The organism is Metapseudomonas boanensis (genome assembly GCF_042232855.1).
Classification (GTDB): Bacteria; Pseudomonadota; Gammaproteobacteria; order Pseudomonadales; family Pseudomonadaceae; genus Metapseudomonas; species Metapseudomonas boanensis.
On sequence record NZ_CP113889.1, the window covers coordinates 3,695,596 to 3,807,128 of the forward strand.

Here is a 111,533-nt window from a genome sequence, read left to right on the forward strand (position 1 = left end):
GGGGTATCTGGTTGAGGTACGAGACCGGGCTACCCGGCTATGTCTCCCAGTTCGGCGCGTTGATGCGCGATTGTGTCGAGGATGATGGGGCACTGCCGAGGGCGATCATCAGCGAGGACCTTTGCATGATGGTTGACGGGGTGGTTGCAAGGCTTGGGAAGCGTGACCCGGTCATGGGGGCAGCGCTTTGGCTCTACTACCGGTATGAGGGGATGAGCTACAGCCGACTCAGCAAGCTCCTTGAGGTGTCGCGCAGCAAGGTTGAGTGGTTGGTGAAAGGCGGGGAAGTGTGGGTTGATGCGGTGCTGGAGGAGCGCAGGGAAGCGTAGAGTAAAAAAATTTTCAGCAAGGCGCGCAGTCGCGCCGTCTGTGGCTTTGCGCCAATCTCCGACGAACGGTTATCTCTTGTTATCGTTCCGCCATCCTTGATCTTGGCGAAGTACAACTACTCTTACTCCTAGCGGTTCAAAAAAGGCCGCAGCCAAGCCGTAAGGCAACGATCATTAGGAGGCAAAAGATGCCAAAGCGCGCAAATCGAAAACGCTGTAAAAAAGGGGAGCAGCGTGGATCAGACGCTGGCTCCCCTGCTGTGGTAATCATTCGAGAGACCATCCACAACCCGAATACTAGCCATCCTCGACAAGTAATCAAGAAAGTACTGCGACCCTGGATTCAGCGAACAGCATTGCGGTGCTACTTCGTCTCTTTCTGGCTGGCAGTTATGGGCCCGACGTTCAACCCTGACATACAGACTGGACGGGATGTGTGCAGCCCTCCGTACCAGTGCGTGCAAGTCAACAGTTGACCCGTCTGGACGGTAACTGTATAAATTTCCATATGTTGCGGTTTTACCGCTTTGAAGCCTTGGCCTTGCGCCGAGGCTTTTTTATTTGAGGCCGGCAAAAAAGCTGATAGGCCCTCCTGCCCAGCTCTGAATAACGCGCTTGCGTTTATGTCTTGAGCGATGCTGGGCCATTCCACTCCTGAACATGACCGTCTGGGCGCTTCTGCTGAACCCACGACCTCTAGTTGACTCAAACTGTATGAGTCCCAAGTCCAACTTGGAGAGGTATCGAATGAGACGAGAACGAGAAGGAGGCATCTCCAAGGGAGATGGCAAAAGCCAACCAACACTCCCGCGGTGGCTGATCGATCCGGATTGCGTTGACGTTGAGGTAATGCGCGATCCTGACGACCTGGAGCAGGATCTGTTGCTGGACGATGCCGAGGTTTTTCGGCATTCGCGTACCGGCTGACTTACTTCACTTGAACCTGCATCGAAGCCCGGCATGTGCTGGGCTTCTTCGTTTCTGGCCCGCCCAAGTGGCCAGCTTCATTCCTGCATTGCCAGGGCTGGCCCCAGCTCCGGAGGTGCCTTTTGAGGATTCAATCAATGACCGAGCCGGCTACTACTGCCGCTGGCGGCTTTGCCTTGTCCAAGCTGCTGGGCCTGGTGCTTGGTGTGCCGCTCGCTGTTGCTGTCGTGATGATCATGACCCGTCCGCGCAGTACCCGGGAGTGGGCCGTCGCTCTGATCTCGACTGTGGTCGTCTCCATCGGCGGCGGCGCTGCAGTAGTCCAGCTCTACGGCCTGCATGAGTGGGCTGGATCGTTCTATGGCCAACTGGCCCTGTCCAGCCTGCACTTCGCATGCGGCCTGCCAGCCTGGGTTCTGGTCCGCGCCTGGTTCATCTACGCCGAGAAGCGCCGCGACTCGACGCTGCCCGACTTGGTCAAAGAGATTCGCGAGGCTTCGGGGAAATGACGTGCTACATCGATGCACCAGAACGGTGCTTCGGAATGGTGGGGGACCCTGGCACCCCACCCCCTACCACGGGGAAGGCGTCGAGCCGCGCGGTGGCAGACAATTTTTCGATTTTTCAGATGCTCCACCACAGCCTGTCATTCGACCCGCTGTAGGCCTCGCGGCACTAGGCCTCCAGCGATTCTGAGGGGTTGTGCAGGTTGTACATTCGGGCAGGTGGCGATGTACAAGCCATCACGCCCGATGAAATCGCTGGGAGGCCCGCCGTTACTGGGCTGAATAGGAGTTCGCATGAGTGTGACCCTTGTACATACAGGGGCGCGCTTGTGGTCAATCAATGCTCTGGCCGAGGAGTTCGGCATTGATCGCCGGACGATCAAGCGGCGGCTGGACGGCATTCCGCCTGCGGGCGAGGTGAATGGATACCCAGCCTGGCGGCTCCGAGATGTAGCCATCGCGGTGATGGGGCCGCAGGTGTCCCCCGTTCTCAATGGCGTCGATCCTGATGATCTTCCGCCCAAGGAGCGCCTCGACCATTACCGGGCCGAGCGCGAGAGGATCAAGTGGGAGGCCGAGCAACGTATCAGCATCCCCGCTCCTGAGGTGGAGCAGGTGGTGGCCACCGCCTTCAAGGCGCTCTCTCAGGGCCTGGATACCATTCCCGATGTCCTGGAGAACGACTGCGCCCTCGGCGCTGCCGAAGTCGAGAAGGCCATCGAGGTGATCGACGGCATCCGCGAAGGCCTCTACCAGCAGTTGCTGGAGGTTTGCGGCAACATGGAACAGAACGGCGATGCACGCGAACCCGGCTGACATCGTCCGCAACATCGCCGAGCTGATCCGCCCGCCGCGACGAATCTCGGTCAGCCAGGCCGCCCAGGACTATCTGATCCTGAATGAACCAGGCGGCTACCAGGGCAAGTTCACCCTCGACGTTGCGCCGTACATGCGCGAGCCGATGGACCTCAAGGCCAGCCGGCGATTTGAAGGCGTGGTCTTCGTCGGGCCGGCGCGTTCGCTGAAGACCCAGGCGCTGGTCGACGGCGGCATGGCTTACACGGTGACCTGCGACCCGGGCGACGCCCTGATTGTGCAGATGAGCCAAGAGGCCGCGCGAGACTTCTCCCGTACCCGCGTTGACCGGGCGATCCGTTACAGCCCCGAGATTAAGTCGAAGCTGTCGACTGGGCGTGCGGACGACAACGTCTACGACAAGTTCTTCAAGACCGGCCAGGTCCTCAAGATCGGCTGGCCAGCTGTTTCCCAGGTATCGTCGAAGTCGATCCGCTGGGTCGACATCACCGACTACGACCGCATCCCCGACGACATCGAGGGGGAGGGCAGTCTGTGGGCCCTTGCGCTGAAGCGGACCCAGACCTTCAAGTCTCGCGGCATGTGCTGCGCGGAGTCCTCGCCCGGCCGTGAGGTAACCGACCCGACCTGGCGCAAGCAGACGCCCCACGAGGCGCCGCCGTGCACGGGCATCATCGGCCTGTACAACACCGGCGACCGACGGCGCTGGTACTGGCAGTGCCCGGAGTGTGGCGAGTACAGCGAACCGGAACCGGGCATCAGTGGCTTCGCGTTGCCGACGTTCGATGAACTGAAGGAGATCATCCGCAGCGCGGACCTGATGGACCTGGCGCGCCGCAGCGCCTACTTCGTTTGCCCGCACTGCTCATGCCCGGTGTCCGAGAAGCATAAGCGGCAGATGAACCGCTCCGGCCTCTGGCTAATCGAGGGCCAGCGAGTGAACCGGCATGGCGAGGTGAGCGGCACCGCGCGTCAGAGCAAGATCGCCAGCTTCTGGTTGGGCGGCATGGCCGCTGCTTTCCAGAGCTGGGAATCGATCTGCCTCCGCTACTTGGAGGGTGTGCACGCCTACGTCACTACAGGCGACGAGACAAAGCTGCAGGGCACCACCAACCTCGACCAGGGGGCGCCGTACATGCCCCAGCGGTCCGAGGCGGTTCGCTCGGCCGACGTGCTGATCGAACGCCGCGAGGAAGTGATCAAGCACCAAGTACCCGAGGGCGTCCGCTTCTTGGTCACCTCGGTGGACGTCCAGGCCGGCGGCAAGCCGCGCTTCGTGGTGCAGGTCCATGGTTACGGCGTCGGCGCTGAAGAGTGGCTGATCGACCGCTACAACATTCGCAACAGCCGGCGGATTGGCGAAGACGGTGACGAGCTACCCATCGATCCAGCAGCCTTTCTCGAGGATTGGGAAGTACTGGTCACCGACGTGATGCAGAAGGCTTACCCGCTCGCTGACGGCAGCGGCCGCGCCATGCTGCCAGCTCTGGTGGTGTGCGACTCCGGCGGTAAGGCCGGCGTGACCGAGAAGGCCTACGACTTCTACCGCAAGCTGAAGCGGCGCGGCCTGCATCGGCAGTTCATGCTGATCAAGGGTGGCAGCCAGGCCAATGCGCCGAGGCTGCGTGAGAGCTTCCCGGACAGCGAGCGGAAGGACCGCAAGGCCAAGGCCCGCGGCGAGATTCCGGTCTGGATGCTCAACACCAATCTGCTGAAGGACGCGGTCAACAACGATCTGCAGCGGGACAAACCGGGACCTGGTTTCGTCCATCTGCCCGAATGGCTCGGTGAATGGTGGTTCGAGGAACTCACCTTCGAGGTGCGCACCCAGCGTGGCTGGGAAAAGCCGAGCAAGGGCGCCAACGAGGCGTTCGATCTGTTCTGCTATGCACGCGCTGGGGCCATCAAGCTTGGGGTCGAGCTGGTGGATTGGGCCCGGCCCAAGCCATTCGCCAGAGGCTGGGACGAGAATCCGTTCGTGCGTCAGGTGGGCGAGGTCAGCGTCGTGAAAGCGAAACCGATCGAGCCGGCCAACCAACCAATCAAGAAAACTGCCACCCGCCGGGTGCGCATGCAGGTATCCCGCTGATGGCCTACACACAAGCAGATTTGGAAAAGGTCGAGAGGGCCATCATCGACCTGGCTGCAGGAGAGCGCGTCGTGGAAGTGCGCTTCGGCGCCGGCGAGGTGACTCGTTACGACAGCAGCACCGGTCTACCTCAACTCCTCCAGCTGCGTGATTGCATCCGTGCTGAACTCGCTGCAGCAGCCCAGGGCAAACGAATCCGTGGCTACCGTCTCCGCCACAACAGGGGGTTCTGATGGAATTCGAAACCCTCAAGAGTCGTGGCTTCGAGATTGGCGGAAGCCCTCTCTCGCCCCAGGCCAGCTACGATGCGGCCAGCACGAGCTCGCGGTTGAAGAGTTGGGCGCCAGGTTCTGCGGGTCCAACCCGCGCTGTTGTCAGCCAGCTCAGCACCGTGCGCGCGCGATCCCGAGACGCGGCCCGGAACAATGGCTGGATCAGCAATGGCATCGGCAACTGGGTCGGCAATGAGGTCGGTACCGGCATCAAGCCGCGCTCGAAGGCGAAGGACAAAGCCTTCGCTGCCGCCGCCAACAAGTTGTGGGAAGAGGAGTTCTGCCAGGCAGCCGACTTCGACGGCGTTCTGGATGTTTACGGCCTCATGGCCCTAGCCGTCCGTTCGCGGAAAGAGGCTGGCGAGGTCTTCCTGAAGATCCACCACCTGGGGCTCAACAGCGGCACGCCGTTGCCGATCCAGTTCCAGCTGATCGAGGGTGACCAGGTACCGCACACCCTCAACGAGCAGCGCCCCGACTACGAGATCGTGGCCGGCGTCGAGTTCCGGGGCGGCCGCCGCGTCGCCTACTGGATGCTGCCGCGTCACCCGAGCGACACCAGCCAGGGCAGTTCTCAGCCGGTGCGGGTGCCGTCGAGCGAAGTGCTCCACCACTTCGCACCGCTGCGCCCGGGGCAGGTGCGTGGCATGGCGGAAACCGTCCAGGCGCTGGTGAAGGCCCGCGACTTCGACGAATACGACGATGCCGAGCTGACCCGCAAGAAGACCCGCGCCGACTACACCGGCGTGATCAAGCGCCAGCAGTACGAGGAGGCCGACTTCCTTTACGACCCCTTCACCGGCGAGCCGTTGGAGAACGAGGGTGGCGTGGGCGTGGTGAACATGCAGCCCGGCAGCTTCCCAGCCTTGCTGCCTGGGGAAGAGATTCAGCTGTTCGACGGCGATCAGGGCGGTGGTTATGGCGACTTCATGCGCCAGCAGCTGATGGGCGTCGCCGCGTCCTTGGGTATTCCCTACGAGCTGCTCTCCGGGGACATGCGCAACGTCAACGACCGCATCCTCCGCGCGTTGCTGAACGAGTACCGCCGGCGTATCGAGCAGTACCAATGGCTGTACACCATCCCGCAGCTTTGCCAGCGGATGTGGGGGGCCTTCATCGATGCCGCTGTGCTCGCCGGCCGCCTGCAGGCGCCGGACTACGCCACCCGCCGCAGCGACTACATCGCCTGCGATTGGCGGCCTCAGGCCTGGCGCTACCTGCATCCAGTGCAGGACGCCCAGGGCGAACTGATGCTGATCAAGGGTGGACTCGGCTCCCGCGCGTCCGCAGCTGCTGAACGCGGCTACGACGTCGAGGAAATCGACGAGCAGAACCGGGCCGACACTGATCGGGCCCGCGATATGGGGTTGGAGTACAGCCATGACCCCGTCAAAACCAAGGACGACGAGTAATCCCAGGCCCGCCCAGTGCGGGCCTTCTACTTTCTGGAGCACCCCATGTCGAAACCGACCAATCTACTGGCGCGGCTGTTCAGCCGTGGCCAGGGTGGCCCGCTGGTGCCGCAAATTTACTCCCGCGTCATCAATCGGCCGCTGTTGGTCGAGCCCGGCATGGCCGAGGCGCTCATCGAGGGCTGGCTGCGCGGCGGCGTGGACGCGGGCGACGGCGGCGAACCCCGCCAGGTACTGGAGAAGGTCGGCCACATCGCCGTCATCGAAGTGTCAGGCCCATTGATTGCGCGCGCGGTCGAGCCAATGTGCGGCGCGGCGCCCGTCAGCTACGAGAACCTGATGTTGGCCTTCGACGACATTGAGGCCGACGCCAACATCACCCACATCGTGATGCGCCTGGAGACCCCGGGAGGCGAAGCGGCGCAGTTGTTCGACACCACGGACCGCATGGCCGAACTGCGCAAGACCAAGACCATCATCGGCATGGTCGACGACTACGCCTACTCCGGTGGTTACGGCCTGGCGGCTGCTTGCTCAGAAATCTGGGTGACCCGCACCGGCGGCGTCGGCAGTGTCGGCGTGGTGATCGGCCACAAGGATGTTTCCGAGAAGAATGCCCGCGAGGGTGTGAAGTGGACCTACATCCACTCCGGCGCCATGAAGGTTGCCGGCAACCCCAACGAACCGCTCACTGAAGAAGCCCGCTCCTTCATGCAGGGCGAGTCCGATCGCCTCTACGAGCTATTCACCAGCAGCGTGGCCAGCTATCGCGGCCTGAGTGTGGACGCGGTCAGGTCGACTGATGCCCGCCTGTACTTCGGTCAGAACGCCATCGACGCCGGCCTGGCCGACCACTTGGGCACTTTTCGCGAGCTCATGGGGGAGCTGCAAGGCGGCACCTATGTTCGCAAGCGCCAGGTCGCTGCTGCTGGCGCGACGAATGTGGAGGTCGAGGCGCCTGCCGCAGAGGAGCTTCCCGCCGAACCGGCAGAGGAGGGTGATGCCGAGGGAACCGTTGAGGTCGATTCCGATAGCGAGATTCCAGGTTCCGTCGAGGAAACCCAGGACACTCCGGCCGAACACGATGCCGCTGCTGAGGCTGACCAGCCTCTGGACGCTGCCGCCATCGCTGAGCAGTGCCAGGCCAATGGCCTTGCTTCGGTGACCGCCACCGCCATTCGCGAGAGCTGGACCGTCAACCAGATGGCCGCTGCCGTCGCTCGGGTGAAGGAGATACGCAACCTCTGCACCGCAGCCGGCATGCCGCAGCTTGCCGACGGCTACATCAACGCCGCTACCGGGGTGGAAGTGGTTCGCCAGGAATTGGCCAGCCGCCTTGCCAGGGGGCCGCAACTGAGCAACCGCCAATCGGCGGGCAACGACCGTGAGGCCAAAGGCCGCACTACCACCTATGCAGCCGTGTACGCGCGGCGCAACGCGAGGTAAGCAACATGAGCGTCAAGACTGAGACCCGCCGCGCCGGCGACTTCGTACTCTCCGAAGCCAACGGCAACCTGTCGCGCGAAAGCATCGTGATCGACTCCGGCATCCATATCCCCGGCACCGTGCTGGGCAAGATCACCGCCACCGGTAAGTACGCCGCCCTCGACACCGAGGCCACCGACGGCAGCCAGAACGCCGCCGCCGTACTGCGCGCTGAAGCCGACGCTACCGATGGCGACATCAAGGCGGTTGGCTACGTGCGCCTGGCTGAGGTGCGCGCCGACATGCTCGTCTGGCCCGCAGCCATCACCGAAGAAGACAAAACCGCCGGGCTGCAGGCCCTGGCCGTCAGCCACCTCGTAGCGCGCTGATCGCTCGTCGATTCCCAAGGAGAAAGAAGCAATGGCTCATCTCGACATTTTCAACGACGACGCTTTCAGCGTCTCCGGCTTGACCGCTGCCATCAACCAGCAGGACTACCAGCCTGGCCGAATCGGCGCCCTGGGCCTCTTCAGCGAAGAGGGCGTTACCACCACCACCGTCACCATCGAGTACAACAAGGGCAAGATCTCCCTGGTTGCCGTCGGTGAGCGCGGCAAGCCGGTCAAGCCGGCTGATCGCGATGCGCGCAATCTGCGCTCCTTCGTAGTGCCGCACCTGAAGACCGGCGACTCGCTGCTGGCCGACACTATCCAGAATCTGCGGGCCTTTGGCAGCGAGAGTGAACTCGAGGCCGTGCAGAACGTAGTCAACCAGCGCTTCGCCAAGTTTGGCCGCGATCTGGAAGCCACTCTGGAGTTCCATCGCATCGGAGCCATCAAGGGCCTGATCCTCGATGCCGACGGCACCTCGGTGATCTACGACCTCTACCAGGAGTTCGGCATCGCCCAGGAAACCGTCTCCCTCGGCCTGGCCACCGCCGGCACCAACGTGCGTGGCAAGGTCATGGAAGCCAAGCGCAAGTGCGAGGAAGCTCTGGGTGCGGCCATGATGACCGGCTACCGCGCGTTCTGCGGCGCCAGCTTCTTCGACGACTTCGTGGGCCATGCCAAGGTCGAGAAGGCCTGGGAGCGCTACAACGAGGGCGAGATGCTGCGTAACGACGTGCGCGGCGGCTTCAAATTCGGCGACGTGATCTGGGAAGAATATCGCGGCAAGGTCGGCACCCAGGCCTTCATCGGCTCCAACGACGCCTACCTGGTGCCGGAAGGCGTGGCTGACCTGTTCATCACCCGCAACGCGCCGGCGGACTACATGGAGACCGTGAACACTCTCGGTCTGCCGCTGTACGCCAAGCAGGAGCCGCTGCCGATGAATCGGGGCATCGAGATGGAGGCTCAGAAGAACCCGCTGAACCTCTGCACCCAGCCTGGCGCGATCATCAAGTTGTCGAAGTAATGAACCGCCAGCAGCTCAAGGCGCGGGCCGCCCGCGCCATCTTCCAGCGCATGCGCGAGGGGGATGGTGAGGGCGAGCCGGTGCTAGGCAGCTACAGCGATGCGGCCCAGCCATTGGTATCGGACCTTGAGCTCGTCATCCTTCGCGATGTCGAGCGGGTCGGCCCGGAGGGCATGCTGCTGGTTGATCAGGTTCAGATCAGCGTGCTCGCCGATCATCTGGCCAAGGTCCGCCGTGATGGCATCTTCACGGTGGGTATTCAGCGTTGGCGAGTGTCTGAGGCCGTCCGTAATGACGGTGTGATTGTCACTGCTGCGGTGATGCCGGCATGAGCGGCCTGCGCGTTGAGTTCAAGGGCGGCAAGGAGGCGCTTACGCGTCTCGATGCCATCCCGGCCAAGGCCAAGACTGCTGTGGTGATGGCCCTGAACGATACCGGCGAGAGCTTGCGTGCCGAGGTGCTGCGCGAGATCGGCGCCGAGGTGAACATCAAGCGTGCCCTGCTCCGTGAGCGCGTGCGGCTGACCCGCGCCACCAAAGGCCGGCTGGCCGTGCGTATCTGGGCCTTGAAGAAGGGACTGGTGCTGAGCCACTTCCCACACAAACAGCTTTGGAAGCGTGGCAAGAACGGCAAGCGCCGACCCAATGGTGTGCAGGTCAGCGTATCAGGCCGGACTTCGGTCCTGCCTGGGGCGTTCATTGTCGAGTCGGCCGGCTCCGGCAGTACCAACGGACTGATCTTCGTCCGCTTCGGTCCGAAGCGGGAGATGAGCGAGCGCCGCGGCGCCGGCCCGAATGGCTACGACCTGCTACGCCAACGCATTCGCGCCCTGTACGGCCCTTCGCCGTCGCAGATCCTGAATACCCGCAAGCCTGACTTCGAAGCGCAAGGGGAGCACATCCTTCAGCGTGAAGTCAGGCGCCAGCTCGAAAGGGCCAAGCTGTGAACCAGAACCCGCTGAACCTGGTGGACCAGGCGCTGATCGATCGCCTGTCCACCATCACGCCGGCCAACGGCTACTTCACGGACATTGGTACCCGCATCCATACCAAGTGGATCGGTGACCTGCTGGATGTTGAGGAGCTGGTCTACCCATGCCTCACGATTCAGCCCGATGAGTGCCCACCAGCAGTGGCAGGGGCGGGCGCTTGGCTATTCCAGATGGGACGCAAGGTCATTGGATTGGTCAGTCCTGATCACCCGGACAACTGTCTGGAGCAGCTCAACGATATCGCCGCCGATCTGGCGCGCTGCCTTCATGTGCAAGAAGGCATGCCCAATCCCTGGGGGCCGAAGGGCCCACGCAAGGTGGTTCTGAAATCCATCAGCCAGTTCCAACCGGATCACGAAGTGCCGGTCGGAACGGTTTCCATCCCCGTGCTGTTGCACGTCGTCGTCCCCGGAGAGTAATCCCATGTCGAGAAGCAACGACTCCGCTGCCCAGCAGCCGGAGCTGGTCGAGGTCGTCCTCGAGAAAACCCACACCCACATGGGTCAGTCGCTCAAGGCTGGCGCCAAGATTTCGGTAACTGCCGCTCAGAAGACCTGGCTTGAAAGCCGGGGCGTAGTCGGCATCCAGCAGGAGGAAACCAGCAATGTCTGATTTGCGCGGAGCTTTTTTGGGGGTAGGCAAGATCTACCTCGAGGACCTGGATGAGCCGAAGGGGCTGATCCAGATCGGCAACTGCAACAGCCTCAATTACGAGGCCACTCCGCAGGAGATCGAGGAGCAGGACTACACCACTCCTGGTGGCGGCCTGGATGCGTCGGTTCAACGCATCACAGCGCTGAACGTCACCTACAACGCCCGCCACTTCAAGAAAGACAACATGGCGCGCGCCCTTTATGGATCCGCGACCGATGTTGCCGCGGGCACCGTGACTGGTGAGGCGAAGAAGGCTTGGCCGGGCGCGCTGCTTGCGCTTGATCACCCGGGTGCAACCAACGTGGTGATCACCCCGGCCGCCGGCGGTGCCGCTCTGATCGCTGGCACCGACTACAACCTCAACGCGGCTGGCTTCCCCGAGTTCACCGAGGGTGGTGCCGTCACTACGGCAGGCATGGATGTGGAGATCGACTACTCCTATGCCAAGCATGCAACCATCCAGGCGCTCGTGAAGTCCGGCAAGCGCTACCGCATGGTCTTCATCGGTCTGAACGAGGCGCGCTCTGGCAAGCCTGTGGTGGTTGAGGTGTTCCGTGTGAACCACTCGCCAGCCAGTCTTGGCTTCATCGGTGATGAGTTCCAGGGTATGGAATTTTCTGCCAAGTGCGAGAAGGACCCGACCAAGACCGGCACGGGTATTTCTCAGTACATGGTGATCAAGGACGTGGACTGATTGGCAAAGAAGAAGCCCCGCTCAAGGGTGGGGCTCAAGCGGTACTACTTCCGAGACAGGCAACCTCTTTTCGGCTAGTGACTTTGTAGCACCTTCACCCCTGAGTTTGGCTAGCAGCGCTCTAGCTTTGGCCTCATGTTGATTGAATGGCATTCGCTTGACCAACGACTCGGGGCAGGAGCATTCAATGGGTTCCACAGAGCTGTACGCACCATATCGCCGCTGCATGATTGGTTCTGCATAGCGGGCCAGCTCTTCGGCCAATTCACGCTCTCTGACCATCAAGTGCTTGTCGTTTCGGAAGTCACAGGGTCTGAAAGCAGGGCTAAGGCACAGATCGTGGTTTTCAAAGGCATAGTGCAAGTGCCAGCTAGGGCACCGTTCCGGCTCAAGGCTAAGGCTGTAGTACGTGATTCGAGGTGGGGGTACAACGAAAAGCGGGATGCGAATTGTGAGGCTCATACCTTTCCTTGGCGAACTGCACGGGTTATGCCATCAGTCGTCAATCACTGGGAGATCAAGCATAACGCCATAGTGCTTCTTGTCGCCGTAGCCTCCAATCAATTTGGCTTTGGCATGGAAGTGGGAGACACCACGGATACCATGTGAGGCCATTTGCCGTACGTATGAGGCAGCATCTCCCCGGGATAGGTACCCAACTCGCAGGCCCTCGATATAAACGGCGCAGGCGTTCTTGTCGTGGGGGTTTTCAGGTTCAGTGACAATGGAGGCGATTAGTGCCTCTCCATCCTCTTCGTACCCGCGACCATGTTTCTTCTCTACTTGCCGGAGGTTCTTTTGGTAGTGCGACTCCCCTACAACAGGGAAGCTAAAGTCACCAGGCCCTGGAAGCCGACCGTCCAGTTCTGGAAGTTCGGTGTGGATGGATGATGTGGTCTGTCGGCTTTGAGGTTGCCGCAGCTGCTTCAGCTTGAGTGATTTGCGTTGCTCGGTCTGCTTGCCCGCCTGGCGAAAGGCCTCCTGCAGGTAGGTCGCTACCGCTTTTGACGCGTTCCATGCTGGACCGAGCTTCATTTTAATTTTTTCCAGGCTGCCACCGCCCTCGGTTAACCAGAAAAATAGGACGATCAAGCCACCGACAATGACGGTGCAGATGGTTAGGAACGTGATAGCGCTCATGTCCGGTCCTTGGCTTTTCGGCTACTTGGTGGGGCAGGATTAATTTTTCATCCTAGCCCCAGTTGGCTGGAGTGGTCCACTCAGTCAGGGACAGACCATACATCGCAACGGTACCCGGCTTTCTCACCCTGTTTGTGAAGGGATGGATTGCGGCCAGGACTCTAGGCGGGGCACTGATAGGCCTCTCCTGAAGAGCTGTAACCTTGAACCCGCTTCTGCGGGTTTTTTAATGGGAGTAAAGAAATTGGCGGAAGTCACCAACAGCCGAGAAATCAGAATCGGGGAACGGCGCGTCACCGTGCGTGAGTTGACGGTTGCCGAGGTTCGGCAGTGGCTGAATGATGCTGCCGGAAAGGTCTCGGTCGACACCGTGGATGCGATGTTGTTCGAGGAGATTTCGTTACCTGACCTGGCTCGCATGACCAGCCTGGATGTTGAGTCCATGGGCGACTGGCAGCCGAGTCAGCTGCGCGAAGTGATCGCGGCGGCGAAGGATCTGAACAAGGATTTTTTCGCGATGCGGGAGAGGATCGTCAGCGCGTTTCTCCCGACCCAGCCAGAGAACTGAAGGCGCTGGATGAATCGGTGACGGCCATGATTGGTCTTGGTCACCATGGAGCCTGGGGCTATCCCTGGTCCCTTTATCTCAACACCCTATCGGCGTTGACGCGGCGGAAAAAGTAGAGCTGCGAAGGCCAGTCCAAAACACGCCAACCCCACTAGCACGAACAGCGCGATCACCACGGGCAGAACCGCCTTGGGGGCGATGCATAGCGCTGCGATGGCGATTACCCAGAAAAAGGTCTTTGCATTCATGACGGACGTCACGCTCACGCTTGGAGTGGATGACAGCGGCAGTATTCGCCAGCTAGATAGGTTCCGCAAGGCAGCAGCCGAGGCCATCAAGGTGCTTCAGCAGCCGGTTGGGCGTATCTCTGCATTCCAGGAGTTGCAAGCCAGTGTGGAGAAAACTGGCGGGGCGCTGCGGGATGCCAAAGGCCGGCTGCGCGACATGCAGCAGGAACTCGTGCGGCTCGACTCGGCGAATGCGAAGACTGCCTCGAGCTATCGCCAGATTGCTGAAAGTATTCGGGCCATGGAGTCCAACGCGAAACGCCTGGATGCTCTTCAGTTCGGACAGCGAAATCTGGCGACTGCGCGTGATCGAGTGCGCGACCTGGGCAACGAGTTGGCCAGGGCCAACGAACCTTCGAAGCAACTGCAGGACCAGTACAGCAAGGCGCTGGCCGAATACCAGAAGCTTCAGCGCACCGTCCGACAAAGCGGAATCGGTCTCTCCGGCATTCAGGTCGACCCGCGTGCGTTGGCGGACGCGAAGCGACGGTTGGCTGAGCTGGGTGGCGAGCTCCAGCGTGGCACCACTACCTCCCGCCAACTTCAAGGGGAATACAAACTCGTCACTGCCGAGATGAACCGCTTGGCTACTGCAGCGGCGTCGGACGGTGCTCAGCTTGAGCGTATGCGCACCCAGCTGCGTGCCGCAGGAGTGGATACTCGCGATCTGGCGGGTGAGCAGGCACGACTGCGCTCCGAGTTAGCCCGCCAGGTGCCAAACATCGCGCTGCAGAGTGCTGTGGCAGGAGCTCGCGAATCACTAGGTGTCCGCCCTTTCATTGAGGTCAACGCGGAAATCACCAGGCTTCAGCGCAACTACGCCTTGCTGAAAAGCAGTGGCCAGCTCACTAGCGCTGAGTTGATTCAGGCCCAGGTGCGCATGCTCGAGCAAACCCGTTCCCTCGAGGAGCAAACCAATGGCTGGCGTACCAGCCTAGCCAGAGTCAAGAGCGAGATTTTGGCCGGGGCTGCAGCCTTTGGGGGATTGGCCTTGCTTGGGCGCCAGTCGTTCAATGAGTTCGCGAACTACAGCCAGCAACTGGCCGGCATTGCGACAATTACCGACCTGACTGGTAACCAGTTGCAGACCCTTTCGCTCAATGTCCGCCAGCTCAGCACGGACATGGGCAAGGGGGCTACTGAGAGCGCTGCCGCGCTGCGGGAGATTTTGGGCGCGGGCATTGAATCCGGCCGCAGCCTCGATGTCCTGGCTCAAGCATCTAAAGCAGCAGTCGCTGGGATGTCGGAGACAAAAACGGCGGCGTCCGTAGGCGTCTCGATCGTCAACGCCTATGGCGAGAGCGTGGACAATCTGGGGCAACGCTATGACCAGCTGTTCCTGACTATTCGGGACGGTGTCGTCGAGTTCGACGAACTGGCGGCTGGGCTCGGCCAGGTTTTGCCAGCTGCAGCTGCTGCCGGTGTCGGGTTCGACGAAATTGGCGCAGCGTTGGCGCGAATGACCGTCCAAGGCATCAAGGCGCCGATTGCCATCACCTCACTGCGGAGCGCGATCACTCAGCTTGCATCGCCTGCCCCGGAAGCGGCAAAGGCCATGGATGCGTTGGGTATCCGCTGGAATGGTTTGCAGGGAACCCTCCAGCAGATTGCAGACAGGAAGCTCGGCGCAGCAGCCATGCGCCAGATCGTGCCGGATATCGAAGGTCGAACGGCAGTTCTCGCATTGACCAACAACATCGAAGCGCTCAACGAGCAGATTGAGCGGATGGACGAAGCTGCGGGAGCGACTCAGCGCGCCTACGACATCATGAAGGACACTCCGGCGCAGCAGGTCGCTCGCTTCAAGGCTGCAGTAGGCGAGCTGCAACTGGCATTCGGTCAGGCGCTCGCGGCGGGTCTTCCTTTGGTGAACCTGCTGACTGACATGCTCAATTCCTTCAATGAGCTGCCCGAGTCGGTAAAGCTGTCGTTGATAGGCCTGGTCGCCCTGGGGGTGGCCGGCAAGGCATTTTCATTCGTGCTTTCAGCGATCCGTGGGCCGTTCTCGTTGTTCCTCACCCACTTGAGCTCGACCCCGCCTGCTGCGGCTGCGGCTGGCACTGCGATCGATGTTCTCGGGGCTCGCTTCGGCAAGTTGGGAGCGGTGCTTGGGAAATTGAACCTGGGTAAGGCACTCAGGTTAGGGGGGTATGGAATCATTGCTGGCCAGTTGTACGAGCTATATCAGCTGCATAGTGAACTCCAGGAGCTGGAGAAGTCCCAAGAGGACTACGCAAGATCGCTGGATCAGGCAGTCATTGCTGGGCAGCCATACCGTGACACCTTGGTCCTTACCGCGCAGGAGGTCAGCAATCTCACGGAGACAGAGCGTAACTCGTACTTGGAGCGGCTGAAGAACGCTCAGATGTACTACTCCAAGTTGGCCGAACAGATCAGCCGGGCTGACATGGAGAAGAATGGTTCGTCCGCGCCTGTAAGTGATGAAGCGTTGGCTGCCGCCCGTCAGGCTCGGGAGTACCAGAAGGCTTACGACGCTATCGAGCAGGCCCAGAAAGACCGCCTCAAGTCCGAGGAGTCGTTTCAGGCTCGGCAGGATGCCATCCGCAAATCTGAGATCGACAAGGTCAAGTCTCAGCTGTCTGACGTGCTCAATGAGCATGAGAAAGCCAACAAGCGATTGGAGCAGGTCAGGAAGCGCAGGGAAGAGATCCAGAAGCGATTCGCCAATCTCGCTGATAGCTTTGCCGGAGGCGCTCAGTCAGGTACCCCAACCTTTGCTGATCTAACTCAGGCGAAGGTCAATGCCAGGAATGCGGCCAGAGCAGGCGATACCGAAACAGCCATTAGGGAGGCCGAGCGCGCGGCGAAGATTTTGGAGCAACTCCGCGATGCCGGAGCCAACACCTACGGGTTTGGGGGCATTGCCAGGGAGCTGGGTCAAATTGCCGATGCGGCGGCCAAGATCGATGAGGAGAACGCTGAAGCAGCGCTGAAAGCACAGGAGCAGCGGGTCGAGTCGCTTGTTCAGAAGGCCGAGGCCCTCAAGCGAATCAGTGTTGGCTTTGTTTCAGACACCGAGTCTGAGGAGCAGACCCGGCAGAGAATGCTTCAGCTCGCGGATGAGTGGCGGAAGTACATGCAGGTCCAGATAACGCTGATCCCGCCAGACACGTCCAACCTGAAGCGAGCAGGCGACATAGTTGATGGCGCTGCGGGACCAGCCGTGCCTGGATACGCAACAGGTGGTGTGGTCTCCGGTCCTGGCACGGGTACCAGTGACAGCATCTGGGCGCGCATCAGCAATGGCGAGGGCATCCTCACTGCCAGGGCGGTACAGCACTACGGTCCAGAGCTGGTGTATCAACTGAACCGCCTGCGGGTTCCGAAGTTTGCTGAGGGCGGAGTCATGGGCGCGCGCAACTTACCCAGCATCCCTGCCATCAGCCCAAGCCTGTTGCAGAGTGCTCAGCCCACCGCCCTCGGCACCCTGAACTTCCACCTCCCAGGCGGGGAGCAGTTCGCGGTGCAGGTGGCTGGCGACAACTGGGACGCCCTGCACAAAGCCTCGCTGAAGTACGGCGGCACTGCCCGTCGCAAGCGATAGCCCGCTCCGGCGGGCTTTTTTCTGTCCGGAGAATTCCATGTCCTACCCACGCGTCATGCTCGGCGGCGTACCGATCGAGCTGCACGCCGGCCCGCCGGCGCAGAGCTACGAAACCATCGGCGGCTCGAGCACGGTGCGCCTGCACGAGGGCGCGGCGGTGAAGCTGAGCCACTGGCGCCGGACCCGCATCACCCTCAGCGGTACCGGCTGGATGAGCCCCGGCCTTGATGGCCTGGACTATGACAACGCCCTGGAGCTGCGCTGCACCAAGCAGCAGGCGATCACCAGCGCCGACAACGTCATCACCCTGACCGGCACGCCGCGTCCGGACGTCGCGCCCTGGGCGCTGGCACTGGTGGGTGATCAGTGGGTTTCGACGCCCTGTGTGGTTGTGGCGGGTGTGGCCACGCTGACGCCGGTAGTCGGCGCCACCCTGTACCAGATTTGCTGGATGCCGGTGTTCCAGGTGTTCGCCGAACCGCCGCCGGAGAGCGTGGAGGGCGGCAACTTCAGCTGGTCGATCGTGGCTGAGGAGGTCTGATGCTGCTCAACGGATCTTCTCTCAACGGCGCCCCGCTGAATGGCGGTACTGGCCAGGCACAGGTCATCGAAGTCGCCGCGGCCCCGGCTTTCGTCTGGCGAGCGCTGGTCACCCTGGGTGGCGTCGACGTGTCGGCGCGGTTGATTGGTGAGGTCAGCGTCGACCGGGAGGAGGGCGCTGCCGGCGTGGCCGAGTTCGTACTGTTCTACCCACCCGGTGATGCAGTGCCAACCGACATCACCGATCGTGCCGTCACTGTCGACCTCATCAGCACCACGGGTGGTGTGACCAGCCAGACTCGCCGCTTTACCGGGGTGGTCGCGGAGCCAACCTGGGACGCCCTGAACCGGACTTTGGCGATCACCGCGACGGACAACCTGCAGCAGCGTGTCGAAGCGCTGAGCGTTGTACAGATTGACGCCCTGGTCGGTGGCCTGTGGTCGACCGATGTGTTCGATGAGCTGGAGGGGCGGTCGCGCTGGGACTATGCCCAGGAGCGTCTGTCCACCCGGACGGCCAGCCTGGATTGCTCACCGTCCGGCCAGCTGCGCGTGGTCAGTTGGTACGCGGCGCTGGCTCCGCACTATGTGTTCGGGCCGGGCACCACGCTGTACCAGTCGGTCAACGTCGAACTGGCCCAGCTGCGCAACGTCACCAACCGCCTGGAGCTGGAGGTCGCCTACCGCTACAGCCGTTTCCGCGAGCACCGGCAGAGCTACACCTGGAGCCATCCGGGCACTCAGGGCCTGGGGGGCATTCAAGGCTTCTGCGCCTGGCGGCAAGACAGCACCGAGCTGCCGGACATCAGCATGGTGATCGGATCAGTGGGCGATGGTGGGCAGGTACCGGTCAGTGCGGACTGGTACCGCCTGCCACCGACCATGGCCAACCCCTGCGGCGATGGCGCCGCCTGGGTCAACAACAACGAGGACCTGCTGCTCGGCGCCAGCTTGGTCGGCGCCCTGCGCTGGGTGCAGACCGTCACCGAGACCTACAACTTGATCCTGACCACCGAAGCCGGGCAGGTGGAAGGGCAGCAGGTCATCAGCCGCGACGGGACGTCCTTCGAGATCGAGCCCCCGGAAGGCTGGGAAGACAGCCTCAAGCCCATCACCGGCAGTGCCGACGGTAACGGCGAAATTGCCGACCCGGCGCCTGGCCTGGGCGAACCGGGTGACCGCGACGACGAAACGCGGCGTACGGCGACCCTCGGCCTGCTGTTGCACAAGGCCCACACCGAGATTATTGCGGCTCACCGTGAGACCCGCGTGAGCTGGGCGGTGCCGACGCCGATGGCGCTGAATATCGACCTGCTGCACACGCTCAAGCTCGAGGACCAGTACGTCCGGGCAATGGGCAAATGCTCGCGGCTCACCGACCGGTTGAACTTCGAAACAGGCGAATGCCTGACCGAGCTGACCATCAGCGTGATGCGCGGCGGCGGCGAGGGCGATCCGCTGGCCATCCCGGCCCGCCCCGGCGCGTTGCCGCCTGAGGAAGGCGGTGGCATCACCGGCAGCGGCTTAGCGACTCAGCTGGGCGGGAAGTTCACCAGTCCGGCCTATGACGACGAACTGGACGGCTTTGCGGGTAACTACTCGTCGGTGCAGGACACCGAGCTGGAGGTGTTCCCGCGCCGGATGGATGTGGAGGCCGCCGAGATCCCGGCCGAGCTGCGCGACGAGCACCAGGCCAGCACGACCGTAACGTACCGCGTGGCCATCCCCAACGATTTGCTGGAGCTATGACATGGCACTAGGAGATGAGCGCCGGGCAATCGGCCGTGCAAACGAGGCGGCACGGCGCCAGCTGGGTCGGGACAATGAGCGGAACCGCCGGGCGATCGGCACCGCGATGGAAACTGAGCGCCGGGGCTCCGACATTGTCAGTGATCTGCAGGCGCTATCCGGTCCGCAGCGGACGCGCCGCACCTTGTCTCCGGTTGCCCCGGTCGGGGCGCTGCCGGCGCAGCGGGGACGGGGGACTTATACGCCACCGGCCACCGGCGGCGGGTGCATCGCCAGCCCGTTGAATGAGGCGGATATTTCGGCCCGGGAGTATTGGCCTGCGGGACTGCCGAGCAGTGACGGGCTGTTCATGATGCCGGCCATTAGGACCTTGAGCCTTGTCGACGCGAGCGGAGCATCCGTTGTGGTTCAGCTGGCAGATCCGGGGGCGGCATGACGAAACCTGTTTGGGGTTGCCCTTGGCACGGTCCGGTTCGAGGCGGGGTGCTGACCCTGCCCAATGGCGAGACCATGGCCTGGCCGCAACCATCCGCACACTACGACACCATCAGCGGCAATTTCACTGCCATCCCCGACACCTGGGGTGACGCACACCTGATCAAGGTCCCGGGTGTCGCTGAGGTGGTTCGCTCGGCAGAGGAGTTGGCGGCCGATGCTGTAGCCGGGCGGCAGTGGCACAACACCGCTGGGCTCTCCGGTGACCGTCATGACCTGTGGGGCAGGGCACTGGATGGCTGGATCTACATTGACCCGAACGGTGTGCGCTGGTTGGTGCGTTGCACCAATCTCGACGAGAACACCGTGCGTAGCTTCGGGACGGCCTGGTCTGGAACGGTGACCCTGAAACGCTTCGGTGAGTTCGGTGTGGCCGCTGAAAGCCACAGCTATTCAGTCAGTTCTGGCTGGGGCGTGGATGGGCCGGCACCGCCGTCCTCGGGGCGTTTGCGTTTGGAGTCGATCAAGCCCGATGGTTCGGCGGCGATTCTGATGGTGCATCAGCGCCGGATGACGTCGACAGAGACGCAGATCCGCTGGCCCTATTCGTTCCTTGAAATGACGATCAGCGGACCTGGTGAGGCGGCGACCGTGACCTGCGGTGTCGTGAAGGCGCGCACGGCAGTGTCGCAGGTGACCAGCTCGTTCGACCTGGGGCCGGATTACCTGGCCGGTTTCTACTACGGGCCACCATTTGAAAACCCAGACGAGTGGCGCTTCCAGCTGGCCAGCACGCCGACGCCGCCGGGCGAAGGGAACTTCAACGAGTGGGGCGGCAGAACCTGCAAGGTCTACAGCGGCCCGGTCAGCGTGGATATTCGACGCACCCTGAGTATCTGGTACGACGCCGCCGGCATTCGACGGGACGTCGATTTGGTCGTGGCCTGGGCGGGCTCGGTGAATCTGCAGGAGCCTACCCCTGATGGCCGGGATTGCACCGGAGCAGCGAGCTGGACGGCTTCCATCGAGGTCGGCGGGGTTGTGCGCTGTCAGCTTTCCGGTGCGTGGGAGGGTACGGCCAACGAGGTCATGAACGGGATCAACCCGGGCACGATGAGCTGGCAGCGGACCGTGACCACGGACGGCATTCCCTATACGGACAGCGCCAGTGGTGCTGCAAACCACCTGGACTGGGTCTCGGTGCCGTTCGACGCGGCCCGCGCTTACGTGATCTCCGGAATGCTGTTTGTCGAGAGTAACGCCACCACCTTCAACGACCACCTGGACGTGATCCGCTATGCGCCACAGGTCATCGGCCTAGGCGCTGATCGGCCAGGCGGCCGCGCCTACCACCCGCCGGCTACGCCGACGGGTACCGCCAGCGGCAGCGTGACGACTGGGACGACCGAACGGCGCTACGGCGCCTGGAGCCCTCACACCGGGGCAGCCGTTTGGCTGGAAACCTCACCTGTTTGCTGGGTTTGATTGGGAGACACCATGCAGCGATTCATCAATAACTGGGAAAGCGCTCTGCAGGCGCCGGCCCCGGCTGCGGCCGGGCAGCTGAGCGTCGCGCCGGCCGATGCAGCACTACTCGTGGGCCTGGGTGGTGGCGACACCTATCGCCTGACCCTGGCGGAAGCGGATGCCTCGGGCAAGGAAGTGGCCTGGGAGATCGTTATCGCTACGGCCAATGAGTCCGGCCTGCTGACGGTCACGCGGGCGCAGGAAGGTACTGTGGCGCGTGACTGGGTAGTGGGCACGAAGGTCAGCGTTCGCCTGACAGCGGGGGCGTTGGCCGAACTGGGGCAGGGTGGCAGTGCGCAGATCGGTGACCAGCTTGCCTCTATCCGGAACTTGGGCGCGGAATGGCTGGCGGTGGACGGCAGCGTAAAGGAAAAGAGTGCCTATCCGGCGCTGCATGCCCTGTTGGGCGATCGCCTGGCGCGGCTGCGCCGTTCGTCGGTCCTGCGTCCTCAAGCGACCGATACACCAGGCCCGATCAGCCAGGGAAATGGCGTCTACCTGATCAGCTTCACCGGGTCGAGCCAGCTGGTGCGCAGCACCAATGGCGGCGCGACCTGGACGGCCAGCACGCTGATCGACGCGGCGAGCGTCAGCGTATTGGCCAACGGCCTCGCCTTCGGTGCCGGAGTATTTGTCGCGGTTGGCAATACTGGCCGGATCGGCTACAGCACCGATGGCCTAACCTGGACGCTCGCGACCTCGCCGTTCTCTTCCACTGTGATCCGCAGCGTGGCCTTTGGCGGGGGGCTGTTCGTCGCGGTCGCCGACTCAGGCAAGCTGGCGACCAGCCCGGACGGCATCACCTGGACCCTGCGCACCAGCCAGTTCGGCACCACGGCGATCCTCGGCGTGGCCTATGGTAATGGCCGATTTGTTGTCGTCGGGGCCTCAGGCAAGGTGGCCTACAGTGCCGATGGCCTGACCTGGACCCTGGGCACCTCCGGTACCACCTCCACCCTCAACGCTGTGGGAGCTGTGGCCAGTGGCTTCGTCACCTACGACACCAGCCTGGCGTACACCAGCAGCGATGGCAGTACCTGGACCAGCAACAACCCCGGCCACGTGGTCAACGACGCCTTCGTGGCCAGCGGCGGGCGTGTATTGCTGTCTGGCGCCTCAGTGCTGGAATCCACTGACGGGGTCACTTGGACCGCCTTCGCCAACCCGCTACCGGGTGGAGCCGACGTCAGGGCCTTCTTCGACGATGGCGTGCTAGAGGTGGTTGGCGGTAACAGTGCTTTGTTGTTCTTTCGCCCAGAGGGCGGTACCTGGGCCCGGAAAATCAACCTGGCAGGGACGTCGGACATCAAAGCGTTGGCGTACGGCGCCGGAAAATACGTGGCCATCTCCAGTGCCGGTGATCTGGTGGTCAGCGCTGATGGCCAGACCTGGACGCGGATCGAGTTACCTTTCAGCGCTAGCCCGACCTCTGCCGTCCATGGCAATGGGCTGTTCGTGGTCGGCTGCGGTTCCGGCAAGGTCATGACCAGCGCCGATGGCGAGACCTGGAGCCTCGCCACGATCAGCGGTCTGGAAAGCAACAGCGCGGGTGTGGCGGCGTTCGGTGGTGGGCGCTTCGCAATCATCTATGGGAACTTCTGTGCGAGCAGCACTGACGGGGTGACCTGGACTGTAGCTGCGGTGTCCGGTGGCGGGACGGCCTTGATCGCCTATGGAGCGGGGCGCTGGGTGTTGACCACGACCGGCACGACGACCCTGACCAGCCTGGATGCCATTACCTGGACGACGCACTTCGATGTGATCGGGAGTCCTGTCGGACTGGCCTTTGGCAATGGGCGGTTCGTCGCCGTGGACTCCAGCCGGGTTTACATCTCCCGCGATGGTCTGGCCTGGGAAGTCGTCGCTCCGGCTCCGGCGAACGCGCAGCAGTTGGCGTTCGGCGACGGCGCATTCGTGCTGGCCGCCGGTCACCCCAAGGTGCTCACCTCGCAGGACGGTGAGGCCTGGGAGTCTCTCGCCTGGTCATTTCCCAGCGAAAGCTCGCCGGCCCCCAGGCGGGTGCTGGCGGCTGGCGGGCGCGTCCTGGTTGGTGGCAGCAGCGGCTACCTAGCCACCTACAGCCCCGACTTCGACATGACCACGCACTTCGTCCTGCCAGCCGGGGACGGCCGTTCGTTCATCAAGGCGTTGTAACCGCCCAACCTCACTGCCTTCAAGGAGAAGCCAGCCATGCAGCCGGCCCGACTAGACCTGAGCCTCACTCAGGGGACGACCTTTCTTGACCCCTTGCGCCTTAACGGTGGAAACCATCCCCTGGCAGGCCAGGTTGTGGCCGCCATTTCCATTCACGAGGTCCAGTCGTTCGCCTGGTAACCCCAACTCCGCACATCAGCCCCGCTTCGGCGGGTTTTTCATTTCTGGAGAACAGCATGTCGCAAATAGAGCGCGATATAGACGTGCTCGCCCGCACGATCTGGGGCGAAGCGCGGGGGGAGGGGATGGCCGGGCAGGTGGCGGTCGGCTGGGCGATTCGCAACCGGGTGGAGATGGACCTAGGCAACGACGGCAAGCCGGACTGGTGGGGGGAGGGCTACGAAGGGGTGTGCAAGGCGCCCTGGCAGTTCAGCTGCTGGAACCAGAACGACCCGAACTCGGCCTACCTGCGTGGTGAGAAGACGATCCCGGCCAGTGAGTACATGCGTGCTCGCGAGGCGGCGGTCACTGTGATCGAGGGGCGGCAGCCCGACCCAACGGGGAAGGCCACCCACTACTACTCGACCGTGCTGCCGCGGGCGCCGAAGTGGACGGCACCGCCGGCCAAGCATAGCTGCAAGATCGGTCGCCATCTCTTCTACCGCGATGTGCCATAGGAGGTGTTCATGGATCAGGCTCGCTTGGCCGCCTACCTGGCGGTCGCGATCATCTCACTTGCCGTGGGCTGGCAGGTCCATGCCTGGAAAGTGGGTTACGACCTGGAGCGCGACCGGCAGGCACTGGAACAGTCCGCTGCCCTGGTACGCGAGATCTCCGGCAAGACCCTGGCGCAGATCGCCGGCATCCGCGTGGAGAACAAGACCATCTACCAGCAGGGCCGGACGGAGGTGCTGCGTGAAACGATCTACCGTGATTGCGTTGTGCCTGATGCTGGCCGCCTGCTCCTCGAGTCCGCCCGCCAGAATTGACGCTGGCCTGCTACAGCCCTGCCCGCCAATCCCGGCCGTACCAGCGAAGCTGGACATGGGCGAGCTGCTGCTCCTCGATATCGAACTGGCCGGGCTCTACAAGGAGTGCGCGGCGGGGAAGGCCGGCTTGATTGAGGCCGTAAAATAGGGGGGAGATCTTCCCCAAAACCCAACCGTAAGTATTTGATTTCATTGAGGTGGAAAACCTTGCAAAGCGCCCCATTGCGGGGCGCTGTTTTCGTACTCAAGGTCTTGATCTGAAAGGAGTTTCAGCGATTGGCTACGGTGTCCCAGGCTTGGACACGGCAATGAATCGGGCCGGGAAGGGACGGAAGGGCCTTCCATTGACTGCGCCTTCCTATATAAAGGAAGGAGATTTCGGCGTGACCGAAATGCCCTCAAAATCGTTTCCGCAACTAAAACCGGTCCCCGCGTGGCACTAGGCTTCCAGCCCGGTATAATTTGCGCCGTTGTGGAAACGAAAAGGCTATAAGTCCTTGATTGATAAAGACTCTCCGGCAGCCCCTTCGGCTGCCGCTGGCATTTACAGAATCGCACTCGGCGTCGAGTACAAAGGCTCGCGCTATAGGGGCTTCCAGCGTCAACGGGCAGGTGTTCCGTCGATCCAGGAATCCTTGGAAAAGGCTCTTGCCAAAGTCGCTGGTGGCGCCCCGGTGGCTCTCAGTTGCGCGGGGCGTACTGATGCCATGGTGCATGCCAGTGGCCAGGTGGTGCACTTCGATACGCCGGTAGTCCGCACCATGCATTCCTGGGTCATGGGCGCCAACATGAACCTGCCGGGTGATATCAGCGTGACCTGGGCGCAAGAGATGCCCAAGCATTTCGACGCGCGCTTCAGTGCCATGGCGCGGCGTTACCGCTATGTGATCTACAACGATTCCATCAGGCCTGCCCACCTGGCTGAAGAAGTGACCTGGAACCATCGCCCGCTGGATATCGAGCGCATGCGTGAAGCAGCTCGGTGCCTGGTCGGCACCCATGATTTCAACGCATTTCGCGCAAGCCAATGCCAGGCCAAGTCTCCGATCAAGACCGTTCACCACCTGCAGGTCATCGAGCAGGGGCGTTTCATCGTACTGGACGTTCGCGCCAATGCTTTCCTCCACCACATGGTGCGGAACATTGCTGGTGTGCTGATGACTATCGGTGCCGGGGAGCGGCCGGTGGAGTGGGCGCAGCAGGTGCTTGAGGCGCGCAGTCGGCACGAGGGGGGGGTCACCGCTCATCCGTATGGGCTGTATCTGGTGCGCGTGGAATATCCGGAGGAGTTCCAGCTACCCGAGCGCTACCTCGGTCCGCACTTCCTTTCCGGTCTTGTGGATGTCGCCGGCTGACGCTGTCGTGGTCCTTTGCTAACATCCTTGGCCTTTACCTTGAAGGTGCCAGCATCTTGTCAGCTGTTCGCGTCAAAATCTGCGGAATCACCCGTGTCGAAGACGCCTTGGTCGCCGCTGCCGCTGGCGCGGATGCCATCGGCCTGGTGTTCTACGCCAAGAGTCCTCGGGCAGTGAGCGTCGAGAAAGCCAAGGCGATCATCGCTGCGCTACCGCCCTTCGTGACCAGCGTCGGCCTCTTCGTTGACATGCCACGGTCAGAATTGCAACGCATCCTTGCTGAGGTCCCGCTGGACCTGTTGCAGTTCCACGGCAACGAAAGTCCAGAGGATTGCGTCGGTTATGGGCGGCCCTTCATCAAGGCCTTGAGGGTCAGGCCGGGAGACGATATCACTGCTGCGGTCGCGCGCTACCCGAATGCTTCGGGCGTGCTGCTGGATACTTATGTCCCAGGCATTCCCGGGGGGACCGGAGAGGCTTTCGACTGGGATCTGGTGCCGCACGATCTTTCAAAACCGGTGGTGCTGGCAGGTGGCTTGACCCCCGCGAACGTCGCTGCGGCAGTTCGCCAGGTCCATCCTTATGCCGTTGATGTCAGTGGTGGGGTGGAATCGAGCAAGGGAATCAAGGATGCCGACAAGGTGCGTGCCTTCGTTGACCAGGCACGACTCGGTGGTTCGGGCTTATAGGTCGATTGGCAGGATCCCCTTCTGGCGCGTTGCCTGCATATGTGACGGACGGCTGCCCACTGCCGTCCATAAGCGAGTTGCCCGAGTAGGCACGGCCCGCGGGGCGCGCAGCGAGGCTGCGTCGAACGGGTCTGGATTGTTCGAGAGACGGCCTTGGTCGATATGACGCTGGTGCACGCTGCGCCAGATTGGGTCGCAACATTGAATTCGCTCAAGGGCATGCGCGGGGCTGGATTGACGGCGCGTGCCCGAGCCTGAAAGCTGTGGAGAACTAGAGCATGAGCAACTGGCTGGTAGACAAGCTGATCCCTTCGATCATGCGTTCCGAGGTGAAGAAAAGCTCGGTGCCCGAAGGCCTCTGGCACAAGTGCCCGTCCTGCGAGGCGGTGCTGTACAAGCCGGAGCTCGAAAAGACGCTGGACGTTTGCCCCAAGTGCAACCATCACATGCGCATCAATGCGCGCACTCGCCTGAACATCTTCCTTGATCCGGAGGGGCGCGAGGAACTGGGTGCTGACCTTGAACCGGTGGATCGCCTCAAATTCCGTGACAGCAAGAAGTACAAGGATCGTCTCTCCGCCGCGCAGAAGGATACCGGTGAGAAGGATGCCCTGATTGCGATGCGCGGCACTCTGCACAAGATGCCAGTGGTCGCCTGTGCGTTCGAGTTCTCCTTCATGGGCGGCTCGATGGGCGCTATCGTGGGTGAGCGTTTCGTTCGCGCCGCCAATGCAGCCCTTGAGCAGCGTTGCCCGCTGGTCTGCTTCTCTGCTTCCGGCGGTGCGCGTATGCAGGAAGCGCTGATTTCACTGATGCAGATGGCCAAGACCTCGGCAGCGCTGGCCCGCCTGCGTGAAGAAGGCATTCCGTTCATCTCTGTGCTGACCGACCCAGTCTACGGTGGCGTTTCCGCCAGTCTGGCGATGCTGGGCGATGTGATCGTTGGCGAGCCGCGTGCCCTGATCGGCTTCGCAGGACCGCGAGTGATTGAGCAAACTGTTCGCGAAAAACTGCCGGAAGGCTTCCAGCGCAGCGAGTTCCTGCTGGAGCATGGCGCCATCGATATGATCATTCCGCGTGCTGAACTGCGTGACCGCCTGGGTCGCTTGCTCGCCCAGATGACACGCCAGTCTTCGCCGGTTGTCGCATGACGCAGAGAACCCTTGCCGACTGGCTCGACTATCTAGAGCGGCTCCATCCCACCGCAATCGACATGGGGCTGGATCGCAGTCGCGCGGTTGCGGCCAGGCTTGGTCTTGGCAAGCTGGCGCCGAAAGTGGTCACGGTCACGGGCACAAATGGCAAGGGTTCGACCTGCGCCTTCCTCGCCTCGTTGCTGCGTGCCCAGGGCAAGAAGGTCGGCGTCTACAGTTCGCCTCACCTGCTGCGCTACAACGAACGGGTCAATATCGATGGTCGGGAAGCCGATGACCAGTCGCTCTGCGATGCGTTCGCCGCTGTTGAGGCCGCGCGTGGTGAGATTTCACTGACGTACTTCGAGATGGGGACGCTGGCAGCGTTCTGGTTGTTCCAGCGGTCGAATCTCGATGTCGTGGTTCTGGAGGTTGGCCTGGGTGGCCGGCTGGATGCCGTCAATCTGGTCGATGCCGACCTCGCGCTGGTCACCAGCATCGGCCTGGACCATGCCGACTGGCTGGGTGATACCCGGGAGAGCGTAGCGTTCGAGAAAGCAGGGATCTTCCGGCACGGTGTGCCGGCGCTTTGTGGGGATCTTGATCCGCCCGGGCCGCTGCTCGAGCAGGCCGGCAGCTTGCGGGCACCGCTGTTCCTCCGGGGGCGGGATTTTGATCTCGCGCTTGGCGAGTCGACCTGGCACTGGCGTGGTCTGGATAGCACCGGCAAGGTGCTTGAGCTGCACGACCTGCCTTTGCTTGATCTGCCGATGGAAAACGCCGCCCTGGCCCTGGAGGCTTATGCATTGCTTGGCTTGCCGTGGCAGCCAGCGGCTCTGCAGGATGCGTTGGCGGCCACGCATGTGACCGGGCGCCTGGATCGCCGTGGTGCCATGTGGCGTGGCAAGCCAGTCACCCTCCTGCTGGACGTTGGCCATAACCCCCACGCGGCGGAGTATTTGGCGCAACGCTTGATGAGCCGTCCTATCGCAGGGCGTCGTCTTGCCGTGTTTGGCTTGCTGGCCGACAAGGACCTCGTTGGCGTCTTGCGTCCGTTGCAAGCGCAGCTGGCGCATTGGAACGTTGCTCCGCTGCCCACTCCGCGCACTCGACCCGCTGACGAGCTGCATGCGGCATTGACGAATCTTCACGCAAGCGTCAGTGTCCACGAAAATATCGCCGAGGCACTCGACGCCGCGTGTGAGCATGCTGCGGCCGAAGATGAGATCCTGGTGTTCGGTTCGTTTTATTGCGTGGCGGAAGCCCTGAGCTGGCTGGAGCGCCTCGCAGAGGGGGAGTGAAGGGGAATGGCTGTGCTGGACAAGGGACTCAAGCAACGCATCGTTGGTGCGCTGGTGCTCGTAGCACTGGCTGTGATCTTCTTGCCCATGCTTTTCAGTCGTGAGGATGAGTTGCGCCAGGTAGTCGTCGAGGCGCCACCTATGCCGAAAGCGCCGGAGATGCCGCCGGTTGAGCTTGAGCAGGTGCAGGTCCCCGAGCCCCAGGCGCTCCCGCAGGAGCCTGTCCCGCCGCTGGATCCGGCTACGGGTGACCAGGCCGTGACACCCGATGTTGTTCCGGTGCCTGAGTCAGCACCGGCTCCTGCCCAGCCGGCTCCATCCGCTGCCCCCGGTGCTCCGGTCGAGCAGCCGGTGGCCCCTCCGGCACCCGCTCCGGCCTTGCAGGCGCCGCCGCCCGCGGTGGCGAAAGTGGAAGAGAAGCGCCTGGATGCCAATGGCCTGCCGGTCAGTTGGTCCATCCAGTTGGCCAGCCTGTCAAGCCGGGCGAGTGCAGAAAACCTACAGAAAACTCTGCGCGGTCAGGGCTACAACGCTTATATCCGCAGCGTGGAAGGCATGAATCGTGTGTTCGTCGGCCCGGTCATCGAGCGGGCAGAAGCGAATCGCCTGCGCGACCAGCTGAGCCGTCAGCAGAAGCTGAATGGTTTCGTCGTCCGCTTTCAGCCGGAAAAGGGCTGATCGGAAAGGATAATTGGGACCTTTCTGATCCGCGGGTTACCGGAGTTGAAGGGCTCTGCTAAAATGCAGCGCCTTTTCAGTTTGTGGGCTGCACTGTGGCATTTACCTGGGTCGATTGGGCGATCATCGCCATCATCGCCATTTCCAGTCTGGTCAGTTTGAAACGCGGCTTCGTCAAGGAAGCGCTTTCGCTGCTCACGTGGGTAGTCGCAGGCGTCGTTGCCTGGACCTTCGGCGGCGCCCTGTCGCTGCACCTCAGCGAATTCATCGAAATGCCATCGGCCCGTATCATTGCGGCCTGCGCCATTCTTTTCGTCGCCACCCTGCTGGTGGGGGCCTTGATCAATTTCCTGATCGGCGAGCTGGTCAGGGTTACCGGTATGGACGGCACTGACCGTGTTCTCGGCATGGCCTTCGGCGCGGCGCGCGGGGCTTTGCTGGTGGTGTTGCTGGTCGGCCTGCTCAGCCTGGCACCGGTACAACAGGATCCTTGGTGGCAGCAATCGACATTGCTGCCGCATTTTCTCATGGTCGCTGACTGGTCGAAGAACCTCATTCTGGGCTTCACCAGTCAGTGGCTTGCAAGCGGCATCAGTTCACCCAGCTGATGCGTAGCACCCAGAAGCGTGCCCTTCCCCGGTCCAACCGGGCGGGGAGGGCATTCGGAATTAGCCTGAACTACTAGCAGGGGTTGCGTCACATGTGTGGCATCGTCGGTATCGTCGGTAAGTCGAACGTCAATCAGGCGCTGTATGACGCGCTTACCGTCCTTCAGCATCGCGGCCAGGACGCTGCCGGTATCGTGACCAGCCATGACGGCCGGTTGTTCCTGCGCAAGGATAATGGCCTGGTCCGCGACGTCTTCCAGCAGCGCCACATGCAGCGCTTGGTGGGCAGCATGGGCATCGGTCACGTGCGCTATCCCACCGCAGGCTCGTCCAGTTCTGCCGAGGCCCAGCCGTTCTACGTCAACTCGCCTTACGGCATCACCCTGGCACACAATGGCAATCTGACCAACGTCGAACAGCTAGCCAAGGAAATCTACGAGTCCGACCTGCGTCATGTAAACACCAATTCCGATTCGGAAGTGCTGCTCAACGTGTTTGCCCACGAGCTGGCCCATCGCGGCAAGCTGCAGCCCACCGAGGAAGACGTGTTCGCTGCCGTTTCCGGTGTGCACCAGCGCTGCCGTGGCGGTTACGCGGTAGTGGCGATGATCACCGGGTACGGCATTGTTGGCTTCCGCGATCCGCACGCGATTCGCCCGATCGTCTTCGGCCAGCGTCACACCGATGAAGGCGTGGAGTACATGATTGCCTCCGAGAGTGTTGCTCTGGACGTGCTCGGCTTCACCCTGATCCGCGACCTGGCTCCCGGCGAAGCGGTGTACATTACCGAGGAAGGCAAGCTGTTCACCCGCCAGTGCGCCACCAGCCCGGAATACTCACCGTGCATCTTCGAGCACGTCTACCTGGCCCGCCCGGACTCGATCATGGACGGCATTTCGGTCTACAAGGCGCGCCTGCGCATGGGTGAGAAGCTGGCCGAAAAAATCCAGCGCGAACGTCCGAACCATGACATCGACGTGGTCATCCCTATCCCGGACACCAGCCGCACCGCAGCACTGGAGTTGGCTAACCACCTGGGCGTGAAGTTCCGCGAAGGCTTCGTGAAGAACCGCTACATCGGCCGTACCTTCATCATGCCGGGCCAGGCGGCACGCAAGAAATCCGTACGCCAGAAGCTCAATGCCATCGAGCTGGAGTTCCGCGGCAAGAACGTGATGCTGGTGGACGACTCCATCGTGCGCGGTACCACCTGCAAGCAGATCATCCAGATGGCCCGTGAAGCCGGCGCGAAGAACGTCTACTTCTGCTCGGCCGCACCGGCGGTGCGCTACCCCAACGTCTACGGCATCGACATGCCCAGCGCCCATGAGCTGATTGCCCACAACCGGACCACCGAAGAAGTGGCCGAGTTGATCGGTGCCGACTGGTTGGTGTACCAGGACCTGCCGGACCTGATCGACGCTGTTGGCGGCGGAAAAGTGAAGATCGATCACTTCGACTGTGCTGTGTTCGATGGCAAGTACATCACCGGCGACGTCGATGAGGTCTACCTGAACAAGATCGAGCAGGCGCGTAACGATGCGTCCAAGGCCAAGGCCCACGCGGTCAGCGCCATCATCGATCTGTACAACAACTAAGCGGCCAGCGGTAAGCGACCGGTTGCTCGCGGGCGGCTGAGTGGAGAGTGCGAGATGACACAAGAATGGGATGCCGGAAGGCTGGACAGTGACCTGGAAGGCGTAGCCTTCGACACCCTGGCGGTACGTGCTGGCCAGCGCCGCACGCCGGAAGGCGAGCACGGCGAGGCGATGTTCCTGACCTCTAGCTATGTGTTCCGCACTGCCGCCGATGCCGCCGCGCGATTTGCCGGCGAGGTGCCGGGTAACGTCTACTCGCGCTACACCAACCCGACCGTGCGCACTTTCGAGGAGCGCATTGCCGCCCTCGAGGGTGCGGAGCAAGCCGTGGCGACGGCCTCCGGCATGTCGGCAATCCTCGCTATCGCCATGAGTCTGTGCAGCGCGGGCGATCATGTCCTGGTGTCGCGCAGCGTGTTCGGCTCGACCATCAGTCTGTTCGAGAAGTACCTGAAGCGCTTCGGCGTCGAGGTGGACTACCCGGCATTGTCTGATCTGGCCGGCTGGGAGGCGGCGATCAAGCCCAACACCAAGTTGCTGTTCGTCGAGTCCCCGTCCAATCCGCTGGCTGAGCTCGTGGACATCGCCGCCCTGGCAGAGATTGGGCACGCCAAGGGCGCGCTGCTGGTGGTGGACAACTGCTTCTGCACCCCGGCTCTGCAACAACCGTTGAAGCTGGGCGCAGACATCGTGATGCACTCGGCCACCAAGTTCATCGATGGTCAGGGCCGCACGATGGGCGGTGTGGTTGCCGGCCGTTCCGAGCACATGAAGGAAGTGGTCGGGTTCTTGCGGACTGCCGGGCCGACGCTCAGCCCTTTCAATGCCTGGATGTTCCTCAAGGGGCTGGAGACCTTGCGCATACGCATGCAGGCGCATTGCGCCAGTGCGCTGGAACTGGCCCAGTGGCTCGAAGGTCAGCCAGGCGTTGAGCGCGTCTATTACGCTGGTTTGCCGAGCCATCCACAGCATGAGCTGGCGTGTCGCCAGCAGAGTGCTTTTGGCGCCGTGGTCAGTTTCGAGGTGAAAGGTGGCAAGGAGGCGGCCTGGCGGTTCATCGATGCCACGCGAATGATCTCGATCACAACCAACCTGGGCGATACCAAGACCACCATCGCCCATCCGGCCACTACGTCCCATGGCCGTCTTTCGCCCCAGGAGCGGGCAAATGCCGGTATCAGCGATAGCCTGGTTCGCCTGGCGGTCGGGTTGGAAGACGTGGCCGACATCAAGGTAGATCTGGAACGCGGACTCGCTGCATTGTGATCGAGTGGGGCCCGCAGACGCGTGATGCCAATAATGGCAAGGTCGCGTTGGTGACCGGAGCGGCCCGTGGAATCGGCCTTGGCGTTGCCGCCTGGCTGATTGCCGAGGGTTGGCAGGTAGTGTTGGCTGATATCGATCGTGCCCGCGGCTCCAAGGTGGCCAAGGCGTTGGGCAACAACGCCTGGTTTGTCGGTATGGACGTGGCTCATGAGAGCCAGGTTGCAGTCGGTGTGGCCGAAGTGCTCGGGCAATTCGGCCGTCTGGATGCACTGGTCAGCAACGCAGCGGTTGCAGAGCCCCACAACCCGCCCCTGGAAAGTCTCGATCTGGCGTACTGGAATCGCATTCTGGCGGTCAACCTGACCGGCACCATGCTGCTGGTCAAACATTGCGCGCCCTATTTGCGCGCTCACCATGGCGCCATTGTTACCATCGCCTCAACCCGTGCACACCAGTCTGAGCCGGATAGCGAGGCCTATGCCGCTAGCAAAGGTGGGCTGCTGTCGCTGACGCATGCGTTGGCGATGAGCCTGGCGCCAGAGATCCGCGTAAATGCAGTCACTCCAGGCTGGATCGACGCACGTGACCCCTCTGCGCGCCTTGAGGCGCCGCTCACCGAATTGGACCATGATCAGCACCCGCTAGGGCGTGTCGGCCTGGTGGAGGATGTTGCGGCGCAGGTCTCCTGGCTGCTTTCCGAGAATGCCAGCTTCGTCACCGGCCAGGAGCTCCTGGTCGATGGTGGCATGACCCGGAAGATGATCTACCTGGACTAGCCTGTGGCACAGGGGATGGAAAGCCGCTTGGCGGACTTTCCATCCTCCAGTTTCCGAACTGTCTGATTCGTCAATGGTGTGGCGGACAACACTCTACGTATCCACCGTTCCGCTATGCGGCATTCAGGTTCAAGGCTTGCGCAAGTCGATGGCAGGGGCTTTCTGGCCGTCGAACAATTCGACCGGCTCGCGCGGCAAGATGCTTGGGCGACCTTCCTTGTCATGCTCGCCGATGATGCGGATGTCGTTATATTTCTTGCCCGAAAGTGCCGCTATGCCTGCTCGGTCACGCACCACGGTAGGCCTCAGGAACACCATGAGGTTACGCTTGACATGGGTGTCCTTGGTCGAGCGGAACAGTCGCCCCAGTATCGGGATATCACCGAGCAGCGGGACCTTCGAGTCGGTCTTGGTGATGTCGTCCTGGATCAGCCCGCCCAGCACAATCACCTGGCCGTCCTCGGCCAGGATGGTGCTCTTGATCGAGCGCTTGTTGGTGATCAGGTCCACCGCCTGGGCCGTCAGCGTGGCGCTGGGCGCGATGGACGAGATTTCCTGTTCGATTTCCAGACGCAGTGTCGCACCCTCGTTGATATGCGGGGTGACCTTGAGCGTCACACCGATATCCTGACGCTCGATGGTGGTGAACGGATTGTTGGCGCCGGAGGCGTCGGTGGTGAAGGTGCCGGTTTGGAAGGGCACGTTCTGGCCGACCAGGATCTCCGCTTTCTGGTTGTCCAGGGTCAGCAGGCTTGGGGTAGACAGCAGGTTGCTCTTGCTGTTGGCTGAAAGTGCCGTAATCAGGGCCGCGAAGTGATCCGTACCAATGCCGATGATGGCACCGTCCGGCAGCGTGTCGGGAATTTCGTCATCGCGTATGGCGTTGAGCACCGTTCCCACGGAGAGCCCGGTATTACCGAAATTGACTCCGCCGAGCCCGCCGGTGCTGCCGCGGGCATCGACGGCCCACTGCACGCCAAGGGCGTCGGTGATATCGCCAGAGATTTCGACTATGGCGGCCTCGACCATCACCTGCGCACGCGGAACGTCAAGCTGGCGGACAATGTCCTCCATGGCATTGACCACATCGGGCTCTGCCAGCAGCACCAGGGCATTCAGGCTTTCATCTGCGCGAATCAGGATGTTCTGCTGCGGCCGGCTGGTGCCTGCGGCGGCTGGTTCTCCGCCTTCTTGCGGTTGCAAGCCTTCTGATAGCTCGCCGAGGGTCTCGGCCAGGCTCTTGGCATCGTTGTGGCGCAGGCGGATGACACGGGTGTTGGCCGAGCGAGCGGTTGGGGTGTCCAGGGACTGCGCCAGGGCGGCCAGCTTCGCCCGAGCGGCGGGTGGGCCGAGCAGGATCAGGCGGTTGGTACGGGCGTCGGCGATGACCTGGGTGCCCGACGTTCCCTTCGACTGGCCGCGATTGATTGAGCTGTTCAGCACTTCGGCGGCGTCCATGACCCAGGCGTTCTTCAGGTTCAGCACGGTGTAGTCGCGATCACCCTTCTGATCGAGTTGGCGCATCAGGTCCTCGATGCGGGCAATGTTCGCGCTACGGTCGCTGATGATCAGGGCGTTGGCCGAGGGTACTGCAGCCAGGTGGCCATACTGGGGAACCAGGGGACGAATCAGCGGGATCAGTTCGGTAACGGCGCTGTGCTGCACCTGGATCACGCGGGTTTCCAGGCGGTCGCCTGCTGACCGGCTGCTGGTGGCCTCTGACTTGGCTTCGGCATTAGGAATGATGCGTGCCTGGTCGCCTTGTGCGACCACGCTGAAACCATGAGTGGCCATCACGGAGAGAAAAAGCTGATAGACCTCGTTCAGGCCCAGCGGGGCCTTGGATACTACGCTCACCTGGCCTTTCACCCTGGGATCGACGATGAAGGTCTCTCCAGTGATGTCAGCGATCTGGTCGATGAACTCGCGGATGTCGGCATCCTTGAGGTTGATGGTCCAGCCATCCTGCTGCTGCGCCGCGCTTTCCGGATTCGCAGCTGGGGCCGACAGCAGGGGCAGTGGTGTGGCCAGCAGGCCAGCGGCGAGCAGGGCGAAAGTGAGGCGCGAGAAAGTCATGGTCATCGTGTCATTCGCTTTCAAGAGGCTGTTCGGCTGTATCGTCGGCAGGCAGGCTACCGGACTCTTCCATTTCCTGGCGCAGTTTTTCCATTCGCTCGCGAAGTTCTGCCGCGTTGTCTTCCTGCAGGCCACTGAGGTCATCGATCACGTTGCTGGCCGGTTGTCCCGGCGAGGCACTGCCGCTGGCCTGGATTCGCGAACGGGGGGGAGGGAAGCTCAGACTCTCCCGGCGACCGGCGCGTTCAAGTTCAACCCGGTCACGGTAGACGGCGTGAAGCCTGACGCCCGTGGTGATTTCTTCGCCGGCACGGAAACGGCGGGGCTTTCCGCCTTCGTACTGGATGATGGCGATGGAGTGTTCGGGCGTCTCGTGCACGAAGCTGCCGAGCAGCGTCAGGCGCAGGTTGGTACTGGGTGGCGGCGTGTTATCCGGTATGACCTGGACTGGCCCGAATAGCGGTTCGAGGTTGCTCAAGGGCTGTGCGTTGAACATCTGGGCGGGCCCGCTTGGGCTTGAGTCGCTTCCTGTTTCCAGCAGGTGTGCCCATTCGATTGCCTGCCAGGCGAAGCTGGCGCACATCGCCACGGCGATCGATATGCCGACCAGCGCAGGTGCGCGATGATGCAGCCATTGCAAGGAGAACGGTCCGTGCAAGAGGGTTTTACTCCCGGTCTGAACTGATTCTAGTTATAGGAACTGGCGAATCTGCTTTGATCATAGCAGTCCCCTTACTTGCCATCGTCGCGCCAGGGAATGATGTAGGGCAAGTGACGATGTGCTAAAGATACCGTCGATTTTTTACGACCTTAGGTCGCCTTGTTCACAACGATCATGAGAAACCTGAGCCTCGGCTGCACAATCGTCAGATTGCGCTGCAATACTTGACTGGAGGTTGTCGGGAAAAGGCGTGCGCAGATGAACCCCCCACTTGTAGATGCACCTCTGCGGCGACTGCCGTTCGGTTTTGCCAGACGCCATGGCGTCCTGCTGATGGACGCCCCGGCATCGTGCCTGGCTCATCGGCCGGGGGTCGAGTTGGCGGCATTGGCTGAAGCGCGCCGTTTCGCCGGACGCAGCCTGCCGCTCAAACCCTTGACGATGGAGGCGTTCGAGCAGGCGCTTGCGGCGGTCTATCAGCATGACTCCTCAGCCGCCATGCAACTGGCTGAAGACCTGGGTGGCAGTCTGGACCTGGCCGCGCTGGCGGAGCAGATACCCGAAACCGAAGATTTGCTCGAGCAGGAGGATGATGCTCCGATCATCCGCCTGATCAATGCCATCCTCGGCGAGGCCATCAAGGAAAACGCTTCCGATATCCACTTCGAAACCTTCGAAAAGCGCCTGGTGGTGCGTTTTCGCGTGGATGGCATCCTGCGTGAAGTGCTCGAGCCCAAGCGCGAGCTGGCGGCATTGCTGGTGTCGCGGATCAAGGTCATGGCGCGGCTGGATATCGCCGAGAAACGCATCCCGCAGGACGGGCGCATCTCCCTGCGGGTGGCCGGGCGCGAGGTGGATATCCGTGTTTCCACCCTGCCGTCCGCCAATGGAGAGCGGGTGGTGCTGCGCTTGCTGGACAAGCAGGCCGGCCGCCTCACGCTGCAGCACCTGGGCATGAGCGATCGCGACCGTCTCCTGCTCGAAGAAACGGTACGCCGTCCCCACGGCATCCTCCTGGTGACTGGACCCACGGGTTCCGGCAAGACGACGACACTCTACGCCAGCCTGGTGACCCTTAACGATCGCACGCGCAACATCCTCACGGTCGAGGACCCCATCGAGTACCACATCGAGGGGATCGGCCAGACCCAGGTCAATCCCAAAGTGGACATGACCTTCGCCCGTGGCCTGCGCGCTATCCTGCGGCAGGACCCGGACGTGGTGATGGTTGGCGAAATCCGCGACCAGGAAACCGCCGAGATTGCCGTACAGGCCTCACTCACCGGGCACCTGGTGCTGTCCACCTTGCACACTAACAGCGCCATAGGCGCCATCACTCGCCTCGTGGACATGGGGGTCGAGCCATTCCTGCTGTCGTCCTCCCTGCTTGGCGTGCTCGCCCAGCGTTTGGTGCGGGTGCTGTGCCCGCATTGCAAGGAGCCGTACCAGGCGGATGCAGCAGAGTGCGATTTGCTGGGCGTGGCGCCAGCCGCTGCGCCGATGCTCTATCGCGCGCGCGGCTGCGGTGAGTGTCACCAGCAGGGCTATCGCGGGCGAACCGGCATCTACGAACTGGTGGTGTTCGACGACCATATGCGCAGTCTCATCCATAGCGTTGCCTCCGAGCAGGAGATGATCCGTCATGCGCGCCTTTCCAGCGCGAGCATCCGTGACGACGGTCGGCGCAAGGTCATGGAGGGCGTGACCACCGTGGAAGAAGTGCTGCGCGTAACCCAGGAAGAGTAAATGGCCGCTTTCGAATACCTTGCTCTGGATGCCAGGGGCCGTCAGCAAAAGGGCGTCCTCGAGGCCGACAGCGCGCGCCAGGTGCGCCAGTTGCTGCGCGAGCGACAGTTGGCGCCGCTCGAGGTCAAGGCCACTCGAACGCGGGAGCAGGCGGCCGGAGGGCGCTTCAGCCTCAGCCGAGGCCTGTCTGCGCGGGACCTGGCGCTGATCACCCGCCAACTGGCGACGTTGGTCCAGGCCGCATTACCTATCGAAGAGGCGCTGCGTGCCGCTGCCGCACAGTCCAGCAACTCACGCATCCAGTCGATGCTGCTTGCCGTGCGCGCGCGGGTTCTGGAAGGCCAGAGCCTCGCCAGCAGCCTGCGTGAGTTCCCGGCGGCGTTTCCGGATCTCTATCGCGCTACGGTCGCCGCCGGCGAACATGCCGGGCACCTGGGGCCGGTTCTCGAGCAGTTGGCCGATTACACCGAGCAACGTCAGCAGTCTCGGCAGAAGATCCAGCTTGCGTTGCTCTATCCGCTGATTCTGATGTGCGCGTCGCTTGCCATCGTCACCTTCCTGCTGGGGTTCGTGGTGCCCGATGTGGTGAGGGTCTTCATCGATTCCGGCCAGACCCTGCCGTTACTGACTCGTGGTTTGATCGCGCTTAGCGACTTCGTCAAACACTGGGGGTGGTTGGTATTGTTGCTCCTGCTGGGCGCAGTGCTTGGGGGGCGCTGGGCGCTGCGCGATGCCTCGGTGCGCCAGCGTTGGCACGGCGTGGTGCTGCGCGTGCCGCTGCTTGGGCATCTTTTGCGCGCCACCGATACCGCGCGTTTCGCCTCTACCTTGGCAATTCTCACCCGCAGTGGTGTGCCGCTGGTGGAGGCCCTTGGCATTGGAGCGGAGGTGATTGCCAATCGGGTGATCCGCAACCACGTCGTGCAGGTGGCGCAGAAGGTCCGCGAAGGCGGGAGCCTGACTCGAGCATTGGAGGGTAGCGGGCAGTTCCCGCCGATGATGCTGCACATGATTGCCAGCGGAGAGCGCTCCGGCGAGCTGGACCAGATGCTTGCCCGCACCGCGCGTAACCAGGAAAGCGACCTGGCGGCGCAGATTGCCTTGCTGGTCGGCCTGTTCGAGCCCTTCATGCTGATATTCATGGGCGCCGTTGTGCTGGTGATCGTCCTGGCGATCCTGCTGCCGATTCTTTCTCTTAACCAACTCGTGGGGTAATCGCGTGAATCTTCGCCATAGACACTCGGGCTTTACGCTCATCGAAATCATGGTGGTGGTGGTGATCCTGGGCATACTTGCAGCCTTGGTAGTGCCGCAAGTGATGAACCGTCCGGATCAGGCCAAGGTCACAGTCACCAAAGGTGATATCAAGGCCATCGGCGCCGCGCTGGACATGTACAAGCTGGATAACTTCAGCTACCCGAGCACGCAACAGGGGTTGGAAGCACTGGTCAGCCGGCCGTCCGGCAATCCCCCAGCGAAGAACTGGAACAAGGATGGCTATCTGAAGAAGCTTCCGATTGATCCGTGGGGCAATGAATACCAATACCTTTCTCCGGGCAGCAAAGGTGCCTACGACCTTTATTCTCTGGGGGCGGATGGCAAGGAAGGTGGCAGCGATAACGACGCCGACCTAGGCAACTGGGATAACTGATGGACAGCGGTCGACGTAGCCAGCAGTCGGGTGACCGCCCCCGCTGCGTCGCGCCATGCCTATGTGCCTCCCGTGGGTTCACGCTCATTGAATTGCTGGTGGTCATGGTGATCATCGCCTGCCTCGCAGGGCTGGCGGTGATCAGCACGGGCGTCGCCGGTCCGTCCCGTGAACTGAACAATGAGGCCGAACGCTTAGCAGGGCTCATCGGCGTCCTGGCTGACGAGGCTGTGCTGGATAATCGGGAATACGGCCTGCGCCTGGAGCGTGACCGATACCAGGTGCTGTTCTACGACGAGGGTCGAGGCCGGTGGCAGCCGCTGGATGACGGCTCCCGTCAGCTCCCCGAGTGGGCGCAGCTCGATTTCGAGCTGGAGGGCGAGCCGTTGGTGTTGCCCAGCCCTGGGGACGGGAGGGAAGAAAGCGAGGAAAACCCTGCGCCGCAGTTGTTGATCCTGTCCAGCGGCGAGCTCAGTCCGTTCCGGTTGGAGCTGGGTGAGCGACGCAAGGATGGTTTGAAACTGCAATTGAGCAGCGACGGCTTTCGCTTGCCGAGGGTCGAGGCGCTCGCCGGCAAGAGGCCTGGACGATGAAGCACGCTTGTGGCTTCACGCTGCTCGAGGTGTTGGTGGCCTTGGCAATTTTCGCAGTGGTCGCCGCCAGTGTGCTCACGGCCAGCGCTCGCAGCTTGCAGACGGCGTCTCGGCTCGAGGACAAGACACTGGCGATGTGGATCGCCGATAACCGCCTGACTGATCTCCAACTGCGCGAGACTGCTCCGGGCAGTGGGCGCGAGCAAGGAGAGCTGGACTACGCTGGTCGTCGCTGGGAATGGCTCAGCGAGATCGAGGCAACCAGCGATCCCGCGTTGCGTCGCGTCACGCTTTGGGTGGCCCCGCGACAACAGCGGAGCAAGGGCAAGCTGGAGGAGCGCGCCGTGGTCCGGCTTGTGGGCTTCCTGGGGGGCGCACCATGAAGCGCATGGCGGGCTTCACGCTGCTGGAGCTGTTGATTGCCATCGCTATCTTCGCAGTGCTCGCATTGGGCACCTGGCGAATGCTTGATGCCGTTCTGGATACCGATGCCGCCACCCGCGTTCAGGAGCAGCAAGTGCGCGAGCTGGTCAGGGCCATGGCCGCCTTCGAGCGGGATGTGGCGCAACTGGTGCCGCGCCCTGTCCGCGACGCCTATGGCGAGCCACGCGCGGCGCTTCTGGGGGAGCATGGCGGCGAGAGCGAGAGTCTCGAGTTGACTCGCAGTGGCTGGCGAAACCCCTCAGGTGCACAGCGCTCGCGCTTGCAACGTGTGCGCTGGCAGTTGTCGGGCGAGCGGCTGGAGCGGCGCTACTGGAGCGTCCTGGACCAGGCCCAGGACAGCCTGCCCCAGGTCCAGCAAGCCCTGGATGGCGTCACCCGGTTGCAGCTACGTTACCTGGATGACGCTGGTAGCTGGCAGAAGGTCTGGCCGCCCGCCGGGCTCGCCGAGGATGAACGTCTGGAGCGGCTTCCCCGGGCTCTCGAACTGATCGTTGAACATCGTCGCTATGGCGAATTGCGACGTGTGCTGCGTCTGGTGGACACGCCTCCCAAGGACCTCCAGGCCAGCGGGGGAGCGCCAAAGGACGAGCAGCAGGCTAAGCCCGATGAGGTTTCGGGCGATCAGGAGGTGACGCCATGAAGCGGCAGCATGGCGTTGCGCTGATCACCGTGATGCTGGTAGTGGCCGTAGTCACCGTTGTGTGTGCTGGCCTCATCGCGCGCCAGCAGCTTGCGATCCGTTCCAGCGCCAATCAGCTCCATGTGCGTCAGGCCATGCAGTACGCCCTGGGTGGCGAGGCCCTTGCCCAGGCGATCCTTGTCCGCGACTTGCGTCAGGGTGACCCGCGCACGCCCATCGATCACTTGGGCGAAGCCTGGGCACGCCCGGTGAGCAACTTCCCCCTGGATGACGGCGGGCTCTTGAGCGTGCGAATCGAGGATCCCTGCGGCCGCTTCAATCTCAATAGTGTGGTTCGCCAGGGGCAAGTGAACGAGCCGGCGCTGCAGCAGTTCCGCCGTCTTTTGCTGCGCTTGCATATCGAGGCGCCATACGCGGACCGCCTGGTCGACTGGGTGGATACCGATCAGGACCCTTCCGGCGCCAATGGCGCAGAGGACAACCAGTATTTACTGGGGCAGCCACCTTACCGTGCGGCCAACCGATCAATCAGCGATCTCTCCGAGCTGCGGTTGGTGTTGGGCATGAGCGAGGTGGACTACCGCAAGTTGTTGCCTTTCGTCAGCGCGCTGCCCGAGGGCGCGGAGCTCAATGTCAACACGGCAGGGTCAATGGTGTTGTCTACCTTGTCCGATACGCTTGACCCAGAAGGGGCAGCCCTGTTGGTCGCAGCGCGGGGCGATGGCGGTTATCGCAGCCTGGATGCCTTCCTGGCTCAGCCCGCATTGGCCGGCATGGGGCTGGAAGCAGAAGGTTTGGCGGTCGGTAGTCAGTTCTTTCTGGTGACCAGTGAGGTTAGGCTCGCTGGGCGCCGACAGGTTTTGGTGAGTACTTTGCAGCGTGGCAGCGATGGCAAGGTACGGGTTATCTCGCGTGATCTCGGGCAGGGCGGTTTGCCGCCAGCGCCCATCAAGGAGCCGCAGTCATGATTCAGGCCTGCATCTTCCTTCCGGTCGCGGCGTGCGGCGGGGCCGATGCCGAATTGGAGGTAGTGCTTTGGCAGGACGGTAGTGCCCGCCACTTGCCGTTTGCCAGGGCCGTGGAGGAGGTCGCTTCGCCCTGGCGGATGATCCTCCCAGTCGAGGCGGTCACCTGTTGTGCCGTGCGCCTGCCGACCCGCAAGGCGCGCTGGTTGCGCCAGGCGCTGCCCTTTGCCGTCGAAGAGATGCTCGCTGAGGAGGTGGAGAAGCTGCATCTCGCAGTCGGTGATGTGTTGACGGACGGCCGGCACCGGGTCTTCGCCGTGCGGCGTAGCTGGTTGGTTGCCTGGCTTGAGTTGGCTCGGCAAAGGGGTTTGGCACCGGTCTCCATCGAAGTGGATGCCGATCTGCTGCCCGGCGAGGGGACTCAACTGCTCTGGCTCGGCGAACGCTGGCTGCTGGGCGGTCAGGGGAACAGTCGCCTCAGTTTCCATGATGAGGATTGGCCGCACCTGCTGGCTGCGTGCCCGGTGCCTCGCTCAGGGCACGCTCCTGTTGAGAGACAGGTACTTGAGGGTGTGGATGCCTGGCGCATGGAGACGGACGGCTACGGCTGGTTGGCGATGCGTCGGGGCAGCGACCTGGCACAGGGCGAGTTCGCCTTCCGGGAGGAACGGCAGGATTGGTTGCGATGGAAGCCGGTGCTTGGGTTGGTGGGCGTCTGGTTGATGCTGCAGTTCGGCTTCAACCTTGTACAAGCGTGGCAGTTGCGCCATCAGGGCGATGCCTATGCCAGTACCAATGAAGCGCTCTATCGCGAGTTATTTCCTCAGGACAGCAAGCTGGTGAATTTGCGGGTGCAATTCGACCAGCACTTGGCACAGGGCGAGCGTTCCGGTCAGGGGCGTCTCCTGGGTTTGTTGGGGCAGGCCGCGCAGGCACTGATCGCAGAAGGCGCCCAGGTAAGGGTCCAGCAGCTGGATTTCAGCGAGAGCCGTGGTGACCTGGCCTTGCAAGTGCTGGCGCCTGGTTTCAATGAACTTGAACGACTGCGCGAACGCTTGATCGGTGCCGGCCTTGCCGTGCAGATGGGCTCAGCCAGTCGTGACGAGGCAGGCGTCAGTGCGCGCCTGGTAATAGGAGGATGATCATGCTCGACTCGATCAGGACGCCTTTGCAGGCTCAGTGGCAGTCCTCCGGACTTGCGACCCGCTGGCGGGGACTGCCGCAGCGTGATCGGCTGGCATTGCTGGTACTCGGCTTGTTCCTGTCGGTTGTGCTGCTCTATCTCATCCTATGGCTGCCTGCGGAACGCCGGCTTGAGGAGGCGCGCCAGCATTACCTGTCGCAGCGCGAGCTGCATGCCTATCTGCAGCAACGGGCCCCTGAGGCCAGGGCGGTCCGCGTCCAGCCTCAGCTCCGAATCGAGCCGGAGCGGCTGCAGGGAATGGTCACAGCAACAGCGGCAGAACAAGGCTTGGCGGTGGAGCGAATCGACAGCGAAGCGCCCGGTGTGTTGCAGGTGAGCCTGCAGCCGGCCGCGTTTGCCAGCCTGTTGCGCTGGTTTGCCGTGCTGGAAGGGCAGGGTGCGCGGATCGATGAGGCAGGCCTTGATCGCAGTGAGAACGGCCAGGTGACCGCTCGTGTGACGCTCCGGGTTGAGTGACGTTCGGTCGGGCACGTTACTCGTTTCTGTTTCTCGGTGGTGCTTGCCGAGCGACGGTCGCTCCGAGTTGGTGCATTGGGAGTCGGCCTCAATGTCCCAGTATGTTGCGGCGAGTGCGGTAAGCATTTGATTGTTGCGTGTCTTGGGGCGACCCTCTCAGGGATCGGATCCTAGGATCCAAATGACCTTTTTTGAAGAAAAATTCCATACGGGGTGTTGACTTAGCGAGGCTGTCTGCGTAAATTGCGCGCCTCGCAAGGCGAAGGGTGATTAGCTCAGCCGGGAGAGCATCTGCCTTACAAGCAGAGGGTCGGCGGTTCGATCCCGTCATCACCCACCATCCTTGTGAGATTTCGGACGTAAGTCCGGCCGACGCGCAGCGGTAGTTCAGTCGGTTAGAATACCGGCCTGTCACGCCGGGGGTCGCGGGTTCGAGTCCCGTCCGCTGCGCCATATTTCCATGTTCGAGTTAATCGGGCATGAGGCAGTAAGAGCCATCACGGTTCATCCTGCCAGACGCTCAAAAGGTTTCACCGGACGCAAGTCCAACCGACGCGCAGCGGTAGTTCAGTCGGTTAGAATACCGGCCTGTCACGCCGGGGGTCGCGGGTTCGAGTCCCGTCCGCTGCGCCATATACGAAAGCCCTCAGGTAGCGATACCTGGGGGTTTTTTCTATGGTCTCGAAATGTGCTCCATTGCCTTGTCTTCGCCTGCGGGGCGAAGGAGGGCTCGCCTGATGAGTTCATTCCCCCTCACACAGGCCTTGAGCCTCTGACATCCTTTTCTTTGCCTTGGATTAATGAATCGTTCATCTCGAACCACTAGTGTTCTGGCATGGTCTTTGTTTACAAGAACATATCAAACTCAGGAGAGCCGATGATGGACGATTACCAGGACGAAATTCTCGATTCCCGTGCTTCCGAACGGGACTATCTCGAGCCGGCGGACGACGCCACCGAGATGTGATCAGCCTGCGTGGCGCTGGTTGCGTCGGAACTCCCCAGGAGTGCTTCCACTCCAGCGCTTGAAGGCACGCTGGAAGGCTTCGGCCGAGGCAAAGCCGAGCAAGTAGGCGATCTCCCCGAAGACCAGGTCGGTATCGCGGATGTAGGCCATCGCCAGGTCGCGGCGGGTTTCATTGAGGATGGTACGGAACTGCGTGCCTTCCTCGGCGAGTTTGCGCCGTAGTGTCCAGCTGGGCAGTTGCAGGCGCGCAGCCACTTCATCCAGATCAGGTTCGCGACCGTGTAGCAGTGGCCCCAGCAGTTGGGTGATCCGCTCACGCAAGCTGCGCGTCCGCGTCAGTTGCTGCAACTCCCGCTCGCAAATCTCCAGGAGCTGCCTCCAGGTGCTGGGGCAGTGTTCCTTTCCTCGAGATGCCAGCGTTTGCTGCGTCAGGCGTATCTGGTTACCGCTGGCGCCGAATTCCACAGGGCAGCCGAATGCGTCGCTGTAGCGTTCGGCATAGGCCGGTGCAGGAAACTCGATCTCGACCTTTTCCACGTTGATCTCGGTGCCGGCCAATTGGCTCAGGTAGCTCTTCCAGCCCGCGAGCACGGAATCCACGACAAAGCGGTTGTAGGCGTTATAGGGGCTGATCGAGTAGAAGCGCAGCCAGGCGCCGCGGCGGTCTTCGTGGAAGCTCGATTGCCCGCGATAGTTGCTGGCGTAGAGGCGTTCGAACCGAGTCAGGCAGCGTGCGGCCTCGCGAAGGTTGGGTGCCTGGGCGGCACATACACCCGCTAGCCCCAATTGGCTCAAGCGGCTGAGCCGGCCCATAGCTAGTCCCATGGCTGGATTGCCACTCAACTGAATGGCCGCATGCCCGAGGCGCATATAGCGTGGAATCGATAGGCGCGCCTGGGGTTCGGCAAGGCGTGCAGCGTCTAGTCCGAATTGCTGTAACAGGTCTGTGGCGGAGTGTCCTGATTCCTCGATGGCGGCTGCGAGGCTATGGACGAAGCCCACGGAGAGGTCGCCGAGCTTGACCCGCTGGCCTTTCATGGTGAATCCAGCCAGACATTGAGCAGATGAGTGCCTGGGGCATTGTTGGCCTGGGCGATGTCGGGGGGCGTCAGTGCACTACCGCTTGGCGCACCCTGCAAGGACCACAGGCGACCGCGAAGGAAGGTCGGCAGGCTCGCCGAGCCATTCGAATTGGCGACGGTCACGTCATTCTGGGGGAAGCCTTGTGCCCAGCTGCGTTTGATCGTGATCTGCAATACGCCGGTATCCAGGTGCTGCAGCGTCACCTCCTGACTGCTTTCAGGCCAGGGTTGGCGATAGGGTTTGCCCAGCACCTGGCCATCGGGGGAGAACGCCAGGGCAAGGTTGTAAAGCTCGCCGTGACCGCTGTGGAGCTTGCCTTCCTTGAAGTAGGGCGTGGGCAACACGATGGAGCCGGCCAGCAGGGTCACGCCGTATTCTCTGGCCAGGCCGCTGAAGAGCTTCTGGTAGTCCCGCGCCATTCGCTTTGCCTTAGTGCGCAGCAGGGCTTCTTCCACGCCCTGTCCTTGAAGGAACAGGCGGCCGATCAACGTTGGGTGGCTCAGTTTGAGCAGCGTATCGGCTTCGTCCAGCGAGCGGGCCTGATAAAGACTCTGTTTCTCGCCGCGAAGCAGCAGCCAGGTGCCGATCTGGTCTGGCAGGGCAACCACGGTGTTCTTGTTCAGCAAGCCTGCGGTGCGAGCCGCATCCAGGCTCGCTGCCAGTTTGCGGCGCAGGAAGGCGGGGTCGCGGTAGTCGCTTGGATAGAGCGATGGGCGGATGACCAGCAGGTTTCCGCTCTCGGCGGCCCGGCCATGATCACTAGCGACGCTGGCGCGAAGGTCCGAAAGGTAATGCGCGCGCGGGCGCTCGCCGGTCCATACCGCATAGGCAGTCAGGCAGGCAACGAGGATGGCGGCAAGAAGGGGCGTCAGGAGCTTGCGCATGGCGATCGACAGCAGTGTGTGTGCAGGTCAGGGTAGGTGAGCGGGACCGGATTGCCAAGTGGTGCTGTCAGTTATGGTCAGTAACTTGTCAGTTTCGATCATTGAGGCGAGGCGGGCTGCTCTTTATCGTCTGGACCATAACCGATCCTGGCCCGCCGCAGGCTAGGGCATACCGTGAACAGCAATGCCTGTTATGGAGGAACCATGACCGACGCCCATTACCCGAACCTGCTCGCTCCCCTCGATCTGGGCTTTACCACCTTGCGCAACCGGACCTTGATGGGCTCGATGCACACTGGGCTGGAAGAGAAGCCCAATGGCTTTGAGCGCATGGCAGTCTACTTTGCCGAGCGTGCGCGTGGCGGCGTCGGCCTGATGGTGACCGGCGGTATTGGCCCGAATGCCGAAGGCGGTGTCTACGCCGGGGCAGCCAAGCTGACCACTCGTGAAGAGGCCGACAAGCACCGGATCGTGACCCGTGCGGTGCATGAGGCGGGGGGCAAGATCTGCATGCAGATCCTCCACGCCGGTCGTTATGCCTATAACCCGAAGCTTGTGGCGCCGAGCGCGATTCAGGCGCCGATCAATCCTTTCAAGCCCAATGAACTGAGCGAAGATGGCATCGAGAAGCAGATTCAGGACTTCGTGACTTGCGCACAGCTCGCTCAGGAGGCGGAGTACGACGGGGTTGAGGTCATGGGCTCCGAAGGCTACTTCATCAACCAGTTCCTCGTTGCTCACACCAACCAACGTACCGACCGCTGGGGTGGCTGCTATGAGAACCGTATGCGCCTGCCGGTCGAGATCGTCCGTCGGGTGCGCGAAGCCGTAGGGCCCAACTTCATCATCATCTACCGCCTGTCCATGCTGGACCTCGTGGAAGGTGGCAGTACGTGGGACGAGATCGTCACCTTGGCCAAGGCCATCGAAGCCGCCGGTGCCACGCTCATCAACACCGGTATCGGCTGGCATGAGGCGCGTATCCCGACTATCGCCACCAAGGTGCCGCGTGCCGCGTTCACCAAGGTCACCGCCAAATTGCGCGGCGAGATCAGGATTCCGCTGATCACCACCAACCGCATCAATACGCCGGAAGTAGCCGAGCAGGTGCTGGCCGAGGGTGATGCCGACATGGTGAGCATGGCACGGCCCTTCCTGGCTGACCCGGACTTCGTCAACAAGGCGGCTGAAGGCCGTGCTGACGAGATCAACACCTGCATCGGCTGCAACCAGGCCTGCCTGGACCACACTTTCGGCGGCAAGCTGACCAGTTGCCTGGTCAACCCGCGTGCCTGCCACGAAACCGAGCTGAATTACATCCCAGCCACCCAGATCAAGAAGATCGCGGTCGTTGGCGCCGGGCCGGCAGGCTTGTCTGCCGCCACCGTGGCTGCCGAGCGCGGCCACCAGGTCACGCTGTTCGATGCCTCCGCCGAAATCGGTGGGCAGTTCAACGTTGCCAAGCGCGTGCCGGGCAAGGAGGAGTTCTATGAGACCTTGCGCTACTTCAAGCGCAAGCTCGAAATTACCGGCGTCGAACTGCGCCTGAACACCCGCGTGAGTGCTGAGGATCTGGCCGGGGGCGGCTTCGACGAGGTGATTCTGGCCACCGGTATTGCCCCACGTATTCCGGCGATTCCGGGCATCGAACATCCGAAAGTCATCGGTTACCTGGATGCGATTCTCGAGCGCAAGCCGGTTGGCCAGAAAGTGGCGGTCATCGGTGCGGGCGGCATCGGCTTCGATGTGTCCGAGTTCGTCACCCACCAAGGCGAGTCCAGTAGCCTGGACCGCGAAGTGTTCTGGATGGAGTGGGGGATCGACCGCAAACTGGAGGCGCGTGGTGGTGTTGCCGGAGTCCTGGCTCAACCCCATGTGGCTGCGCGCCAGGTATTCCTCCTGCAGCGCAAGAAGTCGAAAGTGGGTGACGGTCTCGGCAAGACCACGGGGTGGATCCACCGTACTGGCCTGAAGAACAAGCAGGTGCAGATGCTCAACTCGGTGGAGTACCTCAAGGTCGATGACGAGGGGTTGCACATTCGCATTGCCGAAGGTGAGCCGCAGGTTCTACCGGTTGATACAGTGATTGTCTGCGCCGGCCAGGATCCCCTACGGGAATTGCATCAGGACTTGCTCGATGCTGGCCAGAGCGTACACCTGATCGGCGGCGCTGATGTCGCCGCCGAACTGGATGCAAAGCGCGCCATCAACCAGGGTTCGCGCCTCGCTGCCGAACTCTGATTCAGGACCCCGCCCAGGGGGCTCCCTGGGCGGCCAATCCTTGTGGGGCCGCCCAAACCAGATCACATTTCCATCTCGCCGCTTGTCTGTCGGGGCACGTTCACCAGGCGTCTGCCAACCCAGTCACATTGCTTGCGCGTTATTATCCCCTAGACTTGGCCGAATTCTGGACGAACGCACCCATTTCAGGAGCGGCCGCAGTCCAAGGAACGCCCCGTCCCGCCGGGACCCACCGTGTTGGCCTCGAGGTAGAGTGATGAGCATGCAGAAAAAGGCGCAGTTGGTAGAAGCCGTCGTCTTCTTCAGCGAGCACGGCGTTAGTAAGCAAATGCTCTATCCAGAGTTCGAGGCCATGCTCGATGGGGTGGTCGGGCTGCCTGAATTCGCGGACCACCAGGTGCGGCTGGTTTATGTATTGTTAAATACCCGTTTGCAGGCGCGTTCTGCGGTTTTCTTCTACTTGGACTTCGATGAGAACGGCCGCGCCGACACGGGCTGGAACCTGCCGCTGCGGCAGCTTGCCGAGCGGGCCGGGCGCGGACCTGACCTTGGCGCAGGCCCCATCCGCCTAGCCTGTCGAAGCCAGTGCCCGGTGCCATGGCAGCAAATGCACCTGTGGGATCCCAATCTCGGGCCGGAAGGCAACGACCTGGTGCTGTTGCGCGACGCGCTCAAGGTCAACAGCCTGGGCTTGTTGCTCGAGGACGAGGCTACGCAAGCCCTGGATGCCGAGCGATTGCAAATTGCATCTGAAGACAGCTGGTATGCGCCGCCCGAACCCACCAAGGAGATGGCTGAGCAGCTTGCCGAGAAGATGGAGAAAGAGCACCGCCTGAAGGCGGCGCAGCTGGTTCGCCAGCAGCGCTTGCGGCTCGAGGCGCTTAACCAGCAGAACGAGGAGGCCATGGCCAGGTTGCGTCAGGCCGCGGAGGCTAGTCGCATCGCTCTGCAGGAGCAGATCCATGACTTACAGCATGCGCTGCGCCAGGAGCAGGACCTCAATGCGGGACTGCAGGCTCAGCTGGCATCTGAAGTCGAGCGGTTCCAGGCCAGCCGTGAGGAAATGGCGCAGCAGCTCAGGGCCCTTGAGCGCCACGGACGGACCGAGGCCGACATCCTGCGTACCCAGTTCGAGGGCGAAGTCGAGGCGCGAGTCGCAGCGGTGGTTGCTGAGTACCGTGAGCAGATCGCGGTTCGCGATGTCGAGCTTGCCTGCCGCAACCAGTTGGACATGCAGTTCCAGGCGGAAATTGATCGCTTGCGGGTGGAGTGTCAGGCGCTAGCCGATCAGTCCGGTCAGGCCATGCTGGAGCGTCTGGCGGAGTTGGGCGTGGTGTTCGTGGTATATCACCCGGGCGCTGGCCACCTGACCATCCCGCTGCATGATCTCGTGCGTTACCAGGATAATCCCGAGGCTTATGCCGCAGCCAAGTGCTTCGTCTCGGAAGCCCAGTATCGTCACTGGTTGGCCCATTACCAGCAGCCCAGTTGCGAAGCTAGCCTGCCTAATGGCGAACGTTGTGCGATGCCTATTGATCGAGTCGAAGCACCTAGTCGCTTCATCATCGGTGAATCCAACTGCTGCCCGCGCCACAAGGCCGGGGGGCGCCTGCGCACGGCTGGCTAGGGTACCTGCCGCTGGATCGACTGCGCTATCCTGCCTCGCTTGAATCGGTTACCTCGGTCTCGAAATTGCCCCTGCATCTGCCTGATTGGAAACCCCGCGCCGAACTCAGAGCCTTGCCGCTCTCCTGGCTGGATGCGGCTGGGGTCGAGGTGGCCATGTTGCACCTCGAGGAAATCGATGCGCTGATCTCCGGCAACAAGTGGTTCAAGCTGGCGCCCCACCTCGAGCGTGCCTGTCAGGAGGGTGCCGATGGCGTTGTCAGTCTGGGCGGTGCCCATTCGAACCATCTGCATGCCTTGGCTGCTGCCGGTAAACGTTTTGGTTTCCCTACCGTGGGCTTGCTCCGTGGCGAGCCTCAGGACACGGAAACTGTGCAGGAGCTGCAAGCCTTCGGTATGCAGCTCCATTGGCTGGGCTATGGCGCTTATCGGAGCCGGCATCAGGCCGGGTTCTGGGCCCCCTGGCTGCAGCGGTATCCAGGCTACGTCGCAGTTCCGGAAGGTGGCGGCGGCCTGGACGGGGCTCATGGTTGCATGGGGCTGGTGATGATGATCCGCGAGCAGCTCGAGTCGATAGGCTGGAAGGATTATGACGCGCTCTGGCTGGCGGCTGGTACCGGTACGACGTTGGCCGGCCTGGTGCTGGGTGAGGTAGGGCGACACCCGGTCTATGGTGCATTGGCGGTTCCGCCGGGCCATGGTGTGGACAAGCAGGTGCGAGCCATCCTCCAACAGGCTGGGGTGCCAGATGAGGGCTACCACCTGGTGGACGCCAGTCGCGGGGGATTTGCGCGACTGGATGTGGCTGTGGCGCGTTGTCTGCTGGAAACCGAACAAGAAGCCGGAGTGACGCTTGAGCCGCTGTACACCGCAAAGGTCTTGCTGGCCTTGCGAGAGCAGGTAGAGGCCGGGGATATTCCGCGTGGCTCCCGCCTGGTGGTGCTGCACACCGGAGGGCTGCAAGGACGTCGGTCCCTCGAGCTGCGTCTGCAGCAACTGGCTTCAGCGCCTGACCCGCGCTAGGGGTTCAGCGGCCAGCGGTCGCTGACTACGAAGGCTCGCTCGGCTTCATGCCAATCTGCGTCTTCGCCCGGCACCATACGCACCAACAGTTGGGCAGGCGCATCTTCAGGTAATTGCTCCAGCCAGTCCTGCAACCTTTCTGCCGGCCAGATCGCTGTAGGTTCGCAACGCGCGGGCGCCAACCAGGCATGGCGTGGCAAGGCCTGCCAATGGCCCTCAGCGCTTTGCTGGAAAAAATCCGAAAGTGCGCTGCGGCGCAACCAGTGCCCGCGCAGGTGCGCCGGGTTAGCGCCGTGGGGCGCTGTGCAACCGCCGGGCCACGGGTAGAAGAGATAGCCGCCCAGCCAGAGCTCCGCGCTGACCGGCTGGCTGCTGAACTGGGTCAGCGCCGGTTGGCTTTCGGGGCTGGCAGACAGCGGTAGCTGGTGCAGACTCAGGTGCTCCAGTTTGCGGTCAAGCCGGTCGTGACTGCCGGGGCCGAGCCATTCGGAGGGGCTGCTGCCATCGCCATGGCGCGGTCCGAGGTAGAGTTTGATCGCCAATTCGAGGTGGTGCACGCCTTCTTCGTCTCGTAGCAGCAGGTCGAGTTCGCCGAGGGTGTGCCCGCCTAGGCGGATTGGCAGGTTGGCTGCCAGCAACTCGACGCCGGGCGCCTGGTCCAGGGCGAACTGCCAAAGGCGCTCGTAGTACAGCCCCAGGCGCCGGTTGGCGCCTTGTGCCAGCCAGGCATCGAGCGGCGCGCTATTCTGGTCCAAGCATCGCAGCCAGGCTTCCAGTCGCTCAGGCGCACGAGCCCAGTCGCTGGCGCTCAGCGGATGGCGCTGGCGCCAGGGGGCCTGGCTGAGCAGGGGCGGGGACAGCAGCGCCCACGCCAGGTCGCGAACGCTGGGCTGGCGAAGGTGCCGGGGCAGGTCGAGCATCGAGTCGAAAGCGTGCATGCTGCGAGCATAGCCGAGGGCGGTTTGCCGCTGCTTGGGCGTTTCCCCCATAATTCCGCTATTCCTTCCCGTTGCAGAGCCGTCCTGGAGCCCCATGGAGCAATTCCGCAATATCGGCATCATCGGTCGCCTGGGCAGTCCCCACGTGCTCGACACCATCCGCCGGCTGAAGAGATTCCTGCTGGATCGCCATCTCCATGTGATCCTCGAAGATACCATTGCCGAAGTACTGCCGGGCCACGGCCTGCAAACGTCGACCCGCAAGATCCTGGGCGAAGTATGCGACCTGGTAATTGTCGTCGGCGGCGATGGCAGCATGCTCGGCGCTGCTCGCGCCCTGTCACGGCAGAACGTGCCGGTACTTGGGGTCAACCGTGGCAGCCTCGGCTTTCTCACCGACATCCTCCCCGACGAACTGGAGGTGAAGGTTGCCGAGGTGCTCGACGGCCACTACAGCGTCGAGAGCCGCTTCCTGCTGGAGGCGGAGGTGCGCCGCCATGGCGAAGCGATCGGTCAGGGCGATGCGCTCAACGATGTGGTGTTGCACCCGGGCAAGTCAACGAAGATGATCGAGTTCGAGTTGCACATCGACGGCCAATTCGTCTGCAGCCAAAAGGCCGACGGTCTGATCATTGCCACACCCACCGGCTCAACGGCCTACGCGCTGTCGGCGGGCGGGCCGATCATGCATCCCAAGCTGGATGCCATTGTCGTCGTGCCGATGTACCCGCACACGCTGTCCAGCCGCCCGATCGTGGTCGATAGCAACAGTGAGTTGAAGATCGTGGTTTCGCCGAACTTGCAGATTTATCCGCTGGTGTCCTGCGACGGCCAGAATCACTTCACCTGCGCCCCGGGCGATACCATCACAGTCGCCAAGAAACCCCAGAAGCTGCGCCTGATCCACCCGCTGGATCACAACTATTACCAGGTCTGCCGGACCAAGCTGGGGTGGGGCAGCCGGCTCGGCGGAGGCGACTGATGAACCTCGATCCCAGCCGTGGCTACGACCTTATTGGCGACGTTCACGGTTGCGCGCTTAGCCTAGAGCGGTTGCTCGACCTGCTTGGCTATTGCAAGCGTGGCGATGTCTGGCAGCACCCGCAGCGCATGGCACTGTTCCTGGGCGACATCATCGATCGTGGTCCGCGGATTCGTGAGGCGTTGCATCTGGTTCACGCCATGGTCGAGGCGGGGCAGGCGCTGTGCATCATGGGTAACCATGAATACAACGCACTGGGTTGGAGTACGCTGGCACCCCCTGGCAGCGGGCGCCAGTTCGTCCGTGAACACACCCCGAGGCACGCCAGGCTGATCAAGGAAACACTCGACCAGTTCGAAGGCCATCCGGCGGACTGGCACGACTTCCTCCGTTGGTTCTACGAGCTGCCGCTGTTCATCGATACCGGCCACTTTCGCATGGTGCACGCCTGCTGGGACGCCGACACCGTCGAGGCGCTGCGAACCCGATATGGCGACGGCCGCATAGACGAGGCGTTCCTGCAGGCCGCCGCCGATCCTCGAAGCTTCTCCAGCCAGGTGTTCGACCGGCTCCTGCGGGGCACCGATCTGCCTCTGCCGGGCGGTATGACCCTCACCGGCAGCGACGGCTTCACCCGCTCGGTGTTTCGCACCAAGTTCTGGGCTGACGATCCGCAGACCTATGGTGACGTGGTGTTCCAACCCGACGCCCTGCCTGAGCAGGTTGCCAGCCAGCCGTTATCCCGGGCGCACAAGTCGCGGCTGCTCAGTTATGGCGCTGAAGAGCCCTTGCTCTTCATTGGCCACTACTGGCGACGGGGCCGCCCGGCGCCGATCCGGCCGAATCTGGCCTGCCTGGATTACAGCGCCGTGATGTACGGCAAGCTGGTCGCTTACCGGCTCGACCAGGAGCATCGCCTGGACCCGGATAAGTTCGTCTGGGTCGAAGTGGAGCGCCCCGAGGATCCCCAATGAGTGCGATTGAAGTATTACGTTTGCCCCTCTCGGTGGACCTGAGCGGTTTCATCGAATTATTGCGGCGCCTGGATGTGCCGTTTCGGGTTAGCGAGGAATCCGGCGAACAGGTGTTGTGGGTGCCGGGGCCGCAGCAGGCGGAGCAGGTTCGCGGGCTTTACCAACGATTTCCCGAGGGCGACCCACAGTTCCAATTGCCGGGGCAAGCACCGCGTGAGGAGCCGCGTGCCGGCCTGCTCGGTCAGTTGAAGGCCAGCCGCCTGACCAGCTTGATGCTGCTCTTGACGCTGATCGTGGCCGGGGCGACCGGCCTGGGCGAGAACTTCTCGATAATCCGCTGGCTGAGCTTTCAGGATTTCCAGATCCACGGCGACTACGTCTACTTCGCCTCGCTGGCGGAAACGCTGGAGTCGGGGCAGTGGTGGCGCCTGGTGACGCCCATGCTGATCCACTTCGGCATCCTTCATCTTGCGATGAATGCGATGTGGTACTGGGAGCTGGGGCGACGCATCGAGTCTCGCCAGGGTGGTTTCATGTTGCTCGGCCTGACCATCGGTTTCAGCCTGGTGTCCAATTTTGCCCAGTACCTGACCAGCGGGCCATCGCTGTTCGGTGGCTTGTCCGGCGTACTTTACGGCCTGCTAGGCCATTGCTGGGTGTTCCAGCGCCTGGCTCCGTGCCCTGCTTACAGGCTCCCGCCAGGCGTCATGGTGATGATGCTGGTGTGGCTGCTGGTATGCCTGTCGGGTCTGATCACTGCGCTGGGGTTTGGCGCCATTGCCAACGCGGCGCATGTCGGCGGTTTGGTGGTGGGCTGTGCCACGGGGCTGCTAGGCGGTGCATTGGCGCGCGCTCGCCGTTAGAATGCGCAGTCTGTCTCAAACGTCCCCGTGAGCTGCCCATGTCGTCTTTCGCCCAACTGATCAGCAACATCACCCTGGATGTCTACGAGAGCCTCAAGCTCGCCGTGGAGATCGGCAAGTGGCCGGATGGCCGCAAGTTGACCCAAGAGCAGAAGGAGCTGTCTTTGCAGGCCGTCATCGCCTGGGAACTGAAGAACCTGCCCGAGGAAGAGCGCACCGGCTACATGGGGCCGCAGGAGTGCAGCTCCAAGTCCGAGCCGATTCCCAACCTCCTCTTCAAATCGAATACGGTCCACTGATGCAGGAACTCGGACGCGGCGCCCTGAGCAAGATGTCAGCGCGCCTTGAGGCTCCTGTGCAGTACGGGTTTCGCCTGGATGACACGGAAATTGCTGCCAATCCGCTGATAGGCCAGATGTTGCGCCTGGAATATCTTGGCGCCATCCACTGCTGCCACTGCGGGCGCAAGACCAAGAAAAGCTTCAGCCAGGGCTATTGCTACCCCTGCTTTATCAAACTGGCGCAATGCGACAGCTGCATCATGAGCCCGGAGAAGTGCCACTACGACCAGGGCACCTGCCGCGAGCCGGAGTGGGGCGAGCGCTTCTGCATGACCGAACACATGGTCTATTTGGCCAACTCATCGGGCATCAAGGTTGGCATCACTCGCAGCAGCCAGGTTCCCGTTCGGTGGATCGACCAAGGTGCCAGCCAGGCGTTGCCCATCCTGCGCGTCGCCACCCGGCAGCAGTCCGGGTTCGTCGAGGACCTGCTGCGCAGCCAGGTTGCCGACCGCACCAACTGGCGCGCAATGCTCAAGGGCGAGGCGCCGCCGCTGGACCTCGCCGCCACGCGTGACCAGTTGTTCGACACTTGCGGCGAAGGCCTGAAGATGCTGCAGGAGCGCTTCGGCTTGCAGGCGATCCAACTCCTCACCGACAGCCAGCCGATCGAGATCAGCTACCCCGTGGATGCCTATCCGACCAAGGTCGTCAGCTTCGACCTGGACAAGACGCCGGTGGTCGAAGGTACCCTGCGGGGCATCAAGGGCCAGTACCTGATCCTCGACACGGGCGTGATCAACCTACGCAAATTCACGGCCTACCAGGTCGCCATCAGCAGCTGACCCCCTGGCTTGTCATCCAGGTCGGCATGGATTCGTCCATACTCCGACCTTGGACCCAATCACCCCGCGCGGCCCAAGGTTCGGCGCCGCTGCTCAATCGAAGAGACGACCATGCGCACCGAGCAACCGAAAGTCATTTACCTCAAGGACTATCAGGCGCCTGAGTACCTGATCGACGAGACCAACCTGACCTTCGAGCTGTACGAGGATCACAGCCTGGTGCATGCCCAGCTGGTGATCCGCCGCAACCCCGAGCGTGCCGCCGGCGATTCGGGGGCGGGCTTGCCGCCGCTGGTGCTGGACGGGCAGCAGTTGGAGCTACTGTCGCTGGCGATGGACGACCGCGTGCTGGGTGAAGGCGACTACCAACTGGACGATAGCCACCTGACCCTGCAGCCTGTCGCCAGCCAGTTCACCCTCGACAGCACCGTGCGCATCCATCCAGAGAGCAATACCGCGCTGGAAGGCCTATACAAATCCGGCACCATGTTCTGCACCCAATGCGAGGCCGAGGGCTTCCGCAAGATCACCTATTATCTCGACCGCCCGGATGTGATGAGCACCTTCACTACCACCATCACTGCCGAGCAGCATCGTTACCCGGTCCTGCTGTCAAACGGCAACCCGATGGCCAGCGGGGCGGAGGAGGGCGGCCGTCACTGGGCGACCTGGCAGGATCCGTTCAAGAAGCCAGCCTACCTGTTTGCCCTCGTGGCGGGCGACCTCTGGTGTGTGGAAGACACCTTCACCACCATGAGCCAGCGCGAAGTGGCGCTGCGCATCTATGTCGAGCCGGAGAACATCGACAAGGTCCAGCACGCCATGGACAGCCTGAAAAAGTCCATGCGCTGGGATGAAGAGGTCTATGGTCGCGAGTACGACCTCGACATCTTCATGATCGTTGCCGTCAACGACTTCAACATGGGTGCCATGGAGAACAAGGGGCTCAATATCTTCAACTCCAGTTGCGTGCTGGCCAAGGCCGAGACTGCCACCGATGCCGCCCATCAGCGCGTCGAGGCGGTGGTGGCCCACGAGTATTTCCATAACTGGTCGGGTAACCGCGTCACCTGCCGCGACTGGTTCCAGCTTTCGCTTAAGGAAGGCTTTACCGTTTTCCGTGATGCAGAGTTCTCTGCGGACATGAACTCGCGTGCGGTCAAGCGCATCGAGGACGTTGCCTTCCTGCGTACCAACCAGTTTGCCGAGGATGCCGGCCCGATGGCCCACCCGGTGCGCCCGGACTCCTTTATGGAGATCTCCAACTTCTACACCCTGACCGTGTACGAAAAGGGCGCCGAAGTGGTACGCATGATTCACACCCTGCTGGGCGCCGAAGGTTTCCGCAAGGGCACGGACCTCTACTTCGAACGCCATGATGGTCAGGCGGTGACCTGCGATGACTTCGTCAAGGCCATGGAGGATGCCAACGGGGTCGAGCTGACCCAGTTCAAGCGTTGGTATAGCCAGTCCGGCACGCCGCGCCTGCAGGTGGAGGAAAGCTACGATGCCCAGGCGAAGACCTACAGCCTGACCTTCCGCCAGAGTTGCCCGGCGACTCCTGGCCAGAAGGAAAAAGCGCCTTTCGTCATTCCGCTGGCCCTGGGCCTGCTGGACGGCAAGGGCAACGAGCTACCGCTGCGCCTGCAAGGCGAGGGAGCTGCTCAGGGTGTCGGCCGCGTGTTGGCGCTCACCGAGACGGAGCAGTGCCTCACCTTTGTCGATATCCCCGAGCGACCATTGCCGTCCCTGCTGCGTGGGTTCTCCGCACCGGTGAAGCTAAGCTTCCCCTATAGTCGCGACCAGCTGATGTTCCTGATGCAACACGACAGCGATGGTTTCAACCGCTGGGAGGCTGGCCAGCAGCTCTCTGTCCAGGTCCTCCAGGAACTGATCGCCCAGCACCAGAAGGGTGAGCCGCTGGTGCTGGATTCTCGCCTGGTCAAGGCGTTCGACACCCTTTTGGGTGATGAGTCGCTGGATCAGGCAATGGTTGCCGAGATGCTCTCGCTGCCGAGTGAGGCCTATCTCACCGAGATCAGCGAAGTCGCCGACGTAGAGGCGATCCATGCGGCCCGCGACTTTGCCCGTGTGGCCATCGGAGAGGCACTGTACCAGCCGCTGCTGGCTCGCTACCGCGCGAATCGGGCGCTTTCTCGCGAAACCGGCTACATCGCGGAGGCGGCGCACATCGCTCGGCGTACATTGCAGAACATCGCCCTCTCCTACCTGATGCAGAGTGGGGAGGCCGAGGTGCTGGAGGCTTGCCTGGAGCAGTTCAATGACTGCGACAACATGACCGAACGCCTGTCGGCGCTCGCAGTGCTGGTTAATTCCTCCTTTGAACAAGACAAGGCCGACGCCCTTCGGCGCTTTGCCGAGTACTTCAAGGACGATCCCCTGGTGATGGACCAGTGGTTCAGTGTTCAGGCTGGCTGCGGCCTGCCCGGCGGGCTGGAGCGGGTGCAGGAATTGATGAAACACCCGGCCTTCACCCTGAAGAACCCGAACAAGGTCCGCGCGCTGATTGGCGCATTCGCCAACCAGAACCTGGTCAACTTCCACCGCGCAGATGGTGCGGGATATCGCTTCCTCGCCGATCACGTCATCGCACTGAACGCGCTCAACCCCCAGATCGCCTCCCGTCAGCTGACGCCGCTGACCCGTTGGCGCAAGTACGATACCAGCCGCCAGCAGCTGATGAAGGCCGAACTGGAGCGCATCCTCGCCTCCGGTGAACTTTCCAGCGACGTTTATGAAGTCGTGAGCAAAAGCCTGGCCTGACCTGCCTCGCCAGCCCACCTTCCAAGGTGGGTTGCCCCTCTTTAGGTCCTCCTCCTGAAAGTGTTACCGGTTAGCTCTGGTAACACTTTTTTGTTACCTGATGAAATAACAGCACTTCCCATCAGACGATTTTCGTCTGAAAGGCCCACAAAATGCTTGACTAGAGCGTTTTTGGCATGAGCGTGCAAGAACTTCAAGTGTGATCTTGAGTGACAAATCGAGCCAGATCGTCCGACAAGATCGGACACTTTTCTCGGGATTGATCAGTGGATGATCAGTCACTTGTTTGACTTAATTCTGTCGCCAGACCCTCGAAGGTTTTCTGACGCCTTCTGTCGAGTTGGCACCATGGTTGCAAACACCGCCTACCGTTTCGCCCCATTTCAGTGCATTCGCAATGGGGCGCTCTGCGCTGGGGAGTTCCTGGTGCCCCAAGAAAAAGGCCGTCAAAACGGCTCAATAGCGGACCTGCCTGACGGGCCGCCCATAACAAAGTGAATCGTCCACGGAGTAAGACTCGATGGAACTCAAGTCCCGCAAGCCCGTACTGCGTTTTGCGCCGGCCAAGGCAGGTTATGCCTTTGCTGGCATCCTGCCACTTCTGGTCGCTGCCCACGCCCAGGCGGTGGAATTCAGCTTCGCCAATAACGAGATCTCCGGTTCTCTCGACACCACCGTCTCCTATGGGCAGTTGTGGCGCGTGCAGGGGCAGGACAAGACCAACGACGACATCAACACCAACGACGGCAACCGCAACTTCGACACCGGGCTGGTCTCCGAGGTCTACAAGATCACTTCCGACCTGGAGGCGACTTACAAGAACTACGGCATGTTCGTTCGTGGTACTGCGTTCTATGACACTCAGATCATGGATAAGCGCAACGACTACCTGGACAACAACAATCCGGTTCAGCCCAGCCAGAACTTCCCGAACGACGACAGCTTCACCTATCAGACCCGCCACAAGGCCGGCCGTGATGCGCAGATTCTCGATGCGTACCTCTATGGCAACTGGGACGTGGCCGACATGCCGGTTACCGGCCGTATCGGCAAGCAGGTATTCAACTGGGGGGAGGGCATCTTCTACCGTGGCGGCGTGAACACTACCAACCCGGTCGATGCCGCCAAGTTCCGCCTGCCGGGCTCGGAGCTCAAAGAAGTGCTGGTGCCGGTCGAAGCCCTGAGCTTCAACCTCGGGCTGACCGAGAACCTGTCGATGGAGACTTTCTACCAGTGGAACTGGAAAGAGTCGGCCATTGACCCGGTTGGCACCTACTACTCCGAGACCGATCTCTTTGCCGAAGGTGGCAATACCGCCTACTCAACCCAGCGTGCACTGCTGCCGGTCGCTGGCCTTTACTCGGGCCTGAGCCGCTTCGGCGTCGGCGGGCTGCAGGGCGGCCGCACCGTCGATGCCAGTGGCAACATCAAGGTCGCCTCCATCGGTCCGGACATCAATGCCAAGAACGACGGCCAGTTCGGCGTGGCCTTCCGCTACATTGCTGAAGAACTGAACTCCACCGAGTTTGGCTTCTATTTCGTCAACTATCACGCCAAAGAGCCGACCATCGCCGCCAACCTGGGCGATTATGCCGGCTTGAACCTGGCCCAGATCGCTGGCCAGGCCGCAACCGCAATTGCGCCCCAGGTACAGCAAGCGGTGGCTGCTGGGGCGGGTATTTCCGTTGCCCAGCTGCAAGCGGTCCTTGCCAATCCGGCCTTGAACCCCGCCCTGGCACGTGCCTACTCCAATGCCCTGACGACGGCGGCCACCACCGCTGCGGGCGGCGTGGCGACCATCGACGTGGCCAACCAGGTGAACGCCCAGCGCGAGTACGCCGAAGACATCCGCATGTACGGACTGAGCTTCAACACCACTATCGGCGAAGCCTCGGTCTTCGGTGAGCTGGCCTACCGTCCCAACCTGCCGATCGGCATCGCCACCACCAACGACTTGCTGGGTGATTTGCTGCGTCAGGCTCCGCAGCTGGCCTCCAACCGTGTGGTCAATATTGGTGGGCAGCAAGTCCAGCTGGGTGACGAAATCCATAACTACGAGCGTGTCGAGGCCTTCAACACCTCGCTGGGTACTATCTACAACTTCGGCCCATCGCTGTCGTTCGACTCGCTGGTCGGCGTCGCTGAGCTGGCGTCCGAGCACCTGCGCGGCAGCGACCTCCAGTACACCGATTTCACCGGCCAGAATCGCTACTACTCCGGCCGTGGCAACAACTCCTACGTTTCCGGAGGCGATCGCGATGACCAGGTCAACAAGAACGCCTACGGCTACACGCTGTTGATGTCCGGTACCTGGAATGACGTATACGCTGGCGTGAACATTTCGCCGTACGTGGTCTACAAGGACGACTTCGAGGGTAACTCCTACCAGACCGGCAACTTCATCGAGGGTCGCAAGGCTTACACCGTTGGTGTCAAGGCCAGCTACCTGAACAGCCTGGAAGCCGAGCTGCAATACACCGAGTTCTTCGGCGGTGGCCAGAACAACTCGGTTCGTGACCGCGACAACGTCGGGGTCAATGTCAAGTACTCCTTCTAAGCCATTACACAACAAGGCGGGCGTCTCTGGGCGCCCGACACAGACCCATCACGGAGAACCCTCATGCTGAAGAAGCTTTCGCTGATCGGCGCAGCCGTCGGCCTCGCGCTTTCCGCCAGTGGCTCGCTGGCGTCGGTTTCGGCTCTGGATGCCGCCAAGCTCGGCACCAGCCTTACCCCCTTCGGTGCTGAAAAGGCAGGCAACGCTGCCGGCACTATTCCGGCCTGGACTGGCGGCATCACCCAGGCTCCCACCGGCTACAAGCCAGGCCAGCATCACCTGGACCCGTTCCCGCAGGACAAGCCGCTGTTCACTATCACCAAGACCAATCTGGATCAGTACAAAGCGAACCTGACCCCAGGTCAGATCGCCATGTTCAATGCCTATCCAGACAGCTTCCAGATGCCGGTCTACGCGACTCGTCGCTCGGGCTCGGCGCCGCAGTGGGTGTACGACAACAGCATCAAGAACGCCAGCACTGCCAAGTTGCTCGATGGTGGCAACGGCTTCGCCGATGCTTACGGCGGCATCCCGTTCCCGATTCCGCAGAGCGGGGTCGAGGCGCTGTGGAACCATATCGTTCGCTACCGTGGTTCCAACATCGTGCGTCGTGCCTCGGAAGTGGCAGTGCAGCGCAACGGCGACTATGCACTGGTGACTTCGCAGCAGGAAGCGCTGTTCAAGTACTACAACCCGAAAGGTAGCTATGCGGACCTGAACAACGTCCTGTTCTACTACCTGTCCTTCACCAAGAGCCCGGCACGCTTGGCGGGCGGTGCGACCCTGGTCCACGAGACCATGGACCAGGTCAAGGACCCGCGTCAGGCCTGGGCCTACAATGCCGGTCAGCGTCGCGTGCGTCGTGCGCCGAACCTGGCGTACGACACTCCAATCGCTGCCGCCGACGGCCTGCGCACAGCCGACGACACTGACATGTTCAACGGCGCGCCAGATCGCTATGACTGGAAGCTGGTAGGTAAGAAGGAGATTTACATCCCCTACAACAACTACAAGGTTTCCAGCCCCGAAGTTAAGTACAAGGACTTGCTGCAGCCGGGTCACCTGAACCCTGCGGTTACCCGTAACGAACTGCATCGCGTGTGGGTCGTAGAGGGCAAGCTGAAGCCGGGTGCCCGCCACATCTATTCCAAGCGCACCCTGTTCCTCGACGAGGACAGCTGGCAAGCCGCTGTGGTTGACCAGTACGACGGCCGTGGTGAGCTGTGGCGTGTGTCCGTCGCCTACCTCAAGAACTACTACGACCTACCGACTACTTGGTCTGCGCTGGACGTGTTCCACGATCTGCAGGCCCGCCGCTACCACGTTCAGAACCTGGACAACGAAGAGCCGAACACCATCGACTTCACCCAGGCGATTCCGGATGACGGCTACTTCAAGCCTTCCGCCTTGCGCCGCCGCGGTACTCGTTGATCACGTTGTCTGGCCAGTCCTGAAGCAGGATTACCCCTATCAGTCCTGATTCCAGGACTTCATAACGCCCGATGCAGTGCATCGGGCGTTTTGTAGTTCGGGGTTTGGTTCGGGCGCTTCGGCTTCAGATATCAAAAGCCTTGCGCACCATGCGGCGCGCCTCCGCCGGGTTCTGGGGGCGCGGGGTCAGCAGAATGCTGGCCCTTCCTGAACAAGGGTCATGCATATCAGGACTGGGCAGTAGCGAAAATCAGTCGCCTCGATACTCGCAACCGCTGGTGCAAGTCTCATGGATGCGGACTCTGGATAGCTCGGGCAACAGGGGCTTGAGTTGCTGCCAGATCCACTTGGCCAGGACCTCGCTGGTCGGATTTTCCAGGCCAGGGATCTCGTTCAGGTAGTTGTGATCCAGCTGCTCGTAGAGCGGCTTGAAGATTGCCTTGATCTCTGAGAAGTCTCTGATCCAGCCGGTGTAGGGATCAACTTCGCCTTCTATGTAGATGGCGACTCGAAAGGAGTGACCATGCAACCGACCACACTTGTGCCCAGCAGGCACGTGGGGGAGTCGATGGGCAGCTTCGAACATGAATTCTTTGAACAGTTCCACTCTATTGCGCTCTGAGGATGACGGCCAGGGTGCTGGCCAAAGCAGGCTTAGAGTTTACCAGCTATCCCCTGTCTTGACTCGAAGGACAAGCTTCTTGGGGGGCGCTACTCTGGCTCCTTTCTGGAGCTGGAGTGCAATATTGCAGCAGCTCACCTAGCTGCTTCGCCAGGTAAGTTTGAAAGCGACCATCACGCCAGTATTCGAGGTGGCTGAGAGGGGTATGTCGCTTGTACCAGGGGCCCACTGGCATGGGGACGTCTTCTCGAACAATGTCGGCGTAACCTTGGACGGGCCGCAATGGATAGCCAAGCAGATCGGCCGGTGCATAGACGTTTACCCAGCGCGCTTGGCGCTGTAGCACCTTATCCAGGCAATGTCCGGGAAAACGGATGGGTTGCACGGGGTCGTAGGCAAAGGTGAAAAGCGGGATATTGCAGCCAAACGTCATGATGCCGGCCAGCGTCTCCAGCGCTAAGAACGGATCGCGCGGACCACTCGGTGTGGAGTTCAGTTTCTGTTGGTCCCAGATGTAGTTGGAGATGATGTGGCCGCCGAGCGAGTGGGCCAGCACCACCAGTGGAGTAGTAGGGCCGACTTTTGCCCTTAGGGCATTCAGACCATTACGGATTTGTTGGTGGACCTGCTCGTAGGTGGTGTCATAGGCCTGACTTACCTTGCGATAACCGCTGGCATCTCCAAGAAATAGAGTCACCAGGCGACGCATCCAGCGCCAACGGACGGGCTCGCGTTCGAGTTTCTCCAGATAGGCCAGTTCACGCTTGTCGAGGACATCAGCCCAGTACAGCGATTGAAAGGCTACCGAATCAGCGACGGGCCCCAATCGGCGTTGCAGCCCATGGATCAGCTCTCGGGCGTACGCATGTTGTCCATCGACGTCGCAGGAGTCTTGCTGGGTGCCTATGCCATGGATGATCGCGATCGCGAGTTGCATCAAAATCCTCCTTGATTTCGAGCGCTCCAACCTGCTGCGCCGAATGTTGGCCCTTCAGTTCACAGAAGTTGCAAGCACTCGCTGAGTCGGCCGCTATCCGCCAGCTCGAGAAACTCATCGCCCATTCGCTGGCTCTCGTTCATTGCTTTGCGCCAGTAACGCTCCCGTGCGTCGTCGTCCCCCAGGTAGCGCTTGAAGTCGTTCCGGTCGGGTAGTTTTCCGTGGGGGAGGGTAGCCAGGTATTGGCGGGAGGGGGCAAGTAGCAACACGTCCTGCAGACGGTCTGCGTCGCCTTTTCGCCAGGGCAAGCTCTTATCGAACCAGCCGGGGATTACCTTGTCGGTAAAGTGCGGATAAAGAACGATATCGTTGCCGCGATAGGGCAGGTCCAGATGATAGTCGAGCAGGCCACCGTCTCGATATGTACCCGGTCCAACACCTGGTATGTCACGCACGCCTTGCATCACCATCGGAATGGAGCCGGAGGCGAGCAAGGCATGGCGCAGATTGTCGACCCCCAGCAGGTGGTAATGGGAGGGGAAGTCATCGAGGGCATGCAGGGGAGGGTGCTGTCGTGGGTCATGAAGGATGACCCGCTCGAAATGTCGGCCCAACCTGACTCGGCCAAGCAGGTTGTTGCCGATCACTGACGAAAGTCCAAGCCCCAGAACTCCTTTGTGATCTTGAGCAAGCAGGCCATGGCTTTTGACCACCATCACATTGAGGCGGTAGAGCGAGTTTCCGAGTATTTGCGCATCCTGACCTTGCAAGAGGTCTTCCAGCATCAGGCCACATAGTCGGCTGACTTCCGCCATTGAAACGCCCTTGGGAAAGCGCTGTTTGGTGTACAGGTCGCCAAGGCGGCGAAGACCGGCAACCGCGTCCGGCAGGCAGGCACTTGCAAAGCGCCAGGCACCGATGGATGCACCTATCAGGGCACGCTCGCGCGGAGCGCGTGGTAGCCAGTCCCCGAACAGCGCCAGGTCCAGGCCCTGAATGCCCAGGGCCTTGGGTCCGCCAGCCGCGCCCGGCAGTACGCCAACGTCAGCTGGCTTCAGGCCTTCTTCACGTATGCGTGAGAGCGCGCGTTTTCCTGCACGTAGGGTGAGGGATGGGAACTTGATCTGAACGGCGCTCATGCAAGCCTCCGAGATACGAGATGGCGATTATAGTGCCGCATGCATCGACACCAAGTTGCTTCACCGGCTGAATGATGCTTTCCGCGATTGCTATGGTTTATCGGTTGCGTTTAAGCAAATTCAGCTTCAATTAAGTGGCTCCAGGTAACTTGTCTCCATCGAAATCAGACAGTCCGCTAGGAGCTGAGCCATGAAGAAACTCGCTACTCTGTTCGCCGCCACCGCTGTTCTTGCCGCTGCCGGCATGGCTCAAGCTCGTGATCTTGGCCCGGACGAGGCCCTCAAGCTGCGTGATGCAGGGACCATTCAATCCTTTGAGAAGCTGAATGCGGCAGCGCTTGCCAAGCACCCTGGCGGAACCATCAATGAGACCGAGCTTGAAGAGGAATACGGGCGCTACATCTACCAGGTGGAGTTGCGCGATGCCCAAAGCGTGCAATGGGATCTTGAGCTTGACGCTATCAGTGGCCAGATCCTCAAGGATCACCAGGACGACTGATGCGCTGGGTCTTGCGCTACAGCGGAATCATCGCCCTGATCTTGGCCTGCTTCGCTCTTGAGGCGATGGCGCGGGACCTGGATCAGGACGAAGCGCTGAAACTCCGCGAAGAGGGTGTCATTCTTCCCCTTGACCAGCTCATGCGCAGCGCCCTGGGGCAATACCCTGGGGCGCGCCTCCTTGAGGCCGAGCTGGAAGAGGAGGATGACGTCTACATTTACGAGGTGGAATTGCTGACTGCCGACGGTACAGTGCGCGAACTGGAACTGGATGCTCGGGACGGGCGCATCCTGAAGGATGAGGAAGACGACTGATGCGCTTGTTGTTGGTGGAAGACCATGTGCCACTGGCGGATGAACTGACCAGTAATCTGGGACGGCAGGGATATGCCGTGGACTGGCTCACGGATGGCCGTGACGCGTCGCATCAGGGAGCCAGTGAGCCTTATGACTTGATCATCCTTGACCTTGGGTTGCCGGGCAAGCCGGGGCTGGATGTGCTGCGAGAGTGGCGCGCAGGTGGTGTCGCGACTCCGGTGCTGGTGTTGACGGCCCGCGGCTCATGGGCTGAGCGAATCGAGGGGCTCAAGGCAGGGGCCGACGACTACCTGACCAAACCATTCCACCCTGAAGAGCTGGCCCTGCGCATCCAAGCCTTGCTCCGCCGCGCTCATGGGCTGGCCAACCAGGCACAGCTGGAGGCTGCTGGCTTGCAGTTGGATGAAAGCCGTCAATGCGTGAGTCGAAATGGTGAGGAAGTTCAGCTCACCGCGGCTGAGTTTCGCTTGCTACGTTACTTCATGCTTCATTCTGGTCAGTTGCTCTCCAAGAGCCACCTGGCTGAGCACCTTTACGATGGTGAAACGGAGCGCGACTCCAATGTCATCGAGGTCCATGTGAACCACCTGCGGCGCAAGCTGGGGCGGGAGGTGATCGAGACACGAAGGGGGCAAGGCTACCGTTTCACCGGTGGGAACCGATGAGTTCGATCCAGCGTCGGCTCAGTCTTGGTCTGATCGGCACCTTGCTGTTTGTCGGGCTGGTACTGGCGCAGACGAGTCTCTGGTTGTTCGACCTGGGTTTGCGGCGTTACCTCACCCAGGGGCTGCAGAGCGAAGCTGAATTGCTGCTGGGGTCGCTAGTCCGGGGGCCGAGCGGTCTCCAACTGGACGAGCAGCGTCTCAATCCTGCTCACCAGCAGCCGTATTCCGGTCGCTATTTCATTATCCAGTTGGACGATCATCCGTGGCGTTCCCGCTCACTCTGGGACAGCGAGCTGGCGATGCCGGCTCAGGTAGGCCTTGCTCCAGGGTTGCTGAAAGGGCCTGGGGGGCAGGAGCTACTGGCTTGGCGTGGTGATTACCGTCGCTTCGGTCGTCAGGTCCGGATTGTCGTGGCGCAGGACTACACCCCGGTGCTGGAAAGCTTCCGCAGGATCCAGTGGACGGGCATGGCGCTTGGGGTTGTAGGGTTGTCGCTCATTCTCGCCTTGCAGCGCATTACCGTGCGCCGGGCCTTGCGACCCCTGGAGGAAGTGCGTCAGCAGATCGCCCAGTTGCAGCAGGGGCAACGCAGCGAGCTCGACCAGCGGGTGCCGCACGAGCTGGAACCGCTGGTGGCCCAGATCAACCACTTGCTGGCGCATACGGAGGGTACATTGATGCGCTCGCGCAATGCCCTCGGCAACCTGGGGCACGCACTGAAAACCCCCTTGGCGGTGTTGATGAGCCTGACTGAGCGTGACGAGATTCGCGCCATGCCAGAGCTACGTGCGAGGCTGCGTGACCAGTTGGAGCAGATCGAGCAGCGTTTAGGGCGTGAGCTGGGGCGCGCGAGGATGGCCGGTGAGGCACTGCCGGGCGCGCATTTCGATTGTGCAGCAGAGTTGCCGAGCTTGCTTGCGACCTTGACCATGGTTCATGGCTCCGGTCTTGATCTGGTCTGGCAAGCGCCAGAGGGGCTGCGCTTGCCGTGGGACCGCGAGGATCTTCTGGAACTGCTCGGTAATCTCCTGGACAACGCCTGCAAGTGGGCCGACAGCAAGGTGAGCCTGACCATCTCAGCGGAGAAGGAGGGATACAGCTTGTGTGTAGACGACGATGGCCCCGGCATTGCGGAGGGGAAGCGTGAAGAGGTGCTCAGTCGTGGAACCCGTCTGGATGAGCAGGTGGCTGGGCATGGGCTCGGGCTTGGCATCGTGCGTGACATTGTCGATGCCTGGGGCGGACGCATGAGTCTTCTCGACAGCCCCTTGGGCGGTTTGCGCGTTCGCGTTGATTTGTCCCCGCGAAGCCCGGCAGGCAAGCCCGCTTGACCTGTCTCAGCGCAGGAGTGGTAGGCGCTGATACGCTTCAATCAATCGATATTGAACAGGAAGGCAATATGCATCCCTTCGACTCGCCGCAGCCGCCACGCCTGGCAGTGCTTCTAGGTTATGCGGGACTCTTGCCCTTCGTAAGCGGTGCTTTGGGCATCTGGTTCACCCCTGTAGGTTGGCGGCCGTTGGTGTTGGCGGCTCTGCTGGACTACGCAGCGGTGATCCTGGGATTCATGGGGGCTATTCATTGGGGATTGGCGATGCGGGCCCATGAGGAGAGCGAGGCCGCCCGTTTGCAGTTGGGGCTTTCAGTGATACCGGCATTGCTCGGTTGGTTCGCTGTAGCGGCGGTGTTGCCGGTATTGTTGGCTATAGGGTTGTTGCTGGTGGCCTATATAGGCCTTTACCTGGCCGATCTGCATGCGGTGCGCCTTGGATTGGCACCGGCATGGTACGGACCGTTGCGTCGTCCACTGACGTTTGCCGTGGTCGTTTGCCTACTGGTTACCTGGTGCGGGTTACTGCTTGCTTAACCAGCGTTCCAACCAGTCGAGGGCTTGATGGCGTCGCTCCTTCCAGGGACCTTCGAGTACGAGGTACGGTCGGTGATGTTGGTCCAGCCAGTCTCGGCAGTCATTGAAGAACGCTTTGCGGTCAGCCAGTTGTGGCTGGCACCGCTGGCCGTCGTCGATCCACTCCATTTGCTCGGGGCTCAGCAGGAAATGAAAGTCGTATCGCCGGGCCAGCAGTTCGGACTCCAGCCAGCCGGGGCAGGCCCCAAACAGCCTTTGGCTCCAGAGCAGGTTGCTCAGCAGATGGGTGTCGAGGATCAGCAGGGGCGGACGTTCAGCTCGCGCGGCATCCTCCCAGGCAAGCTGGCCACGGGCGATGGCGGGAATGTCGGCATAGCAGGTGTCACGCTGTTGCTCATCGATGAAGTGGCGGACGTACTCCCCGACGATGAGCCCGCCAGCCGCTGCCTGGATCTCGTTGGCCAAGGCGCTCTTGCCGCTGGATTCCGGCCCCGTCAGAGCCAATATCTTCATGCCGCCGCCAGGACCGGGTCGCGACGCCATGCATTCCAGCCTTGCACGGCGAGCAAAGTGAAAAGCGCATAAAGGGCTGCTGTGAGGTACAGGCCCTTGTCGAGGAACAGCACGACAAAAAGCACGTCCAAGGCAATCCAGAGTAGCCAGCACTCAACGCGCTTCTGAGCCATCCACCACTGGGCTACCAGGCTGAATGCAGTCAGGCCAGCGTCCATCCAGGGGGCTGCTGCATCGGTCCAGTTAGCCATGGCATAGCCAAGGGCCATGCTGCCCGCAGTGCCGGCCAGCATGCCGATACCCAACTGTGCAGAGGTCAATCGGCTTACCTGGCGGCCACCTTGACCAGCGCTGCTGCGGGTCCATTGTCGCCAGCCATAAAGTTGCAGGGCGGCATAGACGAGTTGCAGGAGCATGTCCGAATAGAGTTTCACTTCGAAGAATATCCAGCTGTACATCAGCACCATGACGAGGCCGATCGGCCAGCACCAGGGATTCTGTCGGGTGGTGAGCCAAACGGCCAGGACGCCAAGGGCAGCGGCGGAGAGTTCAAGCGGTGACACGAGAAGGCCTCAAAGCGTGGACGGGCAATTGTACCGACTTGCTCGTCCAGGTGCCGCGTAACGCATGGGCTTTCTGCCTCACTTTGGCTCGTCATCTCTGTTAGGATTTCGCCCCGCCGTGGATGGGCATGCTTGACAACCCGTCGTTTCGGAACCAGTGCCAATGGCTCTAGGTCTATCACGGCCAGCCTCACTGGGCTTACAGCTATCCGCACACTCAGCATGGGCCACCTTTAAGGCGAGCCTCGGGGGAATGTTTTGATGGATTTCATGACGGCCATGCAGGCCATCATTCTAGGGATTGTCGAGGGACTGACAGAGTTCCTTCCGATATCCAGTACTGGGCACCAGATCGTGGTCGCCGACTTGCTGGGCTTTACTGGTGAGCGTGCCATTGCCTTCAACATCATCATCCAGCTTGCGGCCATCCTGGCCGTGGTCTGGGAGTATCGGAACAAGATCATCGAAGTGGTAGTTGGGCTGCCAACCCAGCAAAAGGCGCAGCGTTTCACCGTTAACCTGCTGGTCGCCTTCCTGCCCGCCGTTGTGCTTGGCGTCTCGTTTGCCGACCTTATCCACCACTACTTGTTCAACCCGATCACTGTGGCGAGCGCACTGGTGGTCGGAGGTGTCGTGATGCTTTGGGCCGAGCAGCGCACTCACCGAATCCAGGCGGAAACAGTCGATGACATGTCCTGGAAGCATGCCTTGAAGGTCGGTTGCGCTCAGTGCCTGGCACTGATCCCGGGTACGTCTCGATCCGGCGCAACGATCATCGGCGGCCTTCTGTTCGGTCTTTCCCGCAAGGCAGCTACAGAGTTTTCCTTCTTCCTCGCAATGCCTACCATGGTCGGCGCTGCCGTTTACTCCGGGTACAAGTACCGCGACCTGTTCCAGCCAGGCGACTTGCCGGTCTTCGCGCTGGGCTTCGTGGTGTCGTTCATCTTCGCAATGATCGCCGTGCGCGGGCTGCTGAAGTTCATTGGTAGCCACAGCTATGCCGCCTTTGCCTGGTACCGAATCGGCTTCGGTCTGTTGATCCTGGCGACCTGGCAATTCGGCATGATCGACTGGTCGACTGCCCAAGGCTGAGGCCTGTTCCAGGATTGTGGATCAAGGCGTGCTCCGGGCACGCCTTGTTCGTTTCCGGGGGGGGGGGCTAAAACCCGGTCGGAAACTGAATGATGAAGCGCGTCCAGCCGTCCGCTGATTCGCAGCGGATCTCGCCGCCATGGGCCCGTATGATGGAGCGAGTAATGGCCAGTCCCAGGCCAGCGTGCTCTCCGCCTTCCCGTCGAGCCGGATCAGCACGGACGAATCGGTCAAAAAGCCTTGGAATAAGCTCGGCAGCGATGACCGGCCCTGTGTTCGCAACGGTCAGGCGCAGGCCACACGCATCGTGTTCCAATTTCAGATCGATGGCGCCTCCAGCAGGCGTGAAGCGCAGGGCGTTATCCAGCAGGTTGGAAAGCGCACGCTGAAGCAGGCCCTGGTCAGCACTGACGCGCGCTTCGCCGGTGCGGCTGATCTGCACCTCGCCTTCTTCGGTCAGCGGGCTATAGAACTCGATCAGGGCATCCAGTTCTGCTGTCAGGTCGAGTGGCTCACGGCGAGCGGTAATCAGGCCGTGTTCCGCTTTGGCCAGAAACAGCATGTCGCTCACCATCTGCGCCAGCCGCTGCAGCTCTTCTAGATTTGAATGCAGCGTTTCGCGGTATTCGTCTGCGCGCCGGGGATGGCTTAGGGTGACTTGGGTCTGTGTTAGCAGGTTCGACAGTGGGGTGCGGAGCTCGTGGGCGATGTCTGCCGAGAATGCGGACAGCCGTTGGAAACCGTCGTCCAGGCGTGCGAGCATGGCATTGAAGGCCCCCGCCAGCTCCACCAGTTCCTGCGGCACGCCATCCTCAGTGAGGCGGGTGGTGAGCGAACTGGCCGACACCCCAGCGGCAACATTGGCCATCTGATGCAGGGGCCGCAGGCCCTGGCGCGCGACCCAGGCACCGAGCAGTGCCGTAGCCAGCGCGGAAAGCCCGACTGTAAGCCAGATCAGTGCCTGCATCCGTTCGAGAAAGTGCTGGTGATGGGTAATGTCCAGCAGCAGCGTGATGTCTGCGGAGCTCGGCCCGTCAAGCCGTAAAGGCGCGCGGAGCACCCGGTAGTCGATGCCACCTTCGCGCCAGCGTTGCAGGCCTGGCCGGGGCGGGGGAGAGGTGCTCTGTCCCGTCAGGGTATTGAACCAGATTCGCCCATCGTTGCCGTCGATGCGCAGGTCAAGGTCCGGGTGTTGGGTCAGCACTTGCCGCAAGGCGGGTAAGCTCTCGGGAAGTGCCGCCGCTGTGTCGACCTGCCTTAACGCGCTTTGGAACAGCTCAAGACGGCCTTCGAGCAGCTGCTGGTCGAGCTCAATGAAGTGCGCTTCGCTGGCTCGACTGAAGAGGGCGCCTGCGACCAGCGACACCGTTGCCGTGCAGGCGGCGAAGAGCAGGCTCATTCGGGCGGTGAGGGAAAGCCTGCGCATCATGGTTCGCGGGCCTCAAGGACATAGCCGATTCCGCGTATGGTGTGGATCAGCTTGGGTTGGAAGGCGTCATCCACCTTCGCGCGCAAGCGGCGGATAGCGACTTCGATGACATTGGTTTCGCTGTCGAAGTTGATGCCCCAGACCCGTGAAGCGATCAGTGCTTTTGGCAGCACTTCACCCCGGCTGCGGAGCAGGAGCTCCAGTAGGGCGAACTCCTTGGACGTCAGGTCAATTCGCTGGCCGTTGCGCTCCACGCGACGACTGAGCAAGTCCAGGCGCAGGTCGACGGCTTCGAGGACAGTGTCCTGCGGCATGGGACTGCCGCGGCGCAGCAGGGTACGAACTCGCGCAAGCAACTCGGCAAAGGCGAAGGGCTTCACCAAGTAATCGTCGGCGCCTAGCTCAAGCCCTTGCACCCGGTCCTCGATGGCGTCTCGGGCCGTCAGGAACAAAACTGGTTGTTGCAGGCCTGCCTCACGCATGGCTGCCAATACCTGCCAACCGTCGCGGCCTGGGAGCATCACGTCCAGGATCACCAGGTCGTGCTCACCGCTCACGGCGCGCGTTTGGCCGCTGAGCCCATCGGTGGCGAGTTCGACGAGAAATCCAGCCTCGGTCAGGCCCTTTCGCAGGGACTGGCCGGTCTTGGGTTCGTCTTCGACAATCAATAATTTCATGGCGTACTCATGCTGAATCTCGCTGCCTTATACCGTTGTTACCGGGGAAGAGGCGCAAACTGACAAAGATGTAACACTTGGGGGCTGGCTTGCATTCGATTTTTCAGCAGTCGCCAGGGTGTATACAATTGGCCAGATTCAATCCTCAGGTCCGCCCTATGCAACACCCTGCCGAACAATCGCCGCTGGGCAAGTCCAGCGAATATGTCAGCACCTACAGCCCTTCACTGCTGTTCCCCATCTCGAGGGCCACCAAGTGGAACGAGTTGGGGTTGACTGCCAGTAATCTGCCTTATGTGGGCGTGGATTACTGGAATTGCTATGAGCTGTCCTGGCTGACCGCATCAGGTAAACCCGTCGTGGCTATTGGTGAGTTCGCCATCCCTGCGGACTCGCCGAACATCATTGAGTCAAAATCCTTCAAGCTCTACCTGAACTCCTTGAATCAATCCGTGTTCAGCAGTGCGACTGAGTTGGAACGCGTTCTGGAGCAGGACCTCTCTGCGACCGCAGGTGCTCCCGTAAAGGTGCGCGTACGAACCCTGGTTGAGGTAGAGGCCGACGGTGTGGCCAAGCTGCCCGGAACCTGCATTGATGATCTCGATGTGAACATCAGCAATTATGAGCAACCGCAGCCCGGTTTGCTGCGTGCCGATGCTGGCCAGTTGGTTGAGGAAAGCCTGCACAGCCATCTGCTCAAGTCCAATTGCCCTGTCACCGGGCAGCCGGACTGGGGCACCTTGGTGGTGCAGTACAAGGGTTCGAAGCTCGAACATGCGAGTTTCCTCGCTTACCTGGTGAGCTTCCGCCAGCATGCGGATTTCCACGAGCAGTGTGTCGAGCGGATCTTCCTCGATCTACAGAAGCTGCTGCAGCCGGAGCTGCTGACGGTCTATGCCCGCTACGTGCGTCGTGGTGGCCTGGATATCAACCCATACCGCAGCACCCACGAGCAACCTGTCGACAACCGTCGCCTCGTACGTCAGTGAATGAAAACCCCTGCACCCGAGGCCGGGGTTTTGCATCTGTGTGCTGGGTCAGATACCCATGTTCGCTAAGCTTTGCAGGATGTTGCGCAGGGTGACGGTGAGAGTTGGATGGCGTGTTTCGAAACGCTCCACGGCCAGATTGACGCCATCTACCAGCGACGCGTCCGGAGCACTGGCGGCATCACGCGCCAGGCGCAACTCGATCTCTTGCATCAGTTCGATGAGTGATGCGCGCTCATCGTCATCCAGCGGCGGGTCCTCGGCCAGTTGATCGCGTAGGTCTTGCAGTTGCTGCTGCAGGCGTTCAGGCATCTTGTGCTTCCTCTTCCAATGACTCTGGAGTGGACCTTCGCTGATTACCAAAGGTCCCGCATGCCTACAGATTAATCCAGCCAGGGCTGGCCTGCCTGATACGGGTCAAGTGGGACTCGTTGTCCATATGTCGGCTTCACGGTTTTTCGCCCTTTTGCCGACGGACTGCAAGATCGACGAGGCATGGCCCGAGCTCACCGAGGTGGTCAATCACTGAATGTGCGCCCAGTCGGTAGAGCTCCAGGGTTGCCACTGCGCGAAGGCGATCGCGTTCTGTACTGTCGAGTGCGCGCCAGTCGGATGGAGCCTTGCCGCAGAGCACCCCGCTCGTGGCCAGTCCGATGGTCCAGAGCCCCGCATTCAGGCCTGCCTGCAGCAGGCGGGGGGATGCGCTGACCACGACACAGCCGGCCAGCCTGTCGACACCCAGGCTGCTCAATGCTTGCCAGCATTGGTCGGGCGCCGGCCAGGGGCGGCCAGCGACGGGGCTGCTGCCAGGCAGCCAGGCGGGTAGGGGGGTAGCGAGGTTCGCGCAGGTCTTCGGCGGCAGCTCGTCGAGCCAAGCGCAAGGGACCCCCTGAAACGCCTCGGGTTCGGCTAACTGCTCCAGATCTGTAACGGTTTCGGAGTGTTCAAGCGCAGCCTGTTGCAGGTGCTGCTCGAAAAGCTCTCGCTGCGCAGTGGTGGCTGGCGCACCCAAGGCGTGAGCAAGTGCTGCGTCCGCTGGAAGAGCGCAAGCTTCCGCCAGTCTTCCTGCTGGACAGTCGGGCAGCAGTCGGCCGAGTGCCACGGGCAGGGTTCGGGCGCCGAAGTCGACCAGGCAGCCAGAGAGACCAAAGAGGATTGCGTTGAAGCGAGGCGGTGGGTTGCGAGGCATGGGCGTCATCCTGACGATATCGCCACAAGTTAATTGCCAGAAGTGACGCTTATGTGACGTCTTGAAGTCAGCGGCTTTGGGTCAACAGACGGCGAAGGGTATCTGGCACGGGAATTGGTCTGTTGCTGTCGTGATCGATCCAGACCAGTTTGCAGTGCCCTTCGCCATAGGGTGTGTCAGGGGTCTCGAGTGTACCGAGGCGATGCTCGACGACCAGGCTGCTTCTCCCCAAGGCACCGGCGTATAGCTGGATGACTACCGTTGCCGGGTGTACCACTGGCCTGAGGTATGTGTGTAGCGTCTGCAGCACCACCGGCCCATGGGGTACGTTGTTCATGGCGATGCCGAGGCTCTCGAACCACGCAACGCGAGCTTCTTCCAGATACTGGATGTAGAGCGTGTTGTTGACGTGGCCGTAGCTATCCATATCGCCCCAGCGAACTGGGATATGGGCAGTATAAAGTAACGTTTTTTCCTGCATCGACGCTGTCCGCTATGCTGGCTGGGCGGGGGGATGCCTTATACTGCGCGCCCTGCACAGGCGGTCGCGCGCCGCCACACTACGTTTCTCAAGGAGAGTCTGCAATGTATTTGAACGGTGCTCGGTGGGTCGATCGCCTTGGTCGCCTGGTTACCTGCCTTGGCCTGACACTGCTCCCCGTGTTCGTCAGCGCGTCCGAAGATGATCCGTGGGAAGGCGTCAACCGGGCGATCTTTCGTTTCAATGACACCCTCGACATCTACGCGCTCAAGCCGGTTGCCAAGGGCTACCAGGCCGTCACTCCGCAGTTTCTGGAGGACGGTGTTCACAACATCTTCGGCAACATTGGCGATGTGCGTAACCTGGCCAACGACCTGTTTCAGGCCAAATTCCACGCTGCGGGAGTCGACACGAGTCGGCTGATCTTCAACACCAGCTTCGGTCTGCTGGGTTTCTTCGACGTTGCGACCAAGATGGGCCTGCAGCGCAATGATGAGGATTTCGGTCAGACCCTCGGTTACTGGGGCGTTTCCAGCGGCCCCTACGTCGTGTTGCCGCTCCTCGGTCCAAGCACCGTACGGGATGCGGGTGGCAAGATTCCCGATACGTTCGCTTCGCCGTACAGATACATTGATCACGTACCGACCCGTAACGTGACCCGTGCCGTGGACGTCGTAGATGAGCGTGCCAGCCTGCTCTCTGCCGAGAAGATGATCACGGGTGACAAGTACATCTTCATTCGTAACGCCTTCCTGCAGAACCGCGAATTCAAGGTCAAGGATGGCGAGGTGGTGGACGACTTCTAAGTCATACCCAATGCACGAAAGGCGGCCACTTGGCCTAATGCCAGTCAGTTAAGCATTTAGCCCAGCCCCGTAAACGGGAGAAGGGACCGAAAGCCTAGTCTGATTGGCATTGGCTACGTGGCCGCCTTTTTGTTTCCATTCTTTGCCGGGGATCAGCAGATCCGAGTGACGGCGAAGCTGCGCCGCGCGGTCGTTGTTGGAGAGGTCTGGGCATGAGGTGGGGTATTGCCTGCCTCGATGCTCAATAACGGCCTTGTTGAGCGACTGCATCCTGATGAAACGGAGCGTCTCGCTCTCGTGGCGGTCATCCAGCTCCATGCTTTTTCTCTTTTCTGATCGCTGAAACTCAATGAGCCTCTTATAACTTCCGGCGATTTCTGATGTAAAGGCGGGGCCTGGCCCGCTTGACTGGCTTGAATCGCCCAGCGGATGGGAGTACCGTCTGCGCCTTGAAGCGAACCCCCGTAATCGTACTCGGGCCTTAGGTCGGGTGCTTAGGTCAACCCATCCCTGGCGCCGTTTGCCTGGATACTCCATGCACAATCCCAGTGCCAAGCTGCTGATTATTGATGATGACGAGGTAGTGCGCGCGAGCCTCGCGGCCTACCTGGAAGACAGTGGGTTCAGCGTTCGACAGGCCAGCAACGGCCTGCAGGGGCTGCAGGACTTCGAGCGGGAGCGCCCGGACGTAGTGATCTGCGACCTGCGCATGCCCCAAGTCGATGGCCTGGAACTGATCCGCCGTATTTCGGAGTTGGAAGCTGAAACCCCGGTAATCGTGGTATCCGGCGCCGGCGTCATGAGTGATGCCGTCGAAGCCTTGCGCCTGGGCGCTGCGGACTACCTGATCAAACCCCTGGAAGACCTGGCTGTGCTCGAGCACTCGGTGCGTCGTGCGCTTGACCGTGCCGCATTGCGGCTGGAGAACCGTCGCTATCGCGAGAAGCTGGAGACCGCCAACCGCGAGCTTCAGGCCAGCCTGCATCTGCTGCAGGAAGACCAGAACGCGGGGCGTCAGGTGCAGATGAACATGCTGCCGGTGACGCCTTGGGAGGTCGATGGCCTCAAGTTCGCGCACCAGATCATTCCGTCGCTCTATCTCTCCGGGGATTTCGTCGACTATTTTCGCGTCGACGAGCGCCGCGTTGCGTTCTACCTGGCCGACGTTTCCGGCCATGGAGCTTCTTCGGCATTCGTTACGGTGTTGCTCAAGTTCATGACCACCCGCCTGCTCTACGAGTCCCGGCGCAACGGTACGCTGCCCGAGTTCAAGCCTTCCGAGGTGCTTGGGCATATCAACCGTGGCCTGATCAACTGCAAGTTGGGCAAGCATGTGACGATGTTGGGCGGCGTAATCGACGAAGATAGTGGAAAACTGACCTACAGCATTGGTGGGCACCTGCCTCTACCCGTGATGTTCAGTGAAGGTAAGGCCAGTTATCTGCCCGGCAAGGGTTTGCCGGTGGGGCTGTTCGAGGAGGCGAGCTATGATGATCAAGTCATCGATCTGCCGTCGTCCTTCAGTCTGACCTTGCTTTCTGACGGTATTCTGGACCTTTTGCCCGGCGATACCCTCAAAGAGAAAGAAGCAGCGTTGCCGGACATGGTATGTGCTGCTGGTGGCAGTCTGGATGGCTTGCGAAAGGTATTTGGGCTGGCCAGCCTGGGCGAGATGCCGGATGATATTGCCTTGCTGGTGTTGAGCAGGAACGTTGCATGAGTACCGGTAAAATTCAGTTCGCCGAAATGGACGGTACCTTCGTCCTCAAGTTTGTCGGAGAAATCCGACTGACCTTGTGTTCGGCCCTGGATTCCACCATCGAAAAGATTTTCACAGCGCTGAACTTCTCGGCGATCGTCATCGACCTCACGGAGACCCGGAGCATTGACAGCACTACGCTGGGCCTGTTGGCCAAGCTGTCCATCCTTTCGCGGCAGAAAGTAGGGTTATTGCCGACTGTGGTGACCACTCACCCCGATATCACTCGGCTGCTCCAGTCCATGGGCTTCGACCAGGTATTCAATATCGTCGGTAATCCGGTGCCATGTCCGGAGTGCCTGGAAGACCTGCCGCCGCAGGACCAGACCGAAGAGATCGTCCGTAGCAAGGTGCTCGAAGCGCACCGCATCCTGATGGGGCTCAACGAGTCCAACCGCGAAGCCTTCCACGACCTCGTCAGCGCGCTCGAGCGTAGCTGATTCCGGACTTACCCAAACCTTGATTGAAGCGCACAGCCATACGGCTGTGCGCAGCTGTTGATTAGCTTCGGGCGGCCAGCAGGGCCTCCAACTTCTCCTGGTCACGGGCGAACAGGCGGATACCTTCTGCCAGCTTCTCGGTTGCCATAGCGTCATCGTTCAACTGCCAGCGGAAATGTGCTTCGTCGAGCACGAGGCGCTCTTCACCTTGTGCGCCAGGGCTGAGTTTGCGATCCAGCGGGGATTGGTCGTCCGCCAACTGCTGAAGGAGTTCCGGGCTGATGGTCAGGCGGTCACAGCCGGCCAAGGCCTCGATCTGCCCCAGATTTCGGAAGCTGGCGCCCATCACCACGGTCTTGTAGCCATTGGCCTTGTAATAACGATAAATGCGCGAAACCGACTGCACGCCAGGGTCGTCTGCCCCGCTGAAATCGTGACCTTCAGCCTTCTTGTACCAGTCGTAAATGCGACCGACGAACGGGGAAATGAGGAACACTCCTGCATCGGCGCAGGCTGCCGCCTGAGCGAAATTGAAGAGCAGGGTCAGGTTGGTCTGAACGCCGGCGCGCTCCAGTTGTTCAGCTGCGCGGATACCTTCCCAGGTGGACGCGATCTTGATGAGTACTCTCTCGCGCCCAACCCCTGCCTGCTCATAGAGGCCGATCAGGCGCTCGGCACGGCGCAGCGTAGCGTTGGTGTCAAATGACAGGCGCGCATCGACTTCCGTGGAAATTCGTCCTGGGATCACCTTCAGTATCTCTTGGCCAACCGCAACGCCGAAGCGGTCGCACGCCAGCCCAAGATCGCCCTGGCTGCCTGCGACGGCGCCGTCCAGCAGCTCCGCATAACGCGGCATGGCGGCGGCCTTGAGCAGCAGGGAAGGGTTGGTCGTGGCATCCACCGGCTTGAGGCGGACAATGGCGTCCAGATCACCGGTATCGGCGACCACGGTGGTGTATTGCTTGAGTTGGTCCAGCTTGGAGGTCATGGCAAAACCTTGTCGTGGTGGATGGGGTGACCTTACCCGAGCCGCTATGGCGGCTCAACGGGTGCGTAAGGCCTTTTTACAGGCTTCACGAGTTGACCCGCAGACCGTGCGACGAAGTTCCCTTGAAAGGACGAAGCGCATCGTTTGGCCACGACAAGCCTGCGATCAAACAGAAGGTGGGGATGCCGAAAGGCGGGCTGCCCGCCCGCAGGCCGAACCAGTCAGTGTCCGCGCAGTAGCTCCGCTGCTTGATCGAGTAGCGTCAGGGGGGCGTTCGTTTTGTGCACGTCCACCGACAGCAGTTGACGGAAACGCCGGGCGCCAGGGAAACCCTGGGCCAGGCCCAGGACATGGCGGGTGATGTGGTGCATTACCCCGCCTTCCTGCAGGTGACGCTCAATGTACGGGCGCATGGCCGCCAGCGCCTCGGCACGGCTGGGCTGGGCGATGGTGCTACCGAACAGCGCAGCATCGACTTCTGCCAGCAGGTACGGGTTGTGGTACGCCTCCCGCCCCAGCATCACGCCATCGAAGGTCTGCAGGTGCTCCAGGCATTCGGCCACGGTCTTGATCCCGCCATTGAGGATGACCTCCAGGTCCGGGAAATCCCGTTTTAGCTGGGCCGCGACGTCATAGCGCAAGGGGGGGATTTCGCGGTTTTCCTTGGGCGAAAGCCCTTCGAGAATGGCGATGCGCGCATGCACGGTGAAACTCCGGCAACCGGTCTCGCGTACCTGGCCCACAAAATCGCAGAGCTCTGCGTAGCTGTCACGGCCGTTGATGCCGATTCGATGCTTGACCGTTACCGGAATCTCCACGGCATCCAGCATGGCTTTCACGCAATCGGCCACCAGCCTCGGGTGGCCCATCAGGCAGGCGCCGATCATGTTGTTCTGCACCCGGTCGCTGGGGCAGCCGACGTTCAGGTTGACCTCATCGTAGCCAGCTTCCTGGGCCATCCGTGCGCACGCCGCCAAGTCTGCTGGCACGCTGCCGCCCAACTGCAGGGCAAGCGGGTGCTCGCTTTCGTCATGCCGCAGAAAGCGCGCCCGATCGCCATGCAGCAGCGCACCGGTCGTGACCATCTCGGTATAAAGCAGCGCGTGACTGGAGAGCTGGCGCAGGAAAAAGCGACAGTGGCGGTCAGTCCAGTCCATCATCGGCGCCACGGAGAAGCGGCGGGACAGGGCGGGGCGCGTGGAGCTGGGGGCTTGTGCTGGGATCATCTGCAACTTCTGGATTACGACTGTCTTCGCATGCAGCTGAGCAGGGCTGCAATGGGAAGAGACACGGATGCGCAGCGATGGTGCGCGGAAACGTTACGCAGTTTATCAGGAAAGCCGCATGCGCCGCTGGCTTGGGCTGGTCGGCTGGTAGCGGGGCGGTTTGCAAGGTATGAACTCGGCGCACAAGGCAGGGCATAATTGGCCTTTTCGCCAAGCTGGAGCCCATTCCATGCAGCTCGATTTTTCCCAGATATCTCCACTGGATGCCTATCGCTGGCTTGCCTCCACGGTCACGCCACGGCCAATTGCCTGGGTTTCCACCCGTTCTGCGGACGGCGTCAGCAATCTGGCGCCGTTCAGCTTCTTCCAGGTCATCAGTGATGATCCGCCGACGCTGATGGTCAACATCAGCACGCGGGATGACGGTGAATTGAAGGACACGCTGCGCAATATCCGTGAAACCGGCGAGCTGGTGATCCACCTGGTACCTTTCGCCAAAGCGGATCTGATGAATGCCAGTGCAGCGCGGTTGCCCCATGGCATCAGCGAGTTCGAGCGCTGTGGGATCGACAGCGAGTCATCAGCGTTGGTACGGGCGCCCAGGGTTTCTGGGGCGCCGGTCGCTTTCGAGTGTCGCCTGGTGGAGGTGCAGCCCTATCCGAAGGCCAATCCGAACTGCCATTTGGTATTTGCCCAAGTGCTCCTAGCGCATATCGACGACGCAGTGCTGACCGAAGCGGGCCGAGTGGACCCACAGCGTATGGACCTGGTGGGGCGCCTCGGCGGCAGCCACTACACCCGCACCCAGGACACCTTCACCCTGATACGACCTGAGTGAGCCCGCTACGACGGCCTCTCAACGACGGGCGAGGTGACGGCGCCACAGCTTGTCGACTTCCACCACGGCACAAGTCGCCACGGCTGTGGCCAGGCACCAGCCCCAACCCAGAACGCTCTGGTCAGCGGTTCCAAACAGCGTCTGGAACGCTGGCACGTAGGTGAAGGCCAACTGCAAGACCACCATCAGCGCGACCATGCCCCAGACCATGGGGTTATCGCGCACGCTGAAATGGGCAGGGCTGTTCACGCGACGGCTGCTGAACAGGTATCCGATTTCTCCGAACACCAGGGCGTTGACCGCCAGCGTGCGGCTGGCCTCCATACTCCACCCCAGTTCCTGCGTGTAGATGAACAAGCCGAGGCTGGCCAGGGTCAGCAGGAGGGATACCAGGAGGATCAACCAGAGCAACTCGGCCGAGAGCAGAGGCGCCTTCGGGTCGCGAGGCGGGCGCTGCATGAGGTCGTCCTCCGCCGGTTCGAATGCCAAGGCCAGGGCCAGGGTAACGGCGGTAATCATGTTCACCCAGAGTATCTGCAGCGGCGTGATGGGCAGCGTCAGTCCCAGGAGGATCGCCGTGAGCAAGACGAATGCCTGGGCGCCGTTGGTGGGCAGAATGAAGAGGATCGACTTGCGCAGGTTGTCGTAGACGGTCCGACCTTCTTCTACGGCATGGGCAATGGTGGCGAAGTTGTCGTCGGCCAACACCATTTGCGAGGCCTCCTTCGCCGCTTCTGTGCCTTTGATGCCCATGGCGATACCGATGTCGGCGCGCTTGAGGGCGGGGGAGTCGTTGACGCCGTCGCCCGTCATGGCCACCCGATCACCGCAGGCCTGGAGGCGCTCCACCAGGCGCAACTTGTGGCTTGGACTGGTGCGGGCGAACACACTGGTTTCGGCCAGGCGGGCGTCTAGCTCGCTGTCGTTCAGTTCATCCAGGTCGGCGCCGGTCAGCGGCGTGCAGGCCGGGAGACCGAGGCGCTCGGCAATCGCCGCAGCGGTGGCAGCATGGTCGCCGGTGATCATCTTTACCTTGATGCCGGCGCTGTGGCACTGGGCAATGGCCCGGATCGCCTCTTCGCGCGGGGGGTCGAGCATGCCGACCAGGCCAAGCAACACGAAACCGCTCTCCAGGTCCGCGTGGTCCAGATCATGGTGGGTGCTGGGGCTCTGGCGGCGAGCCAGGCCGATCATTCGCAGGCCGGAGGCGGCGCCTTCTTCCAGCACTTCGTCCCAGACACGCGGATCCAGCGGCTCGGCCCTCCCGTCTCGCCATTGCTGGTCGCAAACGTCCAGCAGACGTTCCGGGGCGCCGACCAGGTAGATCAGTCCGTTGCCATCGCCGTCGCGGTGCAGGCTGGCGAGATAGCGTCGTTCCGAGCTGAAGGGAATTGCATCGAGCCGGGGCAGTAGCTCTGTCTCTTGGTCTCCGTCCAGCCTAAGTTTGCCGGCCAGGGTGAGCAGGGCCGCCTCGGTGGGGTCGCCTGTGATGCACCACTGGCTGTCGACCTCGCAAAGGCTGGCGCTGTTGGCGAGCAAGCCTGCGCGGCCCAGTTCACTCAGATCGTCGGGCCATTGTTGCGCTGCTTGGCCGTCGGCATGCCGGATCGCGCCCAGGGGGGCGTAGCCAACACCTTCGACGTCGTAGCGGTGGGCGGCGGTGTAGACACGCTGTACGGTCATTTCGTTGCGGGTCAGGGTTCCGGTCTTGTCGGAACAGATCACCGTCACCGCCCCCAGGCTTTCCACGGCAGGTAGACGGCGGATGATCGACTGGCGCCGGGCCATGCGCTGCACGCCCAGGGCAAGGATGATGGTCAGGACTGCCGGCAAGCCTTCGGGAATCGCGGCTACAGCCAATCCCACGGCGGCCATCAGCATGTCGTTGGCGCTGTAGTCGCGCAGCAGGTACCCGAAGGCGAAAGTGGCCGCGGCCAGTCCGAGAATGATCAGTGTGAGTTGCCGTGCGAAGCGCGTCATATCAGCCAGCAGCGGGGTTTGCAGCTGCTCGACGCTGCCGAGCAGATGACTGATGCGGCCTAGCTCGGTATCGCCCGCCGTTTCCACCACGACGCCAATGCCACTGCCGGCACTGACCAGGGTGCCGGAGTACGCCATGCTGCGGCGGTCGCCGAGGCAGGCATCCGTAGTGACGGCTTCTCGGGTCTTGTCGCTGGGCACGGACTCGCCGGTCAGCGCAGCCTCTTCGATGCGCAAGTCACGGGTCTCCACAAGGCGTAGGTCGGCGGGTACGCGGTCGCCCGCTTCGAGCAGGACCAGATCGCCGGGTACCAGGTTCTCGGCAGGAATCTGGCGCACTTCGCCATTACGCTTCACGCGGCTGTCCAGGGTAAGCAGTTTCTGAATGGCCCGCATGGCCTGCTCGGCCTTGCCTTCCTGGATGAAGCCGACGATGGCGTTGATCAGCACGACGGCGAAGATCACTGCGCTGTCGAGCAACTCGCCAAGGGCGAGGGTGACCAGGGTCGAGGCCAGCAGGACATAGATCAGCAGATTGTGGAACTGCATCAGGAAACGCTTGAACGGGCCTACGCCGGGCCGTTGCGGCAGGCGGTTGTGGCCGTGGGTGGCGAGGCGCCGCTGGGCTTCCTCGTCCGTCAGCCCAGCGGGCCCGCTGTCCAGCCTCTCCAGAGCGGTATCAGCGGATTGTGCGTGCCAAGGCGTTGGGATTGGCGCGTTCATCGTGTCCTCCGTGGCAATGTCTGGGGACAGAGCCTACTTCACTTCAGGCCAATCCATTATTGGCTTGGGTCAGTTCTGACATTTCGGAAAGGAAAGCTGAAAACGATCCAAAAGCGACCTTCATGTAGTCAATAACAGCACCTGGTGCCTGACTGGCAAGGTTGTGGCTTGTCGCCAGCATGGCGCTGCTCCAATGTTCGGCCTTCATGGGACCGGGTAGCGGTGTCCAACGGCGACGTATCGCGCGTCGTGTTCGTCGGGTAGTCACCTCGTACGGAGGTTGGGGCATGTGGAACGTCTTGCAGCAAGGGCTGGCGAGCCTGAGTACGGCCAAGAAGTTGATGCTGGGGTTCGGTGTTGTGCTGGTGTTGACTCTTGTAGTGGCAGGGACTGGCTTTACGGCCTTGCGCGCAGTCGATGAACGAGCACGTCTTCTGGAAGATGTGAGGGCGATCCGCAGCAATGTGCTGACCATTCGGCATACGGAAAAAGACTACGCCTTGAGTGCTGACACTCAGTTTGCCGAGGCGCTGCAGCAGCAGGCCGATGCCATTGCTGCGCGCAGCGAAGCCCTGGGCGTTCGCCTGGAAGGTCCCAGTCACGTGGCCTTGGGCGAGGTGGGCCAGGCGATGGCCGAGTACCGAGGGGCCTTTGACCGCTACGTGGAACTGACCGATAGCCTGCGACTGTCGCTGGAAGCCGCAAACTGGCTGGTGGTCAGTGCCTCCAACAGCCTTGATGTCTTGCAGACTGGCTTGAACGAGGATGGCTTAGACCTTCTGAAAAGCTCGCAGGGCGCCGAAGGTGCGGCGCTGGTGACCCAGGGCGGGCAGATTGGCCGCATTTATCAGTTACTATTGCAGGCGCTCAACCAAGCGCGGTTGCGCCTTGAGCAGAGCCGCAGTTCGGGCGAGGCTGGCACGTCGGATATCCAGGAGGCGGTGGAGGCGCAAAAGCTTGCCGCCGAACTGCGCGATACCATGCAGGACCCAGGCTACGCTGCGGTACTGACCGAAGTGATTGGCAACGTCGACTCCTTCAATGAACGTCTCCGTGAATACACCGCGACCCTTGAGAAGCAGCGTCAGGAATATGCGCAGCTGGAGAAGCAGGCGAAACGTATCGTCGAGGCGGTCGATCAGGCTTATGCCCTGCAGAAGGCGGATATGCAGGCACAGCAGGATGCCAGTTCGATGCTGATTCTGATGGCTGCCGCCCTGGCCCTCGCGATTGGCCTGGCGGCTACGGCAGTCATCACCCTCCTGATAGTGAGGCCCTTGCAGCGCGTGATTGGCCTTGCCCGGCAGATCGCCGAGGGTGACCTGAGTGCCAGCATCGAGGTGCAGCGGCGCGATGAGATCGGCCAACTGATGGCTGCCATGCAAAGCATGTCCAACAACCTGCGTGAAATGGTGGGGCGTCTGCAGGGTGGTGTCACTCAGTTGTCCGTCTCCGCCCAGGCGCTGTCGGCAGTCACCGAGCAGACTCGCATTGGCGTCAACGACCAGAAAGAGGAAACCGACCAGGTGGCCACGGCCATGAGCCAGATGGCTGCGACCGTCCAGGAGGTGGCACGCAATGCCGAAGCGGCGGCGGCCTCTACCGAGTCGGCGGACAGCCGGGTCAATACGGGCAGCCAGGTGGTGCGCCAGACCCTTGATCGGGTCAACCAGCTTGCCCGTGCCATGGAAGAAACCACCAGCAGCATCCAGCAGCTCAGTCAGGACACGCAGAGCATCGGCACGGTGCTGGACGTGATCAAGAACGTGGCCGAACAGACCAACCTGCTCGCGCTCAACGCCGCCATCGAAGCGGCCCGAGCCGGTGAGCAGGGGCGCGGGTTTGCGGTGGTGGCCGACGAAGTGCGGGCCCTGGCGCGGCGCACGCAGCAATCCACTGCAGAGATTGAGCGGCTGATCGCCACCCTGCGTGAGGGTGTGCGCAATTCGGTCATGCATATGCAACAGAGCGGCAGCTTGGTAGAGATGACAGTCCAGGACGCCAACTTGACGGAGGACGCACTGGCCGGCATTGCCGAGGCGGTGACGCTCATCCATCAGATGAATCAGCAGATCGCCGCAGCCGCCGAGCAGCAGAGCGCCGTGGCCGAAGAGATCAATCGGAGCGTTACCAGCATCCGAGACATCGCCGACCAGTCCGCTAGCGCCATGGAGGAGACTGCATCGTCCAGCACGCAACTGGCGCGCCTGGGGCACGATTTGCAGGGCATGGCGGCGCATTTTCGTTTGTGAGTTCGTGGTCGGCCCCCGGACTGAGGTCTCGGCTAGCACAGCCCTCAGTGCCGAGGGGTGTTTCTGCTGCTTTCGTAAGACCTGTCCCACAGTTTTATGAGTTAAGTTTACTGGGCGCTTTGCCATCGCCTAGGCAGCCAGTAGCATCGGCGCATTGCATTGGGGAGTGAAGAATGCGAGCGAAACTGGATGCCTGCCTGAATGCGGTGAACCAGGTGCTGTTGGGCAAGGATGCACAGGTACGCCTGGCGCTGACCTGCTTGCTGGCTCGTGGGCACCTGCTCATCGAGGACTTGCCAGGCATGGGCAAGACCACCCTCGGCCATGCCCTGGCAAGGGTCCTGGGGCTGAGTTTCCAGCGGATCCAGTTCACCTCCGACCTGCTGCCCGGCGATATTCTCGGCACCTCCGTTTTCGACAAGGACAGCGGCCAGTTTGTGTTCCACCCTGGGCCTGTGTTTGCCGAGCTGGTGCTGGCCGACGAAATCAACCGAGCCACCCCGAAGAGCCAGAGCGCATTGCTCGAGGCCATGGAGGAAGGGCAGGTGACCATTGAAGGTGCGACCCGTCCTCTCCCGGATCCTTTTTTTGTGATTGCTACGCAGAACCCGGCCAGCCAGGGCGGCACCTTCGCGCTGCCGGAGTCGCAACTGGACCGTTTCCTGATGCGTCTGTCGCTGGGTTATCCCGCCAGGGCGGCGGAGAAGGCGCTGCTGCTGGGCGAGTCGCGTAGGGCGGTATTGCCGCGCCTGGAGCCGATTCTCGACCATGCCGAATTGGCGTTGATCCAGGCTGAGGTGGGCAAGGTGATGGTCAGCGATGCGCTGGTGGATTATGTGCTGCGCCTGGTGGGCGCCACCCGCAGCCAGCCACATTTCGCTTTGGGGCTGTCACCGCGAGCCAGCCTGGCCTTGCTTGCCGCGGCAAGGGCTTGGGCGTTGCTGGCGGGGCGCGATTACGTCATCCCCGAGGACGTCCAGGCGGTGCTGCCAGCCGTGGCCGGCCATCGGTTGCGCGAGCGTGCCGACCCCTCTGGCCATGGCGGCGGCGCCCTGGTGCAATGGTTGCTGCGCGAAGTACCGACGCTTTGATGCTGGAAGGGCAGGTCAATGCGCATTGGGACCGCTGGTTGGCCAGGCGGATTCCACGGGCCAGCCAGGTGCGCTTGAACCAGCGACGCATCTTCATCATTCCCACTCGTGCCGGCATGGCGTTTGGGCTGGCGCTGGCACCGATGCTGCTGGTGGCCATCAACTACCAGAACAGTCTGGCTTATGCGCTGACTTTCCTGCTGCTGGCCGTTTTCCTGGTCGCCATTCTGCATACCTTTCGTAATCTCACCGGCCTGACACTGAAGGCAGCGGGCGGTGCACCGGTCTTCCTGGGGGAGCAAGCCCACTTTCGGGTGGCCCTGGAAAGTGCCGGGCGCGGCCACCAGGCCATTGCGCTGGGGTGGCTGCCTGCGCCCCTGCAGGTGCAGGACGTACCGGCCCAAGGTGGTTGCGACGTGGAGCTGCACCTGCCGACGCAGCGACGAGGCTGGCTGCGCCCCGGGCGATTGCGGGTCGAAAGCCGCTTCCCACTGGGCCTGCTGGTGGCCTGGAGCTGGATCGACCTGGACCAGACCCTGTTGGTCTACCCGCAGCCCGTGCCAGGCGATCTGGCACTGACTGATGGTGGCGCTGACGGCGACGGCGAAGAGGGGGTTCACGTGCTGGGCACCGGCTCTGACGACTTTCAAGGGCTGCGCGCCTACCAGCCGGGCGATTCGCGCAGGCGTTTGCACTGGAAGGCCTATTCGCGCGGGCAGGGCCTGTTCATAAAGGACTTCGCCACCCTTGCAGGTCGTGATCTGTGGCTTGACTTGGAGCGGGTCGACGGCGACCTGGAGCACCGCCTGGGGTTGCTTTGTCATTGGGTGTTGCAGTTCTCAGCGCGTGGCCAGCCCTTCGGATTGCGCCTGGGGAACATATGCATCGAGCCGGATATCGGCGAAGCGCACCGGGACGCCTGTCTGCGGGCGCTGGCGCTGTTCGGGGGATCGGTGTGAGCGTCTCCCGGCCTCTGACCCGGATCGGCCTGACCTGGTTGCTGGTCGCCCAGGTCCTGGTGATCCTGCCGCATCTTCAACATCTGCCGATCTGGATCATCGGCTTATGGCTGGGCTGTGCCGCGTGGCGCGTGCAGATATTTCGCATGCGCGTCACCTTCCCCAATGCCTGGGTCAAGGCAGTCTTGGTCATTGGCGTGGGCGCCGGCGTGGTGCTTTCTCGCGGTACCTTGGTGGGGCTGGATGCGGCAGTGGTTCTGCTGGTAGCGGTGTTCATCCTCAAGCTGGTGGAAATGCGCAGCCAGCGAGACGCCTTGGTGCTGATCCTATTGGGGTTCTTTACCCAGGTCACTGCCTATCTGTTCAACGACGGCATGCTGGCCGCGCTGTACAGTCTCCTTCCGCTCAGCACGCTGCTGGCGGCCTTGGTGGGGTTGCAGCAAAGCCGTTATGCCGAGCGGCCGCTGGTGCCGCTGACGGTTGCTGGCAGTCTGTTGTTGCAAGCCGTTCCCTTGATGCTCCTGCTGTTCCTGTTCTTCCCCCGGTTGGGGCCGTTGTGGTCATTGCCGATGCCGAGCGACAAGGGCATCACCGGTTTGTCCGACAGCATGAGCCCTGCTGACGTCGCTGAGCTCAGCCAGTCTGGTGAGCTGGCCTTCCGGGCCAGCTTCGATGGGCCGGTTCCCGCCAGCAACCAGCTGTATTGGCGAGCACTGACGCTGGAGCGTTTCGATGGCAGGCGCTGGTCACAAGCGTTGACCACTCGGTATGCCATAGGCGCGCACTGGGAAAAGCGCGGGGCTCCCCTGAGCTACAGCATCGTCATGCAGCCCAGCGGCAAGCCTTGGCTGTTTGCGCTGGACGTCGGCCAGACTGTGGAGCCCGGTACCCGCCAGATGTCCGATTTCCGGCTGGAGCGGCAGGGGCCGGTCGACCGCTCACTGCTTTATCAGGTCACTTCCTGGCCAGATGCCGTGCGCGAGGCGCAGGGCGATCCGGCAGCATTGCGGCGCGCGCTGCAACTGCCCGAGCAAGGCGATCCACGGAGCCGCGCCTGGGCTCGTGAGTTGAAGCAACGCTATACGGATACCGCACAGTTGGTCGGCGCCGTACTCGAACATTTCCGTAGCCAATCCTATGTTTACACCTTGCGGCCACCGACCTTGGGAAGCGATAGCATCGACGCCTTCCTGTTCGACAGTCGTCGAGGCTTCTGCGCCCACTACGCCGGAGCCATGACCTTCATCCTGCGTGCGGCAGGCATCCCTGCACGGGTGGTGGCGGGCTATCAGGGTGGCGAGTTGAACCCGGCCGGCAACTACGTGCTGGTGCATCAGTTCGACGCCCACGCGTGGGTCGAGTACTGGGCGCCAGGGCGAGGCTGGGTCAGCGTCGATCCGACCTTCCAGGTGGCGCCGAATCGCATCGAGCTGGGCTTGGAGGAGGCTGTGGCCAGCGAGGAGAGTTTCCTTGAGGGATCGCCTTTGTCGCCGCTGCGTTATCGTCAATTGGCCTGGCTGAACCAGGTCCGCCTCACCTGGGACAATCTCAACTACGGTTGGCAGCGCTGGGTGCTGGGTTATCAGGGCGAAGCACAGGGCAATCTGTTCCGGCGCTGGTTCGGAGCGATCGATCACCAACTCCTCGGTGTTACGCTGGTTGCGGCTGCGGCCTTGATTCTGGCCACCGTGGGGCTATTTCTGTTCCGCCCGTGGCGGCGTGAGCAGGATCCTCAAGTGCGTTTGTTCCAGCACTTCGAACGCGTACTGGCGCAGCATGGCGTTCAGCGCAGCCCGGGAGAGGGGCCCCGTGCATACGCCGAGCGCGCGTGCCTCGCATTGCCGCAGCAAGCCCTGGAGATTCACGCCTTCCTCGATGCCTTCGAGGCCTGCCAATATGCCGGCCGTCCGACCGCCGACACGCAGCGCCTGCTGCGGGCAGTGCGCCGGGCCCTGCCTTGGCACCTGCGCCGCCCGCGATGAGTCACGCTTTTTTTCGCTTGCCCTAAGCTGAGGGAAGCCCTTGGAGAGCCTGATAATGGCCAATCTGCTGGATGACCTGATCGCCCAGGTCTTGCGACTCGACATCCGCCTGCATGCCTGTGTTGCACGATTGGGCGCGCGTACCGATGGGGCCGCCTTGAGTGACTTGCGTGTGGCCCTGCTGCGATTGCGCGGGCTGATGCGTCCCCTGCGCGGCCTGCCCGTGGCGGACGTGCTGGACGAAGCCGTGGCGGCCGTCGGGTCGCTCAGTGGTCCGCTGCGTGATCAGGAGCTGCTGGTGGCTGAACTGGAACAGCAGGGGCTTTTTCACCTGGCGAAGGCGCGGCGCAATGCACTCGAGGCAGGTTATGCGCAGCTTTTGCAGGCGGCAGGAATGGATCGATTGTTCCTGGTGCTCGATGCCTGGCCGCGGTTGATGCGCGTGTCGGAGCGCGAAGGCGTGCTGGCAAGGCTGCACAAGCGAATGGAACGCAGGTTGGCGCGAGACTGGAGGAGCTTGTGTCGTTCACTCAAAGCCTCCAGTCACGATCGTGATCGCCTTCGTCAGTTGATCGAGCGCGTGCGCCAGGAGGTGGAAGCTTATCCGGCCATGTGCCAGGCCTCACCCAGGACCTTGCGTCTGTTGATCGGTGCACAGGTCGCACTTGGCGTCTGGCATGACCGTACGCAGTGGTTGCTGCGGGCCGAGCAGGAGGCTGAGCTACGACCGCAGGTTCGGGCGTGGCAGGTGGCGCTGCACGCGGCTGAGGTGCGCTCGGATAGGGTGCTGGACAAGCTGCTGGCCAGCTTGCGCTGAGAACTCACCCGATCAGTTTGGGCGATGTCTTGGCATTTCTCCCTCCCTGGTTGTCCCTGTAGTCCTGTCCGGTCGCTTTCGAGCGACAGGTGCGATCGCCTAAGATCGCGGGCTAGGGCGTTGAATCTTTAGGGATGCGAGATGATTTTTTCCGAGTTGATCCAAGCGGTTCGCGACAATCCGAATGGGGTGGTGGTGCCGGCCAGTTGGGGCCAGGGACGAGCTGTCTTTGGCGGCATGGTTGCGGCGCTGGCCTATGAGGCCATGCGCACCAAGGTGCAAGCCGGTCGACCGGTGCGTTCGTTGGCGATCAGCTTCGTCGGGCCGCTGGAGCCCGAAGTCCCAGCCAGTTTCGAGGCCGAGGTACTGCGTGAGGGCAAGGCGGTCAGCCAGATGTTTGCCCGAGTCGTGCAGAAGGGCCAGGTCGTCGCATTGGTGCAGGGCAGCTTTGGCGCCTCACGGGCCTCCAGCATCAACGTCGAGGCCGAGCCTGCTCCAGAGATGAAGGGGCCGGAGGCGAGTCAGGAGCTGCCTTTCATTCCGGGCGTGATGCCAGAATTCACCCGTCACCTGGCGATGCGTTGGGGGGTAGGTGGCATGCCCTTTACCGGTAGTCGCGAGCGCGATATGGGCGGCTGGGTACGTTTTCGTGGCGACGTGGAGCGTGAACCGGTTAGCGAGGTGCATCTGCTGGCTCTGGTCGATGCCTGGCCTCCAGCAACCATGCCACAGTTGAGCGCCCCGGCGCCTGGCAGCACGCTGACTTGGACCATCGAATTCGTGCAGCCTGTGCCACAACTGGATACCCATGACTGGTGCAAGTATCGGGCTCGCGTCGAGCACGCGCGCGATGGCTATGGCCACGCTGCAGCGGCCCTATGGACCCCCGCAGGCGAGTTGGTGGCGTTGAGCCGGCAGACCGTTGTTGCGTTCGGCTGACGCTGTTCGTGTCTAGGCTCTGCACGCAAAGTGCCTGCACATCGGTGATGCTGCGTTGAAATCGCCCTCAGAATGCTCATTTACAACACGTAAATTCCGCTTCTTCGGGCAATTTCGCCTTGCCTGACCTTCGCTCGACGACTTTTCGTACAGAACCTAATGCCGCTTGCGCCAGTTGTGCCACCACTTTCCACTCAGGACAAAGCGCGGGAAGGTGATGAACTGTTCCACCAGCAGACGGCTGATAGCGTCCTTGCGACTGGCAAACGGCTCGGGCGCTACCGCCTCCAGCTTGTGCCCTTGAGCTTGCAACACCAGAGAGGCGGCAATGCCTATCAACCCCAGCACCAGGGGGCGGAAACTGAAGCTGAACAAGCCGTAGACCAGCGTCAGTGCGGCGACGACGAACAAAGGTACTGCCAGCACATGCAGCAGGAGGTTGGTCGGATGCTTGTGGTTGTCGGCGTAGGTGCGCCACTGCCAGGCATGCAGGTTGGGAAGGCGTTTGCCCATGATGCGCTCCTTGGGGTCATGCAAGGAGGTTAGACCGGTCCTTGCAGGCCGGCGAATGGATTTGCCCAGAATGCAAATCGGGCTGGGATCTACAGCTTGAGCTGGTGGATGGCCAGAGACAATTCGCTCGCCAGCCCGGCCAGTTCCGAGCTGGTTGCTGCGGATTCAACCGTCTGGCTGACCGTCAGCTCGGTGACATCGCGGATTCCGACCACTGCGCGGGTCATTTCCTCTGCCACCTGGCTCTGTTGTTCAGCCGCCACTGCAATCTGAGTATTGCTCTCGCGCATCTGCGCAACAGCGCAGGTAATGGCGGCCAATGCTGCGCCGGCATCATGGGCCGCCTTGACGCAGTCGTCGGCCTTCAGCGAGCTTTCCTGCATGAATTCGACCGCATCACGCGTACCGGCCTGGAGTGCGCCGATCATGTTGGTGATCTCGTCCGTGGAGTCTTGTACGCGCCTGGCCAGATTGCGTACTTCGTCGGCAACCACTGCGAAGCCGCGGCCCATATCGCCGGCCCGCGCTGCCTCGATGGCCGCGTTCAGGGCCAGCAGATTGGTTTGCTCGGCGATGCCGTGGATGACGTTGACCACCCCGCTGATCTTGTGGCTGTCCTCGGCAAGGCGCTGGATCATCTCCGCGGTCTGCTGGACGCCGCTGGATAGGTCAGCGATGGACTTCTCTACGCGCTCGACGACCTGCTGACCTTCGCCGGCAAGCTGATCGGCGCTCTGCGACTGATCGCGGGTGTCCGCCGCATGCTGGGCGATGTGGTGGACGGTGGCGGACATCTCGTTGATGGCTGTGGCTGCCTGGTCGGTCTCACTCTGCTGGCCCAGCATGCCCTGGCGAACGTCGTCCATGCTGCCGGCGAGGCGCGCAGCGCCCTCGTCAAGGCGGGCGATGGCCTGGGCCACTGTATTCACCACGCGTTGGTAACCAGCCTGCATGGAGTTGAAGGCATTGGCCATCTGGCCGACCTCATCGCGGCTGTCGAGCGGCACACGGGCCGACAGGTCGCCACTGCGTTCGACATGGAGCATGACGGCCTTGAGCGTGTTGAGGTGGCTGAGAAGGAAGCGAATCAGCAATTGCGAGGCGGCTAGCAGGGCCATCATCAAAATGAATACCGCCACCGCGTAATCGAAGCTGCGCATCCCCAGCACTTGCAACAGGCTCGGGGCATGGGCCAGCACGGCCACACGCTGCCCGCCAGCGAGTTCGATGACCGCGGCCCCGACCAGTGCGTCGTTACCCAGCAGCCCGTCGTGTTCGAGATCTACCCAACCTTTGGCGTAAGTGGGGAGCGACCCCTGTTGGCCAGGCAGCTGTGGCGTGGCCCCTGAGCTGAATTGCATCAGGTGCGGAGATTTCGGCAGGGGCTGCTCAGCGGGCCAGTCTGCAAGCAGTCGTGCTTGGGCCTCGGCCGAGGTCCGGGCAGAATCCACGCGGGCTTGCTGTTCCAGATGAAGCGCGTGAAGCACCAGCAGGAGGACAATGAGGAAGGCCACCGCGTTGACGGCCCAGAACTTGTATTTCAGGGAAAGATCGCGAATCCAGGTGGCCATGATGTACTTTTTCTAGTCTCGGTCGGTCAGGAGTTGGCAATATGCCAGCATTTTCCTACGGCCACTTCTCATGGGATTTGATCCGAATCAACGGGCTTCCGAGTTGCTCGTACCGGCGAGGACCGGCAGGCCGAAGAAAGCGCGGGCACAGTCTGTGCTGTGCTGGGCTAAGTCCTCCTGGGTTTCGTCACGATGCAGGGCTACTTCTCGCAGTACCTCGGGCAGGTAGGCCGGCTCGTTGCGGCCGTTCTTGGGCTTGGGGCGCAGACTGCGTGGCAGCAGGTAGGGTGCGTCGCTTTCGAGCATCAGGCGGCCCCGGGGGATGTCGCGGACCAAGGCGTGCAGATGTGTGCCACGGCGTTCGTCGCAGATCCAGCCGGTGATGCCGATATGCAGGTCCAGGTCCAGATAGCCGTAAAGGGCGCGCTTCTCGCCGGTGAAGCAATGCACAACGGCTGCGGGCAGCCGGTCGCGGAACTCGCGCACGATAGCCAGCAGGCGTTCATCCGCATCACGTTCGTGCAGGAATACTGGTTTGCCCAGTTCGCAGGCTAGCGCCAGTTGCTCCTCAAGCGCTTTTTCCTGAAGCGGGCGGGGTGAGAAATCGCGATTGAAGTCCAATCCGCATTCACCAACGGCGCGAACCCGTTCCTCGCCTAGCAGGGCGCGCAATTGTTGGTGGCTCTCACCATTCCAGTTGCTGGCCTCATGGGGGTGTACACCTGCCGTGCAGAACAGCCGCTGGCCGCTGTCGTCCAGATCGGTGGCCAGCAGTAGGGCCAGCTCGCTGTCCTCCAGGCTGGTGCCGGTGAGTACCATTTGGCATACGCCAGCGGCTTGCGCACGCTCCATGACGCCTTTCGGTTCGGAGGCAAAGCTGGGATGGGTCAGATTGATGCCAATGTCGATGAGTTGCATGGTGCTACCTCGGGTTGCGACAGGGCAGCATATCAAAGCTCGAAATAAATCAATAAAGCCATCATTTACAGGAACTTAGCGTCGGATGTTGAAGTCGATACATCGTCTTGACTGGCATCAGGTGTGCTGCTGTGACACTCTCCGCACCCCACGCATGCCGTAGTCATCCAGTGGCGACCCGCCTAGGCAGGCCTGGGTGAGCACTGAAATCCCGTTCCGGCCCTGGAGACCCGATGACGCGAACGCTGCTGTTCCTGCTTTGCCTGCTGGCACTGGCGCCATTACCGGCCCTCGCACGCCTGGCTGGCCCGCCGGAAGTCTGGCAGAAGCCGGTAGCGACGCGCGACCTGGCGCAGGTACGCAGGAGCGGCGTACTGACGGTGCTGGTGAACCAAAGCCGCAACAGTTCGGGTGAGGTCAAGGGGGAGCCCATTGGCGTCGAATATCACCGGATTCGTGCGTTCGAGCAGTACCTCAACCGCAACGCCCGCGACGGGCGTGAAATCCGGCTCAAGATCATTCCACTGGCCAAGGACCAATTGCTTGGAGCGTTGCAGCGCGGAGAGGGTGACCTGGTGGCGCCCGGTGAGCTGCTCAGCGCGCGCGGCATCGGCGGTGTGAGTGCCAGTGTGCCGCTGCGCAAGGATGTGCCGATGGTTTTGGTCAGCCGACAGGGCAATCGCCGCTATCTGCGCCTGGAGCAGCTTGCTGGCCGCAGCATTGCGTTGCCGGCGGGGAGCGCGGCAGCGGAGCCACTGCGCCAGGTGAACCGCAAATTGGCTGAGCGCAGGCTGGCGCCGATCATGGTCGAATGGGTGGACCCGAGCCTGGCGGTCGAGGATGTGCTGGAGATGGTGCAGGCGGGGATATTACCCGTTACGGCGGTCGAGCAACCCATTGCCGAACGCTGGGCCAAGGTGATGCCGAAGCTGCGCCTGGAAAAGCACCTGGTGCTGGACCGGCAAGGTGACATGACTTGGTTCGTCCGACGTGATGCCCCCATGTTGCGTGCCAGAGTCGATCGTTTCCTAGCGTCCTATCGGGTGCCCGACGATCAGGACGCGGCTTTTCAGCGCGTTTATCGACGCCTGTACAAGGTGCACAACCCGCTGGCTCGCAGCGAGCGCCAGCGACTGGAGCGCGTGCGGCCGGTGTTACAGCGTTACGCCGAGCAGCATCGTTTCGATTGGTTGAATCTGGCGGCGCTCGCATTCAAGGAGTCCAGCCTGAACCCCGGCGCGCGGGGCGCCAGTGGGGCGACCGGACTGATGCAGATCACGCCGGGTGCAGCGCGTAGCGTTGGTGTCGGCAACATTCATAAGCTGGACAACAATGTCCAGGCTTCGGCGAAGTACCTGGCCATGCTGCGACGCAGTTTCTTCTCCAGTGCACAGCTCAATGAGCGGGAGCGCATGGCCTTCATCCTGGCGGCCTATAACCTGGGGCCGCAGCGCGTCCAGGGGATGCGCGCAGAAGCGCGGCGGCGGGGATTGAACCCCAACCAGTGGTTCTTCCAGGTCGAGCGAGTCGCTGCCGAGCAGGTGGGTATGGGCGTCGTGAGTTACGTGAACAGCGTGAACAAGTACTACCTGGCTTATGAGCGCGAACGTTATCTATTGGAACCCGCAAAAAGCAGCGGTTCTTTGAAGAAATAATCAAATTATTCGATAATGGTTTTGCGAATTTTGCGATTTTAATATCGAAATAATCTACTAAGCTGTTGCCTATCGACTCCCACATCAAAGGAACACACGATGAGCAATACGATCAAAGCCGTACTTTCTACTAACGCCGGCTACGGCATTACCCTGCTGCGCATCATCACGGGCCTCACCTTCGCTGCCCATGGTTCGCAGAAGTTGTTCGGGATGTTCGGTGGCTACGGCTTGGCGGGCACAGGGCAATGGATGGAGACCATTGGCCTGACGCCTGGTTACCTGATGGCGCTCATGGCCGGCAGCGCCGAGTTCTTTGGCGGATTGGCCCTGGTTGTCGGCTTGCTGGTTCGCCCGGCTGCTGCAGCGCTGGTCGTCGCGATGGTCGTGGCTATCTTCAGCGTCCACTGGGCCAGCGGTTTCTTCATCACCAACGGCGGTTACGAGTACGCGATGATACTGGGGTTGATCAGTGCAACCTTGCTGATCGAAGGTGCCGGCAAGCTCTCGCTGGATCGCAACCTTTCAAGCTGATTCTGATCGTTCCCGTCACCAGGCCCACGTATGTGGGCCTTTTGCATTTCAGTTGCTACTTGTTCGAGGTGGCCGGTTCGCTAGCCGCCCGCAGTCGCAACCGTTCTTGCGGAGTGAAGCGATCAGCTTCCAGTTGCTTGATCGCTCTGGTCTTGTCCTCCGCGCCCAAGCCCTCATTGCCTGTGATGCGGGCCTTCTCCGCGAGATATTCCTGTAGCCGGGCCTGCCAGTGCCGGCGTTGTTCGTCGAGGGCCTCGAGGCGGGTAGTGGCCTCGAGGCCTGCCAGTTGCTGGCGCAGCTGCCTAAGTTGCGCGGGCGTACCTCCGGACGCCTGTAGCTTGGCGGTCTCGGTCCGCAGTTCGGTATGCAGTTGCGTGAGCGCGACGGACTGCAACTCCTCGGGCAGGTTGCTGCGTAGCTGATCGATTGCCGCCGCTTTGGCCTCATCGCTGATTTCGCCATTTCGTTGGATGGCCAGACGTTGCAGGGTAAAGACGTTGTAGACCTCCTCGCTGGCGAAGAATGCCTCGTGCACTTCCGCACTGAAAATCCGAGCGCGCAGGGCCTGTACGGCCGATTCGCGCTGGTGAAGCATGTCGAGACCTGCTTGTTGCGGAAGGTCCCGCTCGAGTTGTACCAATTCGCGCTTGTACACCAAGTATTGGCCCAACAGGTCCAAGGCCTGACCTTCCGCGGGCTGTTCCAGATTGTCGGCGATATAGCTGCGCAGGCGCTCGACACTAGTGGCAAGCGGCTCTGCGCCCATGGCGCTGAGGAAATAGTCGAACAGGCGACGAACCTCCTCGTCTACCTGCAGGTTGCCGGCGCCATCGAGGCGGAAACCACCATCCACCTGAGTGCCCGTGAATGAAGTGGGGAGTGACTTGGGCAGTGTTTGTGGCGCATACGCCGCTGCTGATTGCGTAGAGGGGAGGGGCAAGGCGGTGGCGGGAAATGGGAGTGCTGGGGCAGCTTTTGGCTCCGGCACGTTGGAGCCCTGGGAGCCAGACTGCAGGTACACCGCCAGGCTGGTGGCAAGGGCAATGGGAAGCAGCAACAGATAATTCTTCACTGGGATTGCTCGGCACGCAGGGGGCGGGACCATTCGGCCCCGCCAGGGAGGTTCAGAGCCCGTCGTTTTTCAGTCGGTTGGCGTGCTGGCGGTAGACGCTGACCGGGTCTGTTTCAAACAGGCTCGTGAGACCTAGAGTCTGGTTGACTTCGTCAAGGTGGTTCATCCGGTAGTCGTCGCGGATGACCTTGCCCAGATGTGAGCTGCAGCGGCCCACCAGTCCATCGTTGGCTTCGCCGTTGAAGGGGAGCGATGAGGCACCCAGCAAGAGGTCGCTGACATCCAAGGCATTGGTCAGCGGGCTGGTGCCACTCCAGGAGTAGTAACGCACCCCGTTGACCTGATAGGCGCCCTCACCGCAAGCGCTGGTCGGGACACCTTGGGGGAAGCTGTCGTTGAACGCCGCCGCGCCCTGGCTGTTGAGCGACTCCAGCGAGCCTAGGGCGTTCTGCTCCAGCTCGCTGTTACTGCTTGAAAGGAAGTTGATCAACGCGCCCAGGCCATTGACGATGCCCGCCAGCAAAGCCTCTCCAGCAGAGCCGGGCGGGACCTGGCGGATGAAGTCGGCGGTGGCCGAGCCTTTGTGCGGTGAGCCGACGCTGGTTACCGAGGCTACCAGGTCTGGACGTACGGCAGCCACGTAGCGAATGGTTGGGCCACCGTGGCTGTGGCCGATGAGATTGACTTTTGCTTTGCCGCTGATCGCGACGATTTCCTCGACCTGTTGCAGCAACTCCTCTCCGCGCGCCTCGGAGGTGTTCAGCTGGCTTACCTCGGTCACGTAGACGGTGGCGCCGTCCTGCCGCAGGGCCGAGGGAATGCCATACCAGTAATCAACGCCGAGGATACTGTCGAAGCCGAGCATGCCGTGGGTCAGCACTACCGGATACTTGGTCTGGGTATAGCCGCTGGAGCCGAACCAGAAGGCGTGGGCCTGTTCGGAGGCGGCGAGTCCGGCTGCAAGGCTGAGGGCGATCAGTGTCTTGTTCTTGTTCATGTGCTCTCTCGGCTGTTGTCCATATAGGGCCTGGCGGGCGGTTGCACCGCCATTTCAGGGCGTGCGCTGCAAGCAGTGCCGAGGGCAGGAAGCGTGCCACTTTCAAGATATTGGCCTGTGCCGCTCTATCGCAGCTGTTTTCAGGATGTTAACAACCGTTCACTGAAAGATGGCGGCCAGTTCACTGTTACGGGGCGAAACGTCAGGTTGTGGTGATCGGCAATAACGGCCAGCGTCCGAGCGCTTTGTAATGGGTGCCTTTTGCAGTGTTTTCCGAGGCGAACAGGGTGAATTCGCTGATCGGCCAATCGAAGGTTGGGGGTGGGATTGCTGGCAGTGAATGACAGTGCCGGAAAAGCGTGAGGTGCGGGCGGAAAGCCCGGCTTTCCAGAGTGAACCCGGCTGCGAGCAGTGAATCCTTGAGGCGGTGCTCAAGTTCGGTGAGTTCAGTCGGTAGCTGGCTAGGGGCCAGGTAGAGGAGGCCGTTCTTCCAGCGGGCCAGGCGATCCAGGCAGAGGGTGAAGGCCTGTGGCCGCAGGCTTGCCGCAATGGCCTCGAGAATCGGGACCTGGCCGCGCGGTTGTGCGCCAAGAAAGCTCAGCGTCATGTGTAGGTTGCTTTCTGCCACGGGTTTGCCGGCATGCGGGTATTGACTGCGCCAGGCGACGATCTGCGACGCCAGTTCGGGTGAAAGGGGGAGGGCGAAAAAAAGGCGTAGGGGCGGGGTAGTCACGGGCGGCTCCGATTCTGGGTGGCTGCCTTGACAGTATTGTGCGGGCTTCTCTAGGATGTCGCCTCATGCGCCGATTTAGTCAGCTACTTGCGGGGCGCCGAAGTCTTCACGACATCGAAATACCGCTAAAACGCTGGTTCGGTGTCGCCTCTCACCGCTGCCCAGCGGGACCCGTACGAGGCGGAGACATGACACCATGACCTGTCCCCAACCCCTGATCCGCTTGGCACCCATCACCACTGGGCTGATCCAGCGCAATCCTCGCATTCTGCTCGGCGGTGCTCACCAGCCGACGCTGCTGCGTTATCTCGAAGGCTGGCCCAAGCGTTGGGGCGGTCCACGCAATTTCCTTATCCAGTTCGCCCGCGAAGGGGAGTCCCTGGAGCGCTTTGCCAGCAACAGCTTCGATCTGGCAGTGATCCAGGCTCCGGCAGCCGAGCACCTTCCCGCCGTCGTGGGTGAGCTTGTGCGCGTTGCACGCCAGGGCTTGATTACCCGTCGCTGAACGGGGTCAGGTGTACTCGATTTCTACCAGGAACCAGGTTTTCTCGCCGGTGGGCGTGTTGACCCGCACCTCTACGTCCAGCGCCTTGCCGAGCAGGGCGCGGGCAAGCGGTGAGTCGATACTGATCAGGCCTTGCTTCAAGTCGAGTTCATCCGGGCCAACGATGCGGTAGCGAGTCTGTTCGCCGTCGTCGTCCTCCAGGGTTACCCAGGCGCCGAAATAGACCTTGCCGGGATCGGCAGGTCGCTCGCGCACCACCTTGAGATTTTCCAGGCGCTTGGTAAGAAAGCGAACGCGGCTGTCGATCTCGCGCAGCATCTTCTTGCCATAGGTGTATTCGGCGTTTTCCGAGCGGTCACCCTGGGCGGCGGCCTCGCTGACGGCCTGGGTGACCTTCGGCCTGCGTACATGCCATAGCTCATGCAGCTCTTCACGCAGGCGGGCCTCGCCTTCCGGGGTGATCAATGGAGTTCCGGCGGAACGGGGCGGGCGATAGCGGCTCATGGTGATCCTGTGTCTACGAAGAGAGCGAAGCCTATCAAGCTTCCCGCAATACCGTCAGGGGGCTGGAGTTGAGTGCGCGGCGCGTGCCCAGGATTCCGGCTGCACCGATCACTAAGGCACCGATCAATGGCAGTGTCAGTAGCCAGGGGTGTGGCTGCCAATCGAGGTCGAAGGCGAATCGGTAGAGCAGGGCGCTTACCAGTTCGCAGCCTAGTGCTGCGAGCAGGCCGCTACTGGCACCGAGCAGTGCGAATTCTGCCCTGCGCGCCTGCAGCAGCAAGGCCCTTTCGGCCCCAAGGGCGCGCAGCAGTGCGCCTTGTCGAATGCGCTCGTCCAGCGTCGCCTGTAGGCCGGCGAACAGCACCGCCATGCCGGCGGCCAGGACGAATAACAGGACGAACTCCACGGCCAGGGTGACTTGGGCCAAGATGCTGCGCAGCTGGGCGAGGATCGCTTCCACCTGCAACAGAGTTACCGATGGGAAGGAGCGTGCCAGCTCAACCAGCTCGCGATCATGTTGGGGTGGCAGGTAGAAGCTGGTGAGGTAGGTGGCCGGCAGGTCGGCCAGGGTGCCTGGGGCGAAGATCATATAGAAGTTCGGCTGGAAGTTATCCCAGTCGACCTCACGCAGGCTGGTGACCTGGGCGTCGCGCTGCAGGCCGCCGACACTGAAGCTGAGTCGGTCGCCCAACTTCAGCCCGAGATTGTTGGCTAGCTTCGCCTCCACGGAAACGCCAGGTAGTCCGTCCTGGGGCTGCTCGCCCCACCAGCGCCCGGCGACCAGGCGGTTATCGCTGGGGAGTTGGGCGGCCCAGGTCAGGCTTAGGTCGCGCTGTACGGCGCGTTCGCCCTGGGAGTCTTTGCTGACCAGTTGCTTCACGGCCTCGCCGTTGATCGCCGTAAGCCGGCCCGGTACCACCGGATAAAGTGGTGCGGGGTGTGGCGACAACGCTGCAAGGCGAATGGCAAAGGCTTCCTTCTCGGCAGGTAGCACGTTCAAGGCGAAATGGTTGGGGGCATCGGCTGGTAGCTGGCTTTGCCAGGTATCAAGCAGCTCTGCGCGGAGTAGGGCAATCAATGCCATGGCTAGTAGGATCAGGCCAAATGCCAGTGACTGGCCGGCCGCTGCCAGTGGATGGCGGAGCAGCTGGCCCAGGCCGAGCCGCCAGGGCAGCGTCGCACGTGCAAGCAGTCGGCGCAGGGTCTGAAGGCCGTACAGCAGCAGTCCGCCCAGGAGCAGTGCGGCGACCAGTCCGCCGCCTAATAGCGCCAGGGTGAGTTTCAGGTCGAGGCTCAGGCGCCACATGATCAACCCCAGTGCAATCAGGGCGGCACCATAGACCATCCAGGCGCTGGGTGGCAGTGGCAGCAGGTCGCGTCTTAGCACCCGCAGTGGAGGAACCCGGCCAAGTGCGGACAACGGCGGCAGGGCGAACCCCGCGAGAGCGAGGAGACCGGTGGCGATGCCGGCCAGCGCAGGGAGCAGGCCGGCAGCGGGAATCACGGGGGGTAGGAGGCCGCCAAGCAAATGAAACAAAACCGATTGGGTCAGCCAGCCCAGGCCTGCGCCAAGACCGCAGGCCACTATCCCGAGCATGCCTAGTTGTAGCGCGTATAGGAATATCGTCTCGCGCCGCGACAGTCCAAGGCAGCGCAACAGGGCGCTGGCATCGAAACGCCGCGTGGCAAAGCGCGTCGCTGAGAGGGCGACGGCGACGCCGGAGAGTAGCACTGCGGCGAGGCTTGCAAGATTCAGATAGCGCTCCGCCCGGGCAAGTGCGCCCCCGATCTGACGATTGCCGTCGCGAGCGTCCTCCAGCCGTTGATTGGCCGCCAGGCCCGGCTCGATGCGGACCCGGTATTCGGAGAGGGCCTCGCTGGAGCCGCTCCACAGCTCTCGGAAGCGCACCCGGCTGCCGGGCTGGACGATCCCTGTGGCGTCCAGGTCGGCAAGATTGATCAGCACGCGGGGCGTGAGGCTGTAGAAGTCCCCGGCCCGATCCGGCTCGAAGGTCAGTACTCGGCTCAGGTGGAGCGATTGCTGCCCGACATCGATCCGGTCGCCCGGCTTGAGGCCAAGCGCCGTGAAGAGTCGGGCTTCCGCCCAGGCTTCGCCCGCCTTGGGGCCGCCGCCAGGCTGCTCTTCGGCATAGGGCTCTGCGGCACTCTTCAATTCCCCTCGCAAGGGATAGGCCGAATCCACCGCCTTCACGCTGGCTAGCTGGATACCGGTATCGGCTGCAATGACGCTGGAGAACTCCACCGCTTGGGCGTGGCGCAGGCCTAGTCGCTCGCCGTGCTCAACCTGTTCACGGCGTGCTTGTGAGGTACCGCTTAGTACCAGGTCGGCGCCCAGGAATTCGGTGGCCCGTAGCAGCATCGCTGCATTCAGGCGAGCGCTGAAGTAGCCGATGGCGCTGCTGGCAGCCACGGCGACAAGCAGGGAAAAGAACAGTACCCGCAGCTCACCGCAGCGAACATCCCGCAACAGTTGCCGTGTGGCCATTGCCACAAGGCGGGCCAGCGACAAGCGCCGCATCAGGGTTCCACAGCCTCGACCAGGCGGCCGGCTTCGAGGCGGATGAGGCGGTGGCATCGATGGGCGAGGCGCTCGTCGTGGGTAACCAGTACGAGGGTGGTCCCGCGCTCCAGATTGAGCTGGAACAGCAGATCGCTGATGCGCTCGCCGGTGTGGCTGTCGAGGTTGCCGGTGGGTTCGTCGGCGAACAGAATGTCGGGGTCCGCAGCAAAGGCGCGGGCAATCGCTACCCGTTGCTGTTCACCGCCGGACAGTTGACGCGGATAGTGGCTGAGGCGCTGGGCCAGGCCGACCCGATCGAGGAGGTCGCGTGCCTTCGAGCGGGCATCGCTGCGGCCCTCCAACTCCAGCGGCAGCATGACGTTTTCCAGCGCGTTGAGGCTGTCGAGCAATTGGAAGGACTGGAAAACGAACCCGACATGTTCGGCCCGAACGCGCGCGCGTTGGTCCTCGTCCAGGGTGGACAGAGGTCGACCGGCGAGGCTGATTTCCCCCGTGCTTGGCAGATCCAGCCCAGCGAGTAGACCAAGCAGGGTGGATTTGCCGGAACCGGAGCTGCCCACTATCGCCAGGCTGTCGCCTTTGCCGAGGCTGAGAGTGAGGTCATGGAGGATGGTCAGCTCGCCTTCCGCGCTGGGAACCACTTTGCTAAGGTTCCGCGCATCGATAATGCTCGCGCTCATGGAGAATCCAATGCGTGCCTGGTTGTTGGGCGGTTGCCTGGCCCTGTTGCTGCTGGCGCAGGAGACCATGGCGGGAACCTTGCTGGTAGTCGGCGATAGTATCAGCGCCGCTCTTGGGCTGGAAACCAGCCAGGGGTGGGTCTCCTTGCTGGAAAAGCGCCTCGTGGAGCAGGGGTATCAGCACCGTGTGATAAACGCCTCGATCAGCGGGGATACCAGTGCCGGCGGCCTGGCGCGGCTCCCGGCGCTGCTCGATGAATACCAGCCGAGCCTGGTGATTATCGAGTTGGGGGGCAATGATGGACTGCGGGGCCAGTCGCCTGCGCAATTGCAACAGAATCTTGCGGGGATGATCGATAACGTGCGAAGCCGCGGGGCATCAGTGCTGCTACTGGGGATGCGTTTGCCACCCAATTATGGGGCGCGCTACACCCTAGCCTTCAGCCAGGTCTATAGCGCGTTGGCGGAAGAAAAGCAGGTTTCCCTAGTGCCATTCTTTCTCGAGGGTGTCGGGGGTGTGCCCGATATGATGCAGGCCGATGGCATTCATCCCCAGGCCAAGGCTCAACCCAGGTTGCTCGACAACCTCTGGCCGACGCTGAAACCCATGCTTTGATGCTTTTCCCAATGGCGCCTTTCGGATAATGTTGCGCACCATTCCCGGAGTCCTCCATGCCGCGCCCTGCCTGGTCCCTCTTTGCCTATAAAGTGATCGAGCCTGACGAGCAGCTAGACCTGTTCGCCTGCCGCGAGGTGCGCTTGCACCTGGTTGCCCGACAACTAGCGCTCGGCGGGTTTGCTGATCGCACGCTCTGCGGAGGCTTGCTGCCGGCGCAGCCGAGATGGAGTAATCTGGAGCAGCAATCGCTTAGGGATCGACGCCTCTGCGTCAACTGCCGTTCGACCCTCGAAGCTCAACGTCACGGCCAACTGTCGGCCTGGCCTGAATCCTGAGGGCTCCCGGGGGCTGCGTCACCGGTGTACAATCCCGATTCTTTTAATCAGTGAATTTGCCAAGGATTCCCGGATGTTGCCGCGCTTTACCGCCGTCGCCCGCTCTCTGTCGTTAGCATCGCTGCTAGTGGTGGGCCCTGTCGCAGCTCTGGAGCTGCCCCTGCCGCCACCTGGTGAGGACGTCGTCGGCCAGGTCCAGGTGATCAAAGCCAAATACGAAGATACCTTTGCCGATATCGGCACCGCCAATGACCTGGGCTACCTGGAGATGGTGGCGGCCAACCCTGGTGTAGACCCCTGGTTGCCGGGCGCTGGTACCGAGGTGATCCTGCCGACGCGCTACATCCTGCCGCCTGGCCCGCGCGAAGGAATTGTCATCAACTTGGCCGAGTACCGTATGTACTACTTCCCGAAAGGGCAGAATGTGGTGCACACCTTCCCGCTGGGTATCGGTCGCGAAGGCTGGGGCTCGCCTATCGCTGCCACCAAGATCACGGCGAAAACTCCGAATCCTGCCTGGTATCCGCCCAAGTCGATTCGTGAGGAACATGCGGCAGACGGCGATCCGCTTCCGACCGTGGTGCCCGCGGGGCCGGATAATCCACTGGGGCCGTTCAAGTTCACCCTGGGCGTGCCGGGCTACCTGATCCACGGCTCGAACAAGAAGTTCGGCATTGGCATGCGTGTGAGCCATGGCTGCTTCCGCATGCTCAATAACAATGTGTTGGCCTTGGCCTCGATGGCACCGGTAGGTACCTCGGTACGCATCATCAACGAGCCCTACAAGTTCGGTGTGAGTGGCGGCAAGGTCTACCTTGAAGCCCATGCGCCGCTGGATGATCAGGGCGTTCCTTCTGTGGTCGACAAGCACACAGCGGTGATCAACACACTGCTCAAGCGCGAAGAACTGGCCAACAGCGTTCACCTCGACTGGGAGGTGGTGCGTGAGGTAGTTGCTGCGGAAGATGGTTTGCCGGTCGAGATCGCCGAATCTAATGCCGCAATGTCCGCCAGTGCTCCGGCAACCGATCTCTAACGCGTCTTGTTTGGTGTTGAGAAAGCCCGCTGTCGCGACTGCGCCAGCGGGCTTTTCTTTGAGGCGAACGAAACTATTCCCGTCTGTGGAGATTCTCGTGCGAAGAATTGGGCGGGGCTAAGTTCCCGGGGGCAACCTGGCGGCAGTGCCGAGGGTGGGGCGGCTGCGGAGGAGATTCTTGCGGCGCTGGGCCGGTCTTTGGGTGTCTTGGAAAACTGGCATCAATAAAAAAGCCGATCCAGCTCGCTGGATCGGCTCCATAACCCAGAAGGGCTATTACTTGCGGCTGGCTTTTTCCAGCATACGCAGAGCGCGCTCGTTAGCCTCGTCAGCAGTTTGCTGGGCTTTCTGAGCGGCGGCCAGAGCTTCATCAGCCTTGCGGTAGGCTTCGTCAGCACGGGCTTGAGCGCGAGCAGCTGCGTCTTCGGTAGCAGTCAGACGGGCTTCGGTTTCTTTGGAGACGCTGCTGCAACCGGTGGCCAGAACGGCGGCCAGAGCCAGAGCAGAGAATTTCAGAGCGTTGTTCATCGTGATCCCCTTAAGGTGGACATTTCCATAAAGCAATCTCCCGCGGATGGGAAATTAGCCGGCGTACATACTACCCATAACTTGTAGTAAGTAAACTCACGCTACGCAAGACAAGCACTTTTTTTTCAGTGTGTTGCGCAGTGTTCGCACAAGTTATAGGTGCGCTGGTCAAAAAGCGATCAATCTGATCGTTCTTTGATCAGGCAAAGTTGCAATTGTAGGCCACGTCCGACGTTTGCGCCCAAGTAACATGGTGGCCCTTGGTCGCTTCCCTTCTGATGCACGTGGCGTCCTGTAACTTTTCTATGACAATCGAGAAGTATCTCCGTTCATTCAAATTGAAGCCGTGGTTGCCCTTGCGATGCACTGATAAGCTTGCGCGGCCGTTGATTTCAGTCGCGGCGTGCAGACTTCAAGGACGTTTCTAATGTCGAAGATCCTCAAGTGGGGTGTGCTTTCGGCACTTGCCCTCGCATTGACCATCAAGTTGTCGTTATGGTGGTCGGTCAGAAGCGTCATGGATGACGCGATCAAGCAGCTGCCGCCGTTCATGAATATCAGCTATGGCGGCATAACTTCCTCGCTCGATGGGCGAGTTGGTCTCGAAGACCTCAGGCTCCAGTTCCCGACGCTGGGCGATGCTCTTCAGGTGAAGCATGCCGAACTGAAGTTCAATGGCTTGCGCGAGCTGCTGAGTTTCAGGGAGCGGATAGCTCAGGGTAAGTTTCCCGAGCAGATGGCGATCAGACTCCTGGGTATTACTCTGGATGTGCACGGTCCGCTGATGCAACAGCTCTACAACGTACCGATTGAACGCAGCGCTTTCACTGCGATGAGCGAGGTTGCATGCGGTCCTGTGCGGTTTATCGGGACAAGCGAGTTACTGGACATGGGTTATCGCACATTGGAGACCGATGCAGAGTTCTCCTATCTGTTCCAGCCGGGGGCGCAGAAGCTCAGTCTGAGCCTCATTTCCGACACGCGAGAGATGGGGGCGGTTCGCCTGACGATGTCACTCGCCAACCTGCCGGAAAAGCCAGAAAGGCTGCAAGTGACCCCACCTCGGCTGTCCAGCCTTGTCCTTGAGTTGAATGACAACCAGTACCAGCGCAAGGTCCAGCAATACTGTGCGAACAAGCTGGGCCAGTCAGTTGGAGATTACCGGCAAACCGCTGTGGATCAGTTCGATGCAGCGTTGCGTGGCCAAGGTATCGCCCTTGGCCAGCCGTTGTTGGATGCGTACGCCCGATACCTTGAGGAGCCGCGATCCCTGCGTATTGAGGTGTGGCCGATGGAGGGACTGGAGTGGGATGGACTGCAGTTCTTCGAGGCCAGGGATGTGGTCGCTATGCTGCGGCCGGCCGTGCTGGTGAATCAGGAGGCCGTTCAGCCGATCGAGTTTGCCTGGGGCGACTTGGGGGCGCGCAAAGAGCCTGATGCATTGGAGAAAATCAGCGTTGTGGACGACAATCCACAGTTGCCGCGTGCCTCGCCCCAATATGAGTTCGTCAAAGTCTCTGACTTGCCGAGCTACGCTGGTAAGCGATTGCAGTTCATCACCTTCGATGGCACCTACTATCAGGGTGTATTACACAAGGTGGAGAACGGAAGGGCCTATCTCAGTGTCCAATTTGGTCCGGGATCGGCTGAGATGTTCCTTAGATTGGAAAAGATCGATAAGGTACGGGTAAGGTTTTGATTGTCTTAGAGGAGTTGCGATGAGCGAGGCATTGTCCATTCACCATGACCAGGCTGGCCACCAGTTCGAGACCACCGTGGATGGTCATCGCGCATACCTGGCCTACATGGACTTGGGTAAGCAGACTTTGGACATCTATCGCACCTTCGTGCCCAACGTCCTGCGTGGGCGCGGGATTGCGGCAGCCCTGACCGAGTCAGCCCTGGAGTACGCTGAGGATCATGGATACACCGTGATTCCGTCCTGCTCCTATGTTGAGCGCTACATTGAGCGTCGCCAACGCCAGGCAGAGCGCAACATCTAAGCTGCGCATCGCGCCATAATGAAAACGCCGGGCATTGCCCGGCGTTTTCATTTTCACACCGGTTTCAGCTGCGCTGACGCTTGGGCAGTACATCCTTGAGTTTTGCATGCATGCTGCGCAGGGCTTTCTCGGTGGTGTCCCAATCGATGCACGCATCGGTAATGGAGACGCCGTACTTGAGCTCACCGAGATCTTTGGGTATGGACTGATTGCCCCAGCCCAGATGGCTTTCCACCATTAGGCCGACAATGGAGTTGTTGCCTTCGAGGATCTGGTTGGCCACGTTATCCATGACCAGCGGCTGCAGTGCCGGGTCCTTGTTGGAATTGGCGTGGCTGCAGTCGACCATGATGTTTGGGCGAATGCCGGCCTTGGTCAGCTCCTGCTCGCAGATGGCAACGCTGACGGAGTCGTAGTTGGGCTTGCCGTTGCCACCGCGCAGCACAACATGGCCGTACGGGTTGCCCTTGGTGGTGACGATGGAGACGCCACCTTCCTGGTTGATACCCAGGAAACGGTGTGGGCTGGATACGGATTGCAGCGCGTTGATGGCGACGGTCAGGCTGCCGTCGGTACCGTTCTTGAATCCGACTGCAGAGGACAGGCCGGAAGCCATTTCGCGGTGAGTCTGGGATTCGGTGGTGCGTGCGCCAATAGCCGACCAGCTGATCAGGTCCTGCAGATACTGCGGGGAGATCGGGTCAAGTGCCTCGGTCGCGGTGGGCAGACCTTTTTCGGCGAGGTCGCGCAGGAGTTGGCGACCGATGTGCAGGCCGTCCTGGATCTTGAAGGAGTCATCCAGGTAGGGGTCGTTGATCAGACCCTTCCAGCCGACGGTGGTACGCGGCTTTTCGAAGTACACGCGCATGACCAGGAACAGGGTGTCCGAGAGCTCGGCAGCCAAACCTTTGAGGCGGTCGGCATATTCGTGAGCGGCCTTGATGTCGTGGATGGAGCAGGGTCCCACCACGACGAACAGGCGATGGTCCTTGCCGTCCAGGATGTTGCGGATCACCTGGCGACCGTTGGCCACCGTGCTCAGGGCGTCATCGGTCAGGGGGATTTCGCGTTTTAGCTGCTCCGGCGTAATGAGAGTGTCATTGGAGGCAACGTTCAGGTCGTCGATCTGTAAATCAGCCATCGTGCTTTTCATCGGTTCAGGGTCGTCAGGTCACGGGTGCCGGTCGCCAGCGATCCCCGTGTGG

109 protein-coding genes, 3 tRNA genes and 1 pseudogene (1 of these 113 running past the window's edge) are annotated in these 111,533 nt (G+C 61.8%); 81 read left to right on the forward strand and 32 right to left on the reverse strand.

Annotation, left to right across the window (positions count from 1 at the left end; all coding sequences use genetic code 11):
• The 15 genes from OXH74_RS17215 to OXH74_RS17285 all read left to right on the forward strand — a co-directional run.
• Positions 1–329: the 3' portion of an antiterminator Q family protein gene (locus OXH74_RS17215; RefSeq protein WP_375738059.1), read on the forward strand. Its footprint begins 40 nt before the window's first position; the window shows 329 of its 369 coding nt (coding positions 41–369); the start codon falls outside the window, past its left edge; its stop codon occupies positions 327–329.
• A gap of 747 nt (positions 330–1,076) precedes the next feature.
• Positions 1,077–1,256, forward strand: coding sequence for a hypothetical protein (locus tag OXH74_RS17220; protein ID WP_375738060.1), 180 nt, complete (start codon positions 1,077–1,079; stop codon positions 1,254–1,256).
• 137 nt (positions 1,257–1,393) lie between these two features.
• Entirely contained in the window at positions 1,394–1,765 is a 372-nt protein-coding gene (locus tag OXH74_RS17225; RefSeq protein ID WP_375738061.1) for a hypothetical protein, read from the forward strand.
• A gap of 291 nt (positions 1,766–2,056) precedes the next feature.
• Positions 2,057–2,578, forward strand: a complete 522-nt coding sequence (locus OXH74_RS17230) for a DUF1441 family protein (protein WP_375738062.1) — start codon at positions 2,057–2,059, stop codon at positions 2,576–2,578.
• On the forward strand, positions 2,559–4,667 hold the full coding sequence (locus tag OXH74_RS17235) for a phage terminase large subunit family protein (protein ID WP_375738063.1): 2,109 nt from the start codon (positions 2,559–2,561) through the stop codon (positions 4,665–4,667). Before OXH74_RS17230 ends, OXH74_RS17235 begins: the two co-directional genes overlap by 20 nt.
• A complete protein-coding gene (locus OXH74_RS17240) occupies positions 4,667–4,900 on the forward strand; it encodes a hypothetical protein (protein ID WP_375738064.1) in 234 nt (77 codons plus the stop codon). The genes OXH74_RS17235 and OXH74_RS17240 overlap by 1 nt, the downstream gene beginning before the upstream one ends.
• Positions 4,900–6,351: a phage portal protein gene (locus tag OXH74_RS17245; RefSeq protein WP_375738065.1), complete on the forward strand. Its 1,452-nt coding sequence runs from the start codon at positions 4,900–4,902 to the stop codon at positions 6,349–6,351. The genes OXH74_RS17240 and OXH74_RS17245 overlap by 1 nt, the downstream gene beginning before the upstream one ends.
• A gap of 45 nt (positions 6,352–6,396) precedes the next feature.
• Positions 6,397–7,797, forward strand: coding sequence for a S49 family peptidase (locus OXH74_RS17250; RefSeq protein WP_375738066.1), 1,401 nt, complete (start codon positions 6,397–6,399; stop codon positions 7,795–7,797).
• Between the two features lie 5 nt (positions 7,798–7,802).
• Entirely contained in the window at positions 7,803–8,165 is a 363-nt protein-coding gene (locus OXH74_RS17255; RefSeq protein WP_375738067.1) for a head decoration protein, read from the forward strand.
• A gap of 31 nt (positions 8,166–8,196) precedes the next feature.
• Positions 8,197–9,192: a major capsid protein gene (locus OXH74_RS17260; protein WP_375738068.1), complete on the forward strand. Its 996-nt coding sequence runs from the start codon at positions 8,197–8,199 to the stop codon at positions 9,190–9,192.
• Positions 9,192–9,524 (forward strand): hypothetical protein, encoded by a 333-nt coding sequence (locus OXH74_RS17265; protein ID WP_375738069.1) that lies wholly within the window; start codon positions 9,192–9,194, stop codon positions 9,522–9,524. Before OXH74_RS17260 ends, OXH74_RS17265 begins: the two co-directional genes overlap by 1 nt.
• Positions 9,521–10,138: a phage tail protein gene (locus OXH74_RS17270; RefSeq protein ID WP_375738070.1), complete on the forward strand. Its 618-nt coding sequence runs from the start codon at positions 9,521–9,523 to the stop codon at positions 10,136–10,138. The genes OXH74_RS17265 and OXH74_RS17270 overlap by 4 nt, the downstream gene beginning before the upstream one ends.
• On the forward strand, positions 10,135–10,602 hold the full coding sequence (locus OXH74_RS17275) for a hypothetical protein (RefSeq protein ID WP_375738071.1): 468 nt from the start codon (positions 10,135–10,137) through the stop codon (positions 10,600–10,602). Before OXH74_RS17270 ends, OXH74_RS17275 begins: the two co-directional genes overlap by 4 nt.
• 4 nt (positions 10,603–10,606) lie before the next feature.
• Positions 10,607–10,795, forward strand: a complete 189-nt coding sequence (locus OXH74_RS17280) for a hypothetical protein (RefSeq protein ID WP_375738072.1) — start codon at positions 10,607–10,609, stop codon at positions 10,793–10,795.
• On the forward strand, positions 10,788–11,531 hold the full coding sequence (locus OXH74_RS17285) for a hypothetical protein (RefSeq protein ID WP_375738073.1): 744 nt from the start codon (positions 10,788–10,790) through the stop codon (positions 11,529–11,531). The genes OXH74_RS17280 and OXH74_RS17285 overlap by 8 nt, the downstream gene beginning before the upstream one ends.
• 495 nt (positions 11,532–12,026) lie before the next feature.
• Here OXH74_RS17285 and OXH74_RS17290 read toward each other — a convergent pair whose 3' ends face one another.
• Positions 12,027–12,671, reverse strand: a complete 645-nt coding sequence (locus OXH74_RS17290; protein WP_375738074.1) for an HIRAN domain-containing protein — start codon at positions 12,669–12,671, stop codon at positions 12,027–12,029.
• A 244-nt stretch (positions 12,672–12,915) separates the two neighbouring features.
• Here OXH74_RS17290 and OXH74_RS17295 point away from each other — a divergent pair, with 244 nt between their 5' ends.
• The 17 genes from OXH74_RS17295 to OXH74_RS17375 all read left to right on the forward strand — a co-directional run bounded on the left by OXH74_RS17295 (position 12,916) and on the right by OXH74_RS17375 (position 33,889).
• Positions 12,916–13,239, forward strand: a complete 324-nt coding sequence (locus tag OXH74_RS17295) for a hypothetical protein (protein ID WP_375738075.1) — start codon at positions 12,916–12,918, stop codon at positions 13,237–13,239.
• A gap of 213 nt (positions 13,240–13,452) precedes the next feature.
• Positions 13,453–17,091, forward strand: a complete 3,639-nt coding sequence (locus OXH74_RS17300) for a phage tail tape measure protein (RefSeq protein ID WP_375738076.1) — start codon at positions 13,453–13,455, stop codon at positions 17,089–17,091.
• A gap of 37 nt (positions 17,092–17,128) precedes the next feature.
• Positions 17,129–17,632: a hypothetical protein gene (locus tag OXH74_RS17305; protein WP_375738077.1), complete on the forward strand. Its 504-nt coding sequence runs from the start codon at positions 17,129–17,131 to the stop codon at positions 17,630–17,632.
• Positions 17,632–19,380, forward strand: coding sequence for a hypothetical protein (locus OXH74_RS17310; protein ID WP_375738078.1), 1,749 nt, complete (start codon positions 17,632–17,634; stop codon positions 19,378–19,380). The genes OXH74_RS17305 and OXH74_RS17310 overlap by 1 nt, the downstream gene beginning before the upstream one ends.
• Positions 19,381–19,812: 432 nt before the next feature.
• Positions 19,813–21,300, forward strand: coding sequence for a hypothetical protein (locus OXH74_RS17315; protein WP_375738079.1), 1,488 nt, complete (start codon positions 19,813–19,815; stop codon positions 21,298–21,300).
• A gap of 12 nt (positions 21,301–21,312) precedes the next feature.
• Positions 21,313–23,496, forward strand: a complete 2,184-nt coding sequence (locus tag OXH74_RS17320; RefSeq protein ID WP_375738080.1) for a WD40/YVTN/BNR-like repeat-containing protein — start codon at positions 21,313–21,315, stop codon at positions 23,494–23,496.
• A 236-nt stretch (positions 23,497–23,732) separates the two neighbouring features.
• Positions 23,733–24,173: a cell wall hydrolase gene (locus OXH74_RS17325; protein ID WP_375738081.1), complete on the forward strand. Its 441-nt coding sequence runs from the start codon at positions 23,733–23,735 to the stop codon at positions 24,171–24,173.
• Positions 24,174–24,182: 9 nt separating this feature from the next.
• Positions 24,183–24,485, forward strand: a complete 303-nt coding sequence (locus OXH74_RS17330) for a hypothetical protein (protein WP_375738082.1) — start codon at positions 24,183–24,185, stop codon at positions 24,483–24,485.
• 497 nt (positions 24,486–24,982) lie between these two features.
• Entirely contained in the window at positions 24,983–25,840 is an 858-nt protein-coding gene (truA, locus tag OXH74_RS17335; RefSeq protein ID WP_375738083.1) for a tRNA pseudouridine(38-40) synthase TruA, read from the forward strand.
• A 56-nt stretch (positions 25,841–25,896) separates the two neighbouring features.
• On the forward strand, positions 25,897–26,529 hold the full coding sequence (locus OXH74_RS17340) for a phosphoribosylanthranilate isomerase (RefSeq protein ID WP_375738084.1): 633 nt from the start codon (positions 25,897–25,899) through the stop codon (positions 26,527–26,529).
• A gap of 278 nt (positions 26,530–26,807) precedes the next feature.
• On the forward strand, positions 26,808–27,680 hold the full coding sequence (accD, locus tag OXH74_RS17345; RefSeq protein WP_375738085.1) for an acetyl-CoA carboxylase, carboxyltransferase subunit beta: 873 nt from the start codon (positions 26,808–26,810) through the stop codon (positions 27,678–27,680).
• The gene (gene folC, locus OXH74_RS17350; RefSeq protein WP_375738086.1) at positions 27,677–28,963 is read left to right on the forward strand and encodes a bifunctional tetrahydrofolate synthase/dihydrofolate synthase; all 1,287 of its coding nucleotides are present in this window, start codon (positions 27,677–27,679) and stop codon (positions 28,961–28,963) included. The genes accD and folC overlap by 4 nt, the downstream gene beginning before the upstream one ends.
• A 6-nt stretch (positions 28,964–28,969) precedes the next feature.
• Positions 28,970–29,641, forward strand: coding sequence for an SPOR domain-containing protein (locus tag OXH74_RS17355; RefSeq protein ID WP_375738087.1), 672 nt, complete (start codon positions 28,970–28,972; stop codon positions 29,639–29,641).
• A 95-nt stretch (positions 29,642–29,736) separates the two neighbouring features.
• Complete coding sequence (locus OXH74_RS17360; protein ID WP_375738088.1) at positions 29,737–30,249, forward strand: CvpA family protein; 513 nt, start codon at positions 29,737–29,739, stop codon at positions 30,247–30,249.
• Positions 30,250–30,341: 92 nt separating this feature from the next.
• Positions 30,342–31,847, forward strand: coding sequence for an amidophosphoribosyltransferase (gene purF, locus OXH74_RS17365; protein WP_375738089.1), 1,506 nt, complete (start codon positions 30,342–30,344; stop codon positions 31,845–31,847).
• A 54-nt stretch (positions 31,848–31,901) separates the two neighbouring features.
• Complete coding sequence (locus OXH74_RS17370; protein ID WP_375738090.1) at positions 31,902–33,113, forward strand: O-succinylhomoserine sulfhydrylase; 1,212 nt, start codon at positions 31,902–31,904, stop codon at positions 33,111–33,113.
• Positions 33,113–33,889 (forward strand): SDR family oxidoreductase, encoded by a 777-nt coding sequence (locus OXH74_RS17375; protein ID WP_375741638.1) that lies wholly within the window; start codon positions 33,113–33,115, stop codon positions 33,887–33,889. The genes OXH74_RS17370 and OXH74_RS17375 overlap by 1 nt, the downstream gene beginning before the upstream one ends.
• Before the next feature lie 129 nt (positions 33,890–34,018).
• Here the strand turns inward: OXH74_RS17375 and gspD are convergent, their stop codons facing one another.
• Together gspD and OXH74_RS17385 are read right to left on the reverse strand one after the other, a co-directional pair.
• Complete coding sequence (gspD, locus tag OXH74_RS17380; protein WP_375738091.1) at positions 34,019–35,971, reverse strand: type II secretion system secretin GspD; 1,953 nt, start codon at positions 35,969–35,971, stop codon at positions 34,019–34,021.
• Positions 35,972–35,975: 4 nt separating this feature from the next.
• Entirely contained in the window at positions 35,976–36,605 is a 630-nt protein-coding gene (locus OXH74_RS17385; protein WP_375738092.1) for a type II secretion system protein N, read from the reverse strand.
• 279 nt (positions 36,606–36,884) lie between these two features.
• Between OXH74_RS17385 and gspE the strand changes: the two genes are divergently transcribed.
• The 12 genes from gspE to OXH74_RS17445 all read left to right on the forward strand — a co-directional run bounded on the left by gspE (position 36,885) and on the right by OXH74_RS17445 (position 44,958).
• Positions 36,885–38,372, forward strand: coding sequence for a type II secretion system ATPase GspE (gene gspE, locus OXH74_RS17390; RefSeq protein WP_375738093.1), 1,488 nt, complete (start codon positions 36,885–36,887; stop codon positions 38,370–38,372).
• The gene (gene xcpS / locus OXH74_RS17395; RefSeq protein WP_375738094.1) at positions 38,373–39,587 is read left to right on the forward strand and encodes a GspF family T2SS innner membrane protein variant XcpS; all 1,215 of its coding nucleotides are present in this window, start codon (positions 38,373–38,375) and stop codon (positions 39,585–39,587) included.
• Positions 39,588–39,591: 4 nt separating this feature from the next.
• Positions 39,592–40,023 (forward strand): type II secretion system major pseudopilin GspG, encoded by a 432-nt coding sequence (gspG, locus tag OXH74_RS17400; RefSeq protein ID WP_375738095.1) that lies wholly within the window; start codon positions 39,592–39,594, stop codon positions 40,021–40,023.
• Complete coding sequence (gene gspH, locus OXH74_RS17405; RefSeq protein ID WP_375738096.1) at positions 40,023–40,616, forward strand: type II secretion system minor pseudopilin GspH; 594 nt, start codon at positions 40,023–40,025, stop codon at positions 40,614–40,616. The genes gspG and gspH overlap by 1 nt, the downstream gene beginning before the upstream one ends.
• Positions 40,613–40,999: a type II secretion system minor pseudopilin GspI gene (gene gspI / locus OXH74_RS17410; protein WP_375738097.1), complete on the forward strand. Its 387-nt coding sequence runs from the start codon at positions 40,613–40,615 to the stop codon at positions 40,997–40,999. Before gspH ends, gspI begins: the two co-directional genes overlap by 4 nt.
• Positions 40,996–41,700, forward strand: coding sequence for a type II secretion system minor pseudopilin GspJ (gene gspJ, locus OXH74_RS17415; protein WP_375738098.1), 705 nt, complete (start codon positions 40,996–40,998; stop codon positions 41,698–41,700). The genes gspI and gspJ overlap by 4 nt, the downstream gene beginning before the upstream one ends.
• Positions 41,697–42,668, forward strand: coding sequence for a type II secretion system minor pseudopilin GspK (gene gspK / locus OXH74_RS17420; RefSeq protein ID WP_375738099.1), 972 nt, complete (start codon positions 41,697–41,699; stop codon positions 42,666–42,668). Before gspJ ends, gspK begins: the two co-directional genes overlap by 4 nt.
• Positions 42,665–43,807: a type II secretion system protein GspL gene (gene gspL, locus OXH74_RS17425; RefSeq protein ID WP_375738100.1), complete on the forward strand. Its 1,143-nt coding sequence runs from the start codon at positions 42,665–42,667 to the stop codon at positions 43,805–43,807. Before gspK ends, gspL begins: the two co-directional genes overlap by 4 nt.
• A gap of 2 nt (positions 43,808–43,809) precedes the next feature.
• The gene (locus OXH74_RS17430; RefSeq protein WP_375738101.1) at positions 43,810–44,325 is read left to right on the forward strand and encodes a type II secretion system protein M; all 516 of its coding nucleotides are present in this window, start codon (positions 43,810–43,812) and stop codon (positions 44,323–44,325) included.
• Positions 44,326–44,589: 264 nt separating this feature from the next.
• A tRNA-Val gene (locus OXH74_RS17435) sits at positions 44,590–44,665 on the forward strand.
• Between the two features lie 36 nt (positions 44,666–44,701).
• Positions 44,702–44,778 (forward strand) — tRNA-Asp (locus OXH74_RS17440).
• A gap of 103 nt (positions 44,779–44,881) precedes the next feature.
• A tRNA-Asp gene (locus OXH74_RS17445) sits at positions 44,882–44,958 on the forward strand.
• 334 nt (positions 44,959–45,292) lie between these two features.
• Here OXH74_RS17445 and OXH74_RS17450 read toward each other — a convergent pair.
• Positions 45,293–46,330 (reverse strand): AraC family transcriptional regulator, encoded by a 1,038-nt coding sequence (locus tag OXH74_RS17450; RefSeq protein WP_375738102.1) that lies wholly within the window; start codon positions 46,328–46,330, stop codon positions 45,293–45,295.
• Positions 46,327–47,259, reverse strand: coding sequence for a hydrolase (locus tag OXH74_RS17455; RefSeq protein ID WP_375738103.1), 933 nt, complete (start codon positions 47,257–47,259; stop codon positions 46,327–46,329). Before OXH74_RS17455 ends, OXH74_RS17450 begins: the two co-directional genes overlap by 4 nt.
• Positions 47,260–47,463: 204 nt before the next feature.
• Between OXH74_RS17455 and OXH74_RS17460 the strand changes: the two genes are divergently transcribed.
• The 3 genes from OXH74_RS17460 (at position 47,464) to OXH74_RS17470 (ending at position 52,149) form a co-directional block, all read left to right on the forward strand.
• Positions 47,464–49,500 (forward strand): FAD-dependent oxidoreductase, encoded by a 2,037-nt coding sequence (locus OXH74_RS17460; RefSeq protein ID WP_375738104.1) that lies wholly within the window; start codon positions 47,464–47,466, stop codon positions 49,498–49,500.
• A 256-nt stretch (positions 49,501–49,756) separates the two neighbouring features.
• Positions 49,757–51,127 (forward strand): chromosome partitioning protein ParA, encoded by a 1,371-nt coding sequence (locus tag OXH74_RS17465; RefSeq protein ID WP_375738105.1) that lies wholly within the window; start codon positions 49,757–49,759, stop codon positions 51,125–51,127.
• 71 nt (positions 51,128–51,198) lie between these two features.
• Positions 51,199–52,149: a 1-aminocyclopropane-1-carboxylate deaminase/D-cysteine desulfhydrase gene (locus tag OXH74_RS17470; RefSeq protein WP_375741639.1), complete on the forward strand. Its 951-nt coding sequence runs from the start codon at positions 51,199–51,201 to the stop codon at positions 52,147–52,149.
• On the opposite strand, the gene OXH74_RS17475 is transcribed toward OXH74_RS17470, so the two are convergent.
• Positions 52,146–53,138, reverse strand: a complete 993-nt coding sequence (locus OXH74_RS17475; RefSeq protein ID WP_375738106.1) for a DUF1853 family protein — start codon at positions 53,136–53,138, stop codon at positions 52,146–52,148. The genes OXH74_RS17470 and OXH74_RS17475 overlap by 4 nt on opposite strands.
• A gap of 43 nt (positions 53,139–53,181) precedes the next feature.
• On the opposite strand from OXH74_RS17475, the gene OXH74_RS17480 reads away from it, so the two are divergent.
• From OXH74_RS17480 to OXH74_RS17515, 8 genes are all read left to right on the forward strand, one after another.
• Positions 53,182–54,069 carry an NAD(+) kinase gene (locus tag OXH74_RS17480; RefSeq protein ID WP_215369100.1) on the forward strand — a complete coding sequence of 296 codons (888 nt, stop codon included), beginning with the start codon at positions 53,182–53,184 and terminating at the stop codon, positions 54,067–54,069.
• Positions 54,069–55,043 carry a metallophosphoesterase gene (locus OXH74_RS17485; RefSeq protein ID WP_215369102.1) on the forward strand — a complete coding sequence of 325 codons (975 nt, stop codon included), beginning with the start codon at positions 54,069–54,071 and terminating at the stop codon, positions 55,041–55,043. Before OXH74_RS17480 ends, OXH74_RS17485 begins: the two co-directional genes overlap by 1 nt.
• Entirely contained in the window at positions 55,040–55,906 is an 867-nt protein-coding gene (locus OXH74_RS17490) for a rhomboid family intramembrane serine protease (protein ID WP_375738107.1), read from the forward strand. The genes OXH74_RS17485 and OXH74_RS17490 overlap by 4 nt, the downstream gene beginning before the upstream one ends.
• A gap of 38 nt (positions 55,907–55,944) precedes the next feature.
• Positions 55,945–56,205: a YeaC family protein gene (locus tag OXH74_RS17495; RefSeq protein WP_375738108.1), complete on the forward strand. Its 261-nt coding sequence runs from the start codon at positions 55,945–55,947 to the stop codon at positions 56,203–56,205.
• Entirely contained in the window at positions 56,205–57,032 is an 828-nt protein-coding gene (locus OXH74_RS17500) for a DUF2797 domain-containing protein (protein ID WP_375738109.1), read from the forward strand. The genes OXH74_RS17495 and OXH74_RS17500 overlap by 1 nt, the downstream gene beginning before the upstream one ends.
• A 111-nt stretch (positions 57,033–57,143) precedes the next feature.
• Entirely contained in the window at positions 57,144–59,816 is a 2,673-nt protein-coding gene (gene pepN / locus OXH74_RS17505) for an aminopeptidase N (protein WP_375738110.1), read from the forward strand.
• Between the two features lie 520 nt (positions 59,817–60,336).
• On the forward strand, positions 60,337–62,373 hold the full coding sequence (locus OXH74_RS17510) for a DUF1302 domain-containing protein (RefSeq protein WP_375738111.1): 2,037 nt from the start codon (positions 60,337–60,339) through the stop codon (positions 62,371–62,373).
• A 63-nt stretch (positions 62,374–62,436) separates the two neighbouring features.
• A complete protein-coding gene (locus tag OXH74_RS17515) occupies positions 62,437–63,804 on the forward strand; it encodes a DUF1329 domain-containing protein (RefSeq protein WP_375738112.1) in 1,368 nt (455 codons plus the stop codon).
• A 250-nt stretch (positions 63,805–64,054) separates the two neighbouring features.
• Here OXH74_RS17515 and queD read toward each other — a convergent pair whose 3' ends face one another.
• From queD to OXH74_RS17530, 3 genes are all read right to left on the reverse strand, one after another.
• Positions 64,055–64,411 (reverse strand): 6-carboxytetrahydropterin synthase QueD, encoded by a 357-nt coding sequence (gene queD, locus OXH74_RS17520; RefSeq protein ID WP_375738113.1) that lies wholly within the window; start codon positions 64,409–64,411, stop codon positions 64,055–64,057.
• Positions 64,412–64,472: 61 nt separating this feature from the next.
• Positions 64,473–65,363, reverse strand: coding sequence for a hypothetical protein (locus OXH74_RS17525; RefSeq protein ID WP_375738114.1), 891 nt, complete (start codon positions 65,361–65,363; stop codon positions 64,473–64,475).
• 59 nt (positions 65,364–65,422) lie between these two features.
• Positions 65,423–66,502 carry a patatin-like phospholipase family protein gene (locus tag OXH74_RS17530; RefSeq protein WP_375738115.1) on the reverse strand — a complete coding sequence of 360 codons (1,080 nt, stop codon included), beginning with the start codon at positions 66,500–66,502 and terminating at the stop codon, positions 65,423–65,425.
• A 190-nt stretch (positions 66,503–66,692) separates the two neighbouring features.
• Between OXH74_RS17530 and OXH74_RS17535 the strand changes: the two genes are divergently transcribed.
• From OXH74_RS17535 to OXH74_RS17555, 5 genes are all read left to right on the forward strand, one after another.
• On the forward strand, positions 66,693–67,001 hold the full coding sequence (locus tag OXH74_RS17535; RefSeq protein WP_375738116.1) for a PepSY domain-containing protein: 309 nt from the start codon (positions 66,693–66,695) through the stop codon (positions 66,999–67,001).
• The gene (locus OXH74_RS17540) at positions 67,001–67,315 is read left to right on the forward strand and encodes a PepSY domain-containing protein (RefSeq protein WP_375738117.1); all 315 of its coding nucleotides are present in this window, start codon (positions 67,001–67,003) and stop codon (positions 67,313–67,315) included. Before OXH74_RS17535 ends, OXH74_RS17540 begins: the two co-directional genes overlap by 1 nt.
• Entirely contained in the window at positions 67,315–67,983 is a 669-nt protein-coding gene (locus OXH74_RS17545) for a response regulator transcription factor (protein ID WP_375738118.1), read from the forward strand. Before OXH74_RS17540 ends, OXH74_RS17545 begins: the two co-directional genes overlap by 1 nt.
• Positions 67,980–69,314 (forward strand): ATP-binding protein, encoded by a 1,335-nt coding sequence (locus OXH74_RS17550; protein WP_375738119.1) that lies wholly within the window; start codon positions 67,980–67,982, stop codon positions 69,312–69,314. Before OXH74_RS17545 ends, OXH74_RS17550 begins: the two co-directional genes overlap by 4 nt.
• Before the next feature lie 68 nt (positions 69,315–69,382).
• Positions 69,383–69,850, forward strand: coding sequence for a DUF3429 domain-containing protein (locus tag OXH74_RS17555; RefSeq protein ID WP_375738120.1), 468 nt, complete (start codon positions 69,383–69,385; stop codon positions 69,848–69,850).
• Here OXH74_RS17555 and OXH74_RS17560 read toward each other — a convergent pair.
• The gene (locus OXH74_RS17560) at positions 69,836–70,363 is read right to left on the reverse strand and encodes an AAA family ATPase (RefSeq protein ID WP_375738121.1); all 528 of its coding nucleotides are present in this window, start codon (positions 70,361–70,363) and stop codon (positions 69,836–69,838) included. The genes OXH74_RS17555 and OXH74_RS17560 overlap by 15 nt on opposite strands.
• Positions 70,360–70,926, reverse strand: coding sequence for a nicotinamide riboside transporter PnuC (pnuC, locus tag OXH74_RS17565; RefSeq protein ID WP_375738122.1), 567 nt, complete (start codon positions 70,924–70,926; stop codon positions 70,360–70,362). Before pnuC ends, OXH74_RS17560 begins: the two co-directional genes overlap by 4 nt.
• A gap of 261 nt (positions 70,927–71,187) precedes the next feature.
• Between pnuC and OXH74_RS17570 the strand changes: the two genes are divergently transcribed.
• Positions 71,188–72,018: an undecaprenyl-diphosphate phosphatase gene (locus tag OXH74_RS17570; RefSeq protein WP_215369169.1), complete on the forward strand. Its 831-nt coding sequence runs from the start codon at positions 71,188–71,190 to the stop codon at positions 72,016–72,018.
• Positions 72,019–72,085: 67 nt separating this feature from the next.
• On the opposite strand, the gene OXH74_RS17575 is transcribed toward OXH74_RS17570, so the two are convergent.
• Positions 72,086–73,444: a heavy metal sensor histidine kinase gene (locus OXH74_RS17575; RefSeq protein WP_375741640.1), complete on the reverse strand. Its 1,359-nt coding sequence runs from the start codon at positions 73,442–73,444 to the stop codon at positions 72,086–72,088.
• On the reverse strand, positions 73,444–74,124 hold the full coding sequence (locus OXH74_RS17580) for a heavy metal response regulator transcription factor (protein WP_375738123.1): 681 nt from the start codon (positions 74,122–74,124) through the stop codon (positions 73,444–73,446). The genes OXH74_RS17575 and OXH74_RS17580 overlap by 1 nt, the downstream gene beginning before the upstream one ends.
• A 158-nt stretch (positions 74,125–74,282) precedes the next feature.
• Between OXH74_RS17580 and queF the strand changes: the two genes are divergently transcribed.
• Positions 74,283–75,113: an NADPH-dependent 7-cyano-7-deazaguanine reductase QueF gene (gene queF, locus OXH74_RS17585; protein ID WP_375738124.1), complete on the forward strand. Its 831-nt coding sequence runs from the start codon at positions 74,283–74,285 to the stop codon at positions 75,111–75,113.
• A 48-nt stretch (positions 75,114–75,161) separates the two neighbouring features.
• Here queF and OXH74_RS17590 read toward each other — a convergent pair whose 3' ends face one another.
• From OXH74_RS17590 to OXH74_RS17600, 3 genes are all read right to left on the reverse strand, one after another.
• Positions 75,162–75,425 carry a DUF4404 family protein gene (locus OXH74_RS17590; RefSeq protein WP_215369180.1) on the reverse strand — a complete coding sequence of 88 codons (264 nt, stop codon included), beginning with the start codon at positions 75,423–75,425 and terminating at the stop codon, positions 75,162–75,164.
• A gap of 136 nt (positions 75,426–75,561) precedes the next feature.
• A complete protein-coding gene (locus tag OXH74_RS17595; protein ID WP_375738125.1) occupies positions 75,562–76,302 on the reverse strand; it encodes an HAD family phosphatase in 741 nt (246 codons plus the stop codon).
• Positions 76,303–76,369: 67 nt separating this feature from the next.
• On the reverse strand, positions 76,370–76,783 hold the full coding sequence (locus tag OXH74_RS17600; RefSeq protein WP_375738126.1) for an acyl-CoA thioesterase: 414 nt from the start codon (positions 76,781–76,783) through the stop codon (positions 76,370–76,372).
• A gap of 104 nt (positions 76,784–76,887) precedes the next feature.
• Here OXH74_RS17600 and OXH74_RS17605 point away from each other — a divergent pair, with 104 nt between their 5' ends.
• Positions 76,888–77,589 (forward strand): VacJ family lipoprotein, encoded by a 702-nt coding sequence (locus OXH74_RS17605; RefSeq protein ID WP_375738127.1) that lies wholly within the window; start codon positions 76,888–76,890, stop codon positions 77,587–77,589.
• Between the two features lie 48 nt (positions 77,590–77,637).
• On the opposite strand, the gene OXH74_RS17610 is transcribed toward OXH74_RS17605, so the two are convergent.
• The gene (locus OXH74_RS17610) at positions 77,638–77,907 is read right to left on the reverse strand and encodes a hypothetical protein (RefSeq protein ID WP_375738128.1); all 270 of its coding nucleotides are present in this window, start codon (positions 77,905–77,907) and stop codon (positions 77,638–77,640) included.
• A gap of 217 nt (positions 77,908–78,124) precedes the next feature.
• On the opposite strand from OXH74_RS17610, the gene rssB reads away from it, so the two are divergent.
• Together rssB and rssC are read left to right on the forward strand one after the other, a co-directional pair.
• A complete protein-coding gene (gene rssB / locus OXH74_RS17615) occupies positions 78,125–79,309 on the forward strand; it encodes a two-component system response regulator RssB (RefSeq protein WP_215369213.1) in 1,185 nt (394 codons plus the stop codon).
• The gene (gene rssC / locus OXH74_RS17620) at positions 79,306–79,788 is read left to right on the forward strand and encodes an anti-sigma factor antagonist RssC (RefSeq protein ID WP_375738129.1); all 483 of its coding nucleotides are present in this window, start codon (positions 79,306–79,308) and stop codon (positions 79,786–79,788) included. The genes rssB and rssC overlap by 4 nt, the downstream gene beginning before the upstream one ends.
• Before the next feature lie 61 nt (positions 79,789–79,849).
• Here the strand turns inward: rssC and tal are convergent, their stop codons facing one another.
• Both tal and dusA read right to left on the reverse strand, forming a co-directional pair.
• Positions 79,850–80,776 carry a transaldolase gene (gene tal, locus OXH74_RS17625; protein ID WP_375738130.1) on the reverse strand — a complete coding sequence of 309 codons (927 nt, stop codon included), beginning with the start codon at positions 80,774–80,776 and terminating at the stop codon, positions 79,850–79,852.
• A gap of 221 nt (positions 80,777–80,997) precedes the next feature.
• Positions 80,998–82,002: a tRNA dihydrouridine(20/20a) synthase DusA gene (dusA, locus tag OXH74_RS17630; protein WP_375738131.1), complete on the reverse strand. Its 1,005-nt coding sequence runs from the start codon at positions 82,000–82,002 to the stop codon at positions 80,998–81,000.
• A 229-nt stretch (positions 82,003–82,231) separates the two neighbouring features.
• Between dusA and OXH74_RS17635 the strand changes: the two genes are divergently transcribed.
• A complete protein-coding gene (locus tag OXH74_RS17635; protein ID WP_375738132.1) occupies positions 82,232–82,840 on the forward strand; it encodes a flavin reductase family protein in 609 nt (202 codons plus the stop codon).
• An 18-nt stretch (positions 82,841–82,858) separates the two neighbouring features.
• Here the strand turns inward: OXH74_RS17635 and OXH74_RS17640 are convergent, their stop codons facing one another.
• Both OXH74_RS17640 and OXH74_RS17645 read right to left on the reverse strand, forming a co-directional pair.
• Positions 82,859–85,543 (reverse strand): cation-transporting P-type ATPase, encoded by a 2,685-nt coding sequence (locus tag OXH74_RS17640; RefSeq protein WP_375738133.1) that lies wholly within the window; start codon positions 85,541–85,543, stop codon positions 82,859–82,861.
• Positions 85,544–85,586: 43 nt separating this feature from the next.
• Positions 85,587–85,724 carry a hypothetical protein gene (locus OXH74_RS17645; protein WP_215369479.1) on the reverse strand — a complete coding sequence of 46 codons (138 nt, stop codon included), beginning with the start codon at positions 85,722–85,724 and terminating at the stop codon, positions 85,587–85,589.
• Positions 85,725–86,748: 1,024 nt separating this feature from the next.
• Between OXH74_RS17645 and OXH74_RS17650 the strand changes: the two are divergent.
• From OXH74_RS17650 to OXH74_RS17680, 7 genes and pseudogenes are all read left to right on the forward strand, one after another.
• Positions 86,749–86,940 (forward strand): annotated as a pseudogene (locus tag OXH74_RS17650) (HAMP domain-containing protein); the annotation flags it as partial.
• Between the two features lie 141 nt (positions 86,941–87,081).
• Entirely contained in the window at positions 87,082–87,795 is a 714-nt protein-coding gene (locus OXH74_RS17655; RefSeq protein ID WP_375741641.1) for a methyl-accepting chemotaxis protein, read from the forward strand.
• 173 nt (positions 87,796–87,968) lie between these two features.
• Entirely contained in the window at positions 87,969–88,886 is a 918-nt protein-coding gene (locus tag OXH74_RS17660) for an AAA family ATPase (protein WP_375738134.1), read from the forward strand.
• The gene (locus OXH74_RS17665) at positions 88,886–89,845 is read left to right on the forward strand and encodes a DUF58 domain-containing protein (protein ID WP_375738135.1); all 960 of its coding nucleotides are present in this window, start codon (positions 88,886–88,888) and stop codon (positions 89,843–89,845) included. The genes OXH74_RS17660 and OXH74_RS17665 overlap by 1 nt, the downstream gene beginning before the upstream one ends.
• On the forward strand, positions 89,842–91,827 hold the full coding sequence (locus OXH74_RS17670; RefSeq protein WP_375738136.1) for a DUF3488 and DUF4129 domain-containing transglutaminase family protein: 1,986 nt from the start codon (positions 89,842–89,844) through the stop codon (positions 91,825–91,827). The genes OXH74_RS17665 and OXH74_RS17670 overlap by 4 nt, the downstream gene beginning before the upstream one ends.
• Positions 91,828–91,882: 55 nt before the next feature.
• Positions 91,883–92,644, forward strand: coding sequence for a CHAD domain-containing protein (locus tag OXH74_RS17675; protein ID WP_375738137.1), 762 nt, complete (start codon positions 91,883–91,885; stop codon positions 92,642–92,644).
• Between the two features lie 141 nt (positions 92,645–92,785).
• Positions 92,786–93,583: an acyl-CoA thioesterase gene (locus OXH74_RS17680; RefSeq protein ID WP_375738138.1), complete on the forward strand. Its 798-nt coding sequence runs from the start codon at positions 92,786–92,788 to the stop codon at positions 93,581–93,583.
• A 156-nt stretch (positions 93,584–93,739) separates the two neighbouring features.
• On the opposite strand, the gene OXH74_RS17685 is transcribed toward OXH74_RS17680, so the two are convergent.
• The 3 genes from OXH74_RS17685 to OXH74_RS17695 form a co-directional block, all read right to left on the reverse strand.
• Complete coding sequence (locus tag OXH74_RS17685) at positions 93,740–94,096, reverse strand: terminase (protein WP_375738139.1); 357 nt, start codon at positions 94,094–94,096, stop codon at positions 93,740–93,742.
• 89 nt (positions 94,097–94,185) lie between these two features.
• Positions 94,186–95,667 (reverse strand): methyl-accepting chemotaxis protein, encoded by a 1,482-nt coding sequence (locus OXH74_RS17690; RefSeq protein ID WP_375738140.1) that lies wholly within the window; start codon positions 95,665–95,667, stop codon positions 94,186–94,188.
• An 87-nt stretch (positions 95,668–95,754) separates the two neighbouring features.
• Positions 95,755–96,585: a TatD family hydrolase gene (locus tag OXH74_RS17695; RefSeq protein WP_375738141.1), complete on the reverse strand. Its 831-nt coding sequence runs from the start codon at positions 96,583–96,585 to the stop codon at positions 95,755–95,757.
• Between the two features lie 233 nt (positions 96,586–96,818).
• Here OXH74_RS17695 and OXH74_RS17700 point away from each other — a divergent pair, with 233 nt between their 5' ends.
• Entirely contained in the window at positions 96,819–98,240 is a 1,422-nt protein-coding gene (locus OXH74_RS17700) for a transglycosylase SLT domain-containing protein (protein WP_375738142.1), read from the forward strand.
• 99 nt (positions 98,241–98,339) lie between these two features.
• Positions 98,340–98,774, forward strand: a complete 435-nt coding sequence (locus OXH74_RS17705; protein WP_215369503.1) for a DoxX family protein — start codon at positions 98,340–98,342, stop codon at positions 98,772–98,774.
• Positions 98,775–98,829: 55 nt separating this feature from the next.
• On the opposite strand, the gene OXH74_RS17710 is transcribed toward OXH74_RS17705, so the two are convergent.
• The 3 genes from OXH74_RS17710 to thpR form a co-directional block, all read right to left on the reverse strand.
• Entirely contained in the window at positions 98,830–99,846 is a 1,017-nt protein-coding gene (locus tag OXH74_RS17710; RefSeq protein WP_375738143.1) for a lipase secretion chaperone, read from the reverse strand.
• 52 nt (positions 99,847–99,898) lie between these two features.
• A complete protein-coding gene (locus tag OXH74_RS17715) occupies positions 99,899–100,843 on the reverse strand; it encodes a triacylglycerol lipase (protein WP_375738144.1) in 945 nt (314 codons plus the stop codon).
• 202 nt (positions 100,844–101,045) lie between these two features.
• On the reverse strand, positions 101,046–101,576 hold the full coding sequence (thpR, locus tag OXH74_RS17720) for an RNA 2',3'-cyclic phosphodiesterase (RefSeq protein ID WP_375738145.1): 531 nt from the start codon (positions 101,574–101,576) through the stop codon (positions 101,046–101,048).
• A 196-nt stretch (positions 101,577–101,772) separates the two neighbouring features.
• Between thpR and OXH74_RS17725 the strand changes: the two genes are divergently transcribed.
• Positions 101,773–102,081 (forward strand): class I SAM-dependent methyltransferase, encoded by a 309-nt coding sequence (locus OXH74_RS17725; RefSeq protein ID WP_375738146.1) that lies wholly within the window; start codon positions 101,773–101,775, stop codon positions 102,079–102,081.
• A gap of 6 nt (positions 102,082–102,087) precedes the next feature.
• On the opposite strand, the gene greB is transcribed toward OXH74_RS17725, so the two are convergent.
• The 3 genes from greB to OXH74_RS17740 are packed head-to-tail and all read right to left on the reverse strand — an operon-like array spanning position 102,088 to position 105,807.
• On the reverse strand, positions 102,088–102,585 hold the full coding sequence (gene greB, locus OXH74_RS17730; RefSeq protein ID WP_375738147.1) for a transcription elongation factor GreB: 498 nt from the start codon (positions 102,583–102,585) through the stop codon (positions 102,088–102,090).
• A 34-nt stretch (positions 102,586–102,619) separates the two neighbouring features.
• The gene (locus tag OXH74_RS17735; protein ID WP_375738148.1) at positions 102,620–105,124 is read right to left on the reverse strand and encodes an ABC transporter permease; all 2,505 of its coding nucleotides are present in this window, start codon (positions 105,122–105,124) and stop codon (positions 102,620–102,622) included.
• Positions 105,124–105,807, reverse strand: coding sequence for an ABC transporter ATP-binding protein (locus tag OXH74_RS17740; protein WP_215369525.1), 684 nt, complete (start codon positions 105,805–105,807; stop codon positions 105,124–105,126). Before OXH74_RS17740 ends, OXH74_RS17735 begins: the two co-directional genes overlap by 1 nt.
• A 10-nt stretch (positions 105,808–105,817) precedes the next feature.
• Here OXH74_RS17740 and OXH74_RS17745 point away from each other — a divergent pair, with 10 nt between their 5' ends.
• The 3 genes from OXH74_RS17745 to OXH74_RS17755 all read left to right on the forward strand — a co-directional run bounded on the left by OXH74_RS17745 (position 105,818) and on the right by OXH74_RS17755 (position 107,797).
• Positions 105,818–106,423, forward strand: a complete 606-nt coding sequence (locus OXH74_RS17745; RefSeq protein WP_375738149.1) for an arylesterase — start codon at positions 105,818–105,820, stop codon at positions 106,421–106,423.
• Between the two features lie 56 nt (positions 106,424–106,479).
• Positions 106,480–106,761, forward strand: a complete 282-nt coding sequence (locus tag OXH74_RS17750; RefSeq protein ID WP_215369530.1) for a hypothetical protein — start codon at positions 106,480–106,482, stop codon at positions 106,759–106,761.
• Between the two features lie 73 nt (positions 106,762–106,834).
• Positions 106,835–107,797, forward strand: coding sequence for a L,D-transpeptidase family protein (locus tag OXH74_RS17755; RefSeq protein WP_375738150.1), 963 nt, complete (start codon positions 106,835–106,837; stop codon positions 107,795–107,797).
• A 276-nt stretch (positions 107,798–108,073) separates the two neighbouring features.
• On the opposite strand, the gene oprI is transcribed toward OXH74_RS17755, so the two are convergent.
• Positions 108,074–108,325: an outer membrane lipoprotei OprI gene (gene oprI, locus OXH74_RS17760; RefSeq protein ID WP_215369536.1), complete on the reverse strand. Its 252-nt coding sequence runs from the start codon at positions 108,323–108,325 to the stop codon at positions 108,074–108,076.
• A gap of 427 nt (positions 108,326–108,752) precedes the next feature.
• Between oprI and OXH74_RS17765 the strand changes: the two genes are divergently transcribed.
• Together OXH74_RS17765 and OXH74_RS17770 are read left to right on the forward strand one after the other, a co-directional pair.
• Positions 108,753–110,024, forward strand: a complete 1,272-nt coding sequence (locus OXH74_RS17765; RefSeq protein WP_375738151.1) for a hypothetical protein — start codon at positions 108,753–108,755, stop codon at positions 110,022–110,024.
• Positions 110,025–110,043: 19 nt separating this feature from the next.
• Positions 110,044–110,328, forward strand: a complete 285-nt coding sequence (locus OXH74_RS17770; protein WP_375738152.1) for a GNAT family N-acetyltransferase — start codon at positions 110,044–110,046, stop codon at positions 110,326–110,328.
• A 64-nt stretch (positions 110,329–110,392) separates the two neighbouring features.
• Here the strand turns inward: OXH74_RS17770 and OXH74_RS17775 are convergent, their stop codons facing one another.
• The gene (locus tag OXH74_RS17775) at positions 110,393–111,469 is read right to left on the reverse strand and encodes a 3-deoxy-7-phosphoheptulonate synthase (RefSeq protein WP_375738153.1); all 1,077 of its coding nucleotides are present in this window, start codon (positions 111,467–111,469) and stop codon (positions 110,393–110,395) included.
• Positions 111,470–111,533: the final 64 nt, after the last annotated feature.

Coding starts and splice junctions, on each gene's coding strand:
- OXH74_RS17220 (WP_375738060.1), top strand. CDS start 1,077: ATGAGACGAGAACGAGAAGGAGGCATCTCCAAGGGAGATGGCAAAAGC.
- OXH74_RS17225 (WP_375738061.1), top strand. CDS start 1,394: ATGACCGAGCCGGCTACTACTGCCGCTGGCGGCTTTGCCTTGTCCAAG.
- OXH74_RS17230 (WP_375738062.1), top strand. CDS start 2,057: ATGAGTGTGACCCTTGTACATACAGGGGCGCGCTTGTGGTCAATCAAT.
- OXH74_RS17235 (WP_375738063.1), top strand. CDS start 2,559: ATGCACGCGAACCCGGCTGACATCGTCCGCAACATCGCCGAGCTGATC.
- OXH74_RS17240 (WP_375738064.1), top strand. CDS start 4,667: ATGGCCTACACACAAGCAGATTTGGAAAAGGTCGAGAGGGCCATCATC.
- OXH74_RS17245 (WP_375738065.1), top strand. CDS start 4,900: ATGGAATTCGAAACCCTCAAGAGTCGTGGCTTCGAGATTGGCGGAAGC.
- OXH74_RS17250 (WP_375738066.1), top strand. CDS start 6,397: ATGTCGAAACCGACCAATCTACTGGCGCGGCTGTTCAGCCGTGGCCAG.
- OXH74_RS17255 (WP_375738067.1), top strand. CDS start 7,803: ATGAGCGTCAAGACTGAGACCCGCCGCGCCGGCGACTTCGTACTCTCC.
- OXH74_RS17260 (WP_375738068.1), top strand. CDS start 8,197: ATGGCTCATCTCGACATTTTCAACGACGACGCTTTCAGCGTCTCCGGC.
- OXH74_RS17265 (WP_375738069.1), top strand. CDS start 9,192: ATGAACCGCCAGCAGCTCAAGGCGCGGGCCGCCCGCGCCATCTTCCAG.
- OXH74_RS17270 (WP_375738070.1), top strand. CDS start 9,521: ATGAGCGGCCTGCGCGTTGAGTTCAAGGGCGGCAAGGAGGCGCTTACG.
- OXH74_RS17280 (WP_375738072.1), top strand. CDS start 10,607: ATGTCGAGAAGCAACGACTCCGCTGCCCAGCAGCCGGAGCTGGTCGAG.
- OXH74_RS17285 (WP_375738073.1), top strand. CDS start 10,788: ATGTCTGATTTGCGCGGAGCTTTTTTGGGGGTAGGCAAGATCTACCTC.
- OXH74_RS17290 (WP_375738074.1), bottom strand. CDS start 12,671: ATGAGCGCTATCACGTTCCTAACCATCTGCACCGTCATTGTCGGTGGC.
- OXH74_RS17300 (WP_375738076.1), top strand. CDS start 13,453: ATGGCGATTACCCAGAAAAAGGTCTTTGCATTCATGACGGACGTCACG.
- OXH74_RS17305 (WP_375738077.1), top strand. CDS start 17,129: ATGTCCTACCCACGCGTCATGCTCGGCGGCGTACCGATCGAGCTGCAC.
- OXH74_RS17310 (WP_375738078.1), top strand. CDS start 17,632: ATGCTGCTCAACGGATCTTCTCTCAACGGCGCCCCGCTGAATGGCGGT.
- OXH74_RS17315 (WP_375738079.1), top strand. CDS start 19,813: ATGACGAAACCTGTTTGGGGTTGCCCTTGGCACGGTCCGGTTCGAGGC.
- OXH74_RS17320 (WP_375738080.1), top strand. CDS start 21,313: ATGCAGCGATTCATCAATAACTGGGAAAGCGCTCTGCAGGCGCCGGCC.
- OXH74_RS17325 (WP_375738081.1), top strand. CDS start 23,733: ATGTCGCAAATAGAGCGCGATATAGACGTGCTCGCCCGCACGATCTGG.
- OXH74_RS17330 (WP_375738082.1), top strand. CDS start 24,183: ATGGATCAGGCTCGCTTGGCCGCCTACCTGGCGGTCGCGATCATCTCA.
- accD (WP_375738085.1), top strand. CDS start 26,808: ATGAGCAACTGGCTGGTAGACAAGCTGATCCCTTCGATCATGCGTTCC.
- folC (WP_375738086.1), top strand. CDS start 27,677: ATGACGCAGAGAACCCTTGCCGACTGGCTCGACTATCTAGAGCGGCTC.
- OXH74_RS17355 (WP_375738087.1), top strand. CDS start 28,970: ATGGCTGTGCTGGACAAGGGACTCAAGCAACGCATCGTTGGTGCGCTG.
- purF (WP_375738089.1), top strand. CDS start 30,342: ATGTGTGGCATCGTCGGTATCGTCGGTAAGTCGAACGTCAATCAGGCG.
- OXH74_RS17370 (WP_375738090.1), top strand. CDS start 31,902: ATGACACAAGAATGGGATGCCGGAAGGCTGGACAGTGACCTGGAAGGC.
- gspD (WP_375738091.1), bottom strand. CDS start 35,971: ATGACCATGACTTTCTCGCGCCTCACTTTCGCCCTGCTCGCCGCTGGC.
- gspE (WP_375738093.1), top strand. CDS start 36,885: ATGAACCCCCCACTTGTAGATGCACCTCTGCGGCGACTGCCGTTCGGT.
- xcpS (WP_375738094.1), top strand. CDS start 38,373: ATGGCCGCTTTCGAATACCTTGCTCTGGATGCCAGGGGCCGTCAGCAA.
- gspH (WP_375738096.1), top strand. CDS start 40,023: ATGGACAGCGGTCGACGTAGCCAGCAGTCGGGTGACCGCCCCCGCTGC.
- gspI (WP_375738097.1), top strand. CDS start 40,613: ATGAAGCACGCTTGTGGCTTCACGCTGCTCGAGGTGTTGGTGGCCTTG.
- gspJ (WP_375738098.1), top strand. CDS start 40,996: ATGAAGCGCATGGCGGGCTTCACGCTGCTGGAGCTGTTGATTGCCATC.
- gspK (WP_375738099.1), top strand. CDS start 41,697: ATGAAGCGGCAGCATGGCGTTGCGCTGATCACCGTGATGCTGGTAGTG.
- gspL (WP_375738100.1), top strand. CDS start 42,665: ATGATTCAGGCCTGCATCTTCCTTCCGGTCGCGGCGTGCGGCGGGGCC.
- OXH74_RS17430 (WP_375738101.1), top strand. CDS start 43,810: ATGCTCGACTCGATCAGGACGCCTTTGCAGGCTCAGTGGCAGTCCTCC.
- OXH74_RS17450 (WP_375738102.1), bottom strand. CDS start 46,330: ATGAAAGGCCAGCGGGTCAAGCTCGGCGACCTCTCCGTGGGCTTCGTC.
- OXH74_RS17455 (WP_375738103.1), bottom strand. CDS start 47,259: ATGCGCAAGCTCCTGACGCCCCTTCTTGCCGCCATCCTCGTTGCCTGC.
- OXH74_RS17460 (WP_375738104.1), top strand. CDS start 47,464: ATGACCGACGCCCATTACCCGAACCTGCTCGCTCCCCTCGATCTGGGC.
- OXH74_RS17465 (WP_375738105.1), top strand. CDS start 49,757: ATGAGCATGCAGAAAAAGGCGCAGTTGGTAGAAGCCGTCGTCTTCTTC.
- OXH74_RS17475 (WP_375738106.1), bottom strand. CDS start 53,138: ATGGGGGAAACGCCCAAGCAGCGGCAAACCGCCCTCGGCTATGCTCGC.
- OXH74_RS17480 (WP_215369100.1), top strand. CDS start 53,182: ATGGAGCAATTCCGCAATATCGGCATCATCGGTCGCCTGGGCAGTCCC.
- OXH74_RS17485 (WP_215369102.1), top strand. CDS start 54,069: ATGAACCTCGATCCCAGCCGTGGCTACGACCTTATTGGCGACGTTCAC.
- OXH74_RS17490 (WP_375738107.1), top strand. CDS start 55,040: ATGAGTGCGATTGAAGTATTACGTTTGCCCCTCTCGGTGGACCTGAGC.
- OXH74_RS17495 (WP_375738108.1), top strand. CDS start 55,945: ATGTCGTCTTTCGCCCAACTGATCAGCAACATCACCCTGGATGTCTAC.
- OXH74_RS17500 (WP_375738109.1), top strand. CDS start 56,205: ATGCAGGAACTCGGACGCGGCGCCCTGAGCAAGATGTCAGCGCGCCTT.
- pepN (WP_375738110.1), top strand. CDS start 57,144: ATGCGCACCGAGCAACCGAAAGTCATTTACCTCAAGGACTATCAGGCG.
- OXH74_RS17510 (WP_375738111.1), top strand. CDS start 60,337: ATGGAACTCAAGTCCCGCAAGCCCGTACTGCGTTTTGCGCCGGCCAAG.
- OXH74_RS17515 (WP_375738112.1), top strand. CDS start 62,437: ATGCTGAAGAAGCTTTCGCTGATCGGCGCAGCCGTCGGCCTCGCGCTT.
- OXH74_RS17525 (WP_375738114.1), bottom strand. CDS start 65,363: ATGCAACTCGCGATCGCGATCATCCATGGCATAGGCACCCAGCAAGAC.
- OXH74_RS17530 (WP_375738115.1), bottom strand. CDS start 66,502: ATGAGCGCCGTTCAGATCAAGTTCCCATCCCTCACCCTACGTGCAGGA.
- OXH74_RS17535 (WP_375738116.1), top strand. CDS start 66,693: ATGAAGAAACTCGCTACTCTGTTCGCCGCCACCGCTGTTCTTGCCGCT.
- OXH74_RS17540 (WP_375738117.1), top strand. CDS start 67,001: ATGCGCTGGGTCTTGCGCTACAGCGGAATCATCGCCCTGATCTTGGCC.
- OXH74_RS17545 (WP_375738118.1), top strand. CDS start 67,315: ATGCGCTTGTTGTTGGTGGAAGACCATGTGCCACTGGCGGATGAACTG.
- OXH74_RS17550 (WP_375738119.1), top strand. CDS start 67,980: ATGAGTTCGATCCAGCGTCGGCTCAGTCTTGGTCTGATCGGCACCTTG.
- OXH74_RS17555 (WP_375738120.1), top strand. CDS start 69,383: ATGCATCCCTTCGACTCGCCGCAGCCGCCACGCCTGGCAGTGCTTCTA.
- OXH74_RS17560 (WP_375738121.1), bottom strand. CDS start 70,363: ATGAAGATATTGGCTCTGACGGGGCCGGAATCCAGCGGCAAGAGCGCC.
- OXH74_RS17570 (WP_215369169.1), top strand. CDS start 71,188: ATGGATTTCATGACGGCCATGCAGGCCATCATTCTAGGGATTGTCGAG.
- OXH74_RS17575 (WP_375741640.1), bottom strand. CDS start 73,444: ATGCGCAGGCTTTCCCTCACCGCCCGAATGAGCCTGCTCTTCGCCGCC.
- OXH74_RS17580 (WP_375738123.1), bottom strand. CDS start 74,124: ATGAAATTATTGATTGTCGAAGACGAACCCAAGACCGGCCAGTCCCTG.
- queF (WP_375738124.1), top strand. CDS start 74,283: ATGCAACACCCTGCCGAACAATCGCCGCTGGGCAAGTCCAGCGAATAT.
- OXH74_RS17590 (WP_215369180.1), bottom strand. CDS start 75,425: ATGCCTGAACGCCTGCAGCAGCAACTGCAAGACCTACGCGATCAACTG.
- OXH74_RS17595 (WP_375738125.1), bottom strand. CDS start 76,302: ATGCCTCGCAACCCACCGCCTCGCTTCAACGCAATCCTCTTTGGTCTC.
- OXH74_RS17600 (WP_375738126.1), bottom strand. CDS start 76,783: ATGCAGGAAAAAACGTTACTTTATACTGCCCATATCCCAGTTCGCTGG.
- OXH74_RS17605 (WP_375738127.1), top strand. CDS start 76,888: ATGTATTTGAACGGTGCTCGGTGGGTCGATCGCCTTGGTCGCCTGGTT.
- OXH74_RS17610 (WP_375738128.1), bottom strand. CDS start 77,907: ATGGAGCTGGATGACCGCCACGAGAGCGAGACGCTCCGTTTCATCAGG.
- rssB (WP_215369213.1), top strand. CDS start 78,125: ATGCACAATCCCAGTGCCAAGCTGCTGATTATTGATGATGACGAGGTA.
- rssC (WP_375738129.1), top strand. CDS start 79,306: ATGAGTACCGGTAAAATTCAGTTCGCCGAAATGGACGGTACCTTCGTC.
- tal (WP_375738130.1), bottom strand. CDS start 80,776: ATGACCTCCAAGCTGGACCAACTCAAGCAATACACCACCGTGGTCGCC.
- dusA (WP_375738131.1), bottom strand. CDS start 82,002: ATGATCCCAGCACAAGCCCCCAGCTCCACGCGCCCCGCCCTGTCCCGC.
- OXH74_RS17635 (WP_375738132.1), top strand. CDS start 82,232: ATGCAGCTCGATTTTTCCCAGATATCTCCACTGGATGCCTATCGCTGG.
- OXH74_RS17640 (WP_375738133.1), bottom strand. CDS start 85,543: ATGAACGCGCCAATCCCAACGCCTTGGCACGCACAATCCGCTGATACC.
- OXH74_RS17645 (WP_215369479.1), bottom strand. CDS start 85,724: ATGCTGGCGACAAGCCACAACCTTGCCAGTCAGGCACCAGGTGCTGTT.
- OXH74_RS17655 (WP_375741641.1), top strand. CDS start 87,082: ATGAGCCAGATGGCTGCGACCGTCCAGGAGGTGGCACGCAATGCCGAA.
- OXH74_RS17660 (WP_375738134.1), top strand. CDS start 87,969: ATGCGAGCGAAACTGGATGCCTGCCTGAATGCGGTGAACCAGGTGCTG.
- OXH74_RS17665 (WP_375738135.1), top strand. CDS start 88,886: ATGCTGGAAGGGCAGGTCAATGCGCATTGGGACCGCTGGTTGGCCAGG.
- OXH74_RS17675 (WP_375738137.1), top strand. CDS start 91,883: ATGGCCAATCTGCTGGATGACCTGATCGCCCAGGTCTTGCGACTCGAC.
- OXH74_RS17680 (WP_375738138.1), top strand. CDS start 92,786: ATGATTTTTTCCGAGTTGATCCAAGCGGTTCGCGACAATCCGAATGGG.
- OXH74_RS17685 (WP_375738139.1), bottom strand. CDS start 94,096: ATGGGCAAACGCCTTCCCAACCTGCATGCCTGGCAGTGGCGCACCTAC.
- OXH74_RS17690 (WP_375738140.1), bottom strand. CDS start 95,667: ATGGCCACCTGGATTCGCGATCTTTCCCTGAAATACAAGTTCTGGGCC.
- OXH74_RS17695 (WP_375738141.1), bottom strand. CDS start 96,585: ATGCAACTCATCGACATTGGCATCAATCTGACCCATCCCAGCTTTGCC.
- OXH74_RS17700 (WP_375738142.1), top strand. CDS start 96,819: ATGACGCGAACGCTGCTGTTCCTGCTTTGCCTGCTGGCACTGGCGCCA.
- OXH74_RS17705 (WP_215369503.1), top strand. CDS start 98,340: ATGAGCAATACGATCAAAGCCGTACTTTCTACTAACGCCGGCTACGGC.
- OXH74_RS17715 (WP_375738144.1), bottom strand. CDS start 100,843: ATGAACAAGAACAAGACACTGATCGCCCTCAGCCTTGCAGCCGGACTC.
- OXH74_RS17725 (WP_375738146.1), top strand. CDS start 101,773: ATGACCTGTCCCCAACCCCTGATCCGCTTGGCACCCATCACCACTGGG.
- greB (WP_375738147.1), bottom strand. CDS start 102,585: ATGAGCCGCTATCGCCCGCCCCGTTCCGCCGGAACTCCATTGATCACC.
- OXH74_RS17735 (WP_375738148.1), bottom strand. CDS start 105,124: ATGCGGCGCTTGTCGCTGGCCCGCCTTGTGGCAATGGCCACACGGCAA.
- OXH74_RS17740 (WP_215369525.1), bottom strand. CDS start 105,807: ATGAGCGCGAGCATTATCGATGCGCGGAACCTTAGCAAAGTGGTTCCC.
- OXH74_RS17745 (WP_375738149.1), top strand. CDS start 105,818: ATGCGTGCCTGGTTGTTGGGCGGTTGCCTGGCCCTGTTGCTGCTGGCG.
- OXH74_RS17750 (WP_215369530.1), top strand. CDS start 106,480: ATGCCGCGCCCTGCCTGGTCCCTCTTTGCCTATAAAGTGATCGAGCCT.
- OXH74_RS17755 (WP_375738150.1), top strand. CDS start 106,835: ATGTTGCCGCGCTTTACCGCCGTCGCCCGCTCTCTGTCGTTAGCATCG.
- oprI (WP_215369536.1), bottom strand. CDS start 108,325: ATGAACAACGCTCTGAAATTCTCTGCTCTGGCTCTGGCCGCCGTTCTG.
- OXH74_RS17765 (WP_375738151.1), top strand. CDS start 108,753: ATGTCGAAGATCCTCAAGTGGGGTGTGCTTTCGGCACTTGCCCTCGCA.
- OXH74_RS17770 (WP_375738152.1), top strand. CDS start 110,044: ATGAGCGAGGCATTGTCCATTCACCATGACCAGGCTGGCCACCAGTTC.
- OXH74_RS17775 (WP_375738153.1), bottom strand. CDS start 111,469: ATGGCTGATTTACAGATCGACGACCTGAACGTTGCCTCCAATGACACT.